Below are 115343 nucleotides of genomic sequence, written 5' to 3'. Positions count from 1 at the left end.
CCGCCCAGAAAACTGACCCTGAGATCCGCCGTCCCCCCTGCGTAGCCAGTGGGATCGACTTTCTCCTGCTGCACATCCCATGAAAGCAGCGCATCCACACCTTCGAGCATTTTTTGCTCAAGGAATGGGCCGGCGAGCGTGGTGAGTGTGTATTCACTCACATTTGCCGGTTTCGTAAAGAGCATCTGGGTGCGGCCGACACTGTTATAAGAAGTAGGTATCCACAAGTGACGGGAAGGGTCGAAACTGGTAACTCTTGCAGGAGTGCCAGGAAGGCTCCTTATCAGAGGAATATCTTCTGAAAATGCGCCTAACATATAACGTATACTGAATTGAGTATTTATCACTAACTCAGCGAACAAATAAGGAAGGTTAATTATATAGTCGTTATCGCTTGATGTTGCATTGACATAGCAGCGATAAATCACAACGCCAAATATGTAAAAGCCAATCTCAACGGGCGGATAAAAACTTCCACTTTGAGCCGCCAGCACCTGAACAGTAATTTTTCCACTGTTATTGATAAAACGAAAATTTTTAAGTTTGACAAAAGAATCACCAGCACTCAATTCTAGGGAAAACGTACTCGTCAGAATATATACACCGGGGGTACCGGAGGTTGCCAAACCAACGGTTGCAATACAGGGATATCATAATAATCAGGAAAATTTCTGTTATTATAGGCAACACCCGAAATGATTATATCTTCAGGTGAATCTAGTGCTTGCAAGATTTTGCTGAAACGAATTACATTGATGCCCTTTGATGTCCGAGTGAAAACACCTAGTTTGGGGGCAGGGTCTTGTAGGTCATTGCGCAGTTCGGCCGCAAAAACCCCGTCCACATTAATTCCAACTGGCCAATTCCGGATATTCCACTGACCATTGGGCCTAAGTGTAGCGATCTGCAGCTCCCGTATATTTTTCGCCTGAGCCAGAGTCCCAACCTCGGAGCCGACGTTAATGGCATCACTGGGATATTCATGGATGCACAAAACATGCAAGCGATTGGCAAAGTACACAATCGCCGGCACGGTGCCTTGCATCGGTTGCAGCGGCGCATCAATCTTCAGCCATTGGCTCCACGAGGCCGGATTTCGAACCCTTGAATTGTCGCCGTAATCGGTTTTATCAACACGCCGCCAATAATATTCACCGGGGGTGCTAGGAATACTGCCCAGGAAATAAGCTACGCCCCGCTCACCGGCAGGCTCAACTTGATAGCCCGCGTCATAGCGGATATCCAGCACTTTGCGCAGGCCGCTGACATATTGGCTGAACGCTTGCTCGGCTCGTTCCTCGGTGATCCGGCCTTGATTGATGGCAGTCTCAAGTTCTTCGAACAACTGGGTTTTACTGTAGCGCAGCTCGGGATCGATATAACTGGCCGGGTAGTACAACAACCGCTGCAAACCGGCCCATGTTGAATAACGCTTGTTATAGGCATTCCAGCGACTGAAATAACCGTTTTCCCGTGAAGCGTTCTCCATCGCTGACTGAACCGTATCGGGCTCCAGTTGCTCGCGGCAACGGTGCAAATACAGTTGGGTACTGGCCACGGCTTCAGCAATGCGGCTGGTCTTGATCTGGCCAGACACCTTGGGGTCGAGCAACAGGTATTCGTATAAGTCCTCGGCAGTCTTGATTTTGCTCGCCAGAGCGCCCAGGCCGCGCCCGGGGATCACATGATGAAGGTAATAAGGCACCAAAGCATCACGTTGGGATTCGTTAAGACCGGCCAGTAATTTCTTGTTCATAGCAGTTTCTCTCGGGTTAGCCGTGTGCGGCGGCCATGACTTTGGCGGCGATCAAGGTGAGCGTGGCCTGATCAACAGTGGCGGATTCAGTGAGTTTGCCGACCCAGGACAAATCGCTCGGGGACAGGCCAAGGCGCTGGCCTAGTTGCATTTTTTGCAGCAAGGGCAATAGCGCCGCAAAGCTGCGTGGTACGCTGCCCTTCATCAACACAAGGGTTTGCGCCACATCCCAGCCATGCAGATCGCTGATCTGTTGCGCAGCGACGTCCAGGGTCAGCGTCGAGTCCAGGGCCGCGGCGCGCTGCAGATAACTGCGGGCTTCGGCGGTGTCTGCGACCTGCGTGCGCAACCACTTGCCATAGCGCGACAGCAACAGCAGCAACGCCAGGGTCAAGGGAGGGGATTTTTGTTCGCCCGTCAGCGCAGAAGGAATGGCAGAGTTCATGGGCAGCAACACGCCCAGATCCTGCTCGCCCAACTGTGCCCAGTGGCACACCTGAGCGAATTGGCGCATCAGGTAGGCGTACTGGACGGCCCGGGGCTGGCCGTCCAGTGTCGTCTCCCCTTGGCAGATACGTTCAATATCTGCCCAGAAGCTCATCAGGTCATACCCCTCAAGCGTCGGGGCCATGTCCTTGGCAACCGCATCGACCCAGAGCAGGGCAGCAGCGGCGATATTGGCCTTGAGGTTGAACTCGGCACCGATATGGCGCGCCATAAGTGCCCGCAGTACGGCGATCTCGCCGGCCTGGCGCGCCGCATCCACTGGCGCGCGGCCGGTCAGGGTGCTGTAGATATTTTCGATAAACACTTTGAGTTCAGGCGTACCCTGCACCGGGTAGCGACGGCTGGTCAGGGCGACCAGTTGCCCCGGTTCCAGCTCGGCTGTGCGCATCCAGTCCACCAGATAACCGGTGCGGATCAACACACCCAGGGCGATCTGGTTTGGCCGCGGCTCGGCCAGCGCGCGGACAATCGCATCGGGTGCGGCGAACAAATCCCAGAAATGCAGGGCCTCGGCCACACTCAAGCCGAACAGGCGAGGGATGGCCACCATCCGGTACAACGCCGAAATCTGCTCCAGCCCCAACATCGCCAGGACCCTGTTGGCGTTCATGCCTGGCAGGAACTGCGCCAGTACGATCAGTGTGCCATCGTCAATCTTCAAACCTTGGCACAGCTGTGCACGTATTCGCAGTGATCCCTGGTTTTGCGTGGTTTGCTGGAAGTCGACATTGGTCTGGCCGATCAGGTCATCGGCGCCAAACAAGGAGGTATAGAACGAGTCCTTGCCAGCCCCGTGAAAAGTATTGAGCACGCCCAGGCAGGCAGCAAAATTGTCCACGGTCATGTTGTGCCGCTGGCGCAACGGCAGATACACGGCCAATGCTTGCAGAACCTGCGTCAGGGGATGCGCAGTGATATCGTTGTTGGCTTGACAAATAAGCCAGTCCAACTCTTCAAATGACAACAGCTTCACATGATGTTGCAAACGCACCAATCGGTTAAGGCGCTCGAGCCCACTCTTGCTACGGTTGTGAAAAGCACTATCGCTCGGGCTATTGACTGGCGCTGGCACTGGCTGACCGAGCCCGGCCCCTACATACACATACATTGGCTTGTCAGGGTTTGCAGTTCCGTCGTCCCAACTATTGATGTATCTGGCGCCGTAACTCTGGACCGCAACAATGGCCGGTGACGACAGTTCATAGAAGGGTCCACCTCCCAGTATCGAAATAATTGTTTGCACGGGCAACTGAAGCGCAGCTTGCAGGTGGCTGCTATATTCCAATGAGGTGAACGCGCTGATGCCAAAATATCGGCAAATGCTCTCATTGGAGGTATTTTCAGGTTCAGTCAAAATATTGAACAATTGCGGCGACATCCCTAGCGCGTCCCGCGCATAAGCAGCTGGCATCCTGGTCGCCCAGCTGTTCAGGTTAGTGTCCTGCTTAAGCGCCTGCCCCTCGAAATCACCCAGCACCGACCAGAGTTCGGCAGGGCTGCTTTTGCGAGCTTCCATCCCTTGAAGAATTTGCTCACTTACATGGTTGTAGGGCAAGTTCATCGGGTATACCGCCTCACGCAGCAGGTCTTCGGCGTTCCCCGTCAAGCCGGTTTTCAGCACTTCCAGGGTCAATTCCAATGTGCTGATTTCTTCATTCAGGTTGGCATCACTCAACACCAACGCGCCAAGATCCGGGCGTCGCTGGTTAAGTTGCAAGCCGTTAGAAGACGGGTGCAGCGGGTTGGCAGCGCGATACAGATCGGTCAGATAACTGGCCGGGGAAAACAAGGAGCCCGCCGAATCCGGATGGGAAAAGCCGTCGGGGCTGGTTCTCTTGAACCACTGCTCATAACTGCCGCCACTGCCCAGGGAGCGTGCTACCGGGAGGGTGTCATCCACGGGGGCTTCAAGTTTTGCTACCGAGCACACGGCAGGATCGCTGCGCGCGCACAGTTGCGTATAGAGCCGGGACAGGCCCGCGGCACGAGCCTCTGCCTGATTAAAGAATGTGTTTGCCTCTTCCTCAGTCATTGTCTTTCCGGTCAGCCCTTGTATCCGAGCTTTAAACCCTGAGGGGCCATCTCGGACGACCTCGAACACGGAGCTGAAACCGAAACTTGCAAGCTGTTCACGCAGTTTGATCAAGGCCTCGCGCGCAGCGATGTCGCTTTCATTTTCCTGGTCTTCAGGCGGCTCATCGCCCACGGGAGGCTTGTCGTCGACAGGTGGTTCATCGCCGATCACGATGACCTCTGGCGGCAGTTCCTCCTCGGGCGGTTTGGAGACGTTACTTGGGTCGCCCGCGTCTGGGGGGCTATCAGTTGTATCGGTAGATTTGTTGTTTGCCATGACCATAACCTCAAGCTAATTGCTGATTCGCTGTACCAGGAACCAATCCGGCCATCCGCCACGGAAGTGGACAGATCATCGGATTTTTTGAGCCAGGGACTGACTCTGTTGAGGTCAATTACGCGCTTGGAAAGGGAGGTTGCCTACTGTCATAACTGACAGAGATGAAGTCCGCTTGTCAGAAAACACCGGCGAACTAGTAGGCATTTATGGCAATGAAAAAAGGAGGAAGGGCACGAAAAAAAAGCTGCAAGCCGCAGGTCAATACCTGCAGCGTGCAGCTTGTAGAGGGTTAACTTAAATCGCCGTTCAGGCTGCTTGCGTGCGTAACTGCCGTGCCGCCGCCACCATGTTGACCAGCGCTGCTTCCGTCTCGGCCCAGGCGCGGGTTTTAAGGCCGCAGTCGGGGTTGACCCACAAGCGTTCGGCCGGAATGCGCCGGGCAGCCTTGCTCAGCAACTTGACCATTTCAGCCGTGTCCGGCACCCGCGGTGAGTGGATGTCATACACACCCGGGCCGATGTCATTGGGGTAGTCGAACGCTTCAAAGGCCTCCAGCAGTTCCATGTCCGAGCGGGAAGTTTCGATGGTGATGACGTCGGCGTCCATTTCGGCAATCGACTTGATCACGTCGTTGAATTCGCTGTAGCACATGTGGGTGTGGATCTGGGTTTCGTCACTTACACCTGATGCGCACAGGCGGAAGGCCTCTACCGCCCAGTCCAGGTATTCCTGCCACTGGGCACGGCGCAGCGGCAAGCCTTCGCGGAACGCCGCTTCGTCGATCTGCACAATCTTGATGCCGGCTTGTTCCAGGTCCACCACTTCGTCGCGGATGGCCAGCGCCAGTTGTTGCGCCTGCACTTTGCGCGACACGTCTTCGCGGGGGAAGGACCACATCAGCATGGTCACCGGGCCGGTCAGCATGCCCTTCATTACTTTGTCGGTCAGGCCCTGGGCGTATTTGATCCACTCCACGGTCATGGCCTGCGGGCGGCTCAGATCGCCGAAGATAATCGCCGGTTTGACGCAACGCGAACCGTAGCTCTGTACCCAGCCGTATTGGGTGAACACGTAGCCGTCCAGTTGCTCGGCGAAGTACTCGACCATGTCATTGCGTTCGGCCTCGCCATGTACCAGTACATCCAGGCCCAGACGCTCCTGTACCTGTACGGCATTGCGGATTTCGCTGTGCATCGCGTCGGTGTATTCGCTGGTCGACAATTTGCCTTGCTTGTACGACTGACGCGCCAGACGAATCGAAGCGGTCTGCGGGAATGAACCGATGGTAGTAGTCGGAAAAGCCGGCAAATTCAGACGGGCACGCTGCAATTCAATGCGCGTGGCAAACGGCGACTGGCGCTGGCTGTCGGCCTCGGTGATGGCGTCAAGGCGGGCCTGCACGGCTGCCTTGTGAATGCGCGGCGAGTTGGCCCTGCTTTGCTGTACGGCGCGGCTTTGGGCCAGGGCCGCTTGCACGTTCGGGGCTTGCGGGATATTCAGGGCATCACGCAACACGGCGATTTCCGCACACTTCTGTTTGGCAAAGGCCAGCCAGCTAATCAGCTCGGCATCCAGTTTGGTTTCGCGATCCAGATCCACCGGGCTGTGCAACAGCGAACAAGAGCCCGCCACCCACAGGTTGTCGCCAAACCGCTCTTCGGCTTCCTGCAGTTGCGCCAGGGCGTTTTCCAGGTCGCAGCGCCACACGTTGCGACCATTGACCAGGCCCAGGGACAGCACTTTGTAAGTCGGCAGACGATCGAGAATGGCATGCAGCTGGTCGGGAGCCCGCACCAGGTCTACATGCAGGCCATCGACCGGCAGGCCCACGGCCAGGCCGAGGTTGTCTTCCAGGCCGCTGAAGTAAGTGGCAACCAGTTTCTTCAGTGGCGAGTACTGAAGGATGTGATACGCACGCTCGAAGGCGTTTTTCCATTCCTGAGGCAGGTCAAGCGACAGGATCGGCTCATCCAGCTGTACCCATTCCACGCCCTGCTCCGCCAGACGGGAGAGGATGTCCGCGTACACCGGCAGCAGGTTTTCCAGCAACTCAAGCTTGTCGAATGCATTGCCCTTGGCCTTGCCCAGCCACAGGTAGGTGAGCGGGCCGATGATCACGGGCTTGACCTTGTGGCCCAGGGCCAGGGCTTCGGCGGTTTCTTCGAACAGCTCGTGCCAGCTCAGTTCAAAGCGCTGGTCGAGGCTGAATTCAGGTACCAGGTAGTGGTAGTTGGTATCGAACCACTTGGTCAGCTCCTGGGCGTGCTGGCCTTTGCCGTGTTCACCACAGCAGCTGTGGCTGGCGCCGCGGGCCATGCCGAACAGGGTGTCCAGGGTCGGGCGGCGCTGCTCATCGAGGGTGGCGGCAAAACGCGGGGGGATCACGCCGAAGGTCAACGAGTGGGTCAGCACCTGGTCGTACCAGGCGAAGTCCCCAACCGGCAGCAAGTCGATGCCGGCGTCTTTTTGCAGTTGCCAGTGCGTGGCACGCAATTGGCGGCCAACGTCTTTCAACGCAGCCTGGTCGATATCACCTTTCCAGTAGGCTTCGAGGGCTTTTTTCAGCTCGCGGTCTGCGCCGATGCGGGGGAAACCAAGATTGTGTGCCAGGGCCATAACGACATTCCTTCGTGTAAGTAATGACGCAATTATCGACAGCCATAGCAACATGAGACAAACTCAACGTTTTCGTGTTGATCATCAAAGTTACTCATGGAGCCACTGTGCTGGAAATTCGTCACCTCAAAACCCTGCACGCGTTGCGCGAATCAGACAGCCTGGTAGAAGCCGCCGAGCGCCTGCACCTGACCCAGTCCGCGTTGTCCCACCAGTTCAAAGAGCTTGAAGAGCGCATGGGCATGCCCCTGTTTGTGCGCAAGACCAAACCGGTACGCTTCACCAGCGGCGGCTTGCGCCTGCTGCAACTGGCCGATGCCATGCTGCCGTTGTTGCGCGGCGCCGAGCGCGATATCGCCCGCTTGGTGGGCGGTACGGCCGGGCGTTTGCACATGGCGATTGAATGCCACAGTTGCTTCCAGTGGTTGATGCCGACTATTGACCAGTTCCGTGATGCCTGGCCCGAGGTGGAACTGGATCTGGCGTCCGGCTTCGCCTTCGCCCCGTTGCCGGCTCTGGCCCGGGGGGATCTGGACCTGGTGGTGACGTCCGACCCGCAGGAAATCGCCGGGCTGACCTATGTGCCGCTGTTTACCTACGAAGCTATGTTGGCAGTGGCCAATCAGCATCCGTTGGCCAGTAAACCGTTTATCGTGCCTGACGATCTGAGCACTGAAATCCTGATCACCTACCCGGTGGAGCGTGATCGGCTGGATATCTTTACCCGCTTCCTGGAACCGGCCGATGTGGAACCGGCCCAGGTTCGTACCTCGGAGCTGACGGTGATGATGATGCAGCTTGTGGCCAGCGGCCGTGGTGTGTGCGGGATGCCGCACTGGGCGCTGCATGAATACAGCTCGCGCGGTTATGTGAAAGCCAAGCGCCTGGGTGAGAAAGGCCTGTTTGCGACGCTGTACGCCGCGATCCGCGCCGACATGCTGGATGCCCCTTACATGCGCGACTTCTTGCTGACTGCCAAGGACACGTCGTTCTCGACGCTGGATGGCGTGAGCGCGGTGCGTTAACCAGACCAGACCGAAGCCCCTGCATCGCGGGCAAGCCCGCTCCCACCGATTAAGGGGCGCCCACTCAATGCTCTACCAAGCCCACCCCCCTGTGGGAGCGGGCTTGCTCGCGATAAGAGCGCCGCGGAGCAACAGGTACGTCCAAGTCTGGCCATCGCGGGCAAGCCCGCTCCCACCGATTAAGGGGCGCCCACTCAATTCTCTGCCAAGCCCAACCCCCTGTGGGAGCGGGCTTGCTCGCGATAAGAGCGCCGCGGAGCAACAGGTACGTCTGTAGTGGTCAACTAATCCCGGACACGACGTTAAGTTTTTTCTCGGCCTGAGCCGGCGTTAGCCCGCCATTAAATTGATGAGGCCGTATCCAGTTGTAGCGATGCATCAAATAATGACTGATGTCTCGTTGTGCCTGCTGAACCGACATATAACCCACTGAAGGTATCCACTCGGTTTTCAAGCTGCGAAATACTCGCTCCATCGGCGAGTTGTCGTAGCAATTGCCCCGGCGACTCATGCTCTGGCTGATGCGGTACCGCCACAGACGCTGACGGAAGTGGCGACTTCCATATTGCGATCCCTGATCCGAATGAAACAGCAGCCCTTGAGGCTTCCCGCGTTGCTCATAGGCCATATCCAGTGCTTTGGTGACCAAGTCAGCATCCGGGTTTCCTGATAACGCCCAGCCCACTATCCGGCGAGCATAGAGATCCATAACCACGGCCAGGTAGTGCCATTTCCCTTGCGCCCAGATGTAGGTGATGTCACCGCACCAAACCTTGTTTGGCTCGGGAACATCGAATTTACGATTCAGTGTATTTGGAATGTCAGGCCGCTCGACCGTTGCTTTTTTGTAGGCATGCGAGCCAGGCTGCTTGCTGATCAACCCCAGTTCCCGCATCAAGCCTCGCACCTTGAAACGCCCGATCTGCTCGCCATCATCCTGCATCATCGACACGATACTTCGGCTGCCAGCAGCGTTTCGGCTCTGGGTGAACAGTTCGTTGACTCGACTGCGTAATCGAATTCTCTCAACGCCCGGAGAACGCCGCCTGAGGTGATGGGCGTAGTAAGTCGAACGGGTGATTTCGAACACCTCGCACAAGCAGTCAACAGGTTCATGGGCGCTTAGCTGATGGATCAGTGCGAACGCTCGAGATCTTCCGACATCAAGAGCGCGGTAGCCTTTTTTAATATCGATTTCTCTCGTTCAAGACGGGCGATTCGGGCTTCCAGTTCCTGGATCTTTTGCTGCTCTGGGGTGAGCGCCTTGCTCTGCGGGGTGACGCCTGTGCGTTCCTGCAGAAGCTGACTGACCCAACGGCGCAGGGCCGACTCGCCAATGCCGAGTGAACGACTGGCTTCGATGCAGCTGTAATTTTGTTTGAGTACGAGGTCAGCAGCCTCGCGTTTGAATTCAGCGGAAAAGACACGACGTTGCTTGGTCATCTGACACCTCGATATGGCGAGCATTCTCGCCTAAATGAGTGTCCGGTTTCATTAGACCACTACACAATGCTCTACCAAGCCCAACCCCCTGTGGGAGCGGGCTTGCTCGCGATAAGAGCGCCGCGGAGCAACAGGTACGCCCAGGTCTGGCCATCGCGGGCAAGCCCGCTCCCACCGATTAAGGGGCGCCCACTCAATGCTCTACCAAGCCCAACCCCCTGTGGGAGCGGGCTTGCTCGCGATAAGAGCGCCGCGGAGCAACAGGTACGTCCAGGTCTGGCCATCGCGGGCAAGCCCGCTCCCACCGATTAAGGGGCGCCCACTCAATCCTCTGCCAAGCCCGCTCCCACCAAAAGACTCGGTCAGTTCTCTTCTACATTAACCAACCGACGCATATGCACCCGGTCGTAATACACCTCCCCCACGCGGATCGCACTGTCTTCCAGGCCCGACTGCTCAAACCCGCAACGCTGGTACAACGCCAGCGCCGCATCGCTGCCGGCACTGACGGTCAGTTCGATCACCTTGATTTCAGGCTCTTGCTCAGCCAGTGACAGCACCGCCTGCACCAGGTCCTCGCCCAGCCCCTGGCCACGAAAAGCACCGGTCACATACAGGCCAAACAACGTGGCCTTGTGCCGGGCATCCTCCCAGGGTTCGAAGGCCAATCCGACCATGCCCACCAGTTGCGAATCGACAAAAGCACCAAACAGGGCGCTGAGCTCATCATCCAGTTTGGCTTCCCACCAGCTCAGGGGTAATTGCTCGCGTCGGGCAATAGTCGACACAAAAGCTTCAGGGTGCAGCGCATAAGCCTCAAGCATCAGGTGGCGATATGCCTTGGCGTGTGAGGGGTCAAGCAGTTCTATAGCCATTACGGGTCCAGGTCATACGATTTTACGTTGTTCCAGCATCAGCCTCACGGCCAGTGCAGCCAGCACTGCGCCCATCACATAACGCTGCACGGCCAGCCATAGCGGGTTGCGCACAAACCACACGGCGATACCGGAGGCGAACAGGGCGATCAGCAGGTTGACCGTGAAGCTGACGCTGATTTGGGTCAGGCCCAACACAATACTCTGTGTGAACATCGAACCGTGTTCCGGGGTGATGAATTGCGGGAAGACCGACAGATAGAACACCGCTACCTTGGGGTTCAGCACGCTGGTCATAAAACCCATCATCATCAATTTCGAGGTGGAATCGGGCGCCAGTTCCTGAGCCTGAAACGGCGACCGGGCACCCGGACGCACCGCTTGCCAGGCCATCCACAACAGGTACAGGGCGCCGGCCCACTTGAGCGCCTCATAGGCCATAGGTACAGCCATAAATACAGCCGTCAGCCCCGCAGCAGCGGCAAACATGTGCACGAAAAAACCCGTAACCACACCGATCAACGACGTGACCCCGGCCCTGCGGCCCTGACAGATCGAACGCGAAATCAGATAAATCATGTTCGGCCCCGGCGTCAGCACCAGCAGCAGGCAGGCCGCAGCAAAAATCAGCAGATCATGGGCTGGAATCATCAGGCCGTCCGGGTTTGCAAGGTTTGGCGATAGAACGGCAGGACCAGATCCCGGGTCAAGGGCGCCAGAACCAGGCCGCCATCGCCTTGAGGGTCGATCCACTGCACTTCTTCAATTTCTGCCGCGGCCACTACTGGCTGACTGATATGTACCAGAAACAGCTCGGCCTGCACTTCAAAACCTGGCTCATTGACCGCCGGCGCGGCGAAATGGCCCAGCCAGGTGGCGCTGGCGGGGTCGATCACCAGCGCCAGCTCCTCTTCCAGCTCACGGGCCAGCGCATCGACCGGCTGCTCACCGGCATCGATCTTGCCGCCGGGTTGCATAAAGGCCTGGGTGCCGCGCTTGCGCACCAGCAGGGTTCGGCCATCAGGGCCGATCAATACGGCAGCGGCAATACGGATGATGTTGCAGGTTACAGGTTCAAAAGAAGTCACGGATGTCGGCCAACAGAACAGGAAGGCCTGAAAGGATTGCACGACGCGACGCCCCTGAAAATATACAGATGTCACTTTTACCCGAGCCTTCTGTATGAAGTGCCCGACTTTGGTCGGGATGCCGCCACAGATGAAATCCCGTTCAATGAATAATCTGACAGGGAGTTGGCATTTGCGTGATAGATGACCAACACTCCCCCTGCAAACCTCCGACCTGAAGAGAGGGTGCCAATGTCCTTTTTCTGTTCGTGACCACGTCAGGCATCGCCACCTGACGGAACAGACCCGCCTGAAACAGGAAACCGTATGAGCCTGTCACTGCTAAGCCGTTATGCGTTTTTTGCATTCTGCGTCATCTTCACTCTCGCCAGCCTGCCCTTTATGCACCACGAGTGGTTATGGCCCTTTACCGCCATTACCTTGGCCTTGAGCCTGCTGGGGATTTTCGACCTGCTGCAAAGCCCCCATGCGGTACGCCGCAATTACCCGATCCTGGGCAATATTCGCTATCTGGTGGAGGCCGTCCGCCCGGAAATTCGCCAGTACCTGCTGGAGTCTGACAGCGACGCACTGCCCTTCTCACGGGCGCAACGCTCGCTGGTGTACTCCCGCGCCAAAAATGAAAGCGCCGACAAGCCTTTTGGCACCCTGGTGGACGTGTACCAGCCGGGTTTCGAATTTATCGGCCACTCCATGCGCCCAGCCCCCTTGACCGACCCCGCCAGCTTTCGCGTGGTGGTCGGTGGCCCGCAATGCAGCCAGCCGTACTCGGCGTCGATTTTCAATATTTCGGCCATGAGCTTTGGTTCATTGAGCGCCAACGCGATCCGCGCCCTCAACCAGGGCGCCAAGCTCGGTAATTTTGCCCACGACACGGGTGAAGGCAGTATCAGTTCCTATCACCGTGAGCATGGCGGTGACCTGACCTGGGAACTGGGCAGTGGCTATTTCGGCTGCCGCACCTCTGACGGGCGTTTCGACCCTGAGCGTTTTGCCGCCCAGGCCCGCACCCCGCAAGTGCGCATGATCGAAATCAAGATGAGCCAGGGTGCCAAACCGGGCCACGGTGGCATCTTGCCCAAGCACAAGGTCACCCAGGAGATCGCCGAAACCCGCGGTGTACCGATGGGCGAAGACTGCATTTCGCCTTCGCGTCACAGCGCGTTTTCGACACCCATCGAGCTGATGCAATTTATCGCGCAGTTGCGTGAGTTGTCGGGCGGCAAGCCTGTAGGCTTCAAGTTTTGCCTGGGCCATCCGTGGGAGTTCATGGGCATTGCCAAGGCCATGCTGGAGACGGGCATCCTGCCGGACTTTATCGTCATTGATGGCAAGGAAGGCGGCACCGGCGCCGCGCCCGTGGAGTTCACCGACCATATCGGCGCACCGCTGCGCGAAGGTCTGCTGTTCGTACACAACACCTTGGTGGGCCTGAACCTGCGGGACAAGATCAAACTCGGCGCCAGCGGCAAGATTGTCAGTGCCTTCGATATTGCCAGCGTACTGGCCATCGGTGCGGACTGGGCCAACTCGGCCCGCGGCTTTATGTTCGCCATTGGCTGCATCCAGTCGCAGAGTTGCCATACCAACAAATGCCCCACCGGCGTGGCCACCCAGGACACCTTGCGCCAGCGTGCACTGGTGGTGCCGGACAAGGCCCAGCGAGTGTTCCAGTTTCACCGCAACACCCTCAAGGCCCTGGCCGAAATGCTCGCGGCGGCAGGCCTGGAGCACCCGGCGCAGCTCAAGGCCAAGCACCTGGTGCGACGCATGTCGGCCACCGAAATCAAACTGTTCTCGCAGTTGCATGTGTTCCTCAAGCCAGGTGAACTGCTGACCGGCGAGGTGAATGGCGAGTTCTATTCACGTATGTGGCAAATGGCCCGGGCGGACAGTTTCGAAGCCAACGAAATCGCGGTGGCCTGACCTCTCTCACTGATAAGTTCCGGGTGGCGAAACACCACCCGGTTCATTAAAACCGCCGGTATTACATAACTATTTTTCCGTATCAAATATTTGATGCCTCCCCCCTCAACACCATTCAATATTTAAACTTTTTTGCCGTCTTCTTACTTCATAGACTCGAGGAACATTAAACAACACGGACAGTTACCATGCCTGATACTCGTGCGCTGATAGACCCTGCGCAGCCCCCCGCCCCGGACGATTTGCATAAAGTCGGCATACACCATGATTTAATTAAAGCCGCCGCCCCCCTTGCCCCTCTGCCTTTAATCCCCCACTTAAACAAGCATACATTCAGTCTTCCCGCGTGGTTTCACCGCGCCACCCCCCGACAGCGCAGTCATCTGGCGTATACACAACAGATCCAGGAGTATGCATTTACCCGCGTCAGTACCTACCTCGCGCAAATAAGTACCGTTGAGGACTTTGCCGTGCCCCTGCTGGAGCAGGCCTTGGCGCAGACCTTCGGGATTGCCTGCAATGCCAGGCAAAATGTAATTACCCTCACCACCCTCAACTGGTTTACCCAAGAGGTCGAAGGCTCAACCACCCAAACCCTCCTGCAGGCGGCCCTGCATAACTTTGATGAGGACCAGGCCGTCACTGGAGGTATCCCGCGCAGGTCAAATTTGTGGGAGCAACGATCATCCGACTCCAGCGGCCCGGCACCAAAAAGAATTGATATCGAGCCAGAGGCTTTTGCCCGCTTGTGCAGGCAGCTGGATATCGGCGGTCGCTACCAGACCCACCTGAACACGCTATTTAATCCTGCCAGCACAAACGAAAAAAAAGAACTCGACCACGCCTTTCTCCAGCATGAGCGCACGGCATTAATGCTGCAGGCAGAAATTGCGCTGATAAAAGGCGATATCACTCAAAGTACTTATTCAACCCTGATGAGTTACTGCCGCGGCCAGAACCAACCGCTGTTTAACGGCCAGCCGATGACTTTCAACTTCCTGACCTTGGACGACATCCTGTTCCCCTCAATTATCCTGGCTCATGGCACGTCACTTGAACGGGGCCAACAGTGCATTATGTATACACCTGGCGACCCCGTAAGCTGCATCAAGGAATACCCCAACGTGCGGGCGGCGGCCGGCGATCTATTAAGAAAACTGCACAGCCAAAGTTACCGGGAGTTCTTTATTCATCTGGCCCCACAGAACAAAAAACTGACGTTAACAAAGCGTTTAAACAGACATTTTATCGAGGGCCATCAAGACCCGCTGCCGATGCTGCCCACGCCTGTCCAGGGCAACCTTTTCGATTACCTGTACGCACAAAAAAAACAACAACTGCTGCGTGACGCCTATTTTCTTGCCGTGCCCACCGACACGGTTGATCGATTGTCACTGCTTGACCGCCTCGAGCACTATTTCGATACAGCACTGGATGTACTTAATATGGCCGCCCTGTTTGTTCCCGGCGTGGGCGAAGTCATGGCAGTGGTCTTTGCGGCCCAGGTCATGACCGATATTTATCACGGCATTGAAGCATGGGAACAGGACGAAAAAGCCCTGGCCTGGTCGTACACCAAAAGTGTGCTTATCAATGCGGCCCTGGTTGCAGTGGCTGGCAAGCTGACCCACGAGTGGGCTAAACCGTTGCCCATTGAAAAATCACCTTTTGTCGAGGAGTTGCAAGTCATCAACTTGCCCGAGGGTAAAACCCGGCTCTGGAACCCGGATCTCAGCGCATACGAGCACGACGCACGTTTTGATGTAGCGCTCAAAGCCGACAGTAAAGGAATCTATCACCACAACGATAAAAACTACCTCAAGCTCGAGGGCAAACACTATGAACTCAAGGCCGCCACCGATGGCACTTATCGCTTGCAACACCCCACCGAGCCGACTGCCTATGCCCCGCTGATAACCACCAATGGTCAAGGTACCTGGGTACATGAAGCAGAAGATTTCACCCAATGGGCCGAACCCGCCCTGGTCAGGCGCCTTGATCCTGCGGTGCACGACCTAAGCGACAAACAGGCACTCGACATGCTGCATGCCGCGGATACTGATTCATCACATCTGCGCCAGGTTATTTACGATCAGCAATCGCCGCCGGCATTACTGGACGATTGCATCAAGCGCTTTGACACCAAGAAGCACCTGGACAATTTCATCGAGCAAATGCGTGCCGGTAATACAAAAGCCGACCCTCTCCTGCAACTGCAAGTGCTGGTTGATCCCGCTATATGGCCACCGACCAGAACCCTGCGCTGTATCGACAGCTTCGGCGCCACCATTTCACAATACGGCAACAGCAGCAGACTGCCTGTCATCCAGGTCCTCGAAAGCCAGGTTCAACGGGGGGAGTTGCTCAAGACAGTACTGCAATCCCTGGACAACGATGAAGTCAGGCTCCTGATCGGACCTGCCCCCCTGACGGGCAATGTGGTGCTGGAGCTTGATCAACAAGAGCTGCAACTGGGCAGGAAAATTGCGGAGCATGCCGAGCGGTTGCACGAAAAGTTGTTTGACTCACAGTACCGTTTGCGCCAACTGCCCGACCACCCGCTGGTCACAAACCTTGTACAAAGGTACCCGCAACTACCGGTTGCTGCGGCCAAAGAGTTGCTCAGTTCAGCAACGTCGGCCGAAATCTGGCAGTTACAAGAGGGTATTCGCGTACCGCTGCGACTTCAGGAAGAAGCCCGCACTTTTGTCCAGCAAGCCCGGTTGATGCGGGCTTACGACAGTTATTTCTTTGGTTACGAGGCCAACCCGGATACGCAAAAAATGATTTTGCACAGCCTGGAGCAAATGCCTGGATGGCCAGCTGACCTGCGCCTTGATGTTCGTGACCGGAATATTGCTGGCCCCTTGCTGGATCATGTTGGCCCGCAAGATGCGCCCACTCGTAAGGTGCTGGTCAAGCAGGGCAATCGCTACATCACCTACAACGGCCACGAAAACATGCTGCATGGGCTGGATGACATCTACGCATCCGTTCTCCACGCACTAGAAGACGAACAAAGGACTGCATTGGGCTTTACACATCCTGGCCAGGGCCAGGCACTCAAGGAAGCACTGGCAGAACGCCCACCAATGGATCGGCAAACCTTGAGCAAGGTTCTGGACCTCAAGCCTGCCACCCTGAAAAACGAGTCGCCCCTGCGACTGGCAAAAGGCCGGGCCGGGTTTGCGGCGGTCGAAACAGAAGCTGCGCGCTGTGCCCGGGCTCCGTTTGCCTGCTTGCCGGCCAGCCCCAGACGCATCAGGCATCTGAAATCCAAGCTGTTCCCCATGCATACCAATGAGGTGGTCGAAGGTTTTCTTGGCCTGCAGAGCCTTTACAGCCGCGCGGGCCTGGCCCGCCTTGAAGCGCTCAACAAGGAGTTCAAGGCCCTCAAGGACTCACTGGTCGACTGGATCAACGGACCGCTGGAAATGACTCAAATGAGTGACTCGCACATGCGCCCTGTCCACATCAGCGACAAGACACGGGTTGCCAACAAAATCATCCGATGCTGGCAGCGAAGCTCCGGGCATGAGACTGGACATCCTGGCGCAAGACTCAATATCAGCGATATCAATATCGCCAAACTTCCGGCCCTCAATGCAGACTTTAGCCACGTCACCTCGCTGCAAATGAGCAGGATGTACCTTCACAACAGCATTGACTCGTTCCTCGCACACTTCCCCAACGTGCAGGAATTGACGTTTGAGTCGGCCCGCCTCCGAGAACTTCCACCCTCACTGTTTAATTTACCTGAGTTGAAAAAGCTCCATCTGGCGGAAAATCAAATCCGTTTAAATAGCGCCACTGCAGCCAAATTGGCGGCCTTGAAAAAACTCAACGTGCTCAACCTGAGCAACAACCCGCTGGGTGTCATACCGGACTTCAGCCACATGCCAGAGCTGGTCAATCTGAACCTGAAAAATACCGGTCTGACACAATGGCCTGCAGGCATTGAGCACCTGGAGCGGCTAACCCATCTTGACCTGCGTGATAACAACCTGATCACACTTCCAGCGGGTTACTACCAGATCCCGGCCAACAGGTTGAGAAACACGTTCTTGCACGACAACCCGTTGGACAACTCGACCTTTGATGCGGTCAATGCGCACCGTGCCCGACTGGGCCTTGCCCTGGAGTCTCGCGTCCATATACCCGGGCCAAGCAGTCTGGTTGACCTGTGGCTCGACAGCAGCTTGAGCCAGGCCGAACGCGCCATGAAACAGGATATTTGGGCTGCACTGGAGGCAGAGCCGAACTCTGAAAGCTTCTTCAAGGTGATTCGCGACCTGGTTGCCAGCGCAGACTTTGAGCACAACCGCAGCCAGCTGACCGGGAGAGTCTGGAAAGTGCTGGAATGTGCGGCAGAAGACGCCGGCTACCGAGAGGAAGTATTTTCAGGCGCACTGGAAAATGAAACCTGCGTTGACCGTACTTCGACCATTTTCAGTCGCTTCGGCTTCAAGCTGTTGCTGCGCGAAGCCTTGCTTGAGGAGGGCATTCGTAAAGAGTCCAAGATGCTCAAACTGATGCGCGGCAGAGTACGCCTGCTGGAACTGGAGGACATTGCCGATACCCAGATTGCCTTGCAAACCCTTGCCTATAACGAGGCCGTGAACGAAGGTACATTGACCCCTCGCGAAATGCTGAGGCTCAAGCCTGACCCGCTCGAGGTGCAGATGATCTATCAGGTGGAGCTGGCCAAACGCCTTGATTTGCCTTGGCAACCCTCACATATGCGATTTCGGGAGCTGGCAAAAATAACCCCGGCGCAAATCGAGGAGGCTTGCCAGATTGTGCTCAACCAGGAAGCCAGGCCCGACTTCATGGCCAAAAAGCTGCTGGAACAAGAGCTGTGGCGTGACTTCATCGAGTCGGCATACAGCGGCGACATTAAAAATAGCAATGTACTGCTGGAGCAGCGTCATCACGACCTGGAGGCACTGCGCGAAAGACAGCAACAATGGGCTGATACCCAAGGCAGCGATGACCCTCCCCAACGCACGCAGCTGCAAAACAGCTTAAAACAACTGGCGCAAAGGCTGGTTATTGATGAGGCCAAGGTGTTCACCGGCGCGCCAATGCTTGATGCCGATTATTACGCAGAGCTCGGAAAAATCGACCAGCAAAAAAGAAAAACCCTGGAGCGCATTACTCAGCGCATTCTGAACAATAAACCAATGCAAACCATTTTCGAGGAATGACATCACACTCGCGGTTACAAACTGCGTCAACGCAGGACTTTGCATTCAGGCTCTTTTACCGTCACCCTGCGCGCCGCCGACAGGTGGCGCGCACTCGCTACTGCGCCCTTTTTTAATATCTTGAACTGAGTACTCACCGTGAAGCTTGACGGACGCGACCACCGCATTGATTTTTTTCGCGGGCTGGCGCTGATTTTTATTCTCTGGGACCACATCCCGCACAACCCGCTGGCCGAATTGACCGTGCGTAATTTCGGCCTTAGCGATGCGGCGGAGATCTTTGTGTTTCTGGCCGGTTATGCCGCCGTGCTGGCCTACGGCAAAATCGCCCGGCGCGACGGCTTCCTGCTTGCCAGCGTAAAAATCCTGCGCCGTGCCTGGGTGCTGTATGTGGTGCATATCTTCCTGCTGGCGGTGCTGATGGGCATCGTGTTTTTTGCCAACAGCCACGTCGAAACCCGTGACCTGGTGCAGGAAATGGGCTTGCAGTACTTCCTGAGCAACCCGCAACAGGCGCTCACCGATGAACTGCTGCTGCGCTTCAAACCCAACCTGATGGACCCGCTGCCACTGTATATCGTGCTGTTGCTGGGTTTGCCGCTGGTGCTGCCGATGCTGCTGCGCAAGGCGGGTTATGTGGTTGCCGTGTCCCTGGCCCTGTACTTGCTGGCGCCGGTGTGGAACCTGGCCGCGCAGGAAGGCGGGGTGTGGTTTTTCAACCCGATGGCCTGGCAGTTCCTGTTTATTCTGGGCGGGGCGGCGGCGCTCCACGCGCAGCAGGGCAAAGCGCCTGCAAGCCGGCCGTTATGGCGCCAGCCGTTGTTTGTGGGGGCGGCGGTTTATCTGCTGGTCACCGGGTTGTTGGCGTTGTCATGGCGATGGCCGCAACTTCACGATGCCATCATGCCGCTATGGCTGGGCGAACACCTGTATCCGATCAGCAAGACCAACCTGTCCCCGGTGCGCTTGCTGCACTTTCTGGCGCTGGCCTATGTCGTGGCCAAGGTGGTGCCCCACGGTGGCTGGCTAAACAACTGGTTTGCCCGCCAGGCCTGTCGCATGGGTCGGTATTCGCTGGAAGTGTTTTGCCTGGGGGTGATCCTGGCGCCGCTGGCCGACATGCTCAATGCGCTGGGCGGTGACAGGTTGGTGATGCAAGTGTTCAGCGCCCTGATGGGCGTCGGGATCATGGCCGTACTGGCGGCCTGGCTGGACTGGAACAAGCGTCTGAACCGCAAATAGCGGCAGCTGTTGTGGGAGCGGGCTTGCTCGCGATAGGAACGCCGCGGTGGGTCTGCCCCACCGCGATGCTTTTATCGCGAGCAAGCCCGCTCCCACCTGATCAGTTGGTCTGTGTGCGCTGAGTCGGTTGCAACTTGAACACATAGAACAGCACGGTCAGCAGAATCAAAAAGGCCGGGCCAACGAACAAGGCGATTCGGGTTTCCTCGAAGTACGCCATCAACCCAACCACCATCAGCAAGAACCCCAGAGCCGCGTAGGAGCTATACGGGTACAGCCACATGCGGTACTTCAGGGCTGCGGCTTCCTGCGGGCTCAGGTTCTTGCGAAAGCGCAGTTGCGCCAGCAGGATCATCAGCCAGGTCCAGATTGCGCCGAACGTCGCAATGGCCGTCACCCACACAAACACCTTCTCCGGCGCCATGTAGTTGAGCACTACGCCCAGCAACAGCACGGCGATCGACAGCAGCAAGGCCTGACGCGGCACGCCGTTTTTCGCGGTGGTGGCGAAGTTGGCCGGGGCCTGGCCGTTTTGCGCCAGGCTGTAGAGCATGCGACCGGTGCTGAAAATACCGCCGTTGCACGACGACAGGGCCGCCGTAATCACCACAAAGTTGATGATGCCGGCCGCGGTCTTGATCCCCAGACGCTCGAAGGTCATCACAAACGGGCTGCCCGAAGTGCCGATTTCGTTCCACGGGTAGATCGACAGAATCACGAACAATGCGCCGACGTAGAACAGCAGAATGCGCCAGAACACCGAGCCAATCGCACTCGGGATGGTCTTTTGCGGGTTCTTGGCTTCGCCTGCAGTCAGGCCGATCATCTCCACGCCAAGGTAGGCGAACATCACCATCTGCAGGGACATCAACACGCCCTGGATGCCGTTGGGCAAGAACCCGCCGTGGGTCCAGAGGTTGGAAATACCCAACGCGACGCCGTCATTGCCGAAGCCGAACGCGATAATGCCGATACCGCCGAACACCATCGCAATAATGGTGACGATCTTGATCAGGGCAAACCAGAACTCGAACTCGCCAAACGCCTTGACCGCGATCAGGTTGATCGAGCCCATGCTGATCAACGCCGCCAGGGCCCAGATCCAGCGCGGTACATCGGGGAACCAGATGCCCATGTACACCGCCACGGCGGTGATTTCTGCGACGCAGGTCACCAGCCACAGGAACCAGTAGTTCCAGCCGGTCAAAAAGCCGGCCAACGGGCCGAGGTAATCCTGTGCGTAGCGGCTGAACGAGCCGGCCACCGGGTTGTGTACGGCCATTTCGCCCAGTGCGCGCATGATCACCAAAATGGCCAGGCCACCGATGATATAGGACAGCATGATGGCCGGCCCGGCCATTTCAATGGCCTTGGCCGAGCCCAGGAACAGGCCTACGCCGATACAGGCGCCAAGTGCCATCAGGCGAATATGGCGCTCGCCCAGTTCACGCTTGAGTGGGCCGCCTTGCACGGTGTCACCGTGGGGCGGGTGGTTGCCGACTGGCATAAAAGTACAACCTCGTATTGTTATTGGGTATACATCAACAAAGCGCTCGAAAAGACCGGCGGATCACCCGTCCTGTCTTTTGATCAGCCCTGGCTTTGTAGGCCGTTGGATCAAAAGAGAAATGCCCTGCTGAGATCGGCGGCGAGTATTGCACAGGGTTGGTGCACAGTCATGCCCCTACCTAGGACCTATTTACCCGCCGTAAGGGCTCTATTCCTGCACTTACACGCAAACGCCCCACGAGGCCTGCATCTCGGATTTGCAGGTTTGAGCCTTACTCAATAGACCTTGCTTACAGAATTATCAGATAAGCCCCACAAATTTTTCGCCTGCATCCTCCAGCGTCTACGCTTCTATCAAGCGCAACCAATATGCGTAAGTGGATCTGTCGACTATGGGCGTACTGTGGAATTCCGGCACCCGCAAGACAAGGGCAGCATCAGCAACCAAGGACGATTCTGTACCGACGCCCAACGTGCCAAAACCCTGGCGTTATGGCTGGTTTGTGTTCGCCCTGATCGTGCTCGGCGCACTGGTTGTGCTGGGGTTTGTGATTGCCCAGGAGGTGCGCAGTTCCAGACTGCAAGCCCGCGAGTTCAGCCGCTTTGCCGCGTCCCTGAGCTACTCGATGCATGCAGGGCCGAGCGATGCGATGTTTTACCCGGGCGAAGGGCCCTTCGATAAACGCTTGGGTTACAGCGCTCTGGGCGACTTTCTGCCGCGCCTGCAAAAACGTGACTACGTCATCACCGAACAAAACCGCTTTTCACCAGCGCTGATGAGCTATAGCGAGAAAGGTTTTTTCGTACCCTACCCAGAAAAAATCCAGACCGGACTATCAATCACCGACTGTGCAGGCAGCGCGCTGTATCAGTACAACTACCCGCAGCAGCTTTATTCGAGCTTTGCCAGCATCCCCCCGCTGGTGGTGCACAGCTTGCTGTTTATTGAAAACCGCGATCTGCTCGACCCCCAGCAACCGCAGGCCAACCCTGCCGTGGACTGGCCGCGCTTTGCAATGGCCGCCTACTCCCAGGCGGCAAAGCTGCTGCACCTGCCGGGGCAATCAGCCGGCGGCAGTACCCTGGCCACCCAACTGGAAAAGTACCGGCACTCCCCCGATGGCCTGACCCTGTCGGGCGCTGAAAAATTGCGCCAGATGATTTCGGCCAGCGTGCGCGCCTATCAGGGCGGCCCGCAAACCCTGCCCGCCCGGCAAAAGGTGGTGCGCGATTACCTCAACAGCGTGCCGCTGTCGGCGGTGCCCGGCCACGGCGAAGTCCACGGCATGGCCGAAGGGTTGCGGGTGTGGTACGGCGCCGACTTCAATCAGGTCAATGAACAGTTGAGCAGCACCGCCACGGATGCCAAAAGCCTGGCGTCTAGAGGCCTGGCCCTGCGCGAGGTGCTGTCGCTGATGATCGCCCAGCGTCGGCCGTCGCATTACCTGGCCAAGGGTCGTGATGAACTGGCGCAACTGACCGACAGCCATATCCGCCTGCTGGCACAAAACAATGTGATCGACCCGCCACTGACCGCCGCCGCGCTGGCCAGCCGCGTGACTTACCGTGACTGGGCGCAGGCGCCCACCCTGCAACCCAATGAAACCAATAAGGGCATCAGTGTGGCCCGCAGCCGTCTTTCGGTGCTCCTCAAACGCCCCCTGTATGACCTTGACCGCCTTGACCTGTCAGCCACCAGCACCTTGCAGGGCGACTTGCAAAGCCAGGTCAGCGACTACCTGCGCCAGCTGGCAGATCCGGCTTTTGCCGGCAAAATCGGCCTGCTCGGCCCCTACCTGCTCACCCCTTCCAGCACCGCGCAAGTACGCTACAGCTTCACCCTGTTCGAGCTGACCCCGGATGGCGCACGGGCCCGGGTGCAGACCGACAGCACCGACCAGCCCTTCGATATCAATGAAGGCAGCAAACTGGAGCTGGGCTCCACTGCCAAGCTGCGGGTGCTGACCACCTATCTGCAGATCATTGCCGAACTGCATGACCGCTATGGCGGCCAATCCAGTGCCTCGCTGAAAAAAATCATCACCAACGACCAGGATCCGATCACCCGCTGGGCGCTGGCGTACCTGGTCGACAACCCCAAGGCACAACTGGCCCCCATGCTGGATGCCGCGCTCAACCGCCAGTATTCCGCCAACCCCGGCGAAGGTTTTTTTACCGGTGGTGGCATGCATCACTTCCACAACTTCCGCAACCAGGACAACAACCGCGTTGCCACGCTGCGCGATGCCATCCGCGAATCGATCAACCTGCCGTTTGTGCGCCTGATGCGCGACGTGGTGCGCTACACCAGTTATCAATCGCCGAGCAACAACGCCGACCTGCTCAGCGACGACCGCAACCCGCTGCGCCAGGAGTACCTGAGCCGATTCGCTGACCGCGAAGGCACTACCTTTATGCTCAAGTTCTGGAAGAAATACCGCGCCAAGGACTCCAAGGCCCGCCTCGAAACCTTTCTGGACAGCATGCACCCCACCGCCATCCGCATGTCGGCGGTGCATCGCTACCTGTTCCCCCATGCCGACCAGGCCACCTTCAACCGCTTTGTACGCTCGCACTTGACCAGCGACAAAATCACCGACGAGCGCCTGACCAAGCTGTACCAGGGCTATGGCCCCGGCGCCTACAACCTGCCCGATCAGGGCTATATCGCCAAGGTCCATCCGCTGGATCTGTGGCTGCTGGGGTATTTGCTCAACAACCCGCAGGCCACCTTCCAGCAAGCCGTAAGCGCCAGCGAACATGAACGTCAGGAGGTTTACAGCTGGCTGTTTAAAAGCCGGCACAAGAGTGCCCGCGACAGCCGCATCCGCACCATGCTGGAAATCGAAGCCTTCCTGGATATCCACCAGCGCTGGCAAAAGGTCGGCTACCCCTTTGACCACCTGGTACCTTCCCTTGCAACGGCACTGGGCAGTTCTGGGGATCGGCCTGCGGCGCTTTCCGAGCTGATGGGGATCATCCTCAACGATGGCGTGCGTTTGCCGGTGTTGCGCATCGATACCCTGCATTTCGCCGCCGATACACCCTACGAAACCCGCTTGATCAACGACCCCGACGCTGGCGTGCGGGTTATGCCCAGCGAAGTCGCCACGGCCCTGCGCGAGGCCCTGTCACAAGTGGTGGATGCCGGTACGGCGCGGCGGGTGTCAGGCAGTTTCAAACTCGATGACGGCACACCGCTGGCCATGGGCGGCAAAACCGGTACCGGCGACAACCGTATCGAAAGCATGGGCGCTGGCGGACGTATCCTCAGCTCCAAGTCGATCAATCGCACAGCCACCTTCGTGTTTTATATCGGCGAGCATCACTTCGGCACCTTGACCGCGTTCGTCCCGGGGCGCTCGGCCGAGGCCTTCAAATTCACTTCTGCCCTGCCGGTGCAAGTGCTCAAGGGCATGGCACCAATCCTCACGCCCTACCTGCAACCCGGTACCAACACCTTGTGCCAGGCGCCAGCGCCGGTGCGAACCGCAGCAAAATAGCCAACCTGTGGCAGCAGGCTTGCTCGCGATCCAGGCAGCGCGGTGTTTCAGTTAAGCCGCGTCGATGCCATCGCGAGCAAGCCCGCTCCCACAGTTATTAGCGCCTGTTGAGAATCATTACCGTTCGTCGACTGGGTTTTTACATTTCTTAAGATATATCTTAAGTTATGTCTAACTTAATGAGAGAGCGAAAAGACAATGAGAGACCATCATCCCCATCACCGCGAACATGGCGCGGGTCAAGACGGCTTCGAAAAACGCCCCGGTCGCGAACGCGGTGGCCGCGGGCCCCGGGTCTTTGCCCCGGGTGACTTGAAACTGCTGCTGCTGGCGCTGATCGCCGAGCAGCCCTGCCACGGCTACGACCTGATCCGCCAGATCGAAGGCCTGTTCGACGGCGCCTACAGCCCTAGCCCCGGTGTGATCTACCCCACACTGACCTTCCTTGAAGAGAGCGAGCTGATCCAGGGCGACGCCGAAGGCGGGAAAAAACGCTACACCGTGACCGACGCCGGTCGCCAGTTCCTCAGCGATCAGGCCGTGGCGCTGGACGGCGTGCGGATGCGCATCGATGTGAGCAAGCGCTCCCTGCGCGGCCATGACCGCCCGGCCGAGATCCACGAGGCCATCCACAACCTGCGTCACGCCCTGCAAATGCACCACGGCCGCTGGAACCCGGCCGAAATCCTGCGGGTGCGCGACTTGCTCAACAACACCGCCAAAGCCATCGTCGACGGCCCCGCTGCCGCCCAGGAGAACGCGCAATGAATGCTGCCACCCCCCAGGTCATCCACCGGGTCATGCATGAAATCAAACGTCGCAAACTTGAAGTGCTGCGCGTGGTCGACCTGACCCCGCGCATGCGCCGCATAACCGTGGGTGGCCCGCAGCTCGCGGGGTTTGTCAGCCTGGGCAGCGATGACCATGTAAAACTGTTTTTCCCCCAGACAGCCGAAGAGCAAACCGCGCTGGAAACCCTGGAGCTGGGCGCCGGGCAAAAGGGCAACATGCCACCGATGCGCGACTACACCCCGCGTCGCATTGACCTGGACACTCTTGAACTGGATATCGATTTCGTGTTGCACGGTGACGGCCCTGCCGCCACCTGGGCCGCCCAGGCCACGCCCGGGCAATACCTGCATATCGGCGGACCGCGCGGCTCGATGGTGGTGCCGGACATCTTCGACAGCTACCTGCTGATCGGCGATGAGACCGCGCTGCCGGCCATCGCCCGGCGCCTTGAGGAACTGCCTGCCAACCGCCGTGCCCTGGTGGTGGTCGAGGTGGAAAACGCACAGGAGGAACAACCCCTGCACAGCGCGGCAACGGTCGACGTGATCTGGGTACACCGCGATGTGCCGGGCGAGGACCTGCTCAAGACCGTCGAACTGCTGAGCATTCCTGAGGGTGAACTGTACGCCTGGATAGCCACCGAAAGCGCACTGTCGCGCAAGGTGCGCCGGGTATTGCTCGACACTCATGGTTTGAATGAAGAGTTCGTCAAGGCTGTGGGCTATTGGCGCCTGGATGACAGTACCGAAGAGTAAGACACACCGCTAAATCCCGTGGGAGCGGGCTTGCTCGCGATGGCAACAACGCGGATTGCCTGATGCGCCGGAGGGTGCTATTGCGAGCAAGCCCGCTCCCACAAAAGCTGGAAGCATCAAGATCGCGCGCCCCGCCAGCGATCCACCGCCATCACCGCCACGGCCACGGCCACAAACCCCGCCAGAATCCCGCCCGCATTGATAAACGTCTGCCCATAGCCCAGCTTTTCGACATCGACAAACGGATACGGGTACACACCCAGCAAGTGCCCGCGCAGCAGGATGTAGGCGAAATACAGCAACGGATACAGCACCCAAAGCCCGATATGACTCAGACGCAACAACCCCTTGGGCACGCAAAACCACCAGTACAACGCAAACAGCACTGGCATCACGTCATGCAATATTTCATTGGCCAGCCATTGCAGGCCTTCGGGTTGCCAAAGCTGACGCAGCAACAGGCTGTACGCCGCACCCACCACGACAATGCTTACGGCAATACCGCTGCTGACCCACGGCTGCAAGAAAAACGCCCTGCCTTTTGACGGGCGGTTATCTGCCGCATAAGTCAGCACGCAGGCAGCCAGGGTATTGGTCAAAATGGTGAAAAAGCTGAAGTAACTCAGCAGCCCGCCCACCACACTCGCCCCGCTTTCCCAGCGGGCCAGCAGCACCAGCTCAAGCTGAATCGCCAGGCCAGTCCAGCCCAGGATCGCCAACAGCAAGCAAAGCCGGTGCTTTGACAAAGCACTCATCGGCCGATCACAGCTCGCGTTTGGTACGCGCGTATTTCACATAGAGTTTTTCGACCTTTTCCCGCGCCCAGGGGGTTTTGCGCAGGAACGTCAAACTCGACTTGATGCTCGGGTCGCTTTTGAAGCAGCGAATATCAATGCGCTCGGCCAGCCCCTGCCACTCGTAATGCGCCACCAGCGCAGTGAGGATCTGTTCCAGCGTCACGCCGTGCAATGGGTTGTTGTTGGGTTCAGTCATGACGGGCCTTTAAAGCAAAAGAGAGAAAGCCGCGCACCTTAGCCGAGCACCTGCTCAGGGGGAAGTGCATTTGCAATCCAGCAAGTCTAGCCGTGACCCGGGGTCGAAATGAAAGTTCCGCTTTGCCAGATTAAAGTGATGTTATATTGTAACTATTACTGTCCAATCGAAGAGCGCTCAGCGCCGCTTTCTTTCGTCACCTTGCCAAGGAACTTGCAATGTCCTCCCCTGCTTTCCCGCGTCACTTGCGACGCCTTCGTCTAACGCCGCTCGCCACCGCACTGCTGCTCGCCTCCCCGGCCTACGCCCTCGACCTGCCGGAGCAAGTTATTACCGGCAACCCCTTGGGCAACACCCAACTGGCGTCGCCCACCACCGTACTGGAAGGCGACGACCTGACCCTGCAACAGCAAGGCAGCCTGGGCGAAACCCTCAATAAACAACCGGGCGTGTCTTCGTCCTACTTCGGCCCGGGCGCCAGCCGACCGATCATTCGCGGCCTGGATGGCGACCGCATTCGCATCCTGCGCAACGGCGTCGGGGCACTGGATGCCTCGTCGCTGTCTTACGATCACGCCGTGCCGCTGGACCCGGTCAACGTTGAGCGCATCGAAATCGTCCGGGGCCCGGCCGCCCTGCTGTACGGCGGCAACGCCATCGGCGGCGTGGTCAATACCTTTGACAACCGCATCCCCACTGCCGCCATCGACGGCATTCACGGTGCAGGCGAACTGCGCTACGGCGGCGCCGACACCACGCGCAGCAGCGCGGGCAAGCTGGAAGCCGGTGATGGCACCTTCGCCCTGCATCTGGATGCCAATGCCCGCGAGTTCAATGACCTGAAAATCCCGGGTTATGCGCGCAGCCGTCATGCGCCTGAAAGCGAAGATGCTGACGAGAAAAAAGGCCGTTTGGGCAACAGCAATGGTCGTCAGGACGGCGGTGCTGTGGGCGGTTCCTACACATGGGAGGATGGTTACGCAGGCTTGTCGTACAGCACTTACGACGCCAACTATGGCTCACCGGCGGAGCAGGATGTACGCATCCGCATGAAGCAGGATCACTACGCCTTCGCCTCTGAAATCCGCAACCTGCAAGGCCCGTTTAGCTCGCTGAAAATAGACGCCGGCTACACCGATTACGAACACCGCGAAATCGAGGGCGGCGAAGTTGGCACCACGTTCAAGAACAAAGGCTACGAAGCCCGCGTAGAGGCGCGCCATGTGCCGATTGGCCCGGTTGAGGGGGTGATTGGCGCGCAGGTCAATCGCAACGAGTTCTCGGCCCTGGGCGAAGAAGCCTTTGTGCCACAGACCGACACCAACAGCGGTGCGGTGTTTGTGCTCGAAGAGCTGCAAGCCACCGAGCGCCTCAAGCTCAGCCTCGGCGGGCGTCTTGAACGCACCGTGGTCGACCCGGATGCCAAGGGCAACGAACGCTTTGCCGCGGCCGACCGCTCCAAAAGCTTCACCGCGGGCAGCCTGTCTTCGGGTGCCGTATTTACCCTCACCCCGATCTGGTCGCTGGCCGCCACCCTGGGCTACACCGAACGCGCCCCGACGTTCTACGAGCTGTACGCCAATGGCGCCCACGTCGCCACCGGCACCTACGAAGTGGGCAACGCCAATCTGTCGAAAGAAAAAGCCGTGTCCAGCGACCTGGCCCTGCGCTTTGACAATGGCACCCACAAAGGCAGCGTCGGCGTGTTCTACAGCCATTTCTCCAACTACATCGGCCTGCTGGGCACAGGTCGTACGCTGAACGACGAAGGCGAACCGGATGCCGACGGCATTCCGGAATACACCTACTCCGGGGTTAGGGCACGCTTCACCGGCTTTGAAGCCAAGGATCACTGGAAGCTAGGTGAAAACGCCTACGGCAAATTTGCCCTGGAGTTGTCCGGCGATTACACCCGTGCCACCAACCTCGACACTGGCGAAGCCTTGCCTCGTATCGCCCCCCTGCGACTGAGCAGCGGCCTGCTATGGGAACTGGACCGCTGGCAAGCGCGAGTGGACGTCGAACACGCCAGCAATCAGGGCCGTGTGCCGGCCAATGAATCGGGCACCGATGGCTACACAACCCTGGGCGCCAGCGCCGGTTATCACTTCGATGTGGGCAGCAGCCAGTGGCTGGCGTTTGTCAAAGGCGACAACCTGACCAACCAGACCGTGCGATATGCCAGTTCTATTTTGCGCGACATTGCCCCCGCACCAGGACGCGGCATTGAGGTCGGCCTGCGCACCACGTTCTAAGCTGCACAGCAGTAAATACGCGGCCTGCAACCAAGGTGGGGCGCGACAAAAGAGCCCTGGGACGAACCGTCGCAGCACACTGTTACGGAATCAGAAATGATCCATGTCACTTAAAGTGCTGTTTCTAAACGTTTCGGGGCTTTATCATTTCCGCATAAAGGGCTGAAACGATTCATTCTGCCCTTATCCTGAAGGGTTAGTCCTGCCTCTCAAGACAGCGCTACCCACTGCCACAGCCATACCTATAAAGACTCGCATCTCGACCTATGTCCACATTCCTGAATATGCGCAAACACAGCGCGATGCTTCCTGTTGCCGGGCAAAAAGCCCTGGCGCTGATCGGCGGCATTACCGCTCTGGGCCTGGCTACTTGCGTGCAGGCGGCCCCCGCTTTTGACGCCGACTCCAAATGGATGCTCGGCGATTGGGGCGGTACCCGTAGCGAACTGGAAAAGCAGGGTTACTCCTTTTCCCTCGACTACGTAGGCGAAGTCGGCTCCAACTTGCACGGCGGCTATGACCATGATCGTACGGCGCGCTACAGCGACCAGTTCGGCCTGGGCACGCACCTGGACCTGCAAAAGATCCTGGGCTGGGACGACGCTGAATTTCAGCTGACCATTACCCACCGCAGCGGCAACAACATCAGCAACGATCGCATCAACGATCCGCGGGTGGGCGGCTTTACTTCGGCCCAGGAAGTCTGGGGCCGCGGCCAGACCACGCGCCTGACGCAAATGTGGTACCAGCAGAAGTTCTTCGACCAGAAGCTCGACATCAAGGTCGGCCGCTTTGGCCAGGGCGAGGATTTCAACACCTTCCCTTGCGACTTCCAGAACCTGGCGTTCTGCGGCTCGCAGGTCGGTAACTGGGCGGGCAGCATCTGGTACAACTGGCCCGTCAGCCAGTGGGCCCTGCGGGTCAAGTATCACCTGACCCCCGAGCTGTACGCACAGGTCGGCGCCTATGAGCAAAACCCGTCCAACCTGGATCGCGGCAACGGCTTCAAGCTCAGCGGCAGCGGCACCCAGGGCGCGGTGCTGCCGATCGAACTGGTATGGACGCCAAAAATTAATGGCCTGCCAGGGGAATACCGCGCGGGTTACTACTACAGTAATGCCAAGGCAACAGATGTTTACAAAGATGCCAATGGCCAGCCCGCCGCGCTGACGGGTGAAGCGTATCGCAGCAGTTCAAGCAAACACGGGATGTGGCTGGGTGTGCAACAGCAGCTCACAACCCGCGCCAGCGATCAGTCGAGGGGCTTGAGTGTGTTCGCCAATGCCACTATGCACGACAAGAAAACCAATGCCGTGGACAACTATGTCCAGGCGGGCGTCGTCTATAAAGGCGTGTTCGATGCACGACCAAAAGACGACATCGGCTTTGCTATGGCCCGCGTGCACGTCAACCCGGCTTACCGCAAGAACGCCCAGGCCAGCAACCAGGCCCGGGCCATCTACGACTTCGACAACCCCGACTACCTGCCACCCCAGGACACTGAATACAGCGCCGAGCTGTACTACGGCGTCCATGTGACCAACTGGCTGACCGTTCGACCGAACCTGCAATACATCCGTCACCCGGGCGGCGTCAGCCAGCTGGATGACGCGCTGATTGGCGGTCTGAAAATTCAAAGTTCGTTCTGACAAACGGACTGCAACGGCAACCTTGAAGGTTGCCATCAAGAACCTATTTAGCTGATTCACTCCCGTGCCAGTTCGTCCCTTAAAGACCCACTCTCGCGGGAACACCTCTAACGTAACGGAGAACCACACTATGAGCACTGAAGGTGCTTTCAGTCGAAGCCGCCTGCTACCGAGCCTCCTCGGTATCTTGCTGCTGCTAATGGGCCTGGCCATGTTGGCCGGGGGTATCAAACTGGTCACGCTGGGCGGGTCGTGGTACTACCTGCTGGCCGGGATCGGTTTTGGCTTGTCGGGCGCACTGCTGATTGCCGGGCGCCGCGCCGCACTGACCCTGTACGCACTGGTACTGTTCGCCAGCACCGTATGGGCACTGATGGAAGTGGGTCTGGACTGGTGGCAACTGGTGCCACGCCTGGCCCTGTGGTTCGCCATCGGTATCGTTCTGCTGCTGCCGTGGTTCCGTCGTCCGGTCCTGCGCGGTCAGTCGGCACCGGCTGCTACCGGCGCACTGAGCGTTGCCGTGGTTCTGGCAGGTGCTGCTGCACTGGCCAGCCAGTTCACCAGCCCGGGTGAAATCAAGGGTCAACTGGACCGTGATGCGGTTCCTGGCATGACCAACACCGCACCGGCCATGCCCGACGGTGACTGGCAGTCCTATGGCCGTACCGGCTATGGCGACCGTTACTCGCCGCTGAAAGAAATCACCCCTGAGAATGCCCACAAGCTGGTTCCAGCCTGGACATTCCGCACCGGTGACATTCCTGGCGAAGGCGATCCCGGCGAAACGACCGCCGAGAACACCCCGCTGAAAGTCAACGGCATGCTGTATGTGTGTACCCCGCACAGCCAGGTGATTGCCCTTGACCCGGACACCGGCAAGGAAATCTGGCGTTACGATCCGAAGATCAGCACCCAGAACGCTGAAAACTTCAAAGGCTGGGCACACATGACCTGCCGCGGCGTGAGCTATCACGACGAAAACGCCTACGCCAAAGCCAGCACCGAACAAAGCGCTGCCGAGCCTGCTGCTGCCACTTCGAGCAACTCGTGCCCACGTCGCCTGTTCCTGCCGACTGCCGACACCCGCCTGGTCGCCATCAACGCCGACACCGGTAAAGTCTGCGAAGACTTCGGTGACCACGGCTCGGTAGACCTGCGTCACAACATCGGCAGCTTTGCGCCAGGTGGCTACTACTCCACTTCGCCACCTGCCGTGACCAAAGACCTGGTGGTGATTGGCGGCCATGTGACCGACAACATCTCCACTGACGAGCCATCCGGCGTCATCCGTGCGTACGACGTACGTACCGGCAAGCTGGTCTGGAACTGGGACAGCGGCAACCCGGAGAAAACCACTCCGATTGCTGAAGGTGAAACCTACACCCGTAACTCGCCAAACATGTGGTCGATGTTCGCCGTCGACGAAGACCTCGGCATGCTGTACCTGCCGATGGGCAACCAGATGCCTGACCAATATGGTGGCGACCGTACTGAAGATTCCGAGCGTTATGCCGCTGGCATCACGGCCCTGGATATCAAGACCGGTAAAGTCCGTTGGTACCGTCCGCTTACTCACCATGACCTGTGGGACATGGACGTAGGTGGTCAGCCTACCCTGATGGACCTGAAAACCGCCGATGGCGTGAAACCGGCCCTGCTGGCTTCCACCAAACAAGGCAGCATCTATGTGATGGACCGTCGCACTGGCGAAGCCATTGTGCCGATCACCGAGGTCCCTGCTCCGGGCGGCGCTGTAGAGGGTGACCACACGTCCCCTACCCAGCCACGTTCGGACCTGAACCTGATCCCGCCGGTACTGACCGAGCGTGACATGTGGGGCGTAACACCGTTTGACCAGATGCTGTGCCGGATCAACTTCAAGTCCCTGCGTTACGATGGCATGTACACCCCGCCATCGCTGCAAGGCTCGATCGTGTATCCAGGCAACTTCGGCGTGTTTGACTGGGGCGGCATCTCGGTTGACCCGGTTCGCCAGATCGCTTTCCTGAACCCGAGCTACATGGCGTTCACCTCCAAGCTGGTTCCGCAGGCCGACGTGGCTGCAATGGGCCCGCGCAAAGGCGAAACTTCGGGCGTACAACCGAACAAGGGCGCACCTTACGGCGTGATCCTGGAGCCTCTGTTGTCGCCAGTCGGCCTGCCTTGCCAGGCACCGGCGTGGGGCTACGTTGCGGCGGTCGACCTGACCAACAACAACGTGATCTGGAAACACAAGAACGGCACCGTGCGTGACAGCTCGCCGGTTCCGATCCCGTTGCCAATGGGCGTACCTAGCCTGGGCGGCACCGTTACCACTGCCGGTGGCGTTGCGTTCCTGAGCGGTACCCTGGACCAATACCTGCGTGCTTACGATGTAAGCAACGGTAAAGTGCTGTGGGAAGGTCGTCTGCCTGCTGGCGGCCAAGCCACCCCAATGACCTACACCGGCAAGGACGGCACGCAATATGTGCTGGTCATGGCGGGCGGTCACGGTGGCCTGGGCACCAAAAAAGGTGACTACATCATGGCATTCAAACTCGCTGAGTAAGCTTTACAGCGGTTTGTGAAAAAGGCGGCTATCGAGAGATAGCCGCTTTTTTTGTGGGCGGCAAAACAAGACAAACCTCACCTGACGCCCCGCCCCCTAGGGTGTTTCATAACAACAATCAGTCATGTCCTACTCAAAAAAAGCCGTTCTCCCGCATACACGCTGACCACAAGAAGCTGAAAGTTGCTCCCTTGGCATGCGAACAGCATCCCAACACCGTTATAAGCCATCTGTTCTGCCCTGACCCGCCAGCCATAAACTTCATCAAGAGCAACACAGATGCCCAACCTGCACCTGCCTTTGTTGACCTGCATCTCCTGCATGGCCGTTCTTTTGGCGCAACTGGGCATGATGATGTACTTGCCTGCGCTACCGCTCATTGCCCAATCACTGAACACCACCCCGAGCCTAGCGTCTTTATCGCTGCCTGTGTATCTGCTGGGCATGGCTTTGCCGATGTTGCTATGGGGCAAGTGGGGAGCTGCCTGGGGTATCAAGCCGGTCTTGATTACCTCGCTCTTGCTGTTCAGCGCAAGCAGTCTGCTGCTGACTTTTTGCGCACAACTCGAGAGCTTTCTCACCCTGCGATGTGTGCAAGGCGTCGGCGCCAGCGGCATGTCCGTAATGGCTCGATCGCTGGTAGCCCAACACTTCAAGGGGGATACACTCGCCAAAGCACTCGCGTGGTTATCCATCGCTTTCGTTGTTTCGCTCGGGATCGGGCAATTCTTCGGGGCGGTTTTAATAAGCGCCTTTGGCTGGCCCACCACCTTCTGGTGCCTTGCCATTGGCGCAATTATTCATGCCGGGGTTGTTTACCGTCATTTGCCGGATTTTAACCCGGCAAACAACACCCCGGCCCGCTGGCGGCACTACCTGACGATAGTCCGTCACGCAGGGTTCCTGCGACCGGCACTGACCGGCGGGTTGGGCTACGGGATCATTGTCGGTTTCAATACGGCAGCCCCTTCGGTTTTTCAAGCAACTTATGGCTGGTCGACAAGTGATTACGGCACTTTGGGCTGGGCGATCAGCCTTGCCTATGTATTGGGGTCGCTGAGCGTCAATCGCTATATGTTGAGCCGTGGCCAATCTCAACTGAGTGCCATCGCTACAAGCATTATGGTGCTTGCCGGTATCGTCATGCTGCTGGGGGTCGTTAGCGACCCCACGCTCGCCGGGCTGTTGTGGTTGCCGTACTGCTTTATCGTTTTCGGCCAGGCCATCAACTATCCCGTAAGCCTGTCAGAAGCCAGCGGCAACTCCCCTGTTGATGGACCGTATTCAATGGCACTCTGCGGATTGATTCATCAGTTGGTTGCAGCCTGTGTTGGCGTGATCATCAGCTTGATCGGTGTGCAAAACCCGCTCTATCTGGCCATTATCTGCCTGCTGCTGGCCGCTGCAGTGCGGGGGTTAAACATCATCAAGCCCACCCCGTGAACGGTTCGGCCAGCCATTTTTGCAGCACGCGACCAACCGATCAGACCGTAGCCCGCAACTCCCACACCCAGGCCTCGAACGCCACGGCATCCATCGGCCGACTGATCAGATAGCCCTGGGCCGTGTCACAGTGCCAGCGCTCCAGCAGTTCAAGGGTATGTTGATACTCCACGCCTTCCGCCACCACCTTGAGCCCCAGGTTGTGGCTCATTTCGATGGTCGAGCGCACGATCACCGCGTCTTCGCTGGTTTCGTCAAGGTTGCGGATAAACGACTGATCGATTTTCAGCTCCTGAACCGGCAGGCGCTTGAGGTGCGCCAGCGACGAGTAACCAGTGCCGAAGTCATCCACCGACAAACTAATCCCTCCGTCACGCAGCTTTTCAAGCACGCTGAGCGAGTGTTCGGGGTCGCGCATCGCCGTGCTTTCGGTGATTTCGAAGATCAGTTGCTCGGCCGACAACTGATAACGCTTGAGCAGGCGCTCAACGGTCAGCAACAGGTTTTCACCGTGCAAATCCTCCGCCGAAATATTCAGCGACAGCTGCAGGTGCATGCCTTTGCGGTTCCACTCGGCCAACTGGCGGATGCCTTCCTCGATGACCCAGCCCGTGAGCAGGAACATGCTGCCCGTGCGCTCCGCCAGGGGGATAAATTCCGCCGGTGAAACCATGCCCAGTTCCGGGTGCTGCCAGCGCAACAACGCTTCGGCCTGACGCACATGGCCACTGCGGATATCCAGTTTGGGCTGGTAATGCAACTGCAACTGGCCTTCGCTGGCGGCACTGCGCAAGTCCCTGATCAGCTGGATGTGCCGCTGATGGGCGAGGTCGCGGTCCTGCTGGTACACCTGCAAATAACCCGGCAAGGCGGCATCGCGGCGGGCAATTGCGGCCCGGTTGATCAGTTCTTCGGCGCTCTGCCCATTGAGCGGGTACACCGCAATGCCCATGCAGACTTCCAGCGCCACCTCATGCCCGTCGATGCTCAGCGGACGCTTGAGCAATGCGTACAAGCGATCAGCCATCGCCACGCCCACATCGATCTGGGTGCTTTCAAGCAGTAACAAGAACTCGTTGCCGGTGATGCGTGCCGCGGTATCGCGTTCACGCAGGGCGTCGAGCATCACGCGGGCGGATTCACGCATGATCAGCTCCACCCCCTCGGGGCCGAAGCCTTCATTGATCACCCGATAGTTTTCGATCCCCAGGTAAATCAGCACCACGCTACGCCTTGCACTGATGGCACTGCCCAGGCGTTCCATGGCCAGGGCACGGTTGGGCAAGCCGGTCAGCGGGTCGTGCAGGGCGTTATGGGCCAATTGCTGTTCGCGTACGGCAATCCCGCTTTGCATGGCGTTGATCGCCCGGGCCAGAAACCCCAGTTCGTCCCTGCGTGTGAGCTCCACCCGCGTTTCGTAGTTGCCCCGACCAATGCGCTGCGCCGCCTCCGCCAGCAGGCTGACCGGGCGCGACACTGCCCGTGCCAGCCATAAGGCGCCTAACAATGAAGCCAGCAAGGCCCCCAGGGATATCCACAGAAACTTGCGATCCAGCGAGTTGAAGGCCTGCATCGTCTGATCCAGCGGGCTTTGCAGTACCGCCATGACCTGGCCGTTGTCCGGGTCGCCGGAATTGGCCAGTTGCAGCATCTGGCCCAGAAAGCGCTGGCCGTTGAATTCGCTGAAGTGGATCGCCGCGCCCGGCGTGTGCTCCTGCACGAACTCAATGATGCTGGCGCTCATAAAGTCCGGCTGGGTGCTGCTCAATATGCCGCTTTCGCCTGGTTTGACCGTCATGAACGACACTTCAAGGTTGCTAAGGGAACTCAACTCATGGGCAAACACGTCGTCCATCGGCATCCCCGAGACCACGCGCACCACGGGTAAAGGCGCCAGCACCACCCCTTGCACCAGCATGTAGGGGCGCCCCGCGAGGATGCCGATGACCATGGTTTGCGTGTTGCGACGGGCCAGCCGCAGGGCCTTGGCATAAGGAAACACCTGCCCGGGCGGCAGGCCCTTGAGGGTGCTGGTGATGATATTGCCGTCCAGGTCCAGCACAAACAGCTCACTGCCATGCAGGCTCGACTCGAACTCCTGCAGGGCGTGCTCTATGCGCGAAGGGCTGCCATTGATGGCCGCCTCACGAAAATCCGAGTCATTGGTCAGCCAGTTGAGGCCGTACTGGATGCGGCGCCAGCGCAGATCCATAAAGCGCTCGAACACCCGGGTACCGGTCTTGAGCTGCTCTTGCGCCTGATCGCTGGCCACGGTAATGGTCACGGCTTTAACGGCGAAGTACACCGCACCAATCACCACCAGCAGGAGCAGGGCCAGAAACAGGCTGATACGCGCTTGAAAACTGTTGCGCAACTTCATGCTGCGCCCTCAATCCATTGAGTGAAGCTCAACTTCCACATAAGCATTCCCTCTGCACCCTGACAAAAGTCAAATAAATGACTTTCAGTTCCGTCTTTTTATTTTTTGTTACAGCTCAGTTGCAAAACAGAAGATTACCTAATAAACGCTGGCCGTCTACAGTCAAGATATTGGCGACAACCCCCTAGCGCACGGCCTTTTCCGGGCATGTGAACCCTTGCAGCCGTTACCAGGCAGCTTCTGCTTACACATGAAAATCTGTTCACCATTGAAACCACTGGCGCCGCGCCCCATCTAAGCCACATACCCAATTGCGCAGGTGCCCCATGAGCGACCAGCAAGCGTTTCCGGACAATACAACCGAGTACACCGATGTAGAACACACTGAATCCGAACACCAACCCCACTCTGGAGGGACTGAATTGGCATTGCCGGAGCAGAATCTGCCGGACAAGGTTTACATCATCCCGATCCACAATCGGCCGTTCTTCCCGGCACAAGTGCTGCCGGTCATCGTCAATGAAGAACCCTGGGCCGAAACCCTGGAACTGGTCAGCAAATCCCCTCATCACTCCCTGGCGCTGTTTTTTGTCGACACGCCTCCTGATGACCCTCGTCATTTCGACACCAAAAGCCTCCCTGAATACGGCACGCTGGTAAAAGTGCATCACGCCAGCCGCGAAAACGGCAAACTGCAGTTCGTGGCCCAGGGCCTGAGCCGCGTGCGTATCAGCATGTGGCTCAAGCACCACCGCCCGCCGTATCTGGTTGAGGTCGAGTACCCGCAGCAGCCCAAGGAGCCCACCGACGAGGTGAAGGCCTACGGCATGGCCCTGATCAATGCGATCAAGGAACTGCTGCCGCTCAACCCGCTGTACAGCGAAGAGCTGAAAAACTACCTCAACCGTTTTAGCCCAAATGATCCGTCGCCGCTGACTGATTTCGCAGCGGCGCTCACCTCGGCCACCGGTAACGAGCTGCAACAGGTACTCGATTGCGTGCCGATGCTCAAGCGCATGGAAAAAGTCCTGCCCATGCTGCGCAAGGAAGTCGAGGTAGCGCGCCTGCAAAAAGAGATTTCAGCCGAAGTTAACCTCAAGATCGGCGAACATCAGCGCGAGTTCTTCCTCAAGGAACAACTCAAGGTGATCCAGCAGGAACTCGGCCTGACCAAGGACGATCGCAGCGCCGATATCGAGCAGTTCAAGCAGCGCCTTGAAGGCAAGACGCTGCCGGTCCAGGCGCAAAAGCGCATTGATGACGAGCTCAACAAACTGTCGATCCTGGAAACCGGGTCGCCGGAATACGCCGTTACCCGCAACTATCTGGACTGGGCTTCGGCGCTGCCGTGGGGCGTGCTGGGGCAGGACAAACTTGACCTCAAGCACGCGCGCAAAGTGCTCGACGCCCACCACGCGGGGCTCGATGACATTAAAGAGCGCATCCTCGAATTCCTCGCCGTGGGTGCCTACAAAGGCTCGGTCAGCGGTTCGATCGTGCTGCTGGTGGGCCCGCCGGGCGTGGGTAAAACCAGTATCGGCAAGTCGATTGCCGAATCGCTGGGCCGTCCGTTCTATCGCTTCAGTGTCGGCGGCATGCGCGACGAGGCCGAGATCAAGGGTCATCGCCGCACCTACATTGGCGCCCAGCCGGGCAAGCTGGTGCAGGCGCTCAAGGATGTCGAAGTGATGAACCCGGTGATCATGCTCGACGAGATCGACAAGATGGGCCAGAGCTTCCAGGGCGACCCGGCCTCGGCCCTGCTCGAAACCCTGGACCCGGAACAGAACGTCGACTTCCTCGACCATTACCTCGACCTGCGCCTGGACCTGTCCAAGGTGCTGTTTGTGTGTACCGCCAACACCCTGGACTCGATCCCCGGCCCGTTGCTCGACCGTATGGAAGTGATCCGCCTTTCGGGCTATATCACTGAAGAGAAAGTCGCGATCGCCAAGCGCCACCTGTGGCCCAAACAGCTCGAAAAGGCTGGTGTGGCCAAAGACAAGCTGAGCATCAGCGACAGCGCCCTGCGCGCCGTGATTGACGGTTATGCCCGCGAAGCCGGGGTGCGCCAGCTGGAAAAACAGCTGGGCAAACTGGTGCGCAAGGCCGTGGTCAAGTTGCTTGCCGACCCCAAAGCCGTGATCAAAATCGGCCCCAAAGACCTCGAAGCCTCGCTGGGCATGCCGGTGTTCCGTAACGAACAGGTGATCAGCGGCACCGGGGTGATAACCGGCCTGGCCTGGACCAGCATGGGGGGCGCGACGTTGCCAATCGAGGCAACCCGCATTCACACCCTCAATCGCGGCTTCAAGCTGACCGGGCAACTGGGCGAAGTTATGAAAGAGTCAGCTGAAATCGCCTACAGCTATATCAGCTCCAACCTGAAGCAATTTGGCGGCGACCCCAAGTTCTTCGATGAGGCGTTTGTCCACCTGCATGTGCCAGAAGGCGCTACGCCGAAAGATGGCCCAAGCGCGGGCGTGACGATGGCCAGTGCCCTGCTGTCGCTGGCGCGCAATCAGCCACCGAAAAAGGGCATCGCCATGACCGGCGAACTGACCCTGACCGGGCATGTATTGCCGATTGGTGGCGTGCGCGAAAAAGTAATTGCGGCGCGCAGGCAGAAAATCAACGAACTGATCCTGCCGGAACCGAACCGTGGTCACTTCGAAGAACTGCCCGATTATCTGAAAGAAGGCATCACCGTACACTTTGCCAAGCGCTTTACCGATGTGGCCAAGGTGCTGTTTTAAAACTGTTTGTTGGCCCTGACTGGCCCGGGATGGCTTCACCGCGATCCAACAGGCCAGTTGGGCTGCCAGCATCGGAACTCGCACATTGGATCCAAAATACCGCGCAAGTCGCCAACTAGACACGTCTACTGTCATTTATGACAGTAGACGATTGCCCATTTCCCATCCTTAATAGAGACAATTCCCACAAAAATAATGCAGGAAAAGAATATGGCACTTCATCATCCTGTATATGAGAACCCGGATGTCCTGAGAATCAAGGAGTCAGGACAAAAAATCTTCAATCCCAGAACCCGGGGAGAACTCAAGGCCGAGCTGCTGGACCGTCCTGCATTTACCGCGCAGGAAATGACCTTTGCCAGCAGCCAGAAAAAAATCGTCATTACCGGCGAGTTCGATGACTTTGGCTCAACGGCTTATCGTGCGGTGGCTTTCACGCTGGATATCAATATCCAGTCGGGCATCTACCTGTTCAAAAAAGACGAGCACGGCCCCATCCAGTCCATGTCCTATATCGAATGCGTTGAAGTCGATGGTCGCCAGGTCTATCACTTGAACCAGGCCGATGTTGGCACCCTGCACCTGAGTGTGGTCGAGAGTTGCTACAGCGCCCGCCTGTTCACAATGGAAGGCCTTGACCACAACGGCAACAGCATGGAGATGTGCGGCGACTTCAGCATCAGCCCGCCCCACGCCTCGTTCTGATCGGCAGTCGAGCAATGGCGAAGCGCCCGTCATGGGGTATGCTGCGCCATTGTGTTTGCCTGACCGGAGCTTTCAATGCCCCCTGTACGCCTTATCCCCCTGCTCGGCCTCAGCCTGCTGACAGCCTGTGCCCAACAGCCTGCACACAACGTTACCCTCGAAGACCAAAGTGACTGCCCCCAGCAACTGCATGTGGGCCAGCAACTGATCCTGTCGTTGCCCAGCAACCCCACTACCGGCTACCGCTGGGCCATCCAGGACTCGGCGGGCGGCGTGCTGCGAAGCCTCGGACCGGAGGTTTATACCAGCAGCGACAACGGCCAGTTACTGGGCAGCGGCGGTCAATCGACCTGGCGTTTCCAGGTGTTTGCCGCCGGCAGCGGGCGCCTGCGCCTGACCTCTCAGCAACCGTGGGAACCCGAAGCCGAACCCGCGCAGGTGTTCGACTGCCCGATCACGGTGAACTGATATGCCGTGGCTGATCCTTGCGAGCATGGGCGCCGCCACCTACCTCTACGGCGTCAGCACCCACGCCCTGCTGCTGTGCCTGCTGAGCAAACCGTTGCCGGTACTGGCATTGCTCGGCTGGTTGCAGGATGCCCCGGCCAGCCCTTATCGACGCTGGATCAGCATCGGCCTGCTGTGCTCATTGCTGGGCGACATTCTGCTGGCCTGGCCGGTGGACCTGTTTGTCTATGGCCTGGGTGCGTTTCTGTTGGCCCATCTGGCCTATCTCAAGGCCTACCTTGTGGACTGTCGCCGCCCGGCCGTGCCGGCATTGGCCCCGGCACTGCTGGCAGGGGTGGGCCTGTTCAGCATGATGGCAGCCAAAGGCCTGGGGGATTTGCTGATCCCGGTGGCGGTTTACGCCCTGGCCATCAGCGCCATGCTGTGGCGCGCCCTGGCTCGCCTGGGCAGCAGCGTGGCCAAACGTTCGGCCTGGCTGGCTGCGGCAGGCGCCCTGGCATTTGTGGTCTCGGACAGCCTGATTGGCATCGATCGCTTTGTGCAGCCGTTCGCCGCCGCGCCCTACCTGATCATCCTCAGTTACTGGCTGGGCCAGTGGGGTATCGCCGCCTCGACGTTCAGCCAGGGCAGGCGCTGAACGGTTTATCAGACAGACCGCGCATCCCGGCGCCAACTTGGCTAAAATGCCGCCCCTTTTAGAATTTCCAGCGCCGGAACCGTCGTGAGCAAAGAACCTGACCGTATATTCGCCCAGCCCCTGGCCCAGGTGCCGGACTTCGCCTTTAACGAAGACGTGGTGCGGGTGTTCCCGGACATGATCAAGCGCTCGGTGCCCGGCTACCCGACCATCGTCGAGAACCTCGGCGTGCTCGCCGCCCAGTTCGCCCGGCCCGACAGCGTGCTGTACGACCTGGGCTGCTCACTGGGTGCGGTGACCCAGGCCCTGCGCCGCCATGTGCGCACGGACGGCTGCAAGGTGATTGCCGTGGACAACTCGGCGGCGATGGTCGAGCGCTGCCGCGAATACCTCAACGGGCAGAACTCGATGTTTCAGGAGCTGCTGCCGGTCGAGGTGATCGAGGGCGATATCCTGGCGCTGGAATTTGAACCTGCCTCGGTGGTGGCGCTGAATTTCACCCTGCAATTTATCGCCCCTGAACAGCGCCTGGCGCTGCTGGGCCGTATCCGTCAGTCGCTGCTGCCGGGCGGCGCCCTGATCCTCTCGGAAAAGCTGCGTTTCAGCGATCCCGAAGAGCACGGGCTGCTCACCGACCTGCATGTGGCCTTCAAGCGGGCCAACGGCTACAGCGAGCTGGAAATCGCGCAAAAGCGCAGCGCCATCGAAAACGTCATGAAGCCCGACAGCCTCGAAGAACACCGCGAGCGCCTGCTGGCGGCCGGGTTCTCGAAAGTCGTGCCGTGGTTCCAGTGTCTTAATTTTGCCTCGTTGATTGCCTTGCCATGATTGATCTGTCCCCTCTTGCCCGGCGTCTGGCCGGCACTCCACTGGCTGAATGGGCCAACACCCTGCAAGCCCAGCTCGACGTAAAAATGGAAAAAGGCCACGGCGACCTGGAGCGCTGGCAAAGCGCGCTGGATGCCTTGCCCGATGTCAAACCGAGCCAAATCGACCTGTTGAATGGCCTGACCCTGGACACCGACTGCGACGACGCCACCCGAGCGCAGATGCGCGAGGCCCTGATGGGCCTGTCGCCGTGGCGCAAAGGCCCGTTCGACCTGTTTGGCGTACACGTCGACACCGAATGGCACTCGGACTGGAAGTGGTCACGGGTTGCGCCGCATATCGACCTCAAGGGCAAGCGCATCCTCGATGTGGGTTGCGGCAACGGCTACTACATGTGGCGCATGCTCGGCGCCGGCGCGCACAGCGTGATTGGCGTGGACCCCAACTGGCTGTTCTTCTGCCAGTTCCAGGCCGTGCAACGCTTTTTGCAACAGGAAGCGGCGTGGCACCTGCCCTTCCCGTTCGAAGACCTGCCGCCGAACCTGGAAGGCTTCGACACCGTATTTTCCATGGGCGTGTTCTACCATCGCCGCTCGCCCATCGAGCATTTGCTGGCGCTGAAAGACTGCCTGGTCAAGGGCGGCGAACTGGTGCTGGAAACCCTGGTGATCGAAGGCGACGTGAACCAGGTGCTGGTACCGGAAGACCGTTACGCGCAAATGCGCAACGTGTGGTTCCTGCCCTCGATCCCGGCGCTGGAGCGCTGGTTGCGCCGTGCCGGTTTCAGCGATGTACGCTGCGTGGACGTGAGCGTCACCACGGTTGAAGAGCAGCGTGCCACCGAGTGGATGAAATACCAGTCGCTGAGCGACTACCTGGACCCCAACGACCACAGCAAAACCATCGAAGGCCTGCCGGCGCCGATGCGGGCGGTCATAGTCGCGAAGAAGTAACACACACCCTTCACCCCTGTGGGAGCGGGCTTGCTCGCGATGCAGACGCCTCGATATGTTTGATACACCGAGGTGATGCTATCGCGAGCAAGCCCGCTCCCACAGGTTCAGCGTGCCCTTCTGGCCTTGAAGAACTCGCTGAGGATCGCCCCGCACTCGTCAGCCAACACCCCGCCTTCATACAACACCCGGTGATTCAGAAAGCCCTGGGTAAAAAACTGCCCCTGGCTTTGGACAATCCCGGCCTTGGGCTCCAGCGCCCCGTACACCACCCGCGCCACCCGCGAATGCACGATCAGCCCCGCACACATGCTGCACGGCTCCAGCGTCACATACAGTGTGCTGCCCGGCAGCCGGTAGTTGTTGACGGCCGTGGCGGCGGCGCGAATGGCCATCATCTCGGCATGGGCGCTGGGGTCGCTGCCGCTGATCGGGCAGTTGAAGCCACGGCCAATGATTTCACCGTCCTGCACCAGCACCGCGCCTACCGGCACTTCGCCCAGTGCCGCCCCCTGGGCCGCCAGGGCCAGGGCTTCACGCATAAAGTCTTGATCGCGGCTGCGGTCGATGATCCGGGGTTGACGCCCTTGTCGCATCAGGAAACCTCAATAGCGGCCATCAGGCCGGTTTCCATGTGATCAATCACATGGCAGTGGAACATCCACACGCCAGGATTATCCGCCACCAGCGCCACGCGGGCACGTTCGTTTTTGCCCAGCAGGTAGGTGTCGGTGAAATACGGGATGATCTTTTTGCGGTTGGACGCCAGCACCTTGAAGCTCATGCCGTGCAAATGGATGGGGTGTTGGTACTGGGTCATGTTCTTCAACTCGAAGATATAGCTCTGCCCCAGCTTGAGTTTGGCAATCGGCCGGTCGGCGCAGGTCTTGTCCTTGATATCCCAGGCCACGCCGTTGATCTGCCACAGGCTCGGCGGCTGATCGGGGCCCAGGTCGTCGGACACCGAACCCACCCACTCGAAGTTGAAGTTGATCTTCTCGGCATTCGCCACGTCAGGCTCGGCAATCGGGTTGGCGGGCAATGCCGGCGGCCACTCACCCGGTGCATCGGTGCTGGCAACCGAACGCAAGGTGCCCAGGCGCACCGGGCCGTCACGCAACGACAGTTCCTCGCCTGCGGCCGGAGCCTTGATCCCCAGGCAAATGCGCATGCCCGGGCCCAGCCAGTAGTCCTTGCCCAGCGGCCGTGGCGCGATGGGGTTGCCGTCCAGGGCGTAGATCATGGCCTCGGCGCCCGGGATATTCAGGCGATAGGTCAGGGTGTTGTCGAGGTTGAGGATGCGCACGCGGGTGATCTGCCCGGCAGGCAAGTCGATGGTCGGCACATGGCTGCCATTGATCGTCGACAGCCGCCCCGCCGTACCGCCACGCGCCGCCTCGCGGGTGATGCTGAACGGCAGGAAGGCACCCTCTTCGTCCACATGCCAGTTCTTGATACTCAGGGTACGCTCGTGCTTGAAGCCGGTAGGCTCGCGCTCTTCGACAATCAGCGGGCCGACCAGGCCACGGCCCAGTTCTTCGCTGCTGTTGACGTGGGGGTGATACCAGTAGCTGCCCGCATCGGGCACGCGGAACTTGTAATCGAAGTATTCACCCGGCAATACCGGTAATTGCGAGACGTAGGGCACGCCGTCCATTTCCAGGGGCAGGCGGATACCGTGCCAGTGGATGGTGGTCGCCACCGGCAGGTGGTTGATAAAGCGCACTCGCAGCCATTCACCCTGGCGCACCCGCAGCTCGGTGCCGGGCGCCGAAGGGCCAAAGGCCCAGGCCTGGGTGATATGACCAGGCACCAGTTCGACGTCCAGTGGCGCACTGATCAGCTCGTAATCATGGCCGGCGTTCTCGGCGGCCACCTTGCCCAGCCAGTAACGTGAAGCGCCTCCTGCGCCAACACCCACCACTACCAGGCCGGCCAGACCACCGAGTATTTGTCGACGGGTAAAGGACATGGATTCAACTACCTCTCGTATCCGGCGCGGGCGTTGGGCCCGCAAAAGGCGAATACGATACACCTGCAGTTGCGAAACAGTAAGGGCGGGGTGGCGAAGGGTCACAGTCGGCAGGCAAACACCCCCCCTGTGGGAGCGGGCTTGCTCGCGATGGGATCACTGCGGTGTTACAGGTACACCGCAGCGCTGTTATCGCGAGCAAGCCCGCTCCCACCCAAGGGCCGTTGGACTGGGTCTTACACCCCCACCACCAAATGCACCACCCCGCCCGGCAGGCTCAAGATGCCCGGCACCCCCGCCACACGCAGGGCTTGCGGATCCAGGCGGGTGATATCGGCCAGCTCCACACGGATCCGGGTCAAGGCCACCCGCTGTTCGGTCTTGATATTGCCGGCACCGCCCAGCGCGGCCAGCACCGTTTTATCCAGGGTCGACGCCGGTTTGCCAGGCTCATCGGCCACCAGATCGGGGGTCAGGGCCTTCCAGAAGGCTTTGAGCACTTTATCGAACATATTCAATACTCCAACTCGGTCATGGGTTGCACCATTGACTGCAAGGCAGCCCGCACCTGCCCTGCACACTCCAGGCCGAGCACGCGCTGCGTCAGGGCCTGACATTCGGCATAATCCAGCTGCCGAACCCGCGCCTTGATACTCGGAACCAAGGGCACGCTCACCGATAACTCATCCACCCCCAGCCCCAGCAACACTGGCACCGCCAGCGTCTCGGAGGCCAGCGCGCCACATACCCCCACCCATTTGCCGTGGGCATGGGCGGCCTTGACGGTGCTGGCGATCAAGCGCAATACCGCCGGGTGCAGGCTGTCGGCCTGGCTGGCCAGACGTGGATGGTCACGGTCCATCGCCAGGGTGTACTGGGTCAGGTCGTTGGTGCCAATTGAGAAAAAATCGACCTCGGGGGCAAACAGGTCCGCCATCAACGCCGCAGCCGGTACTTCGATCATGATCCCCAGCTTGGGCAGGGTCGTGATCCCCAGCGCCAGCGCCTGCTCCTCGAGCAACTGGCGGGCCATGCGCAACTCGGACAACTGCGTGACCATCGGCAACATGATATGCAGGCGAGTCAGGTCGGCGCTGGCCAGAATCGCGCTGAACTGCTCACGCAACAGTTGCGGGCGATCCAGGCACAGGCGGATCCCGCGCAGGCCCAAAAACGGGTTGGCCTCATGCTCCATCGGCACATAGGCCAGGGGCTTGTCACCGCCCACATCCAGGGTGCGCACCACCAGGTTGTGCCCGGTACCCACGGCGCGGGCAATGGCACTGTAGGTGGCAACCTGCTCGGCATGGCCGGGGGCGCTGCTGCGCTCCAGATAGAGAAACTCGGAGCGCAGTAGACCAACCCCTTCTGCGCCCAGGTTCACCGCTTGCTCGGCCTCGGCCAGGGAGGCGATATTGGCGCTGACTTCGATGCGCACCCCGTCCAGGGTACAGGCCGGCAGTGCCGCCTGTTGCAAATCCTGCTGCTGGCGCTGGTGCTCAAAGGCACGCCGGGCTGTGAGCTGCTGGACCCGTTGCGGATCCGGTTGCAGATGCAACTGCCCCTGATCCGCATCAAGCAACACCGCCGTACCGTTGGCCAGCGCCAGCACCTGCGGTGACATGCCGCAAAGCGCCGGCAAGCCCAGTGCCCGGGCCAGAATCGCCACATGACTGGTGGCACCGCCACCGACCGTGGCAAAGCCTGCGACCTTGCGGGTATCCAGAGTTGCGGTCTGCGACGGGGTCAGTTGTTCGGCAATCAGGATGGCCTGTTCCGGCAACTCCAGCGCGCTGTCTTGCACCCCGAGGATCAGCTTGAGCACGCGCTGGCCAACGTCCTCCAGATCCAGCGCCCGCTCGGCCAACAGGCGGTTGCCCAGGCCCTTGAACAGGGTGGCCGTTTCATGGGTAGCGTCTTGCCAGGCGAAGGCTGCGCTCTTGCCCTGCTCGATCAACCCGAAGGCCTGCTCCAGCAAGCCCGGGTCTTCCAGCAACTCCTGGTGGGCCTTGAAAATCTCGCCTTGCGCCTTGCCCGCCGCGTTGTCACACAACACTTGCAACTGCGCCGAGGCATTTGCCAACGCCTGTTGCAACTGCTCGCGCTCGCGGGGCTGGTCGGTTGCCAGTTCGCTGATCTGCAACGCACTTGCGGTCAGCTGCACCACATGCCCGAATGCCGAGCCAGGTGATGCACAGACACCACGCCACTCTTCACTGGCTTCAGGTTCAGGCGCTGCCACCGGTGCGGCTTCGACCGCTGCAACGGCGACCGTCTCACCGCAGCCGCTCGCCAGCAGTTCGCCCAGTACCTTGAGTGCTTGCCCGGCGTCAGGGCCGCTGGCACTGAGGTGAACGCTGTCACCGCACACCGTCTGCAGGGCCATGATCGCTACCAGCGACTTGGCATTGGCGCTCTGGCCCTGCTTGTGCAATTGGATGGTGGCCGCAAAGCCTTTCGCCGCCTGGGCCAATACTGCTGCAGGACGGGCATGCAAGCCGTTGGGATTGGGCAGAAGCTGCGGCTGCGAGTGCTGTGCGCTGCCGGTTTGCGCCTCGGTTTGCGCCGGGGCCTGCTGCAGTTGCAGGCGCAGCAGCGGCTGGCCGGTTTCGACCAGAACGCTACCCGCCGACGGGGCCACAAAGGGTTCGCCGCTCACCACCAGCATCAGGGTCAACAAACTGCGGGCATGCAGGGCGATGTAGTCGGCATCGAACTCGATCAACGCCTGCCCCGCGGTCACCTGCTGGCCCTCCTCGACCAGCGCGGTGAAGCCCTTGCCGCCCAAATTTACCGTATCCAGACCGATATGCAGCAACACCTGCACACCGTCGGCCGCCGTGATGCTGATGGCGTGGCCGGTGTGCTGCAGGTTGCTGACCACCCCGGCCAGCGGCGCACAGAGCACCTGCGATGTCGGGTCGATACACAGGCCGTCGCCAATCAGGCGACTGGCAAACACCGGGTCGGGCACGTTATCCAGCGCCATCAACACACCGGACAACGGTGCCAGCAATTCCACTTGTGGGGATGTGACCATGACTTCACCTGCAGTTGATTCAGTTAAATGCCGATGGAGCGCGAGCCCCGACAGCTCGCTTACTTCCACCAGTACTCGACTTGCAAACCGGCGTTGGAACCGTGTCGGGCCGAGCCGAATGCACCGCTGTCGGACAGCGCCGAGCCGGCGTCGAACTCATTGGCCGCACGTTGCGCGGCGGCGTTCCAGCTGGCATAGGTGTAATACAGGCGCACTTCCGGGCGCGCCCAGAACCCAGGGCCCTTGGGTGACCAGGTGGGCGCAAAGGTGAACTTGCTCAGCTTGCGCGTACCGTCTGCGGCCTTGACCTGGTCATGGCCCAGCTCAGTGACCAGCTTGAACTGCTCGCTGATCGCATAGGTGGGGCGCACGCCCAACGACAGCCACTCCTGATTGCCGCCGTCGGGGCGAAAATCCTTCTGGTACACCGCCTCGACCTGCCCACCGAAACGCGGTGTCACTTGCCAGTCGAAAAACTCGACAATCCGGTAGCGCTTGCTGCTGTTATCCAGACGAAAGTCGCCGGTATAACCCAGGCCGGTGCCCGACCCTTCGCCGTACTGCACGGCAAATTTGTTCTTGCCCCCCAGGAACTCGCTTTGCACATGCTGCGCGGTAATGGCCCAGCCACTGTGGGCATCGGTGCGCTCGGGCTTGTCCAGATAACTGAGGCCCAACTCCAGCTGACCGCCAGGGTTGGTGTTGAAACCGGCGACGTTGAAGTCGTGACGGGTGACGTAGTTTTCCTGGTAGAGGTTGTCCTTGCGCGACAGGGCGTAGCTGTATTTCAGGCCGCCGATCAACACGTCCTCGATACCGGCACCGGTCGCACTCTGGTTCCAGTAGTAGAAGTCGGAAATATGGATGTCGTTACGCTTGTAGTAACGACGCCCGGCCCACAGCGAACCGCCGTTGAGGCTCGGCAGATTGGACCATTGCGCATACAACTGCGGCAGGCGTGCCGAACCGTTGTCCCCCTGAAACGTCAGCTGGCGATCGTACTGGTTGTACAGCGAGGCCATGCCATCGACGCTCAGCACCGAGCCATCGTCGAAGCTGTAGACGTCCTGGCGCAGTTCCAGCTCGGCGTATTGTTCGCACTCGTTGCCCAACCGGTACTTGGCCTCGGCACCGGGCAGCTTGAAGCAGGATTGCTTGCCGCCGTTGAGCGAGTTGCCCACGCCACTGCGCAGGTACCCGGCAAACTCCAGGGCGTTGGCCGACAACGGAGCCAGCAGGCACAGGCTGGCGATACAAATGCTGTGGTTGAGTGAGGATTTCATTGCACGACCTTTTTTATTGTTATGTGATTACAGCCATATATCTGTGGGAGCGGGCTTGCCCGCGATGGTCACACCGTGTTGGTTCAGGCCTGTCGAGTTGCCTGAATCGCGAGCAAGCCCGCTCCCACAGAGGAATCCAGCTTCAGGTGTTCAGGTGCAGCACGAAAGACTCATACGGCCGCAGCGAGATCCTGTTGCTGCGCACCGGGCAATCGTCGTAGTTGCTGATCAGCCGCCGCTGGCTCATGTCCGCATCAATCACCCCTTGCGGCAATTCGAAGTCGCAGGGCGTGCCGTAGAAGTTGTTGATCACCAGCAGACGCTCGCCATCGCCCTCACGCACATAGACCCACACCTGCTTGTGCTCGGGCAACAACAGACGGTATTCACCGTGTTGCAGCAACGGCTCTGCGCGACGCAAGGCGATCAAGTGACGGTAGTGATGCAGCACCGAAGCCGGGTCATTGCGCTGGTCTTCAACGTTGATAAACGCCGCGTTGGCAGGGATGCCAAGCCACGGCTCGGCGCTGCTGAAACCAGCGTTGAGCTGAGGGGCCCATTGCATCGGCGTGCGGCCGTTGTCCCGCGACTTTTGCTTGATCGCAGCCATGCACTCGTCGTGAGGCACACCGGCTTCACGCTTGAGTCGATAGATATTCAGGGTTTCGACATCGCGGTACTGCTCGATATGTTCGAACCCCGGGTTGGTCATGCCGATTTCTTCGCCCTGGTAGACATAGGGCGTGCCTTGCAGAAAGTGCAGCGCGGTGGCGAGCATCTTGGCCGAGACCACGCGATGTTCGCCGTCATCACCAAAACGCGAGACCACGCGGGGCTGGTCGTGGTTACACCAGAACAGCGCATTCCAGCCGCCACCCGCCTGCATGCCGGTTTGCCAGTGTGACAGGATGCCCTTGAGCTGCAGGAAGTCGAAATCAGCCCGCAGCCACTTTTGCATGTTCGGGTAATCGACCTTCAGGTGATGGAAGTTGAAGGTCATCGACAGCTCCTCGCTGTCGGGCCGCGAATAACGGATGCAGTGCTCAAGGCTGGTGGACGACATCTCGCCGACGCTGACCAGATCGTGGCCGGCAAACACTTCGCGGTGCATCTCCTGCAAGTACTCATGCACGTTGGGGCCGTCGGTGTAGAAGCGACGGCCGTCGCTGTCATCCTGGGGGAAGTGCGCCGGCTTGGAGATCAGGTTGATCACGTCCAGGCGGAAACCGCCCACGCCCTTGTCCCGCCAAAAACACATCAGTTTGTAGACCTCGGCGCGCACCTTGGGGTTGTCCCAGTTGAGGTCGGCCTGGGTGTGGTCAAACAGGTGCAGGTAGTACTGGCCGGTTTGCGCCTCGTATTCCCAGGCCGAGCCGCCGAACTTGGATTCCCAGTTGTTTGGCTGGTCGCGCCAGATATAGAAGTCGCGGTACGGGTTGTCGAGGCTGCTGCGCGCCTGCTGGAACCATTCGTGCTCGATGGAGGTGTGGTTGACCACGATATCGAGCATCAGCTTGAGGCCGCGGGCACCGGCTTCGCGGATCAGCAACTCGCAATCGGCCATGCTGCCGTAGCTCGGGTCGATGGCGTAGTAATCGCTGATGTCATAGCCGTTGTCGCGCTGGGGCGAGCGTAAAAACGGCGTCAGCCACAGGTAGTCCACACCCAGCCATTGCAGGTAGTCGAGCTTGTCGACCACCCCGAGCAAGTCACCGGTGGCGTTGCCCGCGTGGCTGTAAAAACTTTTTGGGTAGATCTGATAGATCACCGAGCGCTGCCAGTCTTGCATGAAAGAATCCTGCTCAATGGGCTCTGTAGTCGCTGCCGAAGGCTGCGAGCCGGTAAATGCTCGACAGCTCGCAGCCTTCGGCAGCGACTACGGGATAGGGGTTTAAACGACGCGATAACCGGGACGAATGATTTTCAGGCTCAGGGCACAGGTCAGGACAAATGGCACGACAATGGCCATCAGCATGCCGATCACAAACATCGGGATGTATTGCGGAATGATCGAGATAAAGCCGGGCAGGCCGCCAACCCCGATGGCCGAGGCCAGCACCTTGTTCAACGACAGAAAAATGCTGCCCAGCGCCGAACCGACCAGCGCCGCGTAGAACGGAAACTTGTAGCGCAGGTTGATCCCGAACATCGCAGGTTCCGTGATGCCGAAATACGCCGATACCGCAGAGGTCGAAGCCATGCTGCGCTCACGCACATTGCGGCTCATGTAGAACACGCCGAGCGCCGCGCTGCCCTGGGCCAGGTTGGACATGACAATCATTGGCCAGATAAAGGTGCCGCCGTGGTTGGCAATCAGTTGCAGGTCCACGGCAAGAAACATGTGGTGCATGCCGGTGATCACCAGGGGGGCATACAGCAAGCCGAAAATCATCCCGCCAAGCACCGGGGCCACGTCAAACAGCATGACCACGCCTTCGGTGATCAGGATGCCGAGGTGACGGGTCACCGGGCCGATGATCGCCAGCGCCAGCACGCCGGTAATGACGATGGTGGTGATGGGCACCACCAGCAGTTGAATGGCATTGGGCACCCGCGCCCGCAGCCATTTTTCGATCACGCTCATCACATAGGCGGCCAACAGGATCGGCAGAATCTGCCCCTGGTAGCCCACTTTCTCGATCTGGAACAGGCCGAGGATATTGAAGTACGGCAGGCTCTGGCCCTCCAGCCCGGCCACGGCCTTGCCGTAGTTCCAGGCATTGAGCAGGTCGGGGTGAACCAGCATCAGGCCCAGGACGATGCCGAGGATTTCGCTGCCACCAAAGCGCTTGGCCGCCGACCAGCCCACCAATGCGGGCAGGAATACGAAAGAGGTGTTGGCCATCAGGTTGATCAGGCTCCATACCCCGTCCAGTTGCGGATAGGCATCGAGCAGGGTTTTGCCGTCGATAAACATGCCCTTGGCGCCGAGCAGGTTGTTCACGCCCATCAGCAGGCCGGCAATGATCAGGGCCGGCAGGATGGGCATAAACACATCGGAGAACACGCGCACCAGACGCTGCATGGCGTTGGCCTTGTCGGCGCCCTGCTGCTTGACGTCGGCGATGGTGGCGGCGGCCAGGCCGGTCTGCTTGCGCAGGGCAGCGTAGACCTTTTCGACTTCACCGGGGCCGATCACCACCTGGTACAGGCCGCCGGTAAAGAAGGAGCCTTTGACCAGATCGATCTGGTTAAGGCTGGCGCTGTCCACCAGGCTCGGGTCTTTGAGCGCCAGGCGCAAACGCGTCACGCAATGTGCGGCCTGCTCAATGTTGGCGGCACCACCAAGGCTGTGCAACAGCTCGCTGGCGATCTGGGAGTAGTCGTGGCTCATGCGTGGTCTCCGCTTGAATTTTTATTATGGAGCGTCGCTGTGGCAGCACCGCCGAAGCAAAAAAATACTCGTCTGTACGAGTTAAAGCAACAACTGGTACAGACGAGTTGGTGATTTTTCTTCCGCGGGCTTGCGCTGCCTTCCCTCCAGCCCTTAAGGTTCCGGGCCCCGAGCCCAATCGGCATAGAGCCTTCGTCATGACCAAATACAATCAGATCTACACCGATCTGCTTGCCAGCATTACCACTGAACGCCTGGCCCGTGGTGCCCGCCTGCCGTCCGAAACCGAGTTGATGGCCAGCTACGGGGCCAGCCGCGGCACGGTGCGCAAGGCCATCGAACAACTGCAGGAGCGTGGCTTTGCCCAGAAAATCCACGGCAAGGGCACCTTTGTATTGTCATCCAGCCCGATCGAGTTCCAGTTGGGCGGCATTGTCAGTTTTCAGGAGACCTACCCGCGCCTGGGCGGCAACGTCAGTACCGAGGTAGTGGAGTTCACCCGGTTCCCGCTCGAAGGAGCGCTGTGCGAGAAGTTCGATGTTGAAGCGGGCAGCCTGATCACCCGGATCAAGCGGGTACGCCATATTGATGGCAAGCGCGTGATTCTGGACATCAACCATTTTGTCAGCGACCTGATCCCGGGGCTGGATCAGGCCATTGCCGAGCACTCGATCTATGCCTATATCGAGCAGACCCTCAACCTGCAGATCAGCTATGCCCAGCGCACCATCGAAGCGGTGCCGCGCAGCAAGGACGACCAGCAGCACCTGGACCTCGAGGGTCAGAGCCATGTGATCGTGGTGAGTAACCAGACGTTCTTGCAGGATGGGCGCCAGTTCGAGTACACCGAGTCGCGGCATACGCTGGACAAGTTCTACTTTTCGGATGTGGCGCGGCGCTGAAGCGAAAGCGCCCTCACCCCGGCCCTCTCCCACAGGGAGAGGGCCGGGGTGAGGGGCTTTTTTACTTGGCTGCAAACTTCGAACCACGCCCCCCATCAAGCTGAGCCTGCAACATCCTCCACTCCCGCACAATGATCGAGTACGGAATAAAGATGCTCACCCTCGGCGCGCCCTTCAACTCAGGCAAGGTAATCGCACTGTTCAGGCTGGTGGAATAGAAACCGGCATTGATCCCCACCACGCAACCGTCACTGGCGATCACCGGCCCACCCGACATGCCCTTGACCAGCGGCGCATCATGGATGGCATACAGGTCGCCACTGTGTTCTTCAGTGTTGCGAAAAGGCGTTTGGTACACCCGACCTTTACCCGTGGTGGTCACAAGGTAAGGGCTCACACCCACCGCCGTGATGCTCTCGCCCACGCGCGATGCACGCCATGCCGGCGAGTGGCCGTTGGCTTTGTGCTTGATAAAGACCAGATCGCAGTGGGTGCTGCAACGGTAGGCCACATTGGGAATAAACGGCGTATGCCCTGTGGTGACGGCGTAATCTTCATTCCATTGCACGGCCGAGGCCATATACATGAACGGTATGGGGAAGCCCGAAAAGACAGCAAAGTACGAGTCATTAACAGACGCCGACATGTCTGGCTTCACGAATCCGTTGCATCCTGCAGTGACAACTCCTATTAACAAGTAGGCCATGATCTTGATCATGATAAATCACCGACTTATAGGGAGGATGCAACTGGCTTTTATTGTCAGTATTTTGACTTCAGCAAAAACAGCACGCCTAACCAATTGTTTTGGTTGAAGCCTGTATTATTTATGGATGAGGTTTTAATAACGCGTATGAATCAATCGAACTAAGCTCAATTGCTTTTCGAGCAATAGCGACGTTCAAATAATTGGCGTCGAAAATTTGATAATTTCGAACACCGGCCACAAAAAAGGCGATCAACACCAAAGGTTGATCGCCTTTTTCACATCAAACCGGACTCATGCTCTTTTTTGCTGAGTCAGTTTGCGACGCCATTATTTTTTTGAACGCCAACGGTTTTGCGCTCACCGGTTGCGCTGACTTCATACACGTTCATGACCCAAGTGTCGGCGATCACGGTTTCAACCACGTAATTCTTCTTGGCTTGTGGCGTGAATTGCTGCGCAACAGGCTGCTCCTTGTCGAACGGCGTAGGCATTGGAATACCGTTGAAGGTGAACTGCTTGGCCTTGACCGTGCCTTCCACGTGCACCACTTTGTCTGCATCGACCAGCTTGCTGATGCTGTCAGTGCCACCGCCAATTCTCTTCAGATAGGCCGGTATGCGTTTGAAGTAAGCAGTGTCATAAACACGATCACCCGCGTCATCCATTCGACCGTCAGAATACCCGTACATGTAACTGACAGGGTGATCACCCTCCCCGCCGATGGTACGGAAGGTCAAGCTGGCTTGATGGTCATTCATGACCAGTGGCACGACCGGCGTTGAAGTGAGATCACCCGCCTTACGGCTACTGCAACCGGTCATCACAAGGGCGAGTGTGATTGCTAACGGAACTGCCAGATAAGTTTTCATTCGATCCTTGAACAGTCTAAGAGCAGGACCGTATGGAACCATTTGTTGAATGAAAGTTCCCTATACGATGTCGGCGCATCACACTCTACCCGCGTCAAAACCCAAGGAAGAACGCCGTGAGCACGAAGGGTCTGTTGCTGAGTTTTTGCGCTGTGTTACTGGTAGGCTGCACGGGAAGGGGCTTTCAACCGCCCCCACCGGACTTCACCAATTGGCAAAAGAGCGGGGTCTCGGTCGAGGGTGTCAAGAGTGCCATGCTCGCGTGCGGGTACCCCAATGTCGCGGGCATAGGCAACGGCTCAATCGACGCGGAATTGAAGCACTTCTATTGCATGAAAGATGCAGGCTTCAAGCGCAAGGACAATATGGATCTGTGCAAGCAAGGCCGTGTCGGCGAATCACCGGTGTGTGAAGGCCGCCGGTAACCCATTACCAAAGGAAAACAGGGAATGAACAATCTACGCAACGGACTGTATGGTGCCGCATTGGCCCTGGCGGCAACAGCACTGGGTGGTTGCGCCTCCTCGGCCGCCATCACCGGCGAACCCGGGGTCAACATGGGGGACAGCTATCAAAAGGTGCTTGAGGTGGTCAGCCGCAACAATACCGTGACCAAACAGGTGGATGGTCAAGGCTTCCGGGCCGAGGGTTACTCGGCAATGTTCAAGGACTGTCGCACCAAGTACTTCCTGTTCCAGGACGGCGATGGTTTGCAGCGCGTGTCCTATGAACCTGCACCGCATCTGTCAGTCAGCCAGAACTGCCGCCAGCCTTAACCTGCCCCTGCGAGTCGATTGCCTGATGAGACTGTTCACTGTAATTCCCGCCGTTCTGCTGGCGCTCAACGGCTGCGGCCAAGTGGCAAACGTGCGTTCGCTGTCCACCGGCTATATCCCCCCGCAGAGCGGCGAGACCGCCCGTATTCGCCTGCTCACCGACGGCCTGGTGCGCGCCGTGCCGGGGCGTGATTGCCTGGACTGGAATGTGCCCGGTGCGGGGGTAATGGCATCGGCGAAATCCGGCTTCCCCGACCATAACGGCGAAAACCTCGGCATTCCCGGACCAATCTATTCGTTGGCAGGCGCGGTCTCATCAGAGCTGGTAGTGCCGGCGAACAAGCCGATCGCGTTCCATTACCTGGGGCGCCTGCAATATGCCCGGCAGTGTGCCAAAACTATGACCTTCGTGCCTCGGCCCGGGGTGGATTACCAGGTGCAGGCATCCATGTCGGCAGACTGTTCATTCCTGTTGGATGAGCTTTCAGCTGACGGCAAGCAATGGGTAGCTGTCGAGCCGAAGCCTGATGGCAAGGTGTCGATGTGTAACGCGATGGATAACTTCTAGCCCGAAATCAGCGCGGCTCCATACCAAGCCACCTAAACACAGTGCCTGGCAATGCCCAAAGCTGCCAGGATTTGCCAAGCCCAAAAAGCCAAAAGCCCGCAATTAAGCGGGCTTCAGGGTGTTCTTGCTCACGGGTACCGGACTATGCCGGACGCCCGATTATTCCCACTCTATTATCAACAAGCGCAATAAAACCTTTAAAAGCAGATAACTATCAAACAAAACAAAAGGCATACCATGAAAAGAACCATTCCCGAACGACGCTCTAGATGCTCAGCCCTCCCGCCTCTCATCGCATGACAAGCACCTGTAGAGGGGGTATAGCGCTCTTTGATAGGGCGCACGTGACTACGGCACGATCAGGGCCTACAAACATCCGAGTCAAACCATGAGGAAGAACGCCATGTTCACGCGGAGCCTATTACTGAGTTTTTGCGCGGTGTTACTGGTTGGCTGCACGGGAAGGGGCTTTCAAACCGGCGGTCTAGGAAACACTCCCCTAGTCCTCTACGGCTCAGCCGTTTGCCAGCGAGGAAAAATCACAAGCGAAGCGATGATCGCTAAAAGTGCACCACCGGTGCTGTAGAGCATTCGTAGAAATACCAAATCCAGCTCCGATCCTCCTGACTGGCCAACCTGCGCGACCAGTATGAAATGTGGAGTGAGGAACATCAAATAGCTGATGTGGCTCACAGAGCGCCCTGCCAGGGTGCCAATAGAAACAGGCAGTATCAGTGCAGCCAACAAAAACGGATCATGGATTGCGTAACCAAGAACGGCAGCAATGGCTCCCCCTAAGAAGGTGCCGCCGACTCGCTCCAGAGACATCCTCAACGTTGAATGCATGTAGGGCTGCATGATCAGAAACACCGTAAGGGTCATCCAGTATCCGTAATGCAACGACCACAATTGAACCAACCAAACTGACAGTGCTCCCGACAGCGCAACGCGAAGCCCATGCAGAAAGAAGTTAGATTTCGGTGTGAAATTTGTTCTGAGTGCCGACCATAAAACTGGCCGCTTTGCAGCATCAGGCTGGTCGTACTGACACCATTGGAACAGCAATGCGGAGCCTGTAGCCCATAGGCTGCCATATAGAAAGTAACGTGCATAAGCAAATCCCTGGGCAAAGTCCTTTGCCGGGAATGCAGTGGATACCGCAAATGCCGTCGCTGTCAGCAAAGCGGGAATGCTAATGCGCGCGCCGCAAACCTGGGCGTAAGCGCCAGCAAACGCAAAGAGGGCCGACAGTGCTATAGCCAGTTGCGGCCATACCATCGTCCAAGCACCTAGCCCTGACGCCACGGCGCCGGTGATGCCGAAAACCAGGCCGAAGATACAACCCTTTGGGGACTTATCGCTCGGAATCGACAGATAGCTCCAGAATGCGGCAATCGCTGACCAACAGAACAAGGGGTTGTGTAAGCGAGCCGCGAGGAGCGCCGGCACAGTACAGACAACACCACCACACACTACGTAGCCAATCGGTACATTGCGTACCGCTTCCAACATCTTAACGGTCAGTGATTGCGACATGATCGAACCTTCATTACTCAACTGGAACCAATGCGGTTCGATCGATCTTGTCAATCGAGGTAACACCAGTGAGCGTCATTGCCACGCGCATTTCTTGCGAGAAGATATCCAGCATATTCTCTACCCCGTGCTGTCCGTCGGCGGCCAGAGCGTAAACCGTCGAGCGCCCCAGCAGGCATGCCTTGGCGCCTAAGGCGAGCATGCGCACAACATCCAGCCCGGAACGAATGCCAGAGTCCACCAGCACCGTCAGGTCATCACCCACTACTTCGGCGATGGGAGGCAAAGCCCTAGCGGTGGACAGCACACCGTCCAATTGGCGACCGCCGTGGTTGGAGACCACGATGCCATCAGCGCCGAAACTTACTGCGTCCTTGGCGTCCTGTGGATCAAGGATGCCCTTGATAATCATCGGGCCCTTCCAAAACTCGCGGATCCATTCCAGGTCCTTCCAGCTGATAGAGGGGTCGAAGTTATTGCCTAACCAGCCAACATAATCTTCCAGGGTGGTGGCTTTGCCCAGGTACTTGGAGATGTTGCCCAAATCATGCGGACGACCGAGGATACCGACATTAAACGCCCAATCCGGCCTAGTGGTGGCTTGCAGGATGCGCCGTGAAGCTGCGAGTGGCCCAGACATGCCCGAGTGGGCATCACGGTAACGAGCGCCTGGCGTCGGCATGTCTACGGTGAACACCAGCGTGGTAACGCCGGCTGCTTGAGCACGCTCTAGGGCATTACGCATAAATCCGCGATCCTTGAGCACATAGAGTTGAAACCAGATCGATTGCGAACTCTGGGAACTAACCTCTTCAATCGAGCAGACCGATACTGTGGACAGGCAAAAGGGAATGCCTTTCGTGGCCGCAGCCTTGGCCGCTTGTACTTCACCACGACGGGCATACATACCGGTCAGTCCGACGGGGCTGAGGATGATCGGCAGACTCTGTTCCTTTCCAAAGAGCGTCGTCTTGAGACTCAAACTGTCAACATTTCTCAAGATGCGTTGACGCAAGCTGATGCTGGCGAGGTCAGCGCTATTGGCACGCATTGTGTGTTCGGCATAGGCGCCGCCGTCGATGTAGTCGAACAGAAATCGCGGCAATTTGCGTCTCGCGGCTTCGCGATAGTCGGATGCCGATGAAATAATCATTATCTACAACTCCTAGGTCTCTAGAAAATTTCAGCGACGTAGGACGTTGCTGAGTGAATTTCACGATAAGGGATTGTTGAGTATGATAAAAACAACTTTTTCTACTCGAATTGAGTCGCTATTGGAATACACATGAATCTCAGAACGCTGCGGGTGTTTGTAGAAGTGGTGCGCCAGGGAGGTTTCTCCCAAGCTGCGGAGGTTGTGTCTTTGACTCAGTCCTCAGTCAGCAAGGCAGTCAGGACGCTCGAGGATGAGCTAGGTACGCCACTGCTGAACCGTATCGGCCATAAAAGCGAGTTGACGGCCGCAGGTGAGATTGCCTATCGGCGCGCACTGGTATTACTCGCAGATCGGAACGATCTGATCGCAGAGATCAATGAACTGCGCGACCTGAAGGGCGGTACGCTGCGGATCGGCTTGCCGCCTGTAGGCTCCGGGGTATTGTTCGCTGAGATGTTTGCTACTTATCGCAGCCGCTATCCGATGGTGAATATAGAACTGATAGAGCACGGTAGTAAGAAACTGTGTGAGTGCCTGGAGGCCGGAGAGGTGGACTTGGCAGCACTACTGATTCCGATCGATGAAACTTTCGCTTATCAGGAAGTGCGCAACGAGCCTTTAGTGGTTGTGCTGCCTAGCGCCCATTCGCTTTCGCGACGCAAGCGAATGAACTTCAGTGATCTGGCGGATTCGCCATTCATCCTCTTTGATGAGGGGTTTGCGCTTAACGCATTAATTATGGCCGCTTGTGATCGAAGAGGGATTGTGCCCCGGGTGACGGCCCGCAGCGGGCAGATTGATTTCATCGCCGACCTGGTAGCTGCAGGTTTAGGGGTGGCATTTTTACCGCGAATGCTTGCGCAAAAACATAAACATGCGGGCATCGCTCTAGTACCTCTTGAAGAGCCACACACGGATTGGAATATTGCACTCGCTTGGCGTGCCGGTGCGCATTTGCCTCCGGCTGCAATGGCTTGGTTAGATCTGGCCAAAGAGCTGAGATAGTGCAATGGCTTTTGCTCGGATATCCAAGCGCTGGTAGTCAATAAAAACACCGGCCTACCTGGTGAAGGGGTCGGGTGGTTTTTAGTTAAGGAAGAAGAGTTCGCTACTCTGCCCCGCCATCAGAAGCAGGTAATTGTCAAAGCCGAACTCAATCACGTTTTTACGTTTCCACAATGGGACAAGGTCCTAAAAACTTTAGACCTTGAACTGACCGAAACCGATTTCTCGCACGCTCTTGAGTTGGCTTGTCAAATCGCCGGAGGAGGTGAAAGCGAGCACCATAAGAAATTAAAGGATTTCGTAGCACACAACCCCCTCTCAATCTCTTCGGTCCCCGATATCACTAGAGGCCTGTTCCAGTGCGTAAAATACCGGACTGTGATGGAGGCAGTACTACTTGCGCATTCGCAGATACAGCATTTAATGCTGTCTGCTGGTGCTCACGCAGTTGCTTCTTGGATTTGAGTGCGACCGCTTTGCTGGACTGGTACTTGGCCCAGTCAATCTGGCTGTCTTCCAAGGCTTGCAGATCGATCTTGCTGACCGGAGGCTGTTGGCCCTGCAAGGCATCCTCGGCGTGCTCGCTCCAGTTGTTGGTGGTGGTAACGATGATGCGGTGCGAGAACGGCGCTTTGCCCGAGGCGGTGAAGAAACTGTCGATGTCCTTCTTCTGGACTTTGTAGTCCTCGGCGAACAGCTTGCACTGGATGGCGTGATACTCGCCGGTGCCCTGGGTACGAGCCACAAGATCAATGCCTGCATCCTTACCACTCAAGCCCTGCTCCTTGGCCCAGTCGGCATACGTCCATACTTGATCGTACAGATCGCGGTAGGTCGCTTCATTGCGCAAGTAAACGCAGATCAGTTCCTCAAAGTAGGTGCCCTTCTCGCGCTCGGTGACAGAGGCAGAACGATAAGAATCCAAAAGCGCAGCAAGAGCCGACATGTGCATTTCCTTTCAAAGCGGCTAACGGGAAAAATGCGCAATTCTAGCAACTGTCAGCACTGAATTGGATTGCACAATCCAAAGAGTTTCGGCGTCAAGCCCTACGCTTTTCTAACAAAAACGACAGCGCTCATCTTTTCCCGAACACCCGCCTGCAGCTCTCGAAACTCGACCATCATCCGCTCGATCTCGACCGAGCTTGCTCCCTGCCCGTTTTTCTCCAAAAGCCACAGCTTCAACAAACCGGCAACCCGCCCCAAGTCGCCGTTAATTCTGCAAAGATCAGCCACCGCTTTCAGATCGACGACCGAGCGAATGGGTGTATTCAGACCCAATGCTCGGAGGTAACCGGAGCGGGACATACCAGCCTCTTCGGCACGCTCAGTGATGGTCGCCTTTTCCTCATCTGTAACCCACACCTCTATCGGCTTTCCGCGCCGTCGAGGCTGGGCTTTTCCTTTGGTGTCCTCTGTCATTGCTTCTGCTCCTGTTGTTGCTTTTCGCTCTTAGACGAGGCAGCGGCGGCGGGCCTCGCAGAGCAAGATACCGTTGAGCCGCAGGCGAATAAGGGGCGGTGTTGGATGGGTTCGGGCTTGCCCGTACCCGTACAACACACATCTTGCCATACTGTTGTAAGCGATTTAATGCGATTTAAAACTAAAAACTCATCAATCGCTTTGAATTTCGCTAAATCGCATACAGTCGCATTGAATTGCCTAGAGTTGCCTTAAACTTCCTTGAGCTGCATACAATCACGCTAAATTTCATTAATTTTAGCTGCGCAGTTATTGTATGTTTCCCTAGGCTTTTATCCGTGCTAAAACCAATAGGAACAAACGGAGAAAGTCGATGCAAAGTAATAGTCTAAAGCCTATCAAAAGAAGAGCTGGCCGTGCTGAGTTCTTCTCGATCAGGAAGGAGTTAGAAACGAAAATACTGCTCGGCCACCCCCTTACTCGGCTCTACACCGAATACGCTGATCGATTTAGCTTTGGATATGTGCAGTTCACACGTTACGTCGCTCGCTATTGCAAGCAATCGCGTTCATTTATCATGACAGGCTCGCATTGGAGACAAAAATGATAAATGGATGGAGATTATTAATAACAGTTTTTACTTTGCTTTTTACATGGCAGAACGCCTTTGCTATCTACTGCACAAACTGCTCTACATTCTATCAACAGATGTTCGAGTACGCAGAAGCAGTCAATACGGCGTTGAACACTGCAGAGCAGCTTTCGACACAAGTTCAGCAATACAACAATATGGTCACGCAGGGGACTCCGTTGCCAAACAGCATGTTTGGCCGGATCACCCAAGACATGCAGCGTGTAACAAGCATCTACAACAGGGCGCAGTCATTAGGCCGCAATGTGGCGAATCTCGATTCGCAATTCAATACGCAGTTTCCCGGGTATGAGGCGTATTTGCAGAAATTTCTCCAGTCGAGCAGTAAGGCGACTGACGTAATGCCGGATCGCTACGAAAAATGGTCGGCGCAAGGCTTTGATAACGCAAAAAGAGCTATGCAGGCAGCAGGCATGAATACCAGCACATTTGAGACGGAAGATGCACACTTGGAACAACTGGTGAACCGTTCGCAGTCATCATCGGGTCGGATGCAGGCCATCCAAGCTGGGAACGAGATTGCCGCTTCAAACGTGCAGCAGCTTCAGAAACTGCGCGACTTGGTGGCGACTCAAATTACCCTGCAGGGCAATTACATAGCCCAAGAAACCGCGCGTCAGTCGGTCGGCGACGCCGCCTCCGAGCAATTCAACAAGCGCCCAAATACTCGCGGCGGCGCGAAGGGGTACTGACTATGAAGTTCTCTAAATGGCTTCTTATTGTGCTGTGTGTAGCATCTGGACTTGGAGGGGCAGCTCTGGTCGGCATCATATGTTCCATCTCTAATGACCGCATAGTGGTTACCGAAAAGATCAACCAGTCTCATGCCGCCGACAAACAATTCAATGAGCGCCCGAACAGTCGCGGTGGCGCCAAGGGGTACTGACATGCGCGTACCTATGATTGCTGGCTGCAGCGGACTATTTCTAATGCTGCTTGCAGGGAGTGCAGCTGCAGGAGTCGATCTAGCCCAAAGCGACACCTCAATGCAGGGCTTGCTGGACATGATTCTTGAGGCTTCTAACGAATGGGCCCCTCGCCTTCATGGCTATGCGGTGAACCTATTTTGGAGTCTGGCACTCATCCAGTTTGTGTGGACATTCTTCCCGATGGTATTCAAACAAGTCGACTTCGGCGAGCTAGTTGGCGAGCTAATCCGCTTCATCATGGTCATCGGTTTTTTCCTGATACTGCTCGATCACTCAACGGAGTGGGCAAGCGCGGTTGTGAACAGTTTCCGACAAGCTGGGGCACATGCAGCAGGCTTGCCAAGCCCTGAGCTAATGCCAGGAGATATGTTTGCGACGGCGGTCGAGTTTTCTCGTGCCATCCTGACCGGAATGAGCGTTTTCAACCCTTCGCAGAGTATCGTCGTTGCCTTGGCTGCCATCCTCGTTCTGATGGCTTTTGCTTTCATCGCGGCATTCATTTTTGTGACATTGGTCGAGGCTTATGTCGTTATCAACGCCTCTGTTCTATTCATGGCTTTCGGCGCATCGCAGTGGACACGGGAATACACGATGGCTGTTATTCGCTACGCAGTTTCCGTGGGTGCCAAGCTATTTATGGTGACGTTGATAGTCGGCTTGATTCTGACTGTCGCGAAGAAGTGGCAGGTTGCTTATACCAATGACGAAGCCTCTCTGATGACCTTGGTGGGGTTATCGCTGGTATGCGCCTACCTGACCAAGACCATTCCCGAACTGATCGCGGGCATGATTAGCGGCGTTTCTTCGGGTGGCGGCGGTGCGATTGGCGGCATGGCCGCGGCTGGTGTAGCTGGTGCAGCAGCCGCGGCGGCTACCATTGCCACGGCAGGCGCATTAGCTCCGGCAGCGGCCAGGGCAATCGGTGCGAGTGGTAGTGGTAGTGGCGCAAGTGTAGCGGCCGCGCCCGGGGGTATTGGCACCGGAGGTCTGGCCAGCGCAATCAACTCCAGCTTTGCCGGTGGTGGTGGCACAGCCAGCACTGGCGCTATTAGCTCGGGCCTCGGGTCCAGCACTGGCGGTAGTTCTGCCGCTAAATCAGCCGGAGCTAAAATCGGCGGTAGCGCCTCTAGTGGCCCTAGCGGCGGCAGCCCACTGACGCAGCCAAGCCAAGGCGTGCAGCAGGCAGCCAAAAAGGCGGCGAAAGCTGCGCTAGGCAACGGCGACGATTCCAAGGGCAAAGCCGCCGCGCAGCCGCAGACGAATCCACAAGAGGATCAGGGCGGCAGTAGTTTGCAATCGACCTTGCAAGCCTCTCAGCAGTACGCAGGAGGTGCGCAAGACAATGGTGGAGGGTTGTCTGCCCATAACGTGGCATCAGCCGCAACCCGAGCAGTTGGACTCATGGCCGCTATGTCTGTGCCCGGTATGGAGGGGACCGCAGGAATTTCGCTGGGCGCCGGTACTCCACAAGCTGTTCCTAACTCAGGTGGTGACAACGTGGACAACGGAGAAGGAAGGGAGCCTGCAAACGTAATACATGGAGCTGACTTGGCCACAGCTGCAGAAACTGAAAGCGGCACCAAAGAAGCGGCTCCGTCGCCTAAGACTCAATCACCGGGTGAACAATCATGATTGCAGACATTCTGTTTGGCTTTTTCATGCTGGGTAGCTTCTTCGTTCTTGGTGTAGGTTTCTGGGCGCTTGGACGACTTCTGCGAGCCAAAGGGCATGGCCCTTTACTAGATACGCTTGACGGACGTTACATCCGCCTACACGCGGAGGTGCAACTGGGGATGGTACCTGTGGGGATAAAGACATTTTCCGACTTGGGCGATCTTCATCTGTTGCCATTCTTTGGTTCCAGACGTCAACGCAAGCACCTCGACGAAATCCGGCTGGACCTGCTTGCTGAACAGCAGAGGCTCAACGAATCCAAGCATTGATGACATGCCCCGCTTTGCGGGGCTTTTTATTCCCGTCTATTACACACCACCAAGACTCTCTAGACCATCTTGTGCGAAGCCCGAGCCAGAAAGTGCGCCCTTGCATTGCCAATGAAATCACTGAATAGATCGAGAGCTCGTCCAGTGTGTTACGTAATAGTCGGTGCTGGCTGCTTGGCTGCCAAATTACCTGAAATCGCTCACATGCTCTCTTTTTGGTGTCCGTCGTTGCTCTCTACGATCTGTCTGGTGGCAGACCTGCCGGAATCTGGTTCGATGATATGGATGTGCGCTACGACGGCCGCAGTCGATCTCAAGCAACAGTTTGTGAGCGTAGGGAACGCTTTTTCATATCAGAGAGGGCAGGTGCTTAGAGGACGGACACTGCCAAAGCAAAATAGGCTTTAAGAGATTTAATAGATTTAAATAAAGATTTAGGAAGAAAAACGGTTTTATTACCCATTGATTTCAATCACTTACAACAATATGCAGTCCCTGATAGACGGTGATGCGCCCCCTAATAGACGGTGGATCAGCCCCTAATGGACGGTGAATGGCCCCCAATAGACGGTCTATCCACAGGAGTACACATTCAAACGGAAAAATGGCCATCTCCGGGCCTTTAGTGTTCTGGAGTACCGTCTATTAGGGACCTTATTTCAGTATTTTCTTATCTGATCGACGCATCATTACAAGCTGCGGCCCACTCAGGCCAACTTCTTCCACCAAGCCGTACTCGGGTAAATCATCTGTTGCGATGACCTTGCGCAGGTTCTCCGAGAACTTTTTGAGCGTCCCGGTGCTGCCGCTACGCGCATATAGAGTTTTAAATGCCCACTTTGCATCGTCTTTACCTGCGGCACGGCGCGCCAATCGGTAGACAAAACGCCCTATTCCCGATTCGATCAGGAAATAATCAGGGTGCACTGTCAGAATGTCCGGCTTTGCCCCCGAAGTGACTTCCCGATATATCCAGTTAGGTGCCTCAATCTCGACACTGGCCACCTTGCCGGTGTCAGTACGCGAAATTACGCGATAGTGGCTAATCAATCCCTCGGACTCTACCTCCCGCATGCTGCGCTTACCGTTTCGTGGGGAGCTTTCCCGCACGCTTTTGATAGTCGTACCTTTGAGGCGATCTAGGGAATCTCCGAACAAGTTTTCAAATGTGCTGAAATACGCCTGACCACCTGATCCGAGCCGCCTATGAGCCAGATGAGCTTTTCCGATTTCGAATACGCCGGCAAGCGCAAGCAGACACGCCGCGAACGCTTCCTCGCCGAGATGGATCAGGTCGTGCCCTGGACGGGTCTGCTGGGCCTGATCGAGCCGTTCTACCCCAAGGCCGGTGGCGGCAGAAAACCCTATCCTCTGGAAACCATGCTGCGTATTCATCTGTTGCAGAATTGGTTTTCCCTGAGCGATCCGACCATGGAAGAAGCGCTCTACGAAATCACGCCCATGCGCCAGTTTGCACGTTTGACCTTGAGCGCCCCGATACCTGAAGACACCACGATCATGAATTTCCGGCACTTATTGGAAAAGCATCAGCTTGCACCTGCAATCCTCGCGGTCATCAATGGTTATTTGCAGGACAAAGGCATGTCTCTGCGTCAGGGCACTATCGTCGATGCCACCATTATTCATGCTCCCAGTTCGACTAAAAACGAAGAGGGAAAGCGCGACCCTGAGATGCATCAGACCAAAAAAGGTAACCAGTATTTCTTCGGAATGAAGGCCCATATTGGCGCTGATGTCGAGTCCGGCTTGGTTCATCACGTCCACGGCACCGCCGCCAACGTCGCCGATGTCACACAGGTCGCCGAGCTTTTGCATGGCGAAGAAAATGCAGTGTATGCAGACGCCGGATACACCGGCGTTGAGAAGCGTGAAGAGCATGAAAATCGTGAAGTGATCTGGCAAATCGCGGCGCGCCGCAGCACCTATTCCAAGTTGAATAAACGCAGCGTGCTCTACAAGGCCAAGCGCAAGATTGAGTACTGCAAAGCCCAGACACGGGCCAAGGTCGAACATCCGTTTCGGGTGATCAAATGCCAATTTGGGTACGTGAAAGTGCGCTTTCGTGGGCTGATGAAAAACACGGCTCAGTTGACCACATTGTTCGCCCTGTCGAACCTGTGGATGGCTCGAAAACAACTGATGGGTATGGGCGAGTTGCGCGCTTAACATGGAAAACCGGGCGAAAAACGCCCTCGATGAACACTGCATCAGGTCGTTTTGAGCAAATAGCGCTGCGTGCCGTGCAAATTACGACTTGCGGCCGCCGCGCAGCAAGTTGATCGGAGCATCCCTAGAGCACCCTCTACTTCTTTAAATTGGCGGCTTCCGTCGCCCTTCCGGCAGAATTTCAAAATGTCAGACACGTGCGATTTGAACACACGACACGGCTTCTCACCCTTCCCTTCTCGGTAGCGATTCATAGCCTCTGTTAGATAAGAAATCAGCATTAGCACGATGTCATAATCCCAAATTGACGCCATGCCATATGGGCCAGCTGTGACCTCGACGTAACCGTCTGAAAGGTTGTAGCGGCTGATTTCTCCCGCCCGTTTTTTCTGCTTGGATATTCGGAACACAGCCACATCCATCATGCTGCGGCTATCGCGGGCGCTTACTTCGTACCGCGAAGGTACAACGGAATCAGCCTGCCTTTCGTGTTCACGCGGGCAAGGTATCGCCTTTTTAGCTGCAACTGGCGACCTTGGCGTTGGCAGATCCTGGCGTGGAGGCCTCTTTTTTTCTTCGGTACGCAGTCGCTCCTCTATTTCCCTAATCGACTCGCCCGGAAGTGCTGCGGCCTCCAGCTTCTTGCGGTACGCGGCGTGATTTTCTTCGATCCGTGACAACAGACTGCCAACTAGAAGTTGCCCATGGCCGCCGCTAGTCAAGGGATTGGCCCAGCATATGACGCGATGCATGCCAACAGCTCATCCCGCAATCAAGTTCAGATCCATCTACAACCGGCAGCATAAAACTCAGCACAAGCGGTTCATTCCCGGACACCGCCAGTACATCACTCGCCACGGCTAAACCCCCATTCCTGGGCGAATAGCGTGAGTGCCCGACGATTTGCGCGCGTCAATCCATTCTTCGATTTCAGTCAGATCCCACGCAACGTTCCGACTGGTTAGTGCGATACGGCGCGGGAACTCGCCCCGCTGCTCCATGTTGTAGATGGTGCGCTCAGCAAGCGGGATCATCGCGTGCAATTTCTTGCGGTTGATGAGCGTCTTACTCTTTGGCTTGTTCTCCATGAGGTCACTTTCCTTCAGAGTTATCAGATGCTTGACAATGCCTTCTAACGCCAGAATCAGGACGCAAAAAAGTTAGAATTTAGTTGTCATCCAGAGCTATCATCGGGCGATGGGAAAATATGAAAAAGCGTCGAGCACATACGATCCGCTTCTGAAAGTGCTGGTTAGAGAAAGCGATACATCGTCTGATCGCATCCGTGCGAAGTTGAGCAACCACTACGAGTGGTGCTTCTGCGAGCTATGCTGGCGATCTACCGAATATGCGATCAGCATGGCGGCGCCAAAGGTCTTCAAGCGTCTAAAACGCGGAAATATCAAAGCAGTGCCGCTAACAGAATCTATTCGTACAGAAGCCCGGAAAAAAACCGATACCTTGGTGGCTCGCTATGAACGAGCATTGAAGGGAGAGTTCGGCAAGTACGAACCCCCGCGCATGCTGGGGAGATACTGCGACATGCAGGAGTTGCGCGGGGACTTTTCGGTCGCAGCATTCCGTGAGCATGTGGAGCGCCGAATGCTGGTTTCTACTTGGGCACGCCACGGCGAATTACTGCGGCCTTCAGCCCTACCGGCCCATCCCGAGGGCGCAGCGAGACCGAGTAAACTCTACTGTGAAGTTCACAATCCGCGGCGTAGCGATGAAGCTCGCCGCGCTTACCAGCGCGACCGGAGGTTCACACTAGAGTATGAGGATTTAATTGAAAAAATCTGGTCCCAAGGAGCTGCCGTCCTCCCTAGGTGGGATATCGAGACATGGGCAGAAGTCAGGAAAAATGCCTATAACCAGCTCCAGGCACTCAAGTCACCAACAAGCTCAATGGATGATTTGTTAAACCAAGGCATTACGAATCAAGCGGAAATCGCCCGCCAACTTGGCGTATCACGCCAAGCAGTTTCTGCCGCCATCAAGCGACGGGGGCGAAAACAGGCAATGAGATAAAAACGACCGAAGCTCTAACTTGATTATCTGTAACCGTCGCCCGAACGGGGCCGATTGGCTGTCCACTCATCAATCATATCGGCCCAGTCCTGTAACATCGCAGTACGCTGCTCTCGATACTCGGCCTTGTTATAGACAGCCCTAACACCCTTCTGCTCGTGTGCAAGACATTTCTCAATCCAGTCTGAGTTGTAGCCCGCCTCGTGCAGCAGCGTGCTAGCTGTCCGTCTCAAATCATGCGGTCCGAACTTACTCAGCGGCTTCCCTTCTTTCTGCGCGAGCCGATAGCTCAGCGTCAGTACCTGATTGATGGTTGCGGTACTCATTGGCAGATCAGAATCGTACCGGGAAGGAAAGACGTATTCTGAACCACCGGCAAACGTCTTCAACGCGATGAAGAAATCCAGCACCTGCCGAGACAAGAACACCAAATGGGGGTTGCGTCGCTTCATCCGCTCTTTCGGAATGGTCCACAGGGCTTCACTAAAATTGATCTCATCCCAGGTGGCGTTGGTCAGCTCACTTTTTCGAACCATGGTGAGCAACAGCAGTTTAGCCGCCGCTCTCACGGAGGAGGCGGTGCCGATACGGTCCAAGTACTGGTACATCAACGCGATTTCGTCTGGACCCAAAGCGCGGTCACGAGGCTCAAATTTAGCGATGCTCGCAGAACGTACCAGATCGGCCGGGTTCTCGACCTTCTGGCCACGCTCAATCGCCCATCGGAAAACCTGCATTACGATCTCACGGGAGTGCACCGCCGTTGCTGGAGCACCTCGCTCCACGATTGCATCGGTCAGCGCTCGCAGGTCCTCATGGTTGATTTCCACCAGCTTCTGATTACCAAACTTCGGTTTCAGCTCACGCTCATAAACAGAGCGCCGCATATCACGGGTCGAGTCAGCCATCTGATACCCGCGAAGCCATTTCTCGGCCCAGGCATCAAACGTTTCTGCTCCCTTGCTACGTGCCTTGTCACGGGCTTTCTCCTTGGCAGGTGACTTGCCAGCCGCAACCATCTTTTTGGCTTCACCAAGCCGCTCTCGCGCTTCTGCAAGCGTGATTCCACCTACACCATAGCGACCAAACGTGATCGTCTCCTGTCGTCCATTGATGGAGTAGTTGTAGCGAAACGAGATTGCGCCCGCAGCCGTGACAGCTACGTAAAGTCCATCACGGTCGTTCACTTTGTAGAGTTTTTCTTTCGGTTTGAGATTACGTAGCTTGGTATCGGTCAGCATGAGGCTCGCGAATTCCGTTCAAAAAATACCATGCTCAGAAACACACCCAAAACCGCGAGAAAACCCAATAAAACCGGGTGGATTATGAGTCTTGATACCATGCCCTTACCCACAAAGGCGACATGGTATCGAACACCGAGCATGGCATTTGGCTCAGTCAATGCCCCGTACCATGCCACATAAACACGGTGCTTGGCGATGCACAAAGCTGCCAGAACTTGCCAGACCCAAAAAACCAAAAGCCCGCAATTACGCGGGCTTCAGGGTGTTTCTTGCTAGTTGGTGCCGGTCAGTGCCGGACGTCCAATCATTCCCACTCGATCGTTGCCGGCGGCTTGCTCGACACGTCGTAAGTCACGCGGGAGATGCCTTCGATTTCGTTGATGATCCGGCCGCTGACGGTTTCCAGCAGCTCGTAAGGCAGGTGCGCCCAACGTGCGGTCATGAAGTCGATGGTTTCTACGGCACGCAGGGCAACAACCCAGGCGTAACGACGGCCATCGCCTACAACACCAACCGATTTGACCGGCTGGAACACCACGAATGCCTGGCTGACTTTGTGATACCAGTCGGCCTTGCGCAGCTCTTCGATAAAGATATGGTCAGCACGACGCAGGATGTCGGCGTATTCCTTTTTCACTTCACCCAGGATGCGCACGCCCAGGCCCGGGCCCGGGAACGGGTGACGGTAGACCATGTCGTACGGCAGGCCCAGTTCCAGACCCAGACGACGGACTTCGTCCTTGAACAGCTCACGCAGCGGTTCAACCAGCTTGAGGTTCATTTCGTCCGGCAGGCCGCCCACGTTGTGGTGCGACTTGATCACATGAGCCTTGCCGCTCTTGGCGCCAGCCGACTCGATTACGTCCGGGTAGATGGTGCCCTGGGCCAGGTACTTGATGTTTTCCAGCTTGCAGGATTCGGCATCGAACACGTCGATAAAGGTACGGCCGATAATCTTGCGCTTTTTCTCCGGATCGCTTTCGCCAGCCAGGTTGTTCAGGAACTGGTCGGCAGCGTTGGCGCGGATCACTTTGACGCCCATGTTCTCGGCGAACATGGCCATCACTTGCTCACCTTCGTGCAGGCGCAGCAGGCCGTTGTCCACGAATACGCAGGTCAACTGGTCGCCGATGGCCTTGTGCAGCAAAGCAGCCACCACCGAGGAGTCAACGCCGCCGGACAAGCCCAGCAGTACGTTGTCGGTACCGACCTGGGCACGGATGTTGGCAATCGCGTCTTCGGCGATTTTCGACGGCGTCCACAGGGCTTCACAGCCGCAGATGTCGAGGATAAAGCGCGACAGGATGCGACCGCCCTGCTTGGTGTGGGTCACTTCCGGGTGGAACTGCACGCCGTAGTAGCCGCGATCGTCGTTGAACATGCCGGCAATCGGGCAGCTTGGGGTGCTGGCCAGAATGTGGAAGTCGGACGGCATTTTGGTGACCTTGTCACCGTGGCTCATCCACACGTCCAGGCCGAACAGGCCGTCGGCGTCGATATGGTCTTCGATGCCGTCCAGCAGGCGGCTTTTGCCAACCACGTCGACGCGGGCATAACCGAACTCGCGCAGCTCGGAACCTTCAACCTTGCCGCCCAGTTGCTCGGCCATAGTCTGCATGCCGTAGCAGATACCGAAAACCGGTACGCCCAGGTCAAATACCGCTTGTGGTGCGCGCGGGCTGCCGGCTTCGTGTACCGACTCCGGGCCACCGGCCAGGATGATGCCTTTAGGGGCGAATTCGCGGATCGCTGCGTCGTCCATGTCGAACGGGTGCAGTTCGCAGTAAACGCCGATTTCGCGCACGCGGCGGGCGATCAGCTGGGTGTACTGGGAACCGAAGTCCAGGATCAGGATGCGGTGAGCGTGAATGTCGAGGGCCATGACAAAATCTCGATTAATTTCAGAAACGACACGGGGCTGAATCAAACAGCCCCGGTGACTTAATTCGTATCGCACCCGGGTGTAACCCCGGATGCGACCACTATCAACCTACGCGATAGTTGGGTGCTTCCTTGGTGATCTGCACGTCGTGGACGTGGGATTCAGCCATGCCAGCGCCGGTGATACGCACGAACTCAGGCTTGGTACGCATTTGCTCGATGTCGGCACAGCCGGTGTAACCCATCGAGGAACGCAGACCGCCCATCAGTTGGTGAATGATCGCCGTCAGCGAGCCTTTGTACGCCACGCGACCTTCGATACCTTCCGGCACCAGCTTCTCGGCACCCGCGGAGGAGTCCTGGAAGTAACGGTCAGAGGAACCCTGGGACTGCGACATCGCACCCAGCGAACCCATGCCGCGGTAAGCCTTGTACGAACGGCCCTGGTACAGCTCGATTTCGCCCGGTGCTTCTTCAGTACCGGCAAACATCGAACCCATCATTACGCAGGACGCACCGGCAACGATGGCCTTGGACAGGTCACCCGAAAAACGGATGCCGCCGTCGGCGATCAACGGTACGCCAGTGCCTTCAAGGGCAGCGGCCACATTGGCAATCGCGCTGATTTGCGGAACGCCAACACCGGCAACGATGCGGGTGGTGCAGATCGAGCCAGGGCCGATACCGACCTTGACTGCGTCAGCGCCGGCTTCAGCCAGGGCCAGGGCAGCAGCGCCAGTGGCGATGTTGCCGCCAATGACCTGAACTTCAGGGAAGTTCTGCTTGACCCAACGTACGCGGTCGATCACGCCTTTGGAGTGACCGTGGGCGGTGTCGACTACCACCACGTCAACGCCGGCAGCCACGAGGGCGGCCACGCGATCAGCGGTGTCCTTGCCGGTGCCGACCGCAGCGCCCACGCGCAGACGACCCTGGTCGTCCTTGCTGGCCAACGGGTAAGCCTTGGCTTTTTCGATGTCGTTAACAGTCATCATGCCTTTGAGGGCAAAGTTGTCGTCGACGATCAGCACGCGCTCGATGCGATGCTTGTGCAACAGTTCGCGGGCTTCTTCCTTGTCGGCGCCTTCCTTGACCGTGACCAGACGCTCTTTTGGCGTCATCACGTCACGAACGGTAGCTTCCAGACGGTTTTCAAAGCGTACGTCACGGGACGTCACGATGCCGACCAGGTCGCCATTGTGCAGTACAGGAACGCCGGAAATGTTGTGCTGGCGGGTCAGTTCAAGCAGTTCACGTACCGTGGCATCAGCCTCGATAGTGATCGGCTCTTTAACCACGCCGGCTTCGAAACGCTTGACCTTGCGAACTTCGTGAGCTTGCTGCTCGATGGTCATGTTCTTGTGGATGATACCGATACCGCCTTCCTGAGCCATGGCGATTGCCAGACGGGCTTCAGTTACGGTGTCCATTGCAGCGGAAACCAGCGGAATATTCAGTTCAATGCCACGGGTCAAACGAGTCTTTAGATTGACTTCGTTCGGGAGAACCTCGGAATAACCGGGGACGAGAAGGATGTCATCGAATGTGAGTGCTTCTTGGCTGATACGCAGCATCGCTGGGGCTCCCGAGCGGGAAAATGGAAGCGCGCCATTGTACTCAAAACACCCGGCTCTCTCAACGGAAACCTTTAGAGAGTTTTGCGCTAAGGGCCAATGGTTTATTGACTCTCAGGACAGCAAGTGGGCAAAAAATCCTCTGCGGGAGCGCAATACAGTTCACTTAAGAGCAACGCAGTTCAAGTGTGGGAGCGGGCTTGCTCGCGATGGTCTTCAGAGCAGCGCATTTACTCAGTAAATACGCGTCATCGTTAACGACCATCGCGAGCAAGCCCGCTCCCACACCATCGGTCAGAGTTCGACCTTCACCCACGCCACCGGCTGGTCGAGCCAGTCGGCGAACTCGTCGAGAAAGCTTTGCTTAAAACCCGCCTCGGCCCAGTTGTTGAAAATAAAACCCAAATTGGAGAACGCGCAGGGCTGCAAAAACAGAAAACCGTTGATGTCGTCTTCATGGGCGCACAGCGGGCAAATGAAATTGTCGGTACGCCCCGGCATCCAGTCTTCGAGGCTGTCGAACAGTGCCTCGCCCACTTCCTTGCGGCACTCGGCGCAACCGGCTTCTTCAAGAAAACCTTTGGCCGGCGTATAGATGCAACGCTTGGTGATGATCTCCAGGCCATTGACCGCCTCACCGAAAGGCAGCGCCTCGGGGTGCAGCACCACCTCACGGGCACCGGGTGCGATAGCGTAGGCCATGCCATTGCCCGTACGGCCGCAGGTGGTGAGTTCTTCTTCGATGATGTTCTTGCGCACCAGCCAGCGCACGATAGCCCGGGCGCGCGGTTCATGCACCGGCAAGGTGGAGATTTTGGGAACGATGATGCTTTGCGAATTCATGGGGACGGCACATGTGGATTAGAGCAAATGCTGTATCTGGTAGTCGCCGCCGAAGGCTGCGAGCTGTTTCGGGGCTCGCAGCCTTCGGCAGCGACTACAGGGCTCGGTCGCGCAGTTTAACTCAGGTAGCGCGCGATCAGCGCAATGCCGCTGGCCAGCACCAGCCACGTTACCAGCCGCACAAACGCCTCGCGGGACAATTTACGGGTCAGCCGTCGGCCAATCCACAGCCCCAGTGCCATCGCCGGCAACAGGCAGGCGCCCAGCAACAGCAACGCGCCGTCGGCATATACGCCCGCAAGCACAAACAGCGTCAGGCGCACCATCGTGCTGCAACTGATCAACGCACTCTGGGTGGCGCGGGCTGCGTCCTTGGGCAAGCGTGCATTCAGATAAAGCGCATACAAAAAACCGCCACTGCCAAACAACGCCCCAAACAGTCCACCCGTAATCCCCGTGGGGATGGCCCAGCCAGCAGCGACCTGTGTCGGCTTCACCTTAACGGCCAGGCTGTACAATGCGTAAGCCGTGATAAAGAGTCCCATCAACAGCAGCAACAGGTCGGACTTGAGGTTCAGCAAAAAACCTACGCCGATCACACAACCGATCGCCATGCACGGCAGCAAGCGCAGCAACTCGGGCCGCGCCACATCCCGGCGCGACGGTAGCCAGTTGCCAAATGCCGCGACGAAATCCAGCAGCACCAGCAGCGGGATGATTTTCGACAGCGGCAGGCACAGGATCAGCAGTGGCCCGGCCACCAGCGCCGTACCGAACCCGGCCACACCAAAGACGATATAGGCCAGCGCAATGGCTAGCTCCAGCAACACCCACTCACCACCACTGAACGGCAACTCCATTGCTCTGTTTCCTTATTTTTTAGTGCGCAGACTTCTATCAGACAGGTGCAGCGATAACAATCCGCCCTTATGATGGCCCGCATGATTAAAGACCCCTTTGCAAGACTCAATCTCGACCGGGAAGTCCTGACCGTCAGCCAGCTCAATGGCCGGGCGCGGGTGCTGCTCGAAGACGTGTTCAGCAATATCTGGGTAGAAGGCGAAATCTCCAACCTCGCCCGCCCGGCCTCTGGTCATGTGTACTTCACCCTCAAGGACAGCGGCGCCCAGGTGCGTTGCGCGCTGTTTCGCAATAACGCGGCACGGGTACGCCAGGCGCTCAAGGACGGCCTGGCGGTCAAGGTGCGCGGCAAGGTCTCGCTGTTTGAAGGCCGTGGCGATTACCAGTTGATCCTCGACACCGTGGAACCCGCTGGCGACGGCGCGCTGCGCCTGGCCTTCGATGCGCTGAAGGAAAAACTCAGCGCCGAAGGCCTGTTCAGCCCCGAGCGCAAGGTCGCCCTGCCCGCTCACCCGCAGCGCATCGGCATTGTCAGCTCGCCCACCGGCGCGGTGATCCGCGACATCATCAGCGTGTTCCGCCGCCGGGCGCCGCAAGTCGAACTGACCCTGATCCCCACCGCCGTACAAGGCCGCGAAGCCACGGCGCAGATCGTGCGGGCGCTCAAGCTGGCCGATGCCCGGGGCTTTGACGCGCTGATCCTGGCCCGTGGCGGCGGCTCGCTGGAAGACCTGTGGTGCTTTAACGAAGAGGCCGTGGCCCGCGCCATCGATGCCTGCGTCACGCCCATCGTCAGCGCTGTCGGCCATGAAACCGACGTGTCGATCGCCGACTTTGTCGCGGATGTGCGCGCCCCTACCCCGTCAGCCGCAGCCGAGTTGCTGGCCCCGGACTCCAGCGACCTGCAACGGCGTATCGACAGCCTGCACCGCCGGCTGGTGATGCGTGTCCGTGACCGCCTGATGCGCGACCGCTTGCGCCTCGACGGCCTGGCGCGACGCCTGCGCCATCCCGGCGAACGCCTGCGCCAGCAGGCCCAGCGCCTGGATGACCTGGACATGCGCATGCGCCGGGCGTTCGAGCGCAGCCTCACTACCCGCCGCGAACGCCTGATCCGCCTGGAAACCCGCCTGGCCGCACAGCATCCGGGCCGCCAACTGGCCATGCTGCGCCAGCGCCTGGACAGCCTCGCCGAGCGCCTGCCCCGAGCCATGCGTGAAGGCCTCAAGGCGCGCCGCATGCAGCTGCACAGCCAGATGCAGACCCTGCATGTGGTCAGCCCGCTGGCCACCCTGGGGCGCGGCTACAGCATTCTGCTCGATGAAAAGGGCAGCGCCATCCGCAACGCCGCGCAAACCCACAACGGTCAACGCTTGAAGGCCAGGCTGGGCGAAGGCGAACTGCAAGTGCGCGTCGAGGACAATCACCTCACGCCCGTCACCCTTTCTTTACTGGATTAACCGATGCCGCGTTTTTTCTCTGCTGCGCTGTTGCTGTGCCTGACCCTCAATGCTCAGGCGGCTGACAGCTACATCACCCGCTTGCTGAACAAGCCGGTACCTGGCGGCGTCGCCGTGATCGAACTGGGCACCGGCGCCCAGGCGCCCAAGGCCAGCTATGACGGCAAGCCGGTCATGGTCATCAAGGAACAGGACACCTGGCGGGCCATTGTCGGCATTCCGCTGACGGTCAAGCCGGGCACCCAACGGATCAGTTCTGGCGGGCGCGACGTGAGCTTCGCCGTGGGCAGCAAGAAATACCCCGAGCAACACATCACCCTGAAAAACAAGCGCCAGGTCAACCCCGACCCGGCCGATATCAAGCGCATCGACAACGAACTGGCCATCCAGATCAAGGCCTACCGCACCTTCAGCCCCAACACGCCGAGCAACCTGTTGCTGGACAAGCCGGTCAATGGCCCGCTGTCGAGCAAGTTCGGCGTGCGCCGCTTCTTCAATGGCGAAGAGCGCAACCCTCACGCCGGTCTCGACTTTGCAGTGCCTGCTGGTACACCGATCAAGACCCCGGCAGCGGGCAAGGTGATCCTGATCGGCAATTACTTCTTCAATGGCAATACCGTGTTTGTCGACCACGGCCAGGGTTTTATCAGCATGTTCTGCCATATGTCGAAAATCGACACCCAAGTGGGCCAGCAACTGGCCCGCGGTGATGTGGTGGGCAAGGTTGGCTCGACGGGCCGTGCCACAGGCCCGCACATGCACTGGAACGTCAGCCTCAATGATGCACGGGTTGACCCGGCGATCTTTATCGGCGCGTTCCAGCCCTAACGCAAACGCGGCATCAGCCACCCCTGGCGGCCCTGGCAAATCTGCAAGGGCATGCCCAGCCGTCCGAACGAATAGGTACTGGGGCCCAGTTTCAATACCTGTACATAAACGTCCTCCCCCGGGGCGTTCATAAAGGCCAGGTCCTGGTCATCATCCAGGGTGTCGCCTTTCTTGCGCGTGATTTTGGTGACGGTGTTTTTCAGGTAAGGCCCAGCCTGGACATACTTAAAGTCGACAAAGCGGTGGAAGTTGTACACATGGGTCTGGCCGCCCTTCGCTACCTGCACCTTGCGGCCGCCGATTCGTGAAAAACCCAGGTCGTTGCCGCGAAAGAACTGACTGTACGAACCCAGGGTGCGCTCAGCCGTGCGGTCCGCTGAAATGGCCAGCATTTCAAAGTCCAGATGGCATTCCCACACAACCCGGTCAGCCGAGTACAACCACGAGGCCGCCAGCCAGGGCAAAACCACCAGCAGGGCTACAATCAGCCCGCGAGCGCTCCATTTTGCCGCCACCATTACTCGGACTCATCCAGGACAAAATAGGAAATACACCCCGACACGCTGACTTCAATCGGGTCGCGGCATAAGAAGTAGCCATACGCGTTATCCCTGAGCGCACCATTCAAATACACATACGCATAACTCGCCAGGGCCGTAAACGCAGGCGGTTTATTCTTCAACTTCAACATATGGGCATTGATTCGCTCAGGCGTAATGTTTAAACCCGGCGCCGAAAACAAATGTTGTTTATAGGTATCGGGCAGCGGCGAGTAGTGCAGTTCTATGGCCGACGCCAGTGGCGAACTCAATTGCGCAGCCTGCCAGGCAAACGCCAGAAAGCCGTTAAGCAACAAAACCCCGGCCATGCCGGTCAAATAGCACCGACAACGGCTCACCTTGGCCGAAACCAGTGCAACGTCATCGTTGCGCGTGGCCGGCAACGGCGCGACATCTCGCGCGCCTCTTGAACCCTCGCCTCCTGGCGGCAAGGCACTGTCGCCCAGCCGCTCAATCGACAGGGCATCGCTGATTTTGTAGCCAATGCGCGGCACTGTAACCACATAGTCACAATGCCCTACAGTAGACAGGCAGCGACGGATCTGGGCGATGGATTGATTGACACTGTTGGCAGATACTTGCTGCCCATAACGCTCCCAACCCGCATGCAATAGTTGCTTTTTGGTGACAATGGCGCCCTGGGCTTCAAGCAATGTCGAAAAGCAGCGACTGGCTGCCGCCCCCAGCACCACCGGGGCGACAGCACTGCCCAGCCCTGAAACTTCATACAACTCATCATCAAATAACATCACGCCAGCTATCAAGTAACGGGCCATCGTATTACAGCCTTATAAAACGAGTAGATGAAGTGCCATCTTCCGTCATTCCAAACACCGATTTAAATAAACAATACACCTCGCTTATTCATGGCCGCATGCGCTCATCACCGCGTATGACGCACGCTTTAAACACATCTATTCCTACGATCGTTAAACACTGGCACAACTGTTTCACACCTTGAACAGTTGCGTTAATGCAGGGCGTTGTCGGAGTGCAGAATGCCGGGTGAATGGCGGGCAGAAATCACCGGGTCAATAAAAACCCGCGTGCAGGTAACCCCCACAAGCAAAGTGCTTAAAGATTGGCATCAAAAATGATTGTGGTATTGCCCGTGAATGTACTGCCGGGGTACTTGACCATCTGTTCGGTGGAGGCACTCTGCACCCTGTAGTGCAGGGTGGCCTTGCGGTCAAACTGGCTGCTCAGGGTCTTGAACACCACGGCGTTGTGCGCCCCGGCTTGCAGCGGAATCCGCCGTGCAGGCTGGCCACTGGCCTCGAGCGCAATGCCAGCAGGCAGGGACAGTTGAATATCAACCCCCGCTGTCAGCTGTTGCTGTGCCGACGTTCGAATACCGCAGGTCTGCGCAAAGGCGTACTGGCACTCCAGATAGACCTTGAAGCGCCCGGAGCTGGAAATCTTGAAATCATGGTCGGCAAACAGCGCAGGTGCTGTTCGGCCGCTGGCCAGCCAGCCTTGCCAGCCCTGCGCGGGTTGCAGCACGGCACGCTGCGCACCGGGGGCAAAATCAAGGCTGAGCAGGTGGTTGACCGTGAGCTTGAACGTGAACGTGATGCGGTCATCGCTGGCCACCATGCGGTCGCCGAAATCAAAATCCTGACCGGGGCCGATGCCATAGGTGATGCTGCCCGAATAGGTGCCCATCTCCATGCTCAGGGGGTTGGGGGTATGCAGTTCGTAGCTGATGTTCATGTTGCGGTATCGGAACGGTGTCGGGATCTGCACCTTGGGCAGCTTTACGCAGGCCGTTGTCGCACTCTGCGGCACTTTCCAGAAATAGTCGTAAAACGTGGCGTTGCCACTGCCCACCCCGCCATAGGTGCAGGGGCTGGGCGCCGTGACCCAGGAGGAACCCCACAGGTGACCATGCCAGGTGCCACTACTGAGGATATACCGCCCGCCAAACCCGGAGATCCGCCATTGCACCTGTGCGCTCTGTCCGGTTTGATCGTGGGTGATGGTCACATTGCGAAAGTTCGACGGCACCCGCATGTAAGCCGCTTTACGCCTGTCAGCCAGCGCCTCCTGTGGGTCGAGCGCTTGGGCGGCATCAAAGTCCACCGGGAAATTGACACTGGAAAACCCGTTGGCGGCGCATTGGCCAGGCAAGATAAGGCAATACCCGGCAACCGGAGTGGTGTTGATAAACCTGTTGTGGGAAGGGTTGTGATGATCGGGGCTGAACACGGCGGTAATCAATTGCTCCGCCGCCGCCAAAGGCGTACCCGCAAACAGCAGTTGCACGCACACACTGATAACCGTTGTAAAAAAAAAGCCCGGCAACTTAAAAAAAATCAACGCTCGCACGGTGTGCGTTCTCCCATGGCGAATAACGATAAATGCCCTGCGCTCAACGCCAGGGCGACACGGCCGCTGCAACGGTGCAATTGCAGCGGCCGACGTGAAAGGCCAATGCGGCCTCAGGTATTGGCATCAAATACAATCGTGACGACGCCGCTGTAAGTACTGCCGGGGTTTTCAACCATCAACGCCGTCACTTCAGGTGTGATTTCATAGTTCAGCATGGCCCGCTGCGACATTTGCACGCCATCGACTGCAAAGTTCACCGCATTGTGGATGCCCTGCGCCAAGGGCACGTTGAACGCCGGTTGCTTGCCCGGCATCAGGGTTATGCCGGCCGGAAAACTCACCGTGGTATTGACCGCCACCTTGGTATTTAGCGTGGCCGATTCGGCGTAAAGGCCGCAGTCGGTCCCTATCAGATACTGACAGTCCAGGTACATCCTGAAGTTACTGGACGCCGACAACCTGAAGTCTTGCAAGGCACTCAAGGCTGGCGGCCGCCGCCCCGAATTCAGCCAGCCCTGCCAGCCTTCGCGCGGTTGCAGAACCGCCCGTTGCGCACCCGGGGGGAAGTCCACCGTCAACGCGCTGTGCACCACAAACTTGAAGTTGAGCGCGATCTGGTTGTCGGAGGGCAGCATCAGGTCGCCCATATCAAAGTCCTGGCCCGGCCCCAGGCTGTACAGCGTGGTGGCCGTATACTCACCGGGCTCCATCTCCAGCGGGTTGGGCATTGCAAACTCAAAGCCGGTTTCGGCCCGGTTATAAATAAAAGGCCCGGGGATATCGAACAGTGCTTTTTTAGTGCAGGTATCATTACTGGAATAACGCCAAAAAAACTCATGGATCTTGTCGACCAGATACCACAGTCGGGACGAATAGCAGGGCTGCACGGACTCATGCCAGGTACCGCCCTGCCACAGCAGGCCGTGCCCCAGATAAGGCGCAGTCGGGCCACCGGGAGACAATTCGGCTGCCGGCTTGATCAACACATAGCGGGCGCCAAATGCCATCGCACGCACTTTCAACTCTGCCTGCGAGCCCGTCCGGGTGTTGGTGAGCATGACGCTGCGCCAACTCAGGGGGATCTTCAAATAGGCCCCCTGCCTTGGGTTGAGCGCGTTGGTTGGCGCATCAATCCCCGCCGCAGACTCGAACACAATGGGCAACCTCACGCCCAGGGCTCCAGGGCAAGGCGAAGGCAGCCCTGCGCAATGACCTTCCCCAGGCGTGACGATGACAAAGGTGTTTTTGCTAGGGTTGTTCGGGTCGGGCTTGTACACCGCCTCGATGGTTTTGTCGTAGCCTGAAGCCTGTAACGCATGGCCCATCAACAGCAGCGCCAGTGCGCAGTACAGGAGGCGTGTTGATTTAAACAGTCGTGACATCCGCATAATGATTACTCGTCTCGAAAATAATAATCACACCCTCCTTGTGTTCCCGGCCCCCTCCCCCGTACGTAGCCCCCGGTGGCGCCCCTCATGCCCCCTTGGCAACCCCCAGTGAAGCTGCACGGCAAACGATATCGGCCACCAGCAACACATTGTTTTCCCGCTTGTGCCGGTCGGGTTCCAGCACAACATTGCAGGCCGGTTGCCCCCGATGATGTATTTGCAGGCTGGGTGACGACTCGCTCATCTCCAGCACAAAGAACCCGTCGGCCTCGCTGACCCCGCTGCTGGCGTGATTGAGAATATGAGCGCCCGCCATCGGGCGGCCCTGGGGGTCGACCACCCGGCCAAGTACCGACACGGTTTTAAGCACCCGCACCTGCTGGTACAGCACACCGCCTTTATTGAGGTGATAACGCGTGTGTGGCGGCTGGATGGACGCGGCATGGGCGTCATTGCCCGTAAAATCGAAGTGCACCGTGCCACTTTTGTAAGCCGCCACCGGCACCATGTTGCGACCGGGCTTGAGCTGGGCACCATAGCTGCCGCCCATGTCATCGGCACGCAACACCAGGTTGTCGATATCCGAGTCGAGGTCGACAATCATTGCCCCGTCGCCGCCGTAAAAACTGCCGCTGGCCGCCAGGGCGCCCGCGCCGACGGCCACGGTACTGTTGAGGTTCAAGCCACCGCTGAACTCACCGTCATAGGACGACCGCTGCGCGTAGGCATCGCCGTTGAGTACACGGGTTTCAAACTGGGTCGAGGCATTGAGGCCCACGCCATAACTGTCGGCGGTAAGGCCGGTGGAATAGCTTTTGAAAAAGTCGCCTCCAAGGGTTTTGTTGTAGCCCAGCGAGCCATTGAGTTCGCGTGCGCCATCACGCGCGGTACGGCTGCCGATACTGGCCGACAGGCTGCCGGCCGGCTTGCCCAGCGCCAGGTTGATGCTCAGGTCGATGCCGCGGTTACGCTGGTTCCCGGTGCTGAGGGTGGCTGGGCGGTCGAACAGCGATACCTGCCAGTGCACATCACTGCCAAACAATTTGCTGCTGCGGATCCAGCTCAGATCAACGCCCGTACCGTTGGTGTTACCACTGCTGTGGCTGACCCGGCCGGTCAGGCTGCTGCTCGCGCTCAAGCGCTGGGTCAAGGACACGGCGGTGTTTTGCGTACGGCCGTTGTAGCGGCTCCTGGGGCGAACCGCGACGGTGTCCAGGTAATCAATATCGTTGCGTGTATCCAGCCAGGACCGCGAGTGAGAAAACATCGCGCTGGCGCCGTGATATTGGTAACGCGCCTGCAGGTCCATGCCTGTGCCGTAGCCAGCCGTTTGATACACATTGCTGTAGAGGCTGAAATGGTCTGACAGGCCCCAGTCGAGCGAGCTGCCGTATTGCATTTTTTGCGCGACGCGCTGGGCATCAACCCCCAGAATCACTCGCGGGTGCAGCAGGTAATTGACCAGGGCACCGTAAGTCAGCCCCTGATCGTATTGCACGTCATCCCCCCAGTTGTTGAACAACTGGCGACGTTTGCCAGCAAAAACGCTGTAACGCCAGGGTTGATCGGCATTACGCCAGTTGGTGGGCTTGTAGATCATTTCTTCGGTCGTGGACGTCACTTGACCGTCCTCGACCAGGCGCACCTGCACCGGGTAGATACCACCGGGCAAACGCCGTGTGTCCAGGGTCTGCAAGCCGCTGGCAACCGCCTGGCTGTAGATCAGCACGCCGTCGCGATACACCTCGACCAGGCCCTGTCGGCTTGGCGTGACATAAATGGGGTAGGTACTGGGGCTGGCGTTGCTGACCGCCAGGCTGTCGCTGGTGCCATACATGAAACCCAGCGTGGTGTCCGGGCTGGCGCCAAAATTGCGCGGCCGGCGGTACACACCCAGTGCGTCGGGGGTGAAATAGCCCAGGCGGAAAAAGTTGCCGGCGAACTCGCGCTGGCCGTAAAGCTGGTTCAGGGAGTGATAAGTGGGGGCGCCGGGTTCACCGGTTCGCGCCAGTTCGGCAGAAGCCACCTGGGTCCAGTTGCCGAGGCTGCTCGAGGCCTGAACGTTATAGCGTGCTGCCGTGCCGGCCTGGGAGCCGCCACTGCGGGCGATGTTCAACTGATTGTGCAAAATCAGGCCATCACTGCCGTCTGCGGGCAGGGCATGGTACTGAGCGGGTGCGCGTTCACGCTCTACCGCATCGGTCAAAATCGAAAACTGCGAGTCCTGCAAGTTGTAATGCAAGGCCACCAAGCCATTGCCGCAGTTCGCGGTGCAACTGCCCAGAGCCGTCGGCGTGGACAATTGCGCCAGCCACTGGGCGCGATCAGCCTCGGGCAGGGCACTGGCCTGGGTATCGGTAAAGCTCAGCAGGCGGATGGTTTCATCGCGACCGAGCACCACCAGCGCATCCCCGAGCAACTGTGCGTTGACATCGACACGCACCGCCAGAGGCACATCAAAGAAGTGTTCCTGAAAGCCGGCCGGCAACTGTTCAGCCTGACTTAACACCCCCAGGGTTGACGGCGCTTTAACTTCAGCCATAACGCCGCCCGCCATCAATATCAAGCAGCCCACTATCAGGGCACGAGCCATTGCAGAGTTCAATTGTAGTTATCCAAACGAACGGACATCGTTTATATAAAACTGCACACCTCTGTTTCCAGGCAGCCGACAGCGTCAAGCGCCAGTCGACGGCCTGAAAAGAGAGCGTTAGAACGTGTCAGTGAGCAGAGACGTTTTAAATGGCCGCAGGAGCAACCGCATCAAACGTCATATTGACGATGCCGGTATATTCGCCGGGCGGGATTGCAGTGCCGGTATCAACCGTTGCAATGCTCAGGTCCACACGTTTGCCAGCGGCCGCTTCAGTGGCGCTGACAACTTCCTGATTGGCGGTAGCGTTAAGTTCCATATTATTGAATCTAACTTCCAGAGGCACCATGCCGCTCCCGGAATACAGGAAGGCGCCACCGCTGTCGGTCAGGCGCGCAGCAATAGCCCCCGAGCTGTTTTTCACATCGAAGGCTTTACGCAAGGTGCTCAACTTGCCGCCACCCGGCGACACCGGATCAGGCGTCCATTCCAGGCGCTGCGGCACGCCGATCCAGCCAGTATCCGCCGGCACAACATAAAACGAGCTCGATGGAACACTCGCAACCAACTGGACTTGCACTTCGACAGGGTCAGCCGCCGAAACATGTGTAGCGCCCAGGGTGGCAAGCAAGGCAAGAGCCAATGGACTCACAGTAGCCATAAAAGTGCGTTGCATTTTTACTTCCTTTTTTCAGGTTTATAGTTAGGGGTGAAACATTTATCGGTGATCAACTCTCAGGTCGTACTGAACGATATCGTGCGCTCGGCACGGCCTTCTTGAAGGACAAAACTGTGGACCTTGTCAGGTTCTTTAGTGAACGTATAAGTTCTACCCGGCAAGACATAATGTTGGGCAATGGCCGAACACTGCGTGGTTATTTCAACGTGGCAGGTTTTAACGAAGTCCAGTGCAATGACACTGTTACCGGCATTGTGAACACTGTAAGTAGTTTTCTCGTCTTTTAACCGCGTATCAAAAACAACCTTGTCCGGGCGAACAAACAACAGCGTGCCAAAACCGGTTAATAAGGTGACTTGCGCCGCCAGGGTGTTTTTGTAAGCCTGCTGATCATCTGCACTTTGATCAAAAGTGTCGGCACTGGACGGCAGCACAGGAATAAAACGAACCCGGTAATAGCGCTCTTGGGCCCGACTGCCCATAAACAACAACCGGGTGGATTGCATGCCATTGGCTGGAATAATCATCCGTGCCGGGCTGGCCAGCAAGGTGTTCTGCTGCGCCAGGGGTGCCGCCGACAGGGCCTTGGGCGGTTGCTCTACAGGCTGGCCATTGGCGTCGTAGGTAATTTCCTGAACCACCACTTTGACAAATGCGGTACTGGTTCCAGAGTTGTAAATACGCTTGAGGACCGCGCTTTTGCCGTCATCCAGAAAGCCGAACATCGGCCCCGGATTGATCGCAGGGGAAGCATTTGCCCCCCCCAGGCAACCCATCATCAGAAACAGATAGCTATAAATACGCATCGTAATACCCGGCTGCTGATAACTGTTCTCTACAGAGCGTGTTTCGCTGCTGTGGAAGCGGGGTCAAGTATTACGACGGTTTGTATGGTGAAGTGAAAACCCTCATCAGTGCTCATGCCCAAGCACGTTAAAACAAGGCTTTTCACAGGTTTTCACGGTTTGTAACAGCAGCGGCTCACAGCTTCACCGGCGAAAAACCCTGTCGAGCGGCCAGAGGGCCTTGATGATTGAACCTGCCCAGGCATAAACGCCATCAAGCCAACAGCACCCAACACACGCCCTGCTCTTTAGCTGCGCAATTTATAGTATGCCGCCAACCTTAAACCGCAATAAAAACCCGAATACGCGCCATATACGAGCAGTCCTCTCAATCTTTTTTGTTGGCTTGCCATCCTTCTCACCAATGGTTAGGGTTGAGGTCATGAACACATCACAGACCCTCTTTCTGCTTCGCCAACATCGCAGCCTTTGCCTCGTCAGCGCACGACTGCAAAGCTAGTTGCGGTGCCTCGCCTTCTGCTTTGTATTTTTCCGGCTGGCCGCGTTTGAATCGTCGGCCTGCATATTAAGGATTGCCTGATGACCATGCTCAAAGACCCGTCTTCCAAATACCGCGCCTTCCCGGTCATTGATTTGCCCGACCGTACCTGGCCGTCGAAAACCATCACCAGCGCGCCGATCTGGTGCAGCTCCGACCTGCGCGACGGCAACCAGTCGCTGATCGAGCCGATGGATGCGGCGAAGAAGCTGCGTTTCTGGAAGACCCTGGTCAGCGTGGGCGTTAAAGAAATCGAGGCATCGTTCCCGGCGGCATCGCAAACCGACTTCGACTTTGTGCGCACCCTGATCGAAGACGGCCATATCCCGGACGACACCACCATCCAGGTGCTCACCCAGGGCCGTGAAGACTTGATCGCGCGCACCTTCGAGTCGTTGCGCGGGGCGAAAAAAGCCATCGTTCACCTGTACAACGCCACCTGCCCTGCGTTCCGCCGCATCGTGTTCAACCAGGACAAGGACGGCATCAAGGAAATCGCGGTCAGCGCAGCCAAGCTGTTCGTCAAATACGCGGCCCAGCAGCCGGAAACCCAGTGGACGTTCGAGTATTCGCCTGAGACCTTCAGCGCTACCGAGCTGGAGTTCGCCAAGGAAGTGTGTGACGCGGTGATCGAGGTGTGGAACCCGACGCCAGAGCACAAGATGATCCTCAACCTGCCGGCAACGGTTGAGTGCGCAACACCGAACATCTATGCCGACCAGATCGAGTGGTTCGGGCGCAATATCAACCGCCGTGACAGCGTGCTGATCAGCCTGCACACCCACAACGACCGTGGCACCGGCGTGGCCGCCACCGAACTGGGCCTGATGGCCGGCGCCGACCGTGTTGAAGGCTGCCTGTTCGGTAATGGCGAGCGTACCGGCAACGTCGACCTGGTGACCGTGGCCCTGAACATGTACACCCAGGGCCTGGACCCGCAGCTGGACTTCTCGGATATCGATGGCGTGCGCAAGGTTGTCGAAGAGTGCAACCAGATCCCGGTTCACCCGCGTCACCCGTATGTGGGCGACCTGGTTCACACCGCGTTCTCCGGTTCGCACCAGGACGCCATCCGCAAGGGCTTCGCCCAGCAAAAACCGGACGCCCTGTGGGAAGTGCCGTACTTGCCAATCGACCCGGCGGATATCGGTCGCAGCTATGAAGCCGTGATCCGGGTCAACAGCCAGTCCGGCAAAGGCGGGATTGCTTACCTGCTGGAGCAGGAATATGGCATCAGCTTGCCGCGCCGGATGCAGATCGAATTCAGCCAGGTGGTACAGCGCGAAACCGACCGCCTGGGCCTGGAAATGACTGCCCAGCAGATTCACAGCTTGCTGCGCACCGAGTACTTGCAGGCCAACACCCCGTACGCGCTGGTCAGCCATCGTTTGCAGGAAGAAAACGGCCACAGTGCAGTCGAAGTTGAAGTATCGGCCAAGGGTGATGGCGAGACCAACCTGCGCTGGAGTGGCAAGGGCAACGGCGCACTGGAAGCGCTGGTAGCCGGCCTGCCGGTCAATGCCGAAATAATGGACTACAACGAGCACGCGATTGGCGCGGGCACCAACGCCAAGGCTGCGGCCTACATTGAGCTGCGGGTCAATGGCGGGCGCGCGGTGCATGGTGTGGGCATTGATGAAAACATCACCACGGCAAGCTTCAAGGCCCTGTTCAGCGCCCTGAACCGCTCATTGAGCGAAGCCGAGGCGAAAGCCGCGTAAGCTGGCCTGAAACACAAAAGCCCCCAAGGTGAGAGCCTTGGGGGCTTTTTATTGCCTGACCGGCAATCACTAGCCCCTGTGGGAGCGGGCTTGCTCGCGATTCAGGCGACGCGATTTGGCAGGCAGACCGCGCTGAGGCCATCGCGGGCAAGCCTCGCTCCCACAGGTTTTACGTCGTTGATAACTGCTTCTACAAATCAGTGCCGCTCGAAATCGTCCGCATCATTGAGCGAAGCCGAGGCGAAAGCCGCGTAAGCTGGCCTGAAACGCAAAAGCCCCCAAGGTGAGAGCCTTGGGGGGCTTTTTATTACCTGACCGGCAATCACTAGCCCCTGTGGGAGCGGGCTTGCTCGCGATTCAGGCGGCGCGATTTGGCAGGCAGACCGCGCTGAGGCCATCGCGGGCAAGCCTCGCTCCCACAGGTTTTACGTCGTTGATAACTGCTTCTACAAATCAGTGCCGCTCGAAATCGTCCGCATCATTGAGCGAAGTCGAGGCGAAAGCTGGCCTGAAACGCAAAAGCCCCCAAGGTGAGAGCCTTGGGGGCTTTTTATTACCTGACCGGCAATCACTAGCCCCTGTGGGAGCGGGCTTGCTCGCGATTCAGGCGACGCGATTTGGCAGGCAGACCGCGCTGAGGCCATCGCGGGCAAGCCTCGCTCCCACAGGTTTTACGTCGTTGATAACTGCTTCTACAAATCAGTGCCGCTCGAAATCGTCCGCATCATTGAGCGAAGTCGAGGCGTAAGCTGGCCTGAAACGCAAAAGCCCCCAAGGTGAGAGCCTTGGGGGCTTTTTATTACCTGACCGGCAATCACTAGCCCCTGTGGGAGCGGGCTTGCTCGCGATTCAGGCGGCGCGATTTGGCAGGCAGACCGCGCTGAGGCCATCGCGGGCAAGCCTCGCTCCCACAGGTTTTACGTCGTTGATAACTGCTTCTACAGGTCAGTGCAGCTCGAAATCGTCCGCATCATTGAGCGAAGCCGAGGCGAAAGCCGCGTAAGCTGGCCTGAAACACAAAAGCCCCCAAGGTGAGAGCCTTGGGGGCTTTTTATTGCCTGACCGGCAATCACTAGCCCCTGTGGGAGCGGGCTTGCTCGCGATTCAGGCGACGCGATTTGGCAGGCAGACCGCGCTGAGGCCATCGCGGGCAAGCCTCGCTCCCACAGGTTTTACGTCGTTGATAACTGCTTCTACAAATCAGCGCCGCTCGAAATCGTCCGCATCATTGAGCGAAGCCGAGGCGAAAGCCGCGTAAGCCAGCCTGAAACGCAAAAGCCCCCAAGGTGAGAGCCTTGGGGGCTAGTGATTACCTGACCGGCAATCACTAGCCCCTGTGGGAGCGGGCTTGCTCGCGATTCAGGCGACGCGATTTGGCAGGCAGACCGCGCTGAGGCCATCGCGGGCAAGCCTCGCTCCCACAGGTTTTACGTCATTGATGACTGCTTCTACAAATCAGTGCAGCTCGAAATCGTCCGCATCATTGAGCGAAAGCCGCGTAAGCCGGCCTGAAACGCAAAAGTCCCCAAGGTGAGAGCCTTGGGGGCTTTTTATTACCTGACCGGCAATCACTAGCCCCTGTGGGAGCGGGCTTGCTCGCGATTCAGGCGGCGCGATTTGGCAGGCAGACCGCGCTGAGGCCATCGCGGGCAAGCCTCGCCCCCACAGGTTTTACGCCGTTGATAACTGCTTCTACAAATCAGTGCAGCTCGAAATCGTCCGCATCCAGGTTGGCCGGGAAGCGTTCGCGGTAAGCGCCAAGGTCGGCCGCGTTCAAGCTCATGGTAAACACGCCATCCGCCTCCCCTGCGCTGAGCAGCGACTCGCCCTGAAAATCGAGGATATGGCTGTCTCCGGTATACACCAGGCCTTTGCCGTCTGTGCCCACGCGGTTCACCGCCGCCACATAGCACAGGTTTTCGATGGCCCGCGCCGGTAACAAACGGTTCCAGTGCAGACGGCGCGCCCCCGGCCAGTTGGCGGTGTACAACAGCAAATCGGTGTCATGGGGGTCGCAGCTCCACACCGGGAAACGCAGGTCGTAGCAAATCAATGGCCGAATACGCCAACCCTTGACCTCAAACTGCACCTGGCGCTCGCCCGGAGTGAAATGCTCATGCTCGCCAGCCATACGGAACAGGTGACGCTTGTCATAGAAAAGCACTTCGCCATCTGGCCGCGCCCACAACAGGCGGTTGCGGTGGCTGCCGTCCGCGGCGAGCACAATCACGCTGCCCGTCACCACGGCATTCAGCCTTTTGGCCTGTTTGCGCAGCCAGTCGGTCGTCGGACCACTCTCGGGCTCCGCCAGGGTGCCGGACTCCATGCTGAAGCCGGTGGTGAACATTTCCGGCAACACCACCAGGTCGGCGCCGTGGGCCTGCTCCAGCAGCTCGTCGAAATGGTCGAAGTTGGCCTGACGGTCATGCCAAGCCAGCGTGGTTTGCACCAGCGCCACAGTTAAATCGGGTAATCCCTTTAGATCACGCATAGTTTTTCTGCTGCTTCTCGCAGCGTCTCCTCGCGTTTGGCAAAACACAGGCGAACCAGCCGCTGCCCTGCGGGCGGGGTCTGGTAAAACACCGATACCGGAATGGTCGCCACACCGTGCTCGCGGGTCAGCCACACAGCCATGTCGACATCATTGAGGTCCGGACGAATACGGGAGTAATCCACCAGCTGGAAATACGTCCCTGCCACCGGTTTGAAAGTAAAACGCGATGGGCTCAGCAAATCACAAAACAGGTCCCTCTTGGCCTGGTAAAACCCAGGCAACTCTTCAACGTGTTCGGGGTGGGCGCTCATAAAGTCAGCCAGCGCATATTGCAAGGGCGTCACCCCGCAAAAACTGACGTACTGGTGAACCTTGCGCAATTCGGCAGTCAGCGCCGGCGGCGCCACCACATAACCGGTTTTCCAGCCCGTAACGTGGTACGTCTTGCCGAAAGAGCTGACAACGAAAGCACGATCGTACAGTTCAGGATGGGACAAAACACTGACATGGGGCACGCCATCGAACACCAGGTGTTCATACACCTCATCGCTGATGAGGTAGATATCACGATCAGCAATCAGGCGGGCCAGCTGGTCCAGCTCGGCACGGCTGATCAATGCACCGCTAGGGTTATGCGGACTGTTGAGGATGATCATGCGCGTGCGCGGGCTGAGGGCATCTTCAAGTTTTTGCCAATCGATCGAAAAGTCATCCAGCCCCAGCTGCACATGCACGCAACGACCGCCCGCCAGCTCGACCGAAGGCTCGTAGCTGTCGTAGCACGGGTCGAACACGATAACTTCATCGCCTGCATGAATAACGGCCTGGATCGCGCAGAAAATGGCCTGGGTCGCACCCGGTGTGATGGTCACTTCGGTATCGGCATCGACCTGCACACCATAACTGCGGGCAATCTTGGCCGCCACTTGCTGGCGCAACGCAGGCAGGCCGGTCATGGGGGAATATTGGTTATGGCCACTGGCAATGTGCTGGCCAACGGCATCACGCAACGCCTGCGGGCCATCGAAGTCAGGGAACCCCTGAGACAGGTTGAGCGCGCCGGTTTCTGCCGCTAGCTGCGACATGCGCGTGAAGATGGTGGTGCCGACGTTCGGCAACTTGCTGGTGATCATGGCCGTTCCCTGTTGAGTTCCCGGCACTGACTGCGGCACAGGACCCACCGAGGATAGCCCAAACGCCGGACACGAAAAAGGGTCCTTTCGGACCCTTTCTCATTACGCTTTGAGCCTGCGCGGTTAGCGCTTGTCTTTGCGATTTTTCTCGGCTTTCTTGTGGTGCGACATCATGCGGCGTTTCTTGTTGACCTGACGGTCGGTCAGCGAGTTCTTGTTGCCTTCGTACGGGTTCTCGCCACCTTTGAACTCGATGCGAATCGGCGTACCGACCAGCTTCAAGACACGACGGTAGGTGTTTTCGAGATAACGGACGTAAGACTTCGGCACCTTCTCAACCTGGTTACCGTGGATCACGATAATCGGCGGGTTAGCACCACCCAAGTGAGCATAACGAAGCTTGATCCGGCGGCTGTTGACCATCGGTGGCGCGTGCTCGCTGACTGCGTCTTCCAGGATCTGGGTCAGACGGTTGGTCGGCCAGCGGGTGACCGCCGACTTGAAGGAGTTCTGCACCGACTGGTACAGGTTACCCACGCCCGTGCCGTGCAGGGCCGAGATGAAGTGAATGTCGGCGAAGTCGACGAAGAACAGGCGACGGGTCAGCTCAACCTTGACGAACTCGCGCTCGCTCGGGGTCATGCCGTCCCACTTGTTGATCGCGATAACCAGAGCCCGACCGGCCTCCAGCGCAAAGCCCAACAGGTTGAGGTCGTGGTCAACCACGCCTTCACGCGCGTCCATCACAAAGATCACCACGTTGGCGTCTTTGATCGCTTGCAGGGTTTTGACCACGGAGAACTTTTCAACTTCTTCGTGGATCTTGCCGCGCTTGCGCACACCGGCGGTGTCGATCAGCGTGTACTTCTCGTCGTTACGCTCGAACGGGATGTAGATACTGTCGCGAGTAGTGCCGGGCTGGTCATAAACGATAACCCGGTCTTCACCGAGCATGCGGTTGACCAGTGTCGATTTGCCGACGTTCGGACGACCGATGATGGCGATCTTGATGCCGTCTTTTTCGCTCGGGCCAGGAATGCGCTTGGCTTCCTCACCTTCGAGAACGACCTCTTCTTCACCGTCTTCCGGCTCTTCTTCGTCACGCGGGAAGTTGCTCAGGGCAATTTCCAGCATCTGCGTGATACCACGGCCGTGGGCACCGGCGATCGGGATCGCGTCGCCCATGCCCAGCGGGGCGAACTCGGCGCGCGCCATGTCCGGGTCGATGTTGTCGACCTTGTTGGCGACCACATAGGAGCGCTTGTTACGTTTGCGAAGGTGCTCGCCGATCATCTGGTCAGCGGCGGTGAAGCCTGCCTTTGCATCTACCAGGAACAGAACGACGTCAGCTTCTTCGATGGCCAGCAGCGACTGCTCGGCCATCTTTTCGTCCATACCGTGCTCGTCACCGGAGATACCGCCGGTGTCGACCAGAATGTAGGAACGCCCTTGCCACTTGGCCTCACCGTATTGGCGATCACGGGTCAGACCGGACAAGTCGCCAACGATGGCGTCACGAGTCCTGGTCAGGCGGTTGAACAAGGTGGACTTGCCGACGTTTGGTCGGCCCACCAGGGCGATTACGGGAACCATGCGGCTCTCCACTTCGTTATTTCAGAAAATACAAAAGCCGCTGCAAGGCAGCGGCCAGAGTTCGGAACAGCACAGATGTGCCGCAAACCTTGCCAGAGCAAGGCTGCCCGAGGCCCTGAAGCCTCAAGCATAGACGCCTTAGCGAATGGTCAGGGCTTCCAGTTTGCCGCTGTTACCAAACACGTAAATCATGTCACCGACCACCAGCGGACGTGCCCGAAGGCCATCACTGTCAACGCGGGTACGGCCCACGAAACGACCATCGACCTGGCTCAGCAGGTGCAGATAGCCTTCCATGTCACCGACCGCCACATAGCTGGAGAAGACTTCCGGTGCCGACAGTTGGCGGCGAGCCAGAGCATCATTGCTCCACAGTGAGGTGGTCGAACGCTCGTCAACGCCTTCTACAGTGCCCGACGCCAGGCTGACGTAGACGCTGCCAAAACCTTGTGCGACACCGGCATAGCTGGATGCATCACGTTGCCAGAGCACGCGACCCGATTCCATTTCCAGCGCCGCCATGCGGCCCTGGTAGCTGGCGACGTACAGTGTACCGCCAGACAACAGCAGGCCACCGTCGATATCGACAATGCGTTCAAGCTCGGAGCGACCCTGCGGGATGGCAACACGTTGCTCCCACACCGGGACGCCGTTGCGTGTGTCCAGCGCCACCACTTTACCGGTCGACAAACCGCCGATGGCCAGGTGATTGGTCACCAGGGGTGCCCCTGTACCACGCAAGGTCAAAACGCCCGGCGTGCTGTCATACGTCCAGCGCTGATTGCCGGTGTCAGCATCCAGGCCGATCAGACGATCGTCCTGGGTCTGTACCACCACCACATCGCCGTTGGTCGCAGGAGGTGCAAGCACTTCGCTGTTGACGCGAGCGCGCCATTTTTCTTCGCCTGTGCTGGAATCCAGGGCAATCACGTCACCTTGCAAGGTGCCGAGCATGACCAGGCCATAGCCCAGGCCAACTGCACCGGATACCGGCAGATCGAGGTCTTTTTTCCACTCAACGTCGCCGTTCATGCGGTCCAGAGACATCACTACACCCGTTACGTCAGCGGCGTAGATGTTATTACCTTCAACCGCTGGCACCAGCATGTTGTAGGTTTTGCCCTGACCGTCACCGATCGAGCGGCTCCACTGCTTCTGCAGCACGACTTCTTCTTTGAAGTCGGTCAGCTCAGCCGGTGGCAGTTCTTTTTTGCTGTTGCTGCTGCAACCCGCGGCCAAAACGACCAGAGCCAGCAATGCCGCATGTTTCCATCGCATCACGTCACGCATCCCCTTTGGCCAGGTCATCAAGCTTGATTTGCAAGCCGCCTACTGCTGCTTCATCCGACAATCCGGCCTTGGCCTTTTCGTAGGCTGCGCGCGCGTCGTCAGTACGGCCCTGCTGCACCAGCAGGTCGCCCTTGAGTTCCTCACGGCTGGCCTGGAATGCCTTGTCCGAATCACCTTCCAGCAGCTTCAGGGCATCGTCAACCTTGCCCTGCGCCGCCAGCACCTGAGCCAGACGCTGACGCGCCACTTCACCCAGGGTGGCATTAGCCGGCTTGTCGACAATGACTTTCAGCTCAGCGGCTGCGTCATCGAGCTTGCCGTTGTCCACCGCCACCTTGGCCACGAACAGGCCGCCAAATTGCGAGTAGGCAGTGCCTGCGTATTCGCTTTTCAACTTGTTGGCCAGATCCGCCACACGGGCCACATCCGGCTTGCCGTCAGGGGTAAGCGTGGTTTCCAGCAGTTGTTGGTAGAGAACCGACGCACCTTGCGACTGATTCGTCTGATATTTGTGCCAGAGCTGCCAGCCGGACACCACAACCAGCGCAAGCAAGCCGCCAGTCAGCAGGGGTTTGCCGTTACGCTGCCACCAGTCTTTCAACTCGCCCAGCTGATCATCTTCGTTACTCGACACCCCAACACTCCTTATTCGCTAAATCGGCTGTTTTGCAGCTTCAACCCTGCACGATGCAGGTGGCCAAGTGCTCGGCTAGAGCATCCCAGGCAATCGTTTGTTGTTCGCCCTGGCCACGCAGGGGTTTTACACCTACCACTTGCTGGGCCAATTCGTCGTCACCCAGGATCAGCGCATACAGTGCGCCGCTCTTGTCAGCCTTTTTGAACTGGCTTTTAAAGCTGCCCGCACCGGCATTGATCTGCAGGCGCAGGTTCGGCAGTTGGTCACGAACACGCTCGCTCAACGCCAGCGCTGCCAGTTCGGCGGCCTCACCGAAAGCACACAGGTAAACATCGACCTGACGTGCGATTTCTTCCGGGATTTGCTCAAGGGTTTCGAGCAGCAGGATAAGACGCTCGATGCCCATTGCAAAACCGACACCGGCCGTAGGCTTGCCGCCCATCTGCTCGACCAGGCCGTCATAACGGCCGCCCGCGCACACGGTGCCCTGGGCGCCCAGTTTATCGGTCACCCATTCAAATACTGTCTTGCTGTAGTAATCCAGGCCACGAACCAGTTTCGGGTTGATCGTGTACGGGATGCCGGCGGCATCGAGGCGCGCCTTGAGGCCCTCGAAATGCACGCGGGACTCTTCGTCCAGGTAGTCCACCAGCTTCGGCGCATCGACCAGAACAGCCTGGGTATCGGCGTTCTTGGTGTCGAGCACACGCAGCGGGTTGGATTTGAGACGGCGTTGGCTATCTTCGTCCAGTTCGCTCAGACGCGAGGACAAATACTCGACCAGGGCGGCACGATAGCGCGCACGGGCTTCGCTGGTGCCCAGGCTGTTGAGTTCGAGCTTGACCGCATCGCGGATGCCCAGCTCGCCCCACAGACGCCAGGTCAGCACGATCAGTTCGGCATCGATGTCCGGACCATCAAGGTTGAACACCTCGACACCGATCTGGTGGAACTGGCGATAACGGCCTTTTTGCGGGCGCTCGTGACGGAACATCGGGCCGATGTACCAGAGTTTTTGCACCTGGCCACCGCCGGTGATGCCGTGCTCAAGCACCGCACGCACGCACGCAGCGGTACCTTCAGGACGCAACGTCAGCGAATCGCCGTTGCGGTCTTCGAAGGTGTACATCTCTTTTTCGACGATATCGGTCACTTCACCGATCGAGCGCTTGAACAGCTCGGTGAACTCGACGATAGGCATACGGATTTGCTTGTAACCGTAGTTATCCAGCAAACGCGAAACCTTGCTCTCGAAGTAACGCCACAGAGGCGTCTGCTCCGGCAGGATGTCGTTCATGCCACGAATGGCTTGCAAAGACTTGCTCACAATAAATCCTTTATTCGTCTGGTTAGCCGCGCGCGATAACGGCTGCGTCAGCTTCGACCTTTTCGGCCGCCTTCTGCCGGATCAGTCTTTCGAGCTCATCCACCAGGTTGTCATTCGTCAGCTTCTGCGACGGCTTGCCGTCGATGTAAATCAGGTTGGGCGTACCACCGGTGAGCCCCACATGGGCTTCCTTGGCTTCACCCGGGCCGTTGACCACACAACCGATCACGGCAACATCCAGCGGCACCAGCAGGTCTTCGAGGCGAACTTCGAGTTCGTTCATGGTTTTCACCACGTCGAAGTTCTGCCGCGAGCAGCTTGGGCACGCGATAAAATTGATGCCGCGCGAGCGCAGGTGCAAGGACTTGAGGATGTCGTAACCGACTTTAACTTCCTCAACCGGGTCTGCAGCCAGGGAAATGCGAATGGTGTCGCCAATCCCCTCGGCGAGCAGCATACCTAGGCCCACGGCAGATTTCACTGTGCCTGAGCGCAAACCACCGGCTTCAGTAATGCCCAAATGCAGCGGCTGGACAATTTCCTTGGCCAGCAGGCGATAGGCTTCAACCGCCATAAACACGTCGGAGGCCTTCACGCTGACCTTGAAGTCCTTGAAATTCAGGCGCTCAAGGTGCTCAACGTGACGCAGTGCCGATTCGACCAGAGCGGCCGGCGTCGGTTCGCCGTATTTCTTTTGCAGGTCTTTTTCCAGGGAACCGGCGTTGACGCCGATACGGATCGGGATGCCGCGATCGCGGGCGGCATCCACCACGGCGCGCACGCGGTCTTCACGACCGATGTTGCCCGGGTTGATGCGCAGGCAGTCCACTCCCAGTTCCGCCACGCGCAAGGCGATACGGTAATCGAAGTGGATATCGGCGACCAATGGCACCTTGACCAGTTGCTTGATCCGGCCAAACGCCTCGGCCGCGTCCATATCCGGCACGGAAACCCGCACGATATCGACGCCCGCAGCTTCCAGACGGTTGATTTGCGCAACGGTTGCAGCGACGTCATTGGTGTCACTGTTGGTCATGCTCTGTACAGCAATAGGGGCATCGCCACCTACGGGTACATTGCCGACCCAGATTTTGCGCGATTCGCGACGCTTGATTGGTGATTCGCCGTGCATGACTTATTGACCCAACTTCAGGCGAGCAGTCTCGCCACTGGTGAAAGGAGCGACGTCCACAGGCTGGCCGTTGTAGCTCACCTGAGCACCGCGGGCATAGCCCAGGCGCAAGCTCAGTGGTGGCTTGCCGCTCACTTCTAGATTTTCGCCCTTGCGCTTCAACCCGCCAAACAGCACTTTGCCCGTGCCGTCGGTGACTTGAGTCCAGCAATCAGCGGTGTATTGCACGCTTACCTTGCCAGCACCGGCAACCGGGGCGCTGGCCGTGGGTGCAGGTGCGACTGGCGTTGCAGGTGCCGCTACCGGCGTAACAGCAGCAGGTGCAGGTGCAGGTGCCGTTACAGGAGCAGGCTGAGCTGCAGTGGCGGCTGGCGTCTGGGACTCAGCGGGTGCAGCACCCGGCAGCGCCAGTGCGGTGGTTGCGCCCTGCTCTGGCATCGTTTCGGTCACTGGTGGGGTTTCGCCTTCGGCCTTGGCCTCGGCGACTGCCTGGTCTTCAGGCTCGTCCAGCGGATGAATGCGGGTTGTGCCGTCAGCGCCTTCGACTTCCACGTGTTCCGGGGCCAGGCCAATCAGATCCTTGGCGCGCATGGACGTCTGGTCTTGCCACCAGATAAAGCCGCCACCGATTACGGCAATCAGCAGCAACAGGCTGACGATACGCAAGATGGTATGCGACACACGCACCGGCTCTTCTATGCGACCCAGGCTGTGCACGTTGCTGCCGTTGGCATCAGTGCCGGTGTACAGGTCAAATTCACGCACCAGGGCTGCCTGGTCCATGCCCAGCAATTTGGCATAGGCGCGGATGTAGCCGCGGGCAAAGGTATGCCCGGGCAGCTTGTCGAACGCGCCCGTCTCAAGGTTGCTCAGGGAGCTGGCCGTGAGATTGAGTTTCAAGGCGACTTCAGCCAGCGTCCAGCCATTATTTTCACGGGCCTGACGCAGGGTCTCACCGGGATTGACACGAGTCGCTGCTAGAACTTCGGGTTGCGCCGCTTTCATCATTGCTCCGACAGGTATTGCTGATATTCCGGCGTGCCGGGATAGAGTCGTTGTAGTTGCTGGCCAGGGTTGGCAGTTGGGGTACGCTCGTCGAAAACACTCGTCAATCGCGCACCGAGCAATAGACTACGTGCATTTTGCCCGCTAAGCAGGCTAAAACGATCGTAAAAGTCTCGTGCCGTCACATATTGCTTGTCCTGATAGGCCATCTCGGCCATTTCAAGCAGTGCACGGGGTTGCCGAGGGTTCAGGCGCAGGGCTTTTTCAAGCTGCTGGCGCCCCGTTTCACGCTGCCCCAACTCAAGGGACGTTATACCCAGATTTTCGTAGACACGGGAGCGTTCCGGGTAAAGGTTGTCTGCCGCCGCTTTTTGAAACTGCTCGCTGGCTTCCTGATAGCGCTGACGCTGAAACAGGAAACTGCCGTAATTATTGAGGATCCGGGCATCACCAGGCCGACCGTTGAGCGCGGTCCGGAAGGCCTGTTCGGCCAGGGCAAACTCCATTTCGGCCTGAAACACCAAGGCCAGTGCGGCGTTGGTGTCCGGGTCGTTCTTGTCGAGTTCAAGAGCCTTGCGCAAAGGGACTTTGGCCTGTTCGGTCAGCCCTTGCTGCAGATAGCCCAGCCCCAGCTGAACATAAGCCTGACGCGCCTCGCTACGCCCTTTGTCGCCAGCCATCGGGCCTGAATCACCCGATGACACGCAGCCAGCCAAAAAGCTGACCAAAACGACCGGAAGCGCAGCGCGCAGGATCATGGATGTCCTCTCTCAGGGCGCAGAGGCAGCGTTTTGCGCTGTATCGGCGTCGGCACTCAGCTCACGGGCCGCGATCAGCCGCGAACTGCGGCGGGTACGGTCATTGACCTGACCTACCAGCTGCCCGCACGCCGCGTCGATGTCTTCACCACGGGTAGTGCGCACAGTCACGTTGTAGCCGGCCTGCTGCAACAGCTCCTGGAAACGGCGAATGGCGTTGTTGCTCGGGCGCTCATAGCCGGAATGCGGGAACGGGTTGAACGGGATCAGGTTGATCTTGCACGGTGTGTCTTTTAGCAGCTCGATCATTTCGCGGGCGTGATCAACATGATCGTTCACGTCCTTGAGCAAGGTGTATTCCACGGTCAACACGCGCTTTTCGCCCAGGGTCGCCATGTAGCGGCGGCAGGAATCAAGCAGCATGGCCAGCGGGTACTTCTTGTTGATCGGCACCAGTTGACTGCGCAATGCGTCATTGGGTGCATGCAGCGACAACGCCAGGGAGACGTCGATGTGCTTGGCCAGCTCATCGATCATCGGCACCACGCCGGAGGTAGACAGGGTTACCCGGCGCTTGGAGATGCCGTAACCCAGGTCATCCATCATCAGGTGCATGGCAGAGATGACGTTGTCGAAGTTCAGCAGCGGCTCGCCCATGCCCATCATCACCACGTTGGTGATGGCACGGTCGATGGTTGCCGGGACGCTGCCAAAGGATTTGTTGGCAATCCACACTTGGCCGATCACTTCGGCGGCGGTGAGGTTGCTGTTGAAGCCTTGCTTGCCGGTGGAGCAGAAACTGCAGTCCAGGGCACAGCCAGCCTGGGACGAAACGCACAAGGTGCCACGTTTGCCCGAGGGAATATAAACGGTCTCGACGCAGCTGCCGGACTCTACGCGCACCACCCATTTACGGGTGCCATCGCTGGAGATGTCCTCGCTGACGACTTCAGGCCCACGAACCTCAGCAATAGCCTTGAGCTTGTCGCGCAAGGCCTTGCTGACGTTAGTCATGGCGTCGAAATCATCGACGCCAAAGTGGTGAATCCACTTCATGACCTGACCGGCACGGAAACGCTTCTCCCCGATTGAGTCGAAGAATTTCTCCATTTCCGGTTGAGTCAAACCCAACAGGTTGGTTTTGCCAGTCGTTGCAATCATGTCTTCACCCTCACTCACAAGCCAATACTTAGCGAGTGGTTACTTCAGTAGCTGCGAAAAAGTACGAGATTTCGCGTGCAGCAGCGGCTTCCGAGTCGGAGCCGTGAACAGCGTTAGCGTCGATGGATTCAGCGAAATCAGCGCGGATAGTGCCGGCAGCTGCTTCTTTAGGGTTGGTAGCGCCCATCAGCTCGCGGTTCAGAGCGATAGCGTTTTCGCCTTCCAGAACCTGAACAACAACAGGACCGGAGATCATGAAAGCAACCAGGTCGCCGAAGAAGCCGCGCTCGCTGTGCTCAGCGTAGAAGCCTTCAGCTTCAGCTTTGGACAGTTGCTTCAGTTTGGAAGCTACAACCTTCAGGCCAGCGTCTTCGAAACGGGTAACGATCTTGCCGATAACGTTTTTAGCAACGGCGTCAGGCTTGATGATGGAGAAAGTACGTTGAACAGCCATGGTGTAACTCCAGAAACAGTGATTTAAGCGAAAAATTAAACCCGCGAATTATACGCGGGTTCTTGGGCGTTGCATAATTACGTCGTTTACAAGCTTAGTCGGCTTCTTCGATCCACAAACCCTGGATGGCTTCGAGAACCTTCTCGCCACCCCGATCAGGGATATCGTCGAACTCCGGCAACGCCATGACCAGATTGCGCAGCGTGACGAAATTCACCGAGAGCGGATCGACATCCGGGTGAGCTTCAGCCAGCTGGATGGCGATTTCCTGCACATCAACCCATTTAAGGCTCATGCCAATTCCTTATCAGTGCGGCGCTTCGGCAGCATGGTTGAGCGAGTATTTCGGAATCTCGACGGTAAGGTCTTCAGTGCCAACGCGGGCCTGACAGCTCAGGCGCGAAGTCGCTTCCAGGCCCCAGGCTCTATCAAGATAGTCCTCTTCCAGCTCGTCAGCCTCATTCAGCGAGTCGAAACCCTCGCGAATCACGCAGTGACACGTGGTGCAGGCACAGACGCCACCGCAGGCACTTTCGATTTCGATGTGGTTGTCGTGGGCCACTTCGAGAATGGTCTTGCCGGTCTCAGCCTCTACAACCATACCGTCCGGGCAATGCTCGGCGTGTGGCAGAAAAATGATCTGCGGCATCAGTTATTCCTCGATTTCATTCAGGTTGCGACCCGACAGGGCGGCCTTGACGGTCAAGTCCATGCGTCGGGCAGCAAAGGCATCGGTCACTTGCGACAGACGCTTGGTCTGCTGCTCGATGGCGTAACCATCGGTGCCTTTCAACAATTCGGACAGTTCCTGCATCTGCAGCTCGATGACCATGCGCTCTTCGGCATCCAGCAAACGCTCGCCATCGACTTCGAGGGCTGCTTGCACGGCCTCGATCAGGCGCTGGGCATCCACCTGCTGTTCACGCAATACGCGGGCGACCTTGTCGTCGCTGGCATACTGGAACGAATCCTTGAGCATTTTGGCAATTTCGCCGTCGGTCAGGCCGTAGGACGGCTTGACCTGGATATTGGCTTCAACACCTGAGCCCAGCTCGCGGGCCGACACACTGAGCAGACCATCGGCATCCACCTGGAAGGTCACGCGAATTTTCGCGGCACCGGCCACCATCGGCGGAATGCCACGCAATTCAAAGCGCGCCAGGGAACGGCAATCGCTGATCAGCTCGCGTTCGCCCTGCAGCACATGAATCATCATGGCCGTCTGGCCATCTTTATAGGTGGTGAAGTCCTGCGCGCGCGCCACCGGGATCGTGGTGTTGCGCGGGATGACCTTTTCCATCAGGCCGCCCATGGTCTCAAGACCCAGGGACAGGGGAATCACATCAAGCAGCAGCAGCTCGCCACCATCACGCTTGTTGCCGGCCAGGGTATCAGCCTGGATCGCAGCACCAATGGCAACCACTTGATCAGGGTCGATATCGGTCAGCGGCTCGCGGCCAAACATCTCGGCGACGGCTTCGCGCACGCGAGGCACGCGGGTCGAACCGCCCACCATCACTACGGCCTGAACGTCATCAATCTCGATATTGGCGTCGCGCACGGCACGGCGGCAAGCCTTGAGGCTGCGCGCCACCATTGGCTCGATCAGCGCATCGAAGGCTTCGCGGGTCAGCTCTGACTGCCAGTCACCAAAGGCAACGGTTACAGAGGACGCATCGGTCAGCGCTTCTTTGGCGGCGCAAGCGGCCTGCAGCAAGGTACGCTGGGTGCCCGGATCGAGGTCGGCCGACAAACCGGCCTCTGCCACCATCCAGCTGGCGATCGCATGGTCGAAGTCATCGCCACCCAGGGCACTGTCGCCGCCGGTGGCCAAGACTTCAAACACACCGCCGGTCAGGCGCAGGATCGAGATATCGAACGTGCCCCCGCCCAGGTCATAAATGGCGACAACGCCTTCAGCAGACTGATCCAGACCATAGGCCACCGCCGCAGCGGTCGGCTCATTGAGCAGGCGCAGCACATTAAGGCCGGCCAGTTTGGCTGCGTCCTTGGTGGCCTGGCGCTGGGCATCGTCGAAATACGCAGGAACAGTAATTACCGCCCCTACCAGCTCGCCACCCAGGGTCTTTTCGGCGCGCTCACGCAGCACCTTGAGGATTTCAGCCGACACTTCAACCGGGCTTTTCGGGCCCTGTACCGTGTCGATAAACGGCATGTGCGACTCACCGCCAACAAAGCGGTAAGGCAGCTGCTCGCCCAATTGCTTGACGTCGGACAGACCACGACCCATGAGGCGCTTGACCGACAGCACGGTGTTGAACGGATCGCTGGAGGCCGCCAGACGCGCCGACTCACCTACCTCGACGCGATCAGCGTGATAGCGCACCGCAGACGGCAGAATGACTTTGCCATTTGCGTCGGCCAGAGGCTCGGAAAGGCCGCTGCGCAACGCAGCGACCAGCGAATTGGTAGTGCCCAAGTCGATCCCCACAGCCAGACGACGCTGGTGCGGTTGAGGACTTTGGCCGGGTTCGGCGATCTGCAGTAGGGCCATCGTAATCAGGACTTATCTGTAATCAGGCGTGCCATCAGGGAAGCACGGAGTTAATCGTCGAGGCGCTCTTCTAGCTGGCGCACTTCGTAAGTGAGCTTGTCGAGGAACTGCATGCGGCGCATCAGGCGTTCGGCCTGTTCGCGTTGCGCAGCGTCATCCCAACAAGCAGCGAAGCTGTCGTTCAGGTGTGCCTGAGCGACTTTCAGTCGACGCTTGAATGCTGCAATACCGGCCATATCGGCGCTGTCATGCAAATCTTCAAGTTCTTCGCGCCACTGCATCTGCTGCATCAGAAACTCGGGATCGTGCACCGTAACTTCCAGCGGCAACTCGCCACCCTTCAACGCCAGCAGATAACGCGCGCGCTTGGCAGGGCTTTTGAGTGTCTGGTAGGCCTCATTGAGGCTGGCGGACTGTTCCAGCGCCAGACGTTGCTCGCGCTCGGAAGCATCGGCAAAACGATCCGGGTGAACACCGCGCGCCAACTCTCGATAACGCACAGCCAGCTGATCGAGGTCCAGATTGAAACCCGGTTGCAGCTCAAACAAAGCAAAATGACAAGGAGTACCCACGACTAGCCTCAGATGTTGAAGCTTTCGCCGCAGCCACACTCACCGCGCACGTTAGGGTTATTGAACTTGAAGCCTTCGTTCAGGCCTTCCTTGACGAAGTCCAGTTCGGTACCGTCGAGGTAGGTCAGGCTTTTCGGATCAATGATCACTTTTTCGCCGTGGGTTTCGAAGACCTGGTCTTCTTCACCCACTTCATCGACAAACTCCAGCACATAGGCAAGACCGGAACAGCCCGTGGTGCGAACACCCAGACGAATCCCCTCACCTTTGCCGCGCCCATCAAGGGAGCGGCGAATGTGTCGCGCAGCCGCTTCTGTCATGCTGATAGCCATCGTGACTCCTTACCTTTTTGCCAGTTTCTTCACCTTGCCTGCACCACCAGGGGGCACAGGCAGCACGGATCAGATCAAACCTTTCTTCTGCTTGTAATCGCGAACGGCGGCCTTGATGGCGTCTTCAGCGAGTACCGAGCAGTGAATTTTTACCGGTGGCAAAGCCAGTTCTTCGGCCAGCTGAGTGTTCTTGATGGTCTCTGCTTCATCCAGAGTCTTGCCTTTCATCCACTCGGTCGCCAGGGAGCTGGAAGCGATTGCCGAACCGCAACCATAGGTCTTGAACTTGGCATCTTCAATGATGCCCTGCTCGTTAACCTTGATCTGCAGGCGCATCACGTCGCCACACGCCGGGGCGCCGACCATGCCGGTGCCGACATCCGGGTCTTCCGCGTTCATCTTGCCGACGTTGCGCGGGTTTTCGTAGTGGTCGATGACCTTTTCGCTGTAAGCCATGGTACTAATCCTCACTCATCAGAGAGTCGCTCTTGAGACGCTGTAAAAGCTGCTGTTCGCTGCGCTTACAGCGTCTACTTACGGCGACTTAAATTGTTAGTGCGCCGCCCATTCGATTTTCGAGATGTCGATGCCGTCTTTGTACATGTCCCACAGCGGCGACAGGGCGCGCAGCTTGGTAACAGCCTCGCAAACCTTCTGCGCGGCGTAATCGATTTCTTCTTCGGTGGTGAAACGGCCGAAGGTGAAGCGGATGGAGCTGTGCGCCAGCTCGTCATTGCGACCCAGGGCACGCAATACGTAGGACGGCTCCAGGGAGGCCGAAGTACAGGCCGAACCGGACGACACCGCCAGATCCTTGAGTGCCATGATCAGCGACTCGCCTTCAACGTAGTTGAAGCTCAGGTTCAGGTTGTGCGGTACGCGGTGGATCATGCTGCCGTTGACGTACAGTTCTTCAAGGTGTTCAACCTGCATGAAGAAGCGATCGCTCAACGCCTTGATCCGGATGTTTTCAGCGGCCATTTCTTCCTTGGCGATCTGGAACGCTTCGCCCATGCCCACGATCTGGTGGGTGGCCAGGGTACCCGAACGCATGCCGCGCTCGTGACCACCGCCGTGCATGGCAGCTTCAATGCGCACGCGAGGCTTGCGGCTTACATACAGTGCGCCGATGCCTTTAGGGCCGTAGGTCTTGTGTGCCGAGAAGGACATCATGTCGACTTTCAGCTTAGCCAGGTCGATTTCTACCTTGCCGGTGGACTGCGCCGCATCGACATGGAACAACACGCCGCGCGAGCGAGTCAGCTCACCAATGGCAGCGATGTCGTTGATGGTGCCGATTTCGTTGTTCACGTGCATGATCGAAACCAGAATGGTGTCGTCGCGCATCGCGGCTTCAACCATCGCAGGTGTTACCAGGCCATCGGTGCCCGGCTCGATGTAGGTCACTTCAAAGCCTTCACGCTCCAGCTGGCGCATGGTGTCGAGGACGGCCTTGTGTTCAATCTTGTCGGTGATCAGGTGCTTGCCTTTGGTGGCATAGAAATGCGCAGCACCCTTGATTGCCAGGTTGTTGGCTTCGGTCGCACCGGAGGTCCAGACAATTTCACGCGGGTCGGCATTGACCAGGTCAGCGACCTGGCGACGACCGTTCTCGACCGCTTCTTCAGCCTTCCAGCCAAATACGTGGGAGCGCGAGGCCGGGTTACCGAAGTTCCCGTCAACCAGCAGGCAGTCGCTCATTTTTTGAGCAACACGCGGATCAACCGGGGTAGTGGCTGAGTAATCGAGGTAAATTGGCAATTTCATGGACTATCTCCTAAATCAGGCTGGCTGGCGCACCGTCGTTTTTATGCAATCACTCGACGGCGGACGCTTCGATCTTATCCAGGTGCGGCGCCTTGCCATTACAGCGGCGCTGATCCTGACGCTGGGCTACTTCTTGTACCTCACGGCGAGTGACAAGATCAGCCAAGCTGATACCGCTGAGAAAATCGTGGATTTGCAGGCTGAGGTCGCACCACAGGTGGTGGGTCAGGCAGGTGTCGCCGGCATGGCAGTCGCCAAGGCCCTGGCAACGTGTTGCGTCGACCGACTCGTTCACGGCATCGATCACCTGAGCCACCTGGATGCCCTGCATGTCGCGCGACAGCTGATAGCCGCCGCCCGGGCCACGCACACTGGAAACCAGACTGCTGCGGCGCAATTTGGCAAACAGTTGCTCAAGGTAGGAAAGCGAGATGCCTTGGCGCTCGGAAATATCGGCCAGGGACACCGGCCCGTGCTGTGCGTGCAACGCCAAATCGAGCATTGCAGTTACGGCGTAACGGCCTTTTGTAGTCAGTCTCATGGACAGGTACCACGGAATTCGGAATGGAAGCGAGTATGCTATTCCCGACTATTTAAGTCAACTATTAGACCTAGTACTTTAGTCGGGATTACCCGCAAAAGAGCGCGCGCATTGTAGCAGGGTCTGCGGCGTAATGGCACATGACACATATCTTGTGGGAGCGGGCTTGCTCGCGATGGGGCCCACGCAACCCTTCAGGGGGATCGCCGTGATGCCATCGCGAGCAAGCCCGCTCCCACAGCGAATTCAACCCACGAGCCTTACACCGCCTTGCTTTCATCCTTTCCCTTGACGCACGCGAAGTCTTCTTCACGCAGCTCAGGCAGATCTTTCGCACAGTAAGGACTGCCCAGGTCTTTCAGCGCGCCACACATCCCGTCCAGCTTGCCGTCGACGGCCTGCAGGTGGTCAAGCAACTGGCCAATGGCCCGCGCGACCGGGTCCGGCATGTCTTCGCTGACACCGTAGGCATCAAAACCGATTTTCTCGGCCATTGCCTTGCGCTTGGCCTCGGTCTCATCGTCATTCTTGATAATGATCCGCCCCGGGATACCCACCACAGTAGCCCCCGGCGGTACAGCCTTGGTCACCACCGCATTGGAGCCGACCTTGGCCCCCGCCCCGACAGTGAACGGCCCCAGCACCTTGGCACCAGCACCCACCACCACACCGTTTTCCAGGGTCGGGTGGCGCTTGCCCTTGTTCCAGCTGGTGCCGCCCAGGGTCACGCCCTGGTATAAGGTCACGTCATCACCGATTTCAGCGGTTTCGCCAATTACGATACCCATGCCGTGATCAATAAAGAACCGACGCCCAACCTTGGCCCCCGGGTGAATCTCAATCCCGGTCAACCAGCGCCCGAAGTTGGACACCAGGCGCGCCAGCCACTTCCAGCCAGCCTGCCACAACAGCGCCGACAAGCGGTGAATCCAGATCGCATGCATCCCCGGATAACACGTCAGCACCTCAAAAGCATTGCGCGCAGCCGGATCACGGTGAAACACACTTTGGATATCTTCACGCAGACGCTCAAACATCATTAATCCTTGCGCTTGAGCAGCTCGCCACGGGCTGCTTTTTGGGTTTCGGTGAGAATGCCACGCAAAATATTCATCTCGGCACGGCTGACAGCGCTGCGCCCATAAAGCCGACGCAGGCGCGCCATAAGATGCCGCGGCTTTTCCGGATCCATGAATTCGATGGCCACCAGGGTTTGCTCCAGATGCTCATAAAAGCGCTCCAGCTCATCCATGGTCGCCAGCTCGCCACTTTTAGTGGACGCCACTTCTTCTTTCTCGACCTTGCTCGGCTGCCCCTGGGCCGCCAGCCACGCCATGCGGATCTCGTAGCTGAGCACCTGCACGGCGGCACCCAGATTCAGGGAACTGAACTCGGGATCCGAGGGGATATGCACATGGAAGTGACAGCGCTGCAACTCGTCATTGGTCAGGCCGGAATCTTCACGACCGAACACCAATGCGATTTCAGCACCCTGGGCCGCCTCTGCAACCACTTTTTGCCCGCACTCGCGCGGGTCCAGCAGCGGCCAGGGGATCCGGCGGTCACGAGCACTGGTGCCGAGCACCAGATTGCAGCCCACCAGGGCATCTTCAAGGGTGGCGACAACCTGTGCGTTTTCCAGAATATCACCGGCACCCGAGGCGCGCGCATCGGCTTCATGGTGCGGGAACACCCTTGGCTCCACCAGAACCAGCCGCGACAACCCCATGTTCTTCATGGCACGCGCAGCACCGCCGATGTTCCCGGGATGGCTGGTATTGACCAGAACGACACGAATATTAGGCAGCAATGGAAGCGCTCACAGACCAGCAAAAGGGAGCAAATCTTACCTAAGCAAAACGTCATAAGCTACGAAAGCTAACGCAAACCTTCATCTGCCAAAGTTTTCTGATAGAATATTCGGCTTTCTTTAACAACCTTAGGTGAAACGTCCATGCAGCCCATGCTGAATATCGCGCTGCGCGCCGCCCGCAGCGCCAGTGAATTGATTTTCCGCTCCATCGAGCGCCTGGATACCATCAAGGTTGACGAAAAAGACGCCAAGGATTACGTCTCTGAAGTCGATCGTGCTGCTGAACAGAAAATCATCGACGCCCTGCGCAAGGCTTACCCGACGCACGGCATCCTCGGTGAAGAAACCGGCATGCACCCAGGCAGCGGTGAAGGTGAAGACTACCTGTGGATCATCGACCCACTGGATGGCACCACCAACTTCCTGCGCGGCGTTCCACATTTCGCCGTCAGCATCGCCTGTAAATACCGTGGCCGTCTTGAGCACGCAGTGGTACTCGACCCGGTTCGCCAGGAAGAGTTCACTGCCAGCCGTGGCCGTGGCGCACAACTGAACGGTCGCCGCCTGCGTGTAAGCGGTCGTACCAGCCTTGAAGGCGCCCTGCTGGGCACGGGCTTCCCGTTCCGCGACAACCAGATGGACAACCTGGACAACTACCTGGGCATGTTCCGCAGCCTGGTTGGCCAGACTGCCGGTATCCGCCGTGCAGGCGCTGCCAGCCTGGATCTGGCCTATGTGGCTGCAGGTCGTTTCGACGCATTCTGGGAGTCGGGCCTGTCCGAGTGGGACATGGCTGCAGGCGCACTGCTGATTCAAGAAGCAGGCGGCCTGGTCAGCGACTTTACCGGTAGCCACGATTTCCTTGAAAAAGGTCATATCGTTGCCGGTAACACCAAGTGCTTCAAAGCCGTTCTGACTGCAATCCAGCCACACCTGCCAACCTCGCTGAAACGCTAAGCGAATACCGCAGACAAAAAAAGCACCCTTCGGGGTGCTTTTTTTTGGCCTTGCAATCAACCCACCCTGTGGGAGCGGGCTTGCCCGCGACAGCATCACCGCGACTTGCCTGGCAGACCGCGGTGCCTGCATCGCGGGCAAGCCCGCGCCCACAAGCACTTAATTCAGGATCAGCTTGCCTTCCTTGTCCACGGCAATTTCATTGCCCGGTTCGTGGTCCATGCGTACCTTGCCTTCCTTGCCATTCAACGAATAGCGCACGTCATAGCCGACGACCTTGCTGCTGATGTCATTGACGGTGTTACAGCGCGTCTGGGTCGTGGTGTAGGTATCACGCTCCTGCATGCCTTCCTGCACCTTGTTGCCGGCATAACCGCCACCCACCGCACCGGCTACCGTGGCAATCTTCTTGCCAGTACCGCCGCCCACCTGATTACCCAGCAAACCGCCTGCTACTGCGCCAATCACGCTGCCGACGATCTGATGTTGATCCTTGACTGGCGCCTGGCGCGTCACAGTCACGTCCTTGCACACCTCACGCGGCGTTTTGACCTGCTGGTTAACTGGCACAACGGCCAGCACCTGCGCAGACTCAGGGCCTTTCACCAAGCTGTAAGTGGCAAAAGCACCACCGGCTGTAACACCGACAGCACCCAGTACAGCACCCACCAGCAATGACTTGTTCACGTGAACCTCCAGACCATCTTAAGTGGGAACAGTCCCACACCAATCCTGGACTTGGAGCATAAAAAAAGGCGCGAGTTCAATAACTCGCGCCTTTTAGGTGACAGCCTGTCGATAACTATGGGTTATGGACGGTCGTCGACTTCCTTCTCGCTCGCTGCAGGCGGGATCAGATCCTCTGCACTGAGATTCAGCCAGATCAACACCACGTTGGCGATGTAGATCGACGAGTAGGTACCCGCCAATACACCCACGAACAGTGCAATCGAGAAGCCCCACAGGTTGTCGCCGCCGAAGATCAGCAGTGCGGCAATGGCCAGCAAGGTGGAGATCGAGGTCGCCATCGTGCGCAGCAGGGTTTGCGTGGTCGAGATGTTGATGTTCTCGATCAGGCTGGCCTTGCGCAGCACCCGGAAGTTCTCGCGCACCCGGTCAAAGACCACGATAGTGTCGTTGAGCGAGTAACCGATGATCGCCAGCACCGCCGCCAATACCGTCAGGTCGAAGGTAATCTGGAACCACGACAGGATACCCATCGTCACGATTACGTCGTGAACCAGGGACACGATCGCGCCGACCGCAAACTTCCACTGAAAGCGGAACGCCAGGTACAGCATGATGCCGCCCAGCGCCATCAGCATGCCGAGGCCGCCCTGGTCGCGCAGCTCTTCACCTACCTGCGGGCCCACGAACTCGACGCGCTTGATCACCGCCGGGTTGCTGGTATCTGCCTGGCCCAGCGCAGCCGCTACCTTGTTGCCCAGCAGTGGATCATCACCGGGCATGCGCACCAGCAAGTCGGTCGTCGCACCAAAGCTCTGCACCACGGCATCGTGGAAGCCGGCCGAAACCAGCTCGTTGCGCACCTTGGTGAGGTCAGCCGGCTTCTCGTAGGTCAGCTCGATCAGCGTACCGCCGGTGAAGTCCAGGCCGTAGTTCATGCCCTTGTGGAACATGCTGAACAAGGCCAGCACGGTAAGCAGTACAGTGACGCCGAACGCAACGTTGCGAACGCCCATGAAGTTGATTGTACGTAACATGGCAGCCCCTTAAATCCACAACTTCTTGAAGTCCCGACCGCCATACACCAGGTTGACCAGTGCGCGGGTGACCATAATGGCCGTGAACATCGAGGTAAAGATACCCAGCGACATGGTCACCGCGAAGCCTTTGACCGGCCCGGTACCCATAGCGAAGAGGATCCCGCCGACCAGCAGGGTTGTCAGGTTGGAGTCAACAATGGCCGTAAAGGCACGGTTGAAACCTTCATTGATCGCCCGCTGCGGTGTCATGCCATTGGCAATCTCTTCACGGATACGCGAGAAGATCAGTACGTTGGCATCGACCGCCATACCCATCGTCAACACGATACCGGCAATACCCGGCAGGGTCAGGGTTGCACCCAGCACCGACATCAGGGCCAGCAGCAAGACCATGTTGCCTGCCAGTGCCACCGTCGCGATCACACCGAAGAAACGGTAGATGGCGATGATGAAGATCGACACGAACAGCATGCCCCACAACGAAGCATCGATACCCTTGGTGATGTTGTCAGCACCCAGGCTCGGGCCAATGGTGCGCTCTTCAGCGAAGTACATGGGCGCAGCCAGACCACCGGCACGCAACAGCAGGGCCAGCTCGGATGCCTCACCCTGGCCATTGAGGCCGGTAATGCGGAACTGGCTGCCCAGCGGCGACTGGATGGTCGCCAGGCTGATGATCTTTTTCTCTTCCTTGAACGACTGAACCGGTACGTCCTTCTCGACACCGTCAACCACTTGCTTGGTGTAAGTCGTCACCGGCTTCTGCTCGATGAAGATTACCGCCATGCTGCGGCCCACGTTGCTACGGGTCGAACGACTCATCAGTTCGCCACCGTGACCATCAAGCTTGATGTTCACCTGTGGACGGCCGTGCTCGTCAAAACCTGCCTGGGCGTCGGTAACCTGGTCACCTGTGATGATCAGGCCGCGCTCGATCTGTGCAGAAGGACGGTTGCCTTCACGGAACTCGAAGGTTTCGGAAGTGGCTTTGGAAGCGCCCGGCTCGGCCGCCAGACGGAACTCAAGGTTGGCCGTCTTGCCCAGGATACGCTTGGCTTCGGCGGTGTCTTGTACGCCTGGCAGCTCAACCACGATGCGGTTGGCACCCTGACGCTGAACCAGAGGCTCGGCAACACCCAACTCGTTGACCCGGTTACGGACGGTTGTCAGGTTTTGCTTGATGGAATATTCACGGATTTCCGCCAGCTTGGCCGGGGTCATCGCCAGTCGCAGCACCGGCTGACCGTTCAGGTCTGCAGCGGTAATGTCGAAGTCATTGAAGCTCTTGCGGATCAGGCTACGCGCTTGCTCACGGGCTGCTTCATCAGTAAAGCCCAACTGAATGGCACCGTTGAGTTGCGGCAGGCTGCGATAACGCACTTTCTCTTTACGCAGCAGGCTTTTGACGTCGCTCTCGTACACTTTCATGCGTGCATCGACAGCTTTGTCCATGTCCACTTCCAGCAGGAAGTGCACACCGCCCGACAAGTCCAGACCCAGCTTCATCGGGTGAGCACCCAGACTGCGCAACCATTGTGGCGTGGTCTGTGCCAGGTTGAGCGCTACGACATAGTCGTCGCCCAGGGCCTTGCGTACTACATCCTTGGCTGGCAACTGGTCGTCTTTCTTGACCAGGCGCAGCAAACCACCTTTGCCGTTCTGGGCCACAGAGGCGCCCTTTACCGCAATGCCTGCATCCGTGAGCGCCTTGCTTGCGCGATCCAGATCGGCTTGAGTGACCTGCAGGGCCGTGCTCGCACCCGACACTTGAATGGCCGGATCATCAGGGTACAGATTGGGAGCGGAATAAATAAAACCGATCGCCAGCACAGCCAGGATCAGTATGTATTTCCACAGAGGGTATTTGTTCAGCATCAATCACGCCGCCCGCTTAAAACGCGGGGCGCCTTGCGCGCCCCGTCGATTGTTGAAAGTTGAAACTTAGATCGCTTTCAGCGTGCCTTTAGGCAACGTGGCTGCAACCGAGCCTTTCTGAATTTTCAGCTCGACAGTGTCAGACACTTCGATGACAACAAAAGCATCGGAAACCTTGACGATTTTGCCGGCGATGCCGCCAGTGGTCACGATCTCGTCGCCTTTTTGCAGGTTACCCAACAGGGCTTTCTGCTCTTTGGCGCGCTTGGCCTGTGGACGCCAGATCATCAGGTAGAAGATGACCAGGAAGCCGACCAGGAAAATCCATTCAAAACCGCCACCCATTGGGGCAGCAGCAGGTGCAGCAGCGTCCGCGAAAGCGGAAGAGATGAAAAAGCTCATTAAGCACTCCAGTTGCAATGTTGTTTCT

The 115343-nt window shown here is 58.2% G+C and carries 96 protein-coding genes and 2 pseudogenes (1 of these 98 only partly in view); 33 read left to right on the top strand and 65 right to left on the bottom strand.

What is annotated here, in order from left to right; all coding sequences use genetic code 11:
* The 4 genes from BFC21_RS23855 to metE form a co-directional block, all read right to left on the bottom strand.
* Positions 1 to 569: the 5' portion of a hypothetical protein gene (locus BFC21_RS23855; RefSeq protein ID WP_256557602.1), read on the bottom strand. 2254 nt of this gene lie to the left of the window's left edge; only the first 569 of its 2823 coding nucleotides appear in the window; its start codon is at positions 567 to 569; the stop codon falls past the left edge of the window.
* A gap of 20 nt (positions 570 to 589) precedes the next feature.
* A complete protein-coding gene (locus BFC21_RS27645) occupies positions 590 to 1756 on the bottom strand; it encodes a neuraminidase-like domain-containing protein (RefSeq protein ID WP_256557601.1) in 1167 nt (388 codons plus the stop codon).
* 16 nt (positions 1757 to 1772) lie between these two features.
* Positions 1773 to 4613: a Tc toxin subunit A gene (locus tag BFC21_RS23850; protein ID WP_120266577.1), complete on the bottom strand. Its 2841-nt coding sequence runs from the start codon at positions 4611 to 4613 to the stop codon at positions 1773 to 1775.
* A 309-nt stretch (positions 4614 to 4922) separates the two neighbouring features.
* Positions 4923 to 7232, bottom strand: a complete 2310-nt coding sequence (gene metE / locus BFC21_RS23845) for a 5-methyltetrahydropteroyltriglutamate--homocysteine S-methyltransferase (RefSeq protein ID WP_088379104.1) — start codon at positions 7230 to 7232, stop codon at positions 4923 to 4925.
* 107 nt (positions 7233 to 7339) lie between these two features.
* Here metE and metR point away from each other — a divergent pair, with 107 nt between their 5' ends.
* Positions 7340 to 8257: a transcriptional regulator MetR gene (gene metR / locus BFC21_RS23840; protein ID WP_088379103.1), complete on the top strand. Its 918-nt coding sequence runs from the start codon at positions 7340 to 7342 to the stop codon at positions 8255 to 8257.
* A 280-nt stretch (positions 8258 to 8537) separates the two neighbouring features.
* Here the strand turns inward: metR and BFC21_RS23835 are convergent.
* From BFC21_RS23835 to BFC21_RS23820, 4 genes are all read right to left on the bottom strand, one after another.
* Positions 8538 to 9700 (bottom strand): IS3 family transposase gene (locus tag BFC21_RS23835; protein WP_087148787.1). Its coding sequence is split into 2 segments (ribosomal slippage): positions 8538 to 9445 and positions 9445 to 9700, totalling 1164 coding nucleotides; the frame shifts between segments, so codons are not numbered across the junction.
* Between the two features lie 362 nt (positions 9701 to 10062).
* Positions 10063 to 10575, bottom strand: a complete 513-nt coding sequence (locus BFC21_RS23830) for a GNAT family N-acetyltransferase (RefSeq protein ID WP_088379102.1) — start codon at positions 10573 to 10575, stop codon at positions 10063 to 10065.
* A 12-nt stretch (positions 10576 to 10587) separates the two neighbouring features.
* Positions 10588 to 11226, bottom strand: a complete 639-nt coding sequence (locus BFC21_RS23825) for a LysE family translocator (protein ID WP_095004970.1) — start codon at positions 11224 to 11226, stop codon at positions 10588 to 10590.
* Positions 11226 to 11663, bottom strand: coding sequence for an NUDIX domain-containing protein (locus tag BFC21_RS23820; RefSeq protein ID WP_088379584.1), 438 nt, complete (start codon positions 11661 to 11663; stop codon positions 11226 to 11228). Before BFC21_RS23820 ends, BFC21_RS23825 begins: the two co-directional genes overlap by 1 nt.
* 306 nt (positions 11664 to 11969) lie before the next feature.
* Between BFC21_RS23820 and BFC21_RS23815 the strand changes: the two genes are divergently transcribed.
* The 3 genes from BFC21_RS23815 to BFC21_RS23805 all read left to right on the top strand — a co-directional run bounded on the left by BFC21_RS23815 (position 11970) and on the right by BFC21_RS23805 (position 20038).
* The gene (locus tag BFC21_RS23815) at positions 11970 to 13589 is read left to right on the top strand and encodes an FMN-binding glutamate synthase family protein (RefSeq protein ID WP_095004971.1); all 1620 of its coding nucleotides are present in this window, start codon (positions 11970 to 11972) and stop codon (positions 13587 to 13589) included.
* A gap of 242 nt (positions 13590 to 13831) precedes the next feature.
* On the top strand, positions 13832 to 18796 hold the full coding sequence (locus BFC21_RS23810) for a dermonecrotic toxin domain-containing protein (protein WP_256557600.1): 4965 nt from the start codon (positions 13832 to 13834) through the stop codon (positions 18794 to 18796).
* Between the two features lie 138 nt (positions 18797 to 18934).
* On the top strand, positions 18935 to 20038 hold the full coding sequence (locus tag BFC21_RS23805) for an OpgC family protein (protein WP_095004973.1): 1104 nt from the start codon (positions 18935 to 18937) through the stop codon (positions 20036 to 20038).
* Positions 20039 to 20138: 100 nt separating this feature from the next.
* Here the strand turns inward: BFC21_RS23805 and BFC21_RS23800 are convergent, their stop codons facing one another.
* A complete protein-coding gene (locus BFC21_RS23800) occupies positions 20139 to 21545 on the bottom strand; it encodes an amino acid permease (RefSeq protein ID WP_088379098.1) in 1407 nt (468 codons plus the stop codon).
* A gap of 394 nt (positions 21546 to 21939) precedes the next feature.
* On the opposite strand from BFC21_RS23800, the gene BFC21_RS23795 reads away from it, so the two are divergent.
* The 3 genes from BFC21_RS23795 (at position 21940) to BFC21_RS23785 (ending at position 26597) form a co-directional block, all read left to right on the top strand.
* Positions 21940 to 25050, top strand: a complete 3111-nt coding sequence (locus BFC21_RS23795; RefSeq protein WP_088379097.1) for a transglycosylase domain-containing protein — start codon at positions 21940 to 21942, stop codon at positions 25048 to 25050.
* A 198-nt stretch (positions 25051 to 25248) separates the two neighbouring features.
* Positions 25249 to 25818, top strand: coding sequence for a PadR family transcriptional regulator (locus BFC21_RS23790; RefSeq protein WP_016779659.1), 570 nt, complete (start codon positions 25249 to 25251; stop codon positions 25816 to 25818).
* Positions 25815 to 26597: a siderophore-interacting protein gene (locus BFC21_RS23785; RefSeq protein ID WP_120266575.1), complete on the top strand. Its 783-nt coding sequence runs from the start codon at positions 25815 to 25817 to the stop codon at positions 26595 to 26597. Before BFC21_RS23790 ends, BFC21_RS23785 begins: the two co-directional genes overlap by 4 nt.
* A gap of 116 nt (positions 26598 to 26713) precedes the next feature.
* Here the strand turns inward: BFC21_RS23785 and BFC21_RS23780 are convergent, their stop codons facing one another.
* Both BFC21_RS23780 and BFC21_RS23775 read right to left on the bottom strand, forming a co-directional pair.
* Positions 26714 to 27352 (bottom strand): Pr6Pr family membrane protein, encoded by a 639-nt coding sequence (locus BFC21_RS23780; protein ID WP_088379095.1) that lies wholly within the window; start codon positions 27350 to 27352, stop codon positions 26714 to 26716.
* 7 nt (positions 27353 to 27359) lie between these two features.
* Positions 27360 to 27590, bottom strand: a complete 231-nt coding sequence (locus BFC21_RS23775; RefSeq protein WP_016779656.1) for a VF530 family DNA-binding protein — start codon at positions 27588 to 27590, stop codon at positions 27360 to 27362.
* Between the two features lie 218 nt (positions 27591 to 27808).
* Between BFC21_RS23775 and BFC21_RS23770 the strand changes: the two genes are divergently transcribed.
* The 4 genes from BFC21_RS23770 (at position 27809) to BFC21_RS23755 (ending at position 35485) form a co-directional block, all read left to right on the top strand.
* On the top strand, positions 27809 to 29845 hold the full coding sequence (locus BFC21_RS23770; protein ID WP_120266574.1) for a TonB-dependent receptor: 2037 nt from the start codon (positions 27809 to 27811) through the stop codon (positions 29843 to 29845).
* A gap of 266 nt (positions 29846 to 30111) precedes the next feature.
* A complete protein-coding gene (locus BFC21_RS23765) occupies positions 30112 to 31494 on the top strand; it encodes a carbohydrate porin (protein ID WP_280523154.1) in 1383 nt (460 codons plus the stop codon).
* Between the two features lie 130 nt (positions 31495 to 31624).
* On the top strand, positions 31625 to 34042 hold the full coding sequence (locus tag BFC21_RS23760) for a glucose/quinate/shikimate family membrane-bound PQQ-dependent dehydrogenase (RefSeq protein WP_120266573.1): 2418 nt from the start codon (positions 31625 to 31627) through the stop codon (positions 34040 to 34042).
* 279 nt (positions 34043 to 34321) lie between these two features.
* Positions 34322 to 35485, top strand: coding sequence for an MFS transporter (locus BFC21_RS23755; protein WP_120266572.1), 1164 nt, complete (start codon positions 34322 to 34324; stop codon positions 35483 to 35485).
* Positions 35486 to 35525: 40 nt separating this feature from the next.
* Here the strand turns inward: BFC21_RS23755 and BFC21_RS23750 are convergent, their stop codons facing one another.
* Positions 35526 to 37865, bottom strand: a complete 2340-nt coding sequence (locus tag BFC21_RS23750) for a GGDEF domain-containing protein (protein ID WP_120266571.1) — start codon at positions 37863 to 37865, stop codon at positions 35526 to 35528.
* Between the two features lie 326 nt (positions 37866 to 38191).
* Here BFC21_RS23750 and lon point away from each other — a divergent pair, with 326 nt between their 5' ends.
* The 6 genes from lon to cmoB all read left to right on the top strand — a co-directional run bounded on the left by lon (position 38192) and on the right by cmoB (position 44212).
* Positions 38192 to 40621 (top strand): endopeptidase La, encoded by a 2430-nt coding sequence (lon, locus tag BFC21_RS23745; protein ID WP_088379090.1) that lies wholly within the window; start codon positions 38192 to 38194, stop codon positions 40619 to 40621.
* A gap of 210 nt (positions 40622 to 40831) precedes the next feature.
* Complete coding sequence (locus tag BFC21_RS23740; RefSeq protein WP_088379089.1) at positions 40832 to 41326, top strand: hypothetical protein; 495 nt, start codon at positions 40832 to 40834, stop codon at positions 41324 to 41326.
* A gap of 75 nt (positions 41327 to 41401) precedes the next feature.
* Positions 41402 to 41794 carry a protease inhibitor I42 family protein gene (locus BFC21_RS23735; RefSeq protein ID WP_120266570.1) on the top strand — a complete coding sequence of 131 codons (393 nt, stop codon included), beginning with the start codon at positions 41402 to 41404 and terminating at the stop codon, positions 41792 to 41794.
* Position 41795: 1 nt separating this feature from the next.
* Complete coding sequence (locus BFC21_RS23730) at positions 41796 to 42431, top strand: lysoplasmalogenase (RefSeq protein ID WP_120266569.1); 636 nt, start codon at positions 41796 to 41798, stop codon at positions 42429 to 42431.
* An 84-nt stretch (positions 42432 to 42515) separates the two neighbouring features.
* Positions 42516 to 43259, top strand: coding sequence for a carboxy-S-adenosyl-L-methionine synthase CmoA (gene cmoA / locus BFC21_RS23725; RefSeq protein WP_016779647.1), 744 nt, complete (start codon positions 42516 to 42518; stop codon positions 43257 to 43259).
* Complete coding sequence (cmoB, locus tag BFC21_RS23720; protein WP_088379087.1) at positions 43256 to 44212, top strand: tRNA 5-methoxyuridine(34)/uridine 5-oxyacetic acid(34) synthase CmoB; 957 nt, start codon at positions 43256 to 43258, stop codon at positions 44210 to 44212. The genes cmoA and cmoB overlap by 4 nt, the downstream gene beginning before the upstream one ends.
* A gap of 107 nt (positions 44213 to 44319) precedes the next feature.
* On the opposite strand, the gene tadA is transcribed toward cmoB, so the two are convergent.
* The 7 genes from tadA to treP all read right to left on the bottom strand — a co-directional run bounded on the left by tadA (position 44320) and on the right by treP (position 53841).
* Positions 44320 to 44808, bottom strand: a complete 489-nt coding sequence (tadA, locus tag BFC21_RS23715; protein ID WP_088379086.1) for a tRNA adenosine(34) deaminase TadA — start codon at positions 44806 to 44808, stop codon at positions 44320 to 44322.
* Positions 44808 to 46184, bottom strand: coding sequence for a multicopper oxidase family protein (locus BFC21_RS23710; RefSeq protein WP_120266568.1), 1377 nt, complete (start codon positions 46182 to 46184; stop codon positions 44808 to 44810). The genes tadA and BFC21_RS23710 overlap by 1 nt, the downstream gene beginning before the upstream one ends.
* 236 nt (positions 46185 to 46420) lie before the next feature.
* Entirely contained in the window at positions 46421 to 46696 is a 276-nt protein-coding gene (locus BFC21_RS23705) for a PTS transporter subunit EIIB (RefSeq protein ID WP_016779643.1), read from the bottom strand.
* Between the two features lie 2 nt (positions 46697 to 46698).
* Positions 46699 to 49224, bottom strand: a complete 2526-nt coding sequence (gene ptsP, locus BFC21_RS23700; RefSeq protein WP_120266567.1) for a phosphoenolpyruvate--protein phosphotransferase — start codon at positions 49222 to 49224, stop codon at positions 46699 to 46701.
* Between the two features lie 59 nt (positions 49225 to 49283).
* A complete protein-coding gene (locus BFC21_RS23695) occupies positions 49284 to 50507 on the bottom strand; it encodes a carbohydrate porin (RefSeq protein ID WP_088379083.1) in 1224 nt (407 codons plus the stop codon).
* 142 nt (positions 50508 to 50649) lie between these two features.
* Entirely contained in the window at positions 50650 to 52296 is a 1647-nt protein-coding gene (treC, locus tag BFC21_RS23690) for an alpha,alpha-phosphotrehalase (RefSeq protein ID WP_088379082.1), read from the bottom strand.
* A gap of 102 nt (positions 52297 to 52398) precedes the next feature.
* The gene (treP, locus tag BFC21_RS23685; RefSeq protein ID WP_120266566.1) at positions 52399 to 53841 is read right to left on the bottom strand and encodes a PTS system trehalose-specific EIIBC component; all 1443 of its coding nucleotides are present in this window, start codon (positions 53839 to 53841) and stop codon (positions 52399 to 52401) included.
* 197 nt (positions 53842 to 54038) lie between these two features.
* On the opposite strand from treP, the gene treR reads away from it, so the two are divergent.
* A complete protein-coding gene (gene treR, locus BFC21_RS23680; protein ID WP_088379081.1) occupies positions 54039 to 54743 on the top strand; it encodes a trehalose operon repressor in 705 nt (234 codons plus the stop codon).
* 61 nt (positions 54744 to 54804) lie between these two features.
* Here treR and BFC21_RS23675 read toward each other — a convergent pair whose 3' ends face one another.
* Both BFC21_RS23675 and BFC21_RS23670 read right to left on the bottom strand, forming a co-directional pair.
* On the bottom strand, positions 54805 to 55461 hold the full coding sequence (locus BFC21_RS23675) for a trypsin-like peptidase domain-containing protein (protein WP_095004987.1): 657 nt from the start codon (positions 55459 to 55461) through the stop codon (positions 54805 to 54807).
* 302 nt (positions 55462 to 55763) lie between these two features.
* Positions 55764 to 56321 carry a hypothetical protein gene (locus tag BFC21_RS23670; protein ID WP_095029221.1) on the bottom strand — a complete coding sequence of 186 codons (558 nt, stop codon included), beginning with the start codon at positions 56319 to 56321 and terminating at the stop codon, positions 55764 to 55766.
* A gap of 116 nt (positions 56322 to 56437) precedes the next feature.
* Between BFC21_RS23670 and BFC21_RS23665 the strand changes: the two genes are divergently transcribed.
* Genes BFC21_RS23665 through BFC21_RS23655 form a run of 3 tightly spaced genes read left to right on the top strand, consistent with a single transcriptional unit; the run spans position 56438 to position 57665 of the window.
* A complete protein-coding gene (locus BFC21_RS23665; protein WP_120266565.1) occupies positions 56438 to 56746 on the top strand; it encodes a hypothetical protein in 309 nt (102 codons plus the stop codon).
* A gap of 24 nt (positions 56747 to 56770) precedes the next feature.
* Positions 56771 to 57097 carry a hypothetical protein gene (locus BFC21_RS23660; RefSeq protein WP_088379079.1) on the top strand — a complete coding sequence of 109 codons (327 nt, stop codon included), beginning with the start codon at positions 56771 to 56773 and terminating at the stop codon, positions 57095 to 57097.
* A gap of 25 nt (positions 57098 to 57122) precedes the next feature.
* A complete protein-coding gene (locus BFC21_RS23655) occupies positions 57123 to 57665 on the top strand; it encodes a hypothetical protein (RefSeq protein ID WP_088379078.1) in 543 nt (180 codons plus the stop codon).
* Between the two features lie 507 nt (positions 57666 to 58172).
* On the opposite strand, the gene BFC21_RS23645 is transcribed toward BFC21_RS23655, so the two are convergent.
* Positions 58173 to 59201, bottom strand: a complete 1029-nt coding sequence (locus tag BFC21_RS23645) for an FUSC family protein (RefSeq protein ID WP_003443292.1) — start codon at positions 59199 to 59201, stop codon at positions 58173 to 58175.
* A 13-nt stretch (positions 59202 to 59214) separates the two neighbouring features.
* Positions 59215 to 60354, bottom strand: coding sequence for an FMN-dependent L-lactate dehydrogenase LldD (lldD, locus tag BFC21_RS23640; RefSeq protein WP_003443295.1), 1140 nt, complete (start codon positions 60352 to 60354; stop codon positions 59215 to 59217).
* 132 nt (positions 60355 to 60486) lie between these two features.
* Between lldD and BFC21_RS23635 the strand changes: the two genes are divergently transcribed.
* Positions 60487 to 61362: a LysR family transcriptional regulator gene (locus tag BFC21_RS23635; protein WP_003443297.1), complete on the top strand. Its 876-nt coding sequence runs from the start codon at positions 60487 to 60489 to the stop codon at positions 61360 to 61362.
* Positions 61363 to 61711: 349 nt separating this feature from the next.
* Here BFC21_RS23635 and BFC21_RS23630 read toward each other — a convergent pair.
* Positions 61712 to 62308, bottom strand: a pseudogene (locus BFC21_RS23630) (restriction endonuclease); the annotation flags it as partial.
* Between the two features lie 101 nt (positions 62309 to 62409).
* Positions 62410 to 62784, bottom strand: a complete 375-nt coding sequence (locus tag BFC21_RS23625; RefSeq protein WP_003443304.1) for a hypothetical protein — start codon at positions 62782 to 62784, stop codon at positions 62410 to 62412.
* Between the two features lie 373 nt (positions 62785 to 63157).
* On the opposite strand from BFC21_RS23625, the gene BFC21_RS27885 reads away from it, so the two are divergent.
* From BFC21_RS27885 to BFC21_RS23600, 4 genes are all read left to right on the top strand, one after another.
* Complete coding sequence (locus BFC21_RS27885) at positions 63158 to 63391, top strand: TraK family protein (protein WP_003443306.1); 234 nt, start codon at positions 63158 to 63160, stop codon at positions 63389 to 63391.
* Positions 63388 to 64128, top strand: coding sequence for a P-type conjugative transfer protein TrbJ (gene trbJ, locus BFC21_RS23615; protein WP_003443308.1), 741 nt, complete (start codon positions 63388 to 63390; stop codon positions 64126 to 64128). Before BFC21_RS27885 ends, trbJ begins: the two co-directional genes overlap by 4 nt.
* A gap of 195 nt (positions 64129 to 64323) precedes the next feature.
* The gene (gene trbL, locus BFC21_RS23605; protein ID WP_003443313.1) at positions 64324 to 65997 is read left to right on the top strand and encodes a P-type conjugative transfer protein TrbL; all 1674 of its coding nucleotides are present in this window, start codon (positions 64324 to 64326) and stop codon (positions 65995 to 65997) included.
* Positions 65994 to 66308, top strand: coding sequence for a hypothetical protein (locus BFC21_RS23600; protein WP_047282256.1), 315 nt, complete (start codon positions 65994 to 65996; stop codon positions 66306 to 66308). The genes trbL and BFC21_RS23600 overlap by 4 nt, the downstream gene beginning before the upstream one ends.
* Before the next feature lie 654 nt (positions 66309 to 66962).
* On the opposite strand, the pseudogene BFC21_RS23595 reads toward BFC21_RS23600, so the two are convergent.
* Positions 66963 to 67454: pseudogene (locus tag BFC21_RS23595) on the bottom strand (replication initiator protein A); the annotation flags it as partial.
* A 60-nt stretch (positions 67455 to 67514) separates the two neighbouring features.
* Between BFC21_RS23595 and BFC21_RS23590 the strand changes: the two are divergent.
* Complete coding sequence (locus tag BFC21_RS23590) at positions 67515 to 68495, top strand: IS5 family transposase (RefSeq protein WP_034113392.1); 981 nt, start codon at positions 67515 to 67517, stop codon at positions 68493 to 68495.
* Between the two features lie 41 nt (positions 68496 to 68536).
* Here BFC21_RS23590 and BFC21_RS23585 read toward each other — a convergent pair whose 3' ends face one another.
* Together BFC21_RS23585 and BFC21_RS23580 are read right to left on the bottom strand one after the other, a co-directional pair.
* Positions 68537 to 69247, bottom strand: coding sequence for a replication initiator protein A (locus BFC21_RS23585; RefSeq protein WP_120266564.1), 711 nt, complete (start codon positions 69245 to 69247; stop codon positions 68537 to 68539).
* A gap of 108 nt (positions 69248 to 69355) precedes the next feature.
* A complete protein-coding gene (locus BFC21_RS23580) occupies positions 69356 to 69583 on the bottom strand; it encodes an AlpA family transcriptional regulator (RefSeq protein ID WP_003443325.1) in 228 nt (75 codons plus the stop codon).
* Positions 69584 to 69692: 109 nt separating this feature from the next.
* On the opposite strand from BFC21_RS23580, the gene BFC21_RS23575 reads away from it, so the two are divergent.
* The gene (locus tag BFC21_RS23575; RefSeq protein WP_003443326.1) at positions 69693 to 70523 is read left to right on the top strand and encodes a helix-turn-helix domain-containing protein; all 831 of its coding nucleotides are present in this window, start codon (positions 69693 to 69695) and stop codon (positions 70521 to 70523) included.
* A gap of 23 nt (positions 70524 to 70546) precedes the next feature.
* On the opposite strand, the gene BFC21_RS23570 is transcribed toward BFC21_RS23575, so the two are convergent.
* From BFC21_RS23570 to BFC21_RS23550, 5 genes are all read right to left on the bottom strand, one after another.
* Positions 70547 to 71764 carry a site-specific integrase gene (locus tag BFC21_RS23570; protein ID WP_003443327.1) on the bottom strand — a complete coding sequence of 406 codons (1218 nt, stop codon included), beginning with the start codon at positions 71762 to 71764 and terminating at the stop codon, positions 70547 to 70549.
* A 307-nt stretch (positions 71765 to 72071) separates the two neighbouring features.
* Positions 72072 to 73649 (bottom strand): glutamine-hydrolyzing GMP synthase, encoded by a 1578-nt coding sequence (guaA, locus tag BFC21_RS23565; RefSeq protein WP_088379077.1) that lies wholly within the window; start codon positions 73647 to 73649, stop codon positions 72072 to 72074.
* A 103-nt stretch (positions 73650 to 73752) separates the two neighbouring features.
* Positions 73753 to 75222 (bottom strand): IMP dehydrogenase, encoded by a 1470-nt coding sequence (guaB, locus tag BFC21_RS23560; RefSeq protein WP_016779630.1) that lies wholly within the window; start codon positions 75220 to 75222, stop codon positions 73753 to 73755.
* 294 nt (positions 75223 to 75516) lie between these two features.
* Complete coding sequence (locus tag BFC21_RS23555; protein WP_088379076.1) at positions 75517 to 76065, bottom strand: sugar ABC transporter ATPase; 549 nt, start codon at positions 76063 to 76065, stop codon at positions 75517 to 75519.
* A gap of 116 nt (positions 76066 to 76181) precedes the next feature.
* The gene (locus BFC21_RS23550) at positions 76182 to 76925 is read right to left on the bottom strand and encodes a sulfite exporter TauE/SafE family protein (RefSeq protein ID WP_088379075.1); all 744 of its coding nucleotides are present in this window, start codon (positions 76923 to 76925) and stop codon (positions 76182 to 76184) included.
* Between the two features lie 81 nt (positions 76926 to 77006).
* Between BFC21_RS23550 and xseA the strand changes: the two genes are divergently transcribed.
* Together xseA and BFC21_RS23540 are read left to right on the top strand one after the other, a co-directional pair.
* Positions 77007 to 78386: an exodeoxyribonuclease VII large subunit gene (gene xseA, locus BFC21_RS23545; RefSeq protein WP_162939372.1), complete on the top strand. Its 1380-nt coding sequence runs from the start codon at positions 77007 to 77009 to the stop codon at positions 78384 to 78386.
* A 3-nt stretch (positions 78387 to 78389) separates the two neighbouring features.
* Positions 78390 to 79214, top strand: coding sequence for a peptidoglycan DD-metalloendopeptidase family protein (locus tag BFC21_RS23540; protein WP_088379073.1), 825 nt, complete (start codon positions 78390 to 78392; stop codon positions 79212 to 79214).
* On the opposite strand, the gene BFC21_RS23535 is transcribed toward BFC21_RS23540, so the two are convergent.
* The 7 genes from BFC21_RS23535 to BFC21_RS23505 all read right to left on the bottom strand — a co-directional run bounded on the left by BFC21_RS23535 (position 79211) and on the right by BFC21_RS23505 (position 87292).
* Positions 79211 to 79732: a hypothetical protein gene (locus BFC21_RS23535; RefSeq protein WP_088379072.1), complete on the bottom strand. Its 522-nt coding sequence runs from the start codon at positions 79730 to 79732 to the stop codon at positions 79211 to 79213. The genes BFC21_RS23540 and BFC21_RS23535 overlap by 4 nt on opposite strands.
* Complete coding sequence (locus tag BFC21_RS23530) at positions 79732 to 80550, bottom strand: winged helix-turn-helix domain-containing protein (RefSeq protein ID WP_095004993.1); 819 nt, start codon at positions 80548 to 80550, stop codon at positions 79732 to 79734. The genes BFC21_RS23535 and BFC21_RS23530 overlap by 1 nt, the downstream gene beginning before the upstream one ends.
* A 298-nt stretch (positions 80551 to 80848) precedes the next feature.
* The gene (locus BFC21_RS23525; protein WP_157700498.1) at positions 80849 to 82039 is read right to left on the bottom strand and encodes a hypothetical protein; all 1191 of its coding nucleotides are present in this window, start codon (positions 82037 to 82039) and stop codon (positions 80849 to 80851) included.
* Between the two features lie 176 nt (positions 82040 to 82215).
* A complete protein-coding gene (locus BFC21_RS23520) occupies positions 82216 to 83487 on the bottom strand; it encodes a hypothetical protein (protein ID WP_256557599.1) in 1272 nt (423 codons plus the stop codon).
* Between the two features lie 91 nt (positions 83488 to 83578).
* On the bottom strand, positions 83579 to 86086 hold the full coding sequence (locus BFC21_RS23515) for a TcfC E-set like domain-containing protein (protein ID WP_088379068.1): 2508 nt from the start codon (positions 86084 to 86086) through the stop codon (positions 83579 to 83581).
* Between the two features lie 145 nt (positions 86087 to 86231).
* Entirely contained in the window at positions 86232 to 86762 is a 531-nt protein-coding gene (locus BFC21_RS23510) for a CS1 type fimbrial major subunit (RefSeq protein ID WP_095004997.1), read from the bottom strand.
* 59 nt (positions 86763 to 86821) lie between these two features.
* The gene (locus tag BFC21_RS23505; RefSeq protein WP_120266561.1) at positions 86822 to 87292 is read right to left on the bottom strand and encodes a hypothetical protein; all 471 of its coding nucleotides are present in this window, start codon (positions 87290 to 87292) and stop codon (positions 86822 to 86824) included.
* 2 nt (positions 87293 to 87294) lie between these two features.
* Here BFC21_RS23505 and BFC21_RS27880 point away from each other — a divergent pair, with 2 nt between their 5' ends.
* The gene (locus BFC21_RS27880) at positions 87295 to 87393 is read left to right on the top strand and encodes an MYXO-CTERM sorting domain-containing protein (protein WP_088379065.1); all 99 of its coding nucleotides are present in this window, start codon (positions 87295 to 87297) and stop codon (positions 87391 to 87393) included.
* A 757-nt stretch (positions 87394 to 88150) separates the two neighbouring features.
* Positions 88151 to 89830, top strand: coding sequence for a 2-isopropylmalate synthase (gene leuA / locus BFC21_RS23495; protein WP_088379064.1), 1680 nt, complete (start codon positions 88151 to 88153; stop codon positions 89828 to 89830).
* A gap of 1699 nt (positions 89831 to 91529) precedes the next feature.
* On the opposite strand, the gene BFC21_RS23490 is transcribed toward leuA, so the two are convergent.
* The 21 genes from BFC21_RS23490 to trmJ all read right to left on the bottom strand — a co-directional run bounded on the left by BFC21_RS23490 (position 91530) and on the right by trmJ (position 110351).
* Positions 91530 to 92321 carry an amidohydrolase gene (locus BFC21_RS23490; RefSeq protein ID WP_095005000.1) on the bottom strand — a complete coding sequence of 264 codons (792 nt, stop codon included), beginning with the start codon at positions 92319 to 92321 and terminating at the stop codon, positions 91530 to 91532.
* Complete coding sequence (locus BFC21_RS23485) at positions 92309 to 93457, bottom strand: pyridoxal phosphate-dependent aminotransferase (RefSeq protein ID WP_120266560.1); 1149 nt, start codon at positions 93455 to 93457, stop codon at positions 92309 to 92311. Before BFC21_RS23485 ends, BFC21_RS23490 begins: the two co-directional genes overlap by 13 nt.
* 123 nt (positions 93458 to 93580) lie before the next feature.
* Complete coding sequence (gene der, locus BFC21_RS23480; RefSeq protein WP_016779615.1) at positions 93581 to 95050, bottom strand: ribosome biogenesis GTPase Der; 1470 nt, start codon at positions 95048 to 95050, stop codon at positions 93581 to 93583.
* Between the two features lie 138 nt (positions 95051 to 95188).
* Positions 95189 to 96340, bottom strand: coding sequence for an outer membrane protein assembly factor BamB (gene bamB, locus BFC21_RS23475; RefSeq protein WP_016779614.1), 1152 nt, complete (start codon positions 96338 to 96340; stop codon positions 95189 to 95191).
* Positions 96333 to 96974, bottom strand: coding sequence for a tetratricopeptide repeat protein (locus BFC21_RS23470; protein WP_095005002.1), 642 nt, complete (start codon positions 96972 to 96974; stop codon positions 96333 to 96335). The genes bamB and BFC21_RS23470 overlap by 8 nt, the downstream gene beginning before the upstream one ends.
* 40 nt (positions 96975 to 97014) lie before the next feature.
* Entirely contained in the window at positions 97015 to 98304 is a 1290-nt protein-coding gene (hisS, locus tag BFC21_RS23465) for a histidine--tRNA ligase (RefSeq protein ID WP_016779612.1), read from the bottom strand.
* A gap of 22 nt (positions 98305 to 98326) precedes the next feature.
* The gene (ispG, locus tag BFC21_RS23460) at positions 98327 to 99436 is read right to left on the bottom strand and encodes a flavodoxin-dependent (E)-4-hydroxy-3-methylbut-2-enyl-diphosphate synthase (protein ID WP_086795918.1); all 1110 of its coding nucleotides are present in this window, start codon (positions 99434 to 99436) and stop codon (positions 98327 to 98329) included.
* Between the two features lie 3 nt (positions 99437 to 99439).
* Positions 99440 to 100441 (bottom strand): RodZ family helix-turn-helix domain-containing protein, encoded by a 1002-nt coding sequence (locus tag BFC21_RS23455; protein WP_120266559.1) that lies wholly within the window; start codon positions 100439 to 100441, stop codon positions 99440 to 99442.
* Positions 100441 to 101199 (bottom strand): type IV pilus biogenesis/stability protein PilW, encoded by a 759-nt coding sequence (gene pilW / locus BFC21_RS23450; protein WP_120266558.1) that lies wholly within the window; start codon positions 101197 to 101199, stop codon positions 100441 to 100443. The genes BFC21_RS23455 and pilW overlap by 1 nt, the downstream gene beginning before the upstream one ends.
* Before the next feature lie 12 nt (positions 101200 to 101211).
* The gene (rlmN, locus tag BFC21_RS23445) at positions 101212 to 102360 is read right to left on the bottom strand and encodes a 23S rRNA (adenine(2503)-C(2))-methyltransferase RlmN (protein ID WP_016779609.1); all 1149 of its coding nucleotides are present in this window, start codon (positions 102358 to 102360) and stop codon (positions 101212 to 101214) included.
* 28 nt (positions 102361 to 102388) lie between these two features.
* On the bottom strand, positions 102389 to 102814 hold the full coding sequence (gene ndk, locus BFC21_RS23440; protein WP_016779608.1) for a nucleoside-diphosphate kinase: 426 nt from the start codon (positions 102812 to 102814) through the stop codon (positions 102389 to 102391).
* Between the two features lie 94 nt (positions 102815 to 102908).
* Positions 102909 to 103109, bottom strand: a complete 201-nt coding sequence (gene iscX / locus BFC21_RS23435; protein ID WP_016779607.1) for a Fe-S cluster assembly protein IscX — start codon at positions 103107 to 103109, stop codon at positions 102909 to 102911.
* Between the two features lie 12 nt (positions 103110 to 103121).
* A complete protein-coding gene (fdx, locus tag BFC21_RS23430; RefSeq protein WP_016779606.1) occupies positions 103122 to 103463 on the bottom strand; it encodes an ISC system 2Fe-2S type ferredoxin in 342 nt (113 codons plus the stop codon).
* 3 nt (positions 103464 to 103466) lie between these two features.
* On the bottom strand, positions 103467 to 105329 hold the full coding sequence (gene hscA, locus BFC21_RS23425; RefSeq protein ID WP_088379059.1) for a Fe-S protein assembly chaperone HscA: 1863 nt from the start codon (positions 105327 to 105329) through the stop codon (positions 103467 to 103469).
* A 50-nt stretch (positions 105330 to 105379) separates the two neighbouring features.
* Positions 105380 to 105901, bottom strand: a complete 522-nt coding sequence (hscB, locus tag BFC21_RS23420; RefSeq protein ID WP_088379058.1) for a co-chaperone HscB — start codon at positions 105899 to 105901, stop codon at positions 105380 to 105382.
* Positions 105902 to 105909: 8 nt separating this feature from the next.
* A complete protein-coding gene (gene iscA / locus BFC21_RS23415; protein WP_016779604.1) occupies positions 105910 to 106233 on the bottom strand; it encodes an iron-sulfur cluster assembly protein IscA in 324 nt (107 codons plus the stop codon).
* Positions 106234 to 106302: 69 nt separating this feature from the next.
* Entirely contained in the window at positions 106303 to 106689 is a 387-nt protein-coding gene (gene iscU / locus BFC21_RS23410) for a Fe-S cluster assembly scaffold IscU (protein ID WP_007929523.1), read from the bottom strand.
* A gap of 96 nt (positions 106690 to 106785) precedes the next feature.
* On the bottom strand, positions 106786 to 108000 hold the full coding sequence (locus BFC21_RS23405) for an IscS subfamily cysteine desulfurase (protein WP_088379057.1): 1215 nt from the start codon (positions 107998 to 108000) through the stop codon (positions 106786 to 106788).
* 49 nt (positions 108001 to 108049) lie between these two features.
* A complete protein-coding gene (gene iscR, locus BFC21_RS23400) occupies positions 108050 to 108541 on the bottom strand; it encodes a Fe-S cluster assembly transcriptional regulator IscR (RefSeq protein ID WP_003443378.1) in 492 nt (163 codons plus the stop codon).
* A gap of 260 nt (positions 108542 to 108801) precedes the next feature.
* Positions 108802 to 109578: a serine O-acetyltransferase gene (gene cysE / locus BFC21_RS23395; RefSeq protein ID WP_095005006.1), complete on the bottom strand. Its 777-nt coding sequence runs from the start codon at positions 109576 to 109578 to the stop codon at positions 108802 to 108804.
* A 2-nt stretch (positions 109579 to 109580) separates the two neighbouring features.
* Positions 109581 to 110351: a tRNA (cytosine(32)/uridine(32)-2'-O)-methyltransferase TrmJ gene (trmJ, locus tag BFC21_RS23390; RefSeq protein WP_088379055.1), complete on the bottom strand. Its 771-nt coding sequence runs from the start codon at positions 110349 to 110351 to the stop codon at positions 109581 to 109583.
* A gap of 144 nt (positions 110352 to 110495) precedes the next feature.
* On the opposite strand from trmJ, the gene suhB reads away from it, so the two are divergent.
* Complete coding sequence (suhB, locus tag BFC21_RS23385; RefSeq protein ID WP_016779599.1) at positions 110496 to 111311, top strand: inositol-phosphate phosphatase; 816 nt, start codon at positions 110496 to 110498, stop codon at positions 111309 to 111311.
* Positions 111312 to 111470: 159 nt separating this feature from the next.
* Here the strand turns inward: suhB and BFC21_RS23375 are convergent, their stop codons facing one another.
* From BFC21_RS23375 to yajC, 4 genes are all read right to left on the bottom strand, one after another.
* Positions 111471 to 111998 carry a glycine zipper 2TM domain-containing protein gene (locus BFC21_RS23375; RefSeq protein WP_019823693.1) on the bottom strand — a complete coding sequence of 176 codons (528 nt, stop codon included), beginning with the start codon at positions 111996 to 111998 and terminating at the stop codon, positions 111471 to 111473.
* A gap of 122 nt (positions 111999 to 112120) precedes the next feature.
* Complete coding sequence (gene secF / locus BFC21_RS23370) at positions 112121 to 113035, bottom strand: protein translocase subunit SecF (protein WP_088379054.1); 915 nt, start codon at positions 113033 to 113035, stop codon at positions 112121 to 112123.
* 9 nt (positions 113036 to 113044) lie between these two features.
* Complete coding sequence (gene secD, locus BFC21_RS23365) at positions 113045 to 114913, bottom strand: protein translocase subunit SecD (RefSeq protein ID WP_016779596.1); 1869 nt, start codon at positions 114911 to 114913, stop codon at positions 113045 to 113047.
* Between the two features lie 66 nt (positions 114914 to 114979).
* The gene (gene yajC / locus BFC21_RS23360; RefSeq protein WP_095001475.1) at positions 114980 to 115315 is read right to left on the bottom strand and encodes a preprotein translocase subunit YajC; all 336 of its coding nucleotides are present in this window, start codon (positions 115313 to 115315) and stop codon (positions 114980 to 114982) included.
* Between the last annotated feature and the right edge of the window lie 28 nt (positions 115316 to 115343).

This window comes from Pseudomonas sp. TMW 2.1634 (assembly GCF_001703595.1).
In the GTDB taxonomy this organism is placed as follows: Bacteria; Pseudomonadota; Gammaproteobacteria; order Pseudomonadales; family Pseudomonadaceae; genus Aquipseudomonas; species Aquipseudomonas fragi.
The sequence above is the reverse complement of the archived record's forward strand: the minus strand, read 5'-3'. Positions and strand labels throughout refer to the sequence as shown.

Coding starts and splice junctions, on each gene's coding strand:
- BFC21_RS27645 (WP_256557601.1), bottom strand. CDS start 1,756: ATGAACAAGAAATTACTGGCCGGTCTTAACGAATCCCAACGTGATGCT.
- BFC21_RS23850 (WP_120266577.1), bottom strand. CDS start 4,613: ATGGCAAACAACAAATCTACCGATACAACTGATAGCCCCCCAGACGCG.
- metE (WP_088379104.1), bottom strand. CDS start 7,232: ATGGCCCTGGCACACAATCTTGGTTTCCCCCGCATCGGCGCAGACCGC.
- BFC21_RS23830 (WP_088379102.1), bottom strand. CDS start 10,575: ATGGCTATAGAACTGCTTGACCCCTCACACGCCAAGGCATATCGCCAC.
- BFC21_RS23825 (WP_095004970.1), bottom strand. CDS start 11,226: ATGATTCCAGCCCATGATCTGCTGATTTTTGCTGCGGCCTGCCTGCTG.
- BFC21_RS23815 (WP_095004971.1), top strand. CDS start 11,970: ATGAGCCTGTCACTGCTAAGCCGTTATGCGTTTTTTGCATTCTGCGTC.
- BFC21_RS23800 (WP_088379098.1), bottom strand. CDS start 21,545: ATGCCAGTCGGCAACCACCCGCCCCACGGTGACACCGTGCAAGGCGGC.
- BFC21_RS23795 (WP_088379097.1), top strand. CDS start 21,940: ATGGGCGTACTGTGGAATTCCGGCACCCGCAAGACAAGGGCAGCATCA.
- BFC21_RS23790 (WP_016779659.1), top strand. CDS start 25,249: ATGAGAGACCATCATCCCCATCACCGCGAACATGGCGCGGGTCAAGAC.
- BFC21_RS23785 (WP_120266575.1), top strand. CDS start 25,815: ATGAATGCTGCCACCCCCCAGGTCATCCACCGGGTCATGCATGAAATC.
- BFC21_RS23780 (WP_088379095.1), bottom strand. CDS start 27,352: ATGAGTGCTTTGTCAAAGCACCGGCTTTGCTTGCTGTTGGCGATCCTG.
- BFC21_RS23775 (WP_016779656.1), bottom strand. CDS start 27,590: ATGACTGAACCCAACAACAACCCATTGCACGGCGTGACGCTGGAACAG.
- BFC21_RS23770 (WP_120266574.1), top strand. CDS start 27,809: ATGTCCTCCCCTGCTTTCCCGCGTCACTTGCGACGCCTTCGTCTAACG.
- BFC21_RS23765 (WP_280523154.1), top strand. CDS start 30,112: ATGTCCACATTCCTGAATATGCGCAAACACAGCGCGATGCTTCCTGTT.
- BFC21_RS23760 (WP_120266573.1), top strand. CDS start 31,625: ATGAGCACTGAAGGTGCTTTCAGTCGAAGCCGCCTGCTACCGAGCCTC.
- BFC21_RS23755 (WP_120266572.1), top strand. CDS start 34,322: ATGCCCAACCTGCACCTGCCTTTGTTGACCTGCATCTCCTGCATGGCC.
- BFC21_RS23750 (WP_120266571.1), bottom strand. CDS start 37,865: ATGAAGTTGCGCAACAGTTTTCAAGCGCGTATCAGCCTGTTTCTGGCC.
- lon (WP_088379090.1), top strand. CDS start 38,192: ATGAGCGACCAGCAAGCGTTTCCGGACAATACAACCGAGTACACCGAT.
- BFC21_RS23740 (WP_088379089.1), top strand. CDS start 40,832: ATGGCACTTCATCATCCTGTATATGAGAACCCGGATGTCCTGAGAATC.
- BFC21_RS23735 (WP_120266570.1), top strand. CDS start 41,402: ATGCCCCCTGTACGCCTTATCCCCCTGCTCGGCCTCAGCCTGCTGACA.
- BFC21_RS23730 (WP_120266569.1), top strand. CDS start 41,796: ATGCCGTGGCTGATCCTTGCGAGCATGGGCGCCGCCACCTACCTCTAC.
- cmoB (WP_088379087.1), top strand. CDS start 43,256: ATGATTGATCTGTCCCCTCTTGCCCGGCGTCTGGCCGGCACTCCACTG.
- tadA (WP_088379086.1), bottom strand. CDS start 44,808: ATGCGACAAGGGCGTCAACCCCGGATCATCGACCGCAGCCGCGATCAA.
- BFC21_RS23710 (WP_120266568.1), bottom strand. CDS start 46,184: ATGTCCTTTACCCGTCGACAAATACTCGGTGGTCTGGCCGGCCTGGTA.
- BFC21_RS23705 (WP_016779643.1), bottom strand. CDS start 46,696: ATGTTCGATAAAGTGCTCAAAGCCTTCTGGAAGGCCCTGACCCCCGAT.
- ptsP (WP_120266567.1), bottom strand. CDS start 49,224: ATGGTCACATCCCCACAAGTGGAATTGCTGGCACCGTTGTCCGGTGTG.
- BFC21_RS23695 (WP_088379083.1), bottom strand. CDS start 50,507: ATGAAATCCTCACTCAACCACAGCATTTGTATCGCCAGCCTGTGCCTG.
- treC (WP_088379082.1), bottom strand. CDS start 52,296: ATGCAAGACTGGCAGCGCTCGGTGATCTATCAGATCTACCCAAAAAGT.
- treP (WP_120266566.1), bottom strand. CDS start 53,841: ATGAGCCACGACTACTCCCAGATCGCCAGCGAGCTGTTGCACAGCCTT.
- treR (WP_088379081.1), top strand. CDS start 54,039: ATGACCAAATACAATCAGATCTACACCGATCTGCTTGCCAGCATTACC.
- BFC21_RS23675 (WP_095004987.1), bottom strand. CDS start 55,461: ATGATCAAGATCATGGCCTACTTGTTAATAGGAGTTGTCACTGCAGGA.
- BFC21_RS23670 (WP_095029221.1), bottom strand. CDS start 56,321: ATGAAAACTTATCTGGCAGTTCCGTTAGCAATCACACTCGCCCTTGTG.
- BFC21_RS23660 (WP_088379079.1), top strand. CDS start 56,771: ATGAACAATCTACGCAACGGACTGTATGGTGCCGCATTGGCCCTGGCG.
- BFC21_RS23655 (WP_088379078.1), top strand. CDS start 57,123: ATGAGACTGTTCACTGTAATTCCCGCCGTTCTGCTGGCGCTCAACGGC.
- BFC21_RS23645 (WP_003443292.1), bottom strand. CDS start 59,201: ATGTCGCAATCACTGACCGTTAAGATGTTGGAAGCGGTACGCAATGTA.
- lldD (WP_003443295.1), bottom strand. CDS start 60,354: ATGATTATTTCATCGGCATCCGACTATCGCGAAGCCGCGAGACGCAAA.
- BFC21_RS23635 (WP_003443297.1), top strand. CDS start 60,487: ATGAATCTCAGAACGCTGCGGGTGTTTGTAGAAGTGGTGCGCCAGGGA.
- BFC21_RS23625 (WP_003443304.1), bottom strand. CDS start 62,784: ATGACAGAGGACACCAAAGGAAAAGCCCAGCCTCGACGGCGCGGAAAG.
- BFC21_RS27885 (WP_003443306.1), top strand. CDS start 63,158: ATGCAAAGTAATAGTCTAAAGCCTATCAAAAGAAGAGCTGGCCGTGCT.
- trbJ (WP_003443308.1), top strand. CDS start 63,388: ATGATAAATGGATGGAGATTATTAATAACAGTTTTTACTTTGCTTTTT.
- trbL (WP_003443313.1), top strand. CDS start 64,324: ATGCGCGTACCTATGATTGCTGGCTGCAGCGGACTATTTCTAATGCTG.
- BFC21_RS23600 (WP_047282256.1), top strand. CDS start 65,994: ATGATTGCAGACATTCTGTTTGGCTTTTTCATGCTGGGTAGCTTCTTC.
- BFC21_RS23590 (WP_034113392.1), top strand. CDS start 67,515: ATGAGCCAGATGAGCTTTTCCGATTTCGAATACGCCGGCAAGCGCAAG.
- BFC21_RS23585 (WP_120266564.1), bottom strand. CDS start 69,247: ATGCATCGCGTCATATGCTGGGCCAATCCCTTGACTAGCGGCGGCCAT.
- BFC21_RS23580 (WP_003443325.1), bottom strand. CDS start 69,583: ATGGAGAACAAGCCAAAGAGTAAGACGCTCATCAACCGCAAGAAATTG.
- BFC21_RS23575 (WP_003443326.1), top strand. CDS start 69,693: ATGGGAAAATATGAAAAAGCGTCGAGCACATACGATCCGCTTCTGAAA.
- BFC21_RS23570 (WP_003443327.1), bottom strand. CDS start 71,764: ATGCTGACCGATACCAAGCTACGTAATCTCAAACCGAAAGAAAAACTC.
- guaA (WP_088379077.1), bottom strand. CDS start 73,649: ATGGCCCTCGACATTCACGCTCACCGCATCCTGATCCTGGACTTCGGT.
- guaB (WP_016779630.1), bottom strand. CDS start 75,222: ATGCTGCGTATCAGCCAAGAAGCACTCACATTCGATGACATCCTTCTC.
- BFC21_RS23555 (WP_088379076.1), bottom strand. CDS start 76,065: ATGAATTCGCAAAGCATCATCGTTCCCAAAATCTCCACCTTGCCGGTG.
- BFC21_RS23550 (WP_088379075.1), bottom strand. CDS start 76,925: ATGGAGTTGCCGTTCAGTGGTGGTGAGTGGGTGTTGCTGGAGCTAGCC.
- xseA (WP_162939372.1), top strand. CDS start 77,007: ATGATTAAAGACCCCTTTGCAAGACTCAATCTCGACCGGGAAGTCCTG.
- BFC21_RS23540 (WP_088379073.1), top strand. CDS start 78,390: ATGCCGCGTTTTTTCTCTGCTGCGCTGTTGCTGTGCCTGACCCTCAAT.
- BFC21_RS23535 (WP_088379072.1), bottom strand. CDS start 79,732: ATGGTGGCGGCAAAATGGAGCGCTCGCGGGCTGATTGTAGCCCTGCTG.
- BFC21_RS23530 (WP_095004993.1), bottom strand. CDS start 80,550: ATGGCCCGTTACTTGATAGCTGGCGTGATGTTATTTGATGATGAGTTG.
- BFC21_RS23520 (WP_256557599.1), bottom strand. CDS start 83,487: ATGTCACGACTGTTTAAATCAACACGCCTCCTGTACTGCGCACTGGCG.
- BFC21_RS23515 (WP_088379068.1), bottom strand. CDS start 86,086: ATGGCTCGTGCCCTGATAGTGGGCTGCTTGATATTGATGGCGGGCGGC.
- BFC21_RS23510 (WP_095004997.1), bottom strand. CDS start 86,762: ATGCAACGCACTTTTATGGCTACTGTGAGTCCATTGGCTCTTGCCTTG.
- BFC21_RS23505 (WP_120266561.1), bottom strand. CDS start 87,292: ATGATTATTCCAGCCAATGGCATGCAATCCACCCGGTTGTTGTTTATG.
- leuA (WP_088379064.1), top strand. CDS start 88,151: ATGACCATGCTCAAAGACCCGTCTTCCAAATACCGCGCCTTCCCGGTC.
- BFC21_RS23490 (WP_095005000.1), bottom strand. CDS start 92,321: ATGCGTGATCTAAAGGGATTACCCGATTTAACTGTGGCGCTGGTGCAA.
- BFC21_RS23485 (WP_120266560.1), bottom strand. CDS start 93,457: ATGATCACCAGCAAGTTGCCGAACGTCGGCACCACCATCTTCACGCGC.
- der (WP_016779615.1), bottom strand. CDS start 95,050: ATGGTTCCCGTAATCGCCCTGGTGGGCCGACCAAACGTCGGCAAGTCC.
- bamB (WP_016779614.1), bottom strand. CDS start 96,340: ATGCGTGACGTGATGCGATGGAAACATGCGGCATTGCTGGCTCTGGTC.
- ispG (WP_086795918.1), bottom strand. CDS start 99,436: ATGCACGGCGAATCACCAATCAAGCGTCGCGAATCGCGCAAAATCTGG.
- BFC21_RS23455 (WP_120266559.1), bottom strand. CDS start 100,441: ATGAAAGCGGCGCAACCCGAAGTTCTAGCAGCGACTCGTGTCAATCCC.
- pilW (WP_120266558.1), bottom strand. CDS start 101,199: ATGATCCTGCGCGCTGCGCTTCCGGTCGTTTTGGTCAGCTTTTTGGCT.
- rlmN (WP_016779609.1), bottom strand. CDS start 102,360: ATGATTGCAACGACTGGCAAAACCAACCTGTTGGGTTTGACTCAACCG.
- ndk (WP_016779608.1), bottom strand. CDS start 102,814: ATGGCTGTTCAACGTACTTTCTCCATCATCAAGCCTGACGCCGTTGCT.
- iscX (WP_016779607.1), bottom strand. CDS start 103,109: ATGAGCCTTAAATGGGTTGATGTGCAGGAAATCGCCATCCAGCTGGCT.
- fdx (WP_016779606.1), bottom strand. CDS start 103,463: ATGCCGCAGATCATTTTTCTGCCACACGCCGAGCATTGCCCGGACGGT.
- hscA (WP_088379059.1), bottom strand. CDS start 105,329: ATGGCCCTACTGCAGATCGCCGAACCCGGCCAAAGTCCTCAACCGCAC.
- iscA (WP_016779604.1), bottom strand. CDS start 106,233: ATGGCTATCAGCATGACAGAAGCGGCTGCGCGACACATTCGCCGCTCC.
- iscU (WP_007929523.1), bottom strand. CDS start 106,689: ATGGCTTACAGCGAAAAGGTCATCGACCACTACGAAAACCCGCGCAAC.
- BFC21_RS23405 (WP_088379057.1), bottom strand. CDS start 108,000: ATGAAATTGCCAATTTACCTCGATTACTCAGCCACTACCCCGGTTGAT.
- iscR (WP_003443378.1), bottom strand. CDS start 108,541: ATGAGACTGACTACAAAAGGCCGTTACGCCGTAACTGCAATGCTCGAT.
- cysE (WP_095005006.1), bottom strand. CDS start 109,578: ATGTTTGAGCGTCTGCGTGAAGATATCCAAAGTGTGTTTCACCGTGAT.
- suhB (WP_016779599.1), top strand. CDS start 110,496: ATGCAGCCCATGCTGAATATCGCGCTGCGCGCCGCCCGCAGCGCCAGT.
- secF (WP_088379054.1), bottom strand. CDS start 113,035: ATGTTACGTACAATCAACTTCATGGGCGTTCGCAACGTTGCGTTCGGC.
- secD (WP_016779596.1), bottom strand. CDS start 114,913: ATGCTGAACAAATACCCTCTGTGGAAATACATACTGATCCTGGCTGTG.
- yajC (WP_095001475.1), bottom strand. CDS start 115,315: ATGAGCTTTTTCATCTCTTCCGCTTTCGCGGACGCTGCTGCACCTGCT.